Annotated in this window: 102 protein-coding genes (1 of these 102 running past the window's edge); 45 read left to right on the top strand and 57 right to left on the bottom strand. The window is 69.2% G+C overall.

Annotated elements, in window-relative coordinates:
• Positions 1–53 precede the first annotated feature (53 nt).
• From ACXJLH_RS12880 to ACXJLH_RS12870, 3 genes are all read right to left on the bottom strand, one after another.
• The gene (locus ACXJLH_RS12880) at positions 54–1058 is read right to left on the bottom strand and encodes an IS3 family transposase (protein ID WP_457444475.1); all 1005 of its coding nucleotides are present in this window, start codon (positions 1056–1058) and stop codon (positions 54–56) included.
• Between the two features lie 37 nt (positions 1059–1095).
• Entirely contained in the window at positions 1096–2145 is a 1050-nt protein-coding gene (locus ACXJLH_RS12875) for an IS110 family RNA-guided transposase (protein ID WP_457444474.1), read from the bottom strand.
• Positions 2146–2491: 346 nt separating this feature from the next.
• Complete coding sequence (locus ACXJLH_RS12870; protein WP_056201233.1) at positions 2492–2809, bottom strand: hypothetical protein; 318 nt, start codon at positions 2807–2809, stop codon at positions 2492–2494.
• Positions 2810–2933: 124 nt separating this feature from the next.
• On the opposite strand from ACXJLH_RS12870, the gene ACXJLH_RS12865 reads away from it, so the two are divergent.
• Together ACXJLH_RS12865 and ACXJLH_RS12860 are read left to right on the top strand one after the other, a co-directional pair.
• Complete coding sequence (locus ACXJLH_RS12865) at positions 2934–3314, top strand: phosphopantetheine adenylyltransferase (RefSeq protein WP_457444473.1); 381 nt, start codon at positions 2934–2936, stop codon at positions 3312–3314.
• Positions 3311–4069 (top strand): helix-turn-helix domain-containing protein, encoded by a 759-nt coding sequence (locus tag ACXJLH_RS12860; protein ID WP_457444471.1) that lies wholly within the window; start codon positions 3311–3313, stop codon positions 4067–4069. Before ACXJLH_RS12865 ends, ACXJLH_RS12860 begins: the two co-directional genes overlap by 4 nt.
• Before the next feature lie 35 nt (positions 4070–4104).
• Here ACXJLH_RS12860 and ACXJLH_RS12855 read toward each other — a convergent pair whose 3' ends face one another.
• Complete coding sequence (locus tag ACXJLH_RS12855) at positions 4105–6462, bottom strand: hypothetical protein (protein WP_457444470.1); 2358 nt, start codon at positions 6460–6462, stop codon at positions 4105–4107.
• A gap of 332 nt (positions 6463–6794) precedes the next feature.
• On the opposite strand from ACXJLH_RS12855, the gene ACXJLH_RS12850 reads away from it, so the two are divergent.
• Both ACXJLH_RS12850 and ACXJLH_RS12845 read left to right on the top strand, forming a co-directional pair.
• Positions 6795–7595 carry a DUF3108 domain-containing protein gene (locus ACXJLH_RS12850; RefSeq protein WP_162247834.1) on the top strand — a complete coding sequence of 267 codons (801 nt, stop codon included), beginning with the start codon at positions 6795–6797 and terminating at the stop codon, positions 7593–7595.
• Between the two features lie 83 nt (positions 7596–7678).
• Complete coding sequence (locus ACXJLH_RS12845; protein WP_056201219.1) at positions 7679–8593, top strand: hypothetical protein; 915 nt, start codon at positions 7679–7681, stop codon at positions 8591–8593.
• Between the two features lie 105 nt (positions 8594–8698).
• On the opposite strand, the gene lepB is transcribed toward ACXJLH_RS12845, so the two are convergent.
• Positions 8699–9610, bottom strand: a complete 912-nt coding sequence (gene lepB, locus ACXJLH_RS12840) for a signal peptidase I (protein WP_056201216.1) — start codon at positions 9608–9610, stop codon at positions 8699–8701.
• Positions 9611–9883: 273 nt separating this feature from the next.
• Between lepB and ACXJLH_RS12835 the strand changes: the two genes are divergently transcribed.
• Positions 9884–10102: a hypothetical protein gene (locus tag ACXJLH_RS12835; RefSeq protein ID WP_457444467.1), complete on the top strand. Its 219-nt coding sequence runs from the start codon at positions 9884–9886 to the stop codon at positions 10100–10102.
• Here ACXJLH_RS12835 and ACXJLH_RS12830 read toward each other — a convergent pair.
• The 23 genes from ACXJLH_RS12830 to ACXJLH_RS12720 all read right to left on the bottom strand — a co-directional run bounded on the left by ACXJLH_RS12830 (position 10099) and on the right by ACXJLH_RS12720 (position 29821).
• Positions 10099–10713 (bottom strand): hypothetical protein, encoded by a 615-nt coding sequence (locus ACXJLH_RS12830; protein ID WP_457444465.1) that lies wholly within the window; start codon positions 10711–10713, stop codon positions 10099–10101. The two genes, ACXJLH_RS12835 and ACXJLH_RS12830, sit on opposite strands and share 4 nt — an antisense overlap.
• Positions 10706–10927, bottom strand: coding sequence for a hypothetical protein (locus ACXJLH_RS12825; protein ID WP_457351986.1), 222 nt, complete (start codon positions 10925–10927; stop codon positions 10706–10708). Before ACXJLH_RS12825 ends, ACXJLH_RS12830 begins: the two co-directional genes overlap by 8 nt.
• A gap of 110 nt (positions 10928–11037) precedes the next feature.
• Positions 11038–11829 (bottom strand): hypothetical protein, encoded by a 792-nt coding sequence (locus ACXJLH_RS12820; protein ID WP_457444464.1) that lies wholly within the window; start codon positions 11827–11829, stop codon positions 11038–11040.
• An 85-nt stretch (positions 11830–11914) separates the two neighbouring features.
• Positions 11915–13654: a TIGR02594 family protein gene (locus tag ACXJLH_RS12815; RefSeq protein ID WP_457444462.1), complete on the bottom strand. Its 1740-nt coding sequence runs from the start codon at positions 13652–13654 to the stop codon at positions 11915–11917.
• Positions 13655–13806: 152 nt separating this feature from the next.
• Positions 13807–14592: a type III secretion system export apparatus subunit SctT gene (gene sctT / locus ACXJLH_RS12810; RefSeq protein WP_457444460.1), complete on the bottom strand. Its 786-nt coding sequence runs from the start codon at positions 14590–14592 to the stop codon at positions 13807–13809.
• Positions 14592–14867, bottom strand: coding sequence for a type III secretion system export apparatus subunit SctS (gene sctS, locus ACXJLH_RS12805; protein WP_056201193.1), 276 nt, complete (start codon positions 14865–14867; stop codon positions 14592–14594). The genes sctT and sctS overlap by 1 nt, the downstream gene beginning before the upstream one ends.
• Positions 14864–15529, bottom strand: a complete 666-nt coding sequence (sctR, locus tag ACXJLH_RS12800) for a type III secretion system export apparatus subunit SctR (RefSeq protein WP_457320418.1) — start codon at positions 15527–15529, stop codon at positions 14864–14866. The genes sctS and sctR overlap by 4 nt, the downstream gene beginning before the upstream one ends.
• Before the next feature lie 3 nt (positions 15530–15532).
• Positions 15533–16210, bottom strand: coding sequence for a hypothetical protein (locus ACXJLH_RS12795; RefSeq protein ID WP_457351992.1), 678 nt, complete (start codon positions 16208–16210; stop codon positions 15533–15535).
• 165 nt (positions 16211–16375) lie between these two features.
• On the bottom strand, positions 16376–17017 hold the full coding sequence (locus ACXJLH_RS12790) for a response regulator transcription factor (protein WP_457351993.1): 642 nt from the start codon (positions 17015–17017) through the stop codon (positions 16376–16378).
• Positions 17014–18075, bottom strand: a complete 1062-nt coding sequence (locus ACXJLH_RS12785; protein WP_457444458.1) for a sensor histidine kinase — start codon at positions 18073–18075, stop codon at positions 17014–17016. The genes ACXJLH_RS12790 and ACXJLH_RS12785 overlap by 4 nt, the downstream gene beginning before the upstream one ends.
• Before the next feature lie 71 nt (positions 18076–18146).
• Positions 18147–19253 (bottom strand): hypothetical protein, encoded by a 1107-nt coding sequence (locus ACXJLH_RS12780; protein ID WP_457444456.1) that lies wholly within the window; start codon positions 19251–19253, stop codon positions 18147–18149.
• Positions 19250–19831, bottom strand: coding sequence for a hypothetical protein (locus ACXJLH_RS12775; RefSeq protein ID WP_457444454.1), 582 nt, complete (start codon positions 19829–19831; stop codon positions 19250–19252). Before ACXJLH_RS12775 ends, ACXJLH_RS12780 begins: the two co-directional genes overlap by 4 nt.
• Before the next feature lies 1 nt (position 19832).
• Entirely contained in the window at positions 19833–20306 is a 474-nt protein-coding gene (locus tag ACXJLH_RS12770) for a hypothetical protein (RefSeq protein WP_457444452.1), read from the bottom strand.
• Positions 20303–21637, bottom strand: coding sequence for a FliI/YscN family ATPase (locus ACXJLH_RS12765; protein ID WP_457320406.1), 1335 nt, complete (start codon positions 21635–21637; stop codon positions 20303–20305). Before ACXJLH_RS12765 ends, ACXJLH_RS12770 begins: the two co-directional genes overlap by 4 nt.
• Positions 21634–22269: a FliH/SctL family protein gene (locus ACXJLH_RS12760; protein WP_457444450.1), complete on the bottom strand. Its 636-nt coding sequence runs from the start codon at positions 22267–22269 to the stop codon at positions 21634–21636. Before ACXJLH_RS12760 ends, ACXJLH_RS12765 begins: the two co-directional genes overlap by 4 nt.
• Positions 22266–22781, bottom strand: a complete 516-nt coding sequence (locus tag ACXJLH_RS12755; protein ID WP_056201161.1) for a hypothetical protein — start codon at positions 22779–22781, stop codon at positions 22266–22268. The genes ACXJLH_RS12760 and ACXJLH_RS12755 overlap by 4 nt, the downstream gene beginning before the upstream one ends.
• Positions 22774–23505, bottom strand: coding sequence for a type III secretion system inner membrane ring lipoprotein SctJ (sctJ, locus tag ACXJLH_RS12750; RefSeq protein ID WP_457444448.1), 732 nt, complete (start codon positions 23503–23505; stop codon positions 22774–22776). Before sctJ ends, ACXJLH_RS12755 begins: the two co-directional genes overlap by 8 nt.
• Positions 23505–23897: a hypothetical protein gene (locus tag ACXJLH_RS12745; protein ID WP_457444447.1), complete on the bottom strand. Its 393-nt coding sequence runs from the start codon at positions 23895–23897 to the stop codon at positions 23505–23507. The genes sctJ and ACXJLH_RS12745 overlap by 1 nt, the downstream gene beginning before the upstream one ends.
• Entirely contained in the window at positions 23894–24193 is a 300-nt protein-coding gene (locus ACXJLH_RS12740; RefSeq protein WP_056201148.1) for a hypothetical protein, read from the bottom strand. The genes ACXJLH_RS12745 and ACXJLH_RS12740 overlap by 4 nt, the downstream gene beginning before the upstream one ends.
• 46 nt (positions 24194–24239) lie before the next feature.
• On the bottom strand, positions 24240–25241 hold the full coding sequence (locus tag ACXJLH_RS12735; RefSeq protein ID WP_157281892.1) for a SctD/MshK family protein: 1002 nt from the start codon (positions 25239–25241) through the stop codon (positions 24240–24242).
• Between the two features lie 4 nt (positions 25242–25245).
• Positions 25246–27075 carry a type III secretion system outer membrane ring subunit SctC gene (sctC, locus tag ACXJLH_RS12730; RefSeq protein ID WP_457444445.1) on the bottom strand — a complete coding sequence of 610 codons (1830 nt, stop codon included), beginning with the start codon at positions 27073–27075 and terminating at the stop codon, positions 25246–25248.
• Positions 27072–29075, bottom strand: coding sequence for an FHIPEP family type III secretion protein (locus tag ACXJLH_RS12725; RefSeq protein WP_457444443.1), 2004 nt, complete (start codon positions 29073–29075; stop codon positions 27072–27074). The genes sctC and ACXJLH_RS12725 overlap by 4 nt, the downstream gene beginning before the upstream one ends.
• Entirely contained in the window at positions 29072–29821 is a 750-nt protein-coding gene (locus tag ACXJLH_RS12720; RefSeq protein ID WP_457444441.1) for a lytic transglycosylase domain-containing protein, read from the bottom strand. The genes ACXJLH_RS12725 and ACXJLH_RS12720 overlap by 4 nt, the downstream gene beginning before the upstream one ends.
• A gap of 315 nt (positions 29822–30136) precedes the next feature.
• On the opposite strand from ACXJLH_RS12720, the gene ACXJLH_RS12715 reads away from it, so the two are divergent.
• The 9 genes from ACXJLH_RS12715 (at position 30137) to ACXJLH_RS12675 (ending at position 38538) form a co-directional block, all read left to right on the top strand.
• A complete protein-coding gene (locus ACXJLH_RS12715; protein ID WP_457320392.1) occupies positions 30137–31354 on the top strand; it encodes an EscU/YscU/HrcU family type III secretion system export apparatus switch protein in 1218 nt (405 codons plus the stop codon).
• A 4-nt stretch (positions 31355–31358) separates the two neighbouring features.
• Complete coding sequence (locus ACXJLH_RS12710) at positions 31359–31652, top strand: flagellar biosynthetic protein FliO (protein ID WP_457444439.1); 294 nt, start codon at positions 31359–31361, stop codon at positions 31650–31652.
• Positions 31649–32302: a GNAT family N-acetyltransferase gene (locus tag ACXJLH_RS12705; RefSeq protein ID WP_457444437.1), complete on the top strand. Its 654-nt coding sequence runs from the start codon at positions 31649–31651 to the stop codon at positions 32300–32302. The genes ACXJLH_RS12710 and ACXJLH_RS12705 overlap by 4 nt, the downstream gene beginning before the upstream one ends.
• Positions 32299–32979 carry a DUF6683 family protein gene (locus ACXJLH_RS12700; RefSeq protein WP_457444435.1) on the top strand — a complete coding sequence of 227 codons (681 nt, stop codon included), beginning with the start codon at positions 32299–32301 and terminating at the stop codon, positions 32977–32979. The genes ACXJLH_RS12705 and ACXJLH_RS12700 overlap by 4 nt, the downstream gene beginning before the upstream one ends.
• Before the next feature lie 224 nt (positions 32980–33203).
• Positions 33204–33911 (top strand): hypothetical protein, encoded by a 708-nt coding sequence (locus ACXJLH_RS12695; RefSeq protein ID WP_157281888.1) that lies wholly within the window; start codon positions 33204–33206, stop codon positions 33909–33911.
• Positions 33912–33985: 74 nt separating this feature from the next.
• On the top strand, positions 33986–35020 hold the full coding sequence (locus ACXJLH_RS12690; RefSeq protein WP_457444433.1) for a TolB family protein: 1035 nt from the start codon (positions 33986–33988) through the stop codon (positions 35018–35020).
• A 98-nt stretch (positions 35021–35118) separates the two neighbouring features.
• Positions 35119–36096, top strand: coding sequence for a TolB family protein (locus ACXJLH_RS12685; RefSeq protein ID WP_457388436.1), 978 nt, complete (start codon positions 35119–35121; stop codon positions 36094–36096).
• Positions 36097–36100: 4 nt separating this feature from the next.
• Positions 36101–37789, top strand: a complete 1689-nt coding sequence (locus ACXJLH_RS12680; protein ID WP_457444431.1) for a hypothetical protein — start codon at positions 36101–36103, stop codon at positions 37787–37789.
• Between the two features lie 26 nt (positions 37790–37815).
• Complete coding sequence (locus tag ACXJLH_RS12675) at positions 37816–38538, top strand: DUF6683 family protein (protein WP_457388432.1); 723 nt, start codon at positions 37816–37818, stop codon at positions 38536–38538.
• Between the two features lie 41 nt (positions 38539–38579).
• On the opposite strand, the gene ACXJLH_RS12670 is transcribed toward ACXJLH_RS12675, so the two are convergent.
• The 3 genes from ACXJLH_RS12670 to ACXJLH_RS12660 form a co-directional block, all read right to left on the bottom strand.
• Positions 38580–39233, bottom strand: coding sequence for a hypothetical protein (locus ACXJLH_RS12670; RefSeq protein WP_457444430.1), 654 nt, complete (start codon positions 39231–39233; stop codon positions 38580–38582).
• A 64-nt stretch (positions 39234–39297) separates the two neighbouring features.
• Complete coding sequence (locus tag ACXJLH_RS12665) at positions 39298–40395, bottom strand: hypothetical protein (RefSeq protein WP_056201100.1); 1098 nt, start codon at positions 40393–40395, stop codon at positions 39298–39300.
• 12 nt (positions 40396–40407) lie between these two features.
• Positions 40408–41178, bottom strand: coding sequence for a DUF1521 domain-containing protein (locus ACXJLH_RS12660; protein ID WP_457444428.1), 771 nt, complete (start codon positions 41176–41178; stop codon positions 40408–40410).
• Positions 41179–41318: 140 nt separating this feature from the next.
• On the opposite strand from ACXJLH_RS12660, the gene ACXJLH_RS12655 reads away from it, so the two are divergent.
• Positions 41319–41840, top strand: coding sequence for a DUF1697 domain-containing protein (locus tag ACXJLH_RS12655; RefSeq protein WP_457444426.1), 522 nt, complete (start codon positions 41319–41321; stop codon positions 41838–41840).
• A gap of 1 nt (position 41841) precedes the next feature.
• Here the strand turns inward: ACXJLH_RS12655 and ACXJLH_RS12650 are convergent, their stop codons facing one another.
• Together ACXJLH_RS12650 and ACXJLH_RS12645 are read right to left on the bottom strand one after the other, a co-directional pair.
• Positions 41842–43140, bottom strand: coding sequence for an ABC transporter ATP-binding protein (locus tag ACXJLH_RS12650; RefSeq protein WP_457444483.1), 1299 nt, complete (start codon positions 43138–43140; stop codon positions 41842–41844).
• Complete coding sequence (locus ACXJLH_RS12645; protein ID WP_457352026.1) at positions 43137–44864, bottom strand: ABC transporter permease; 1728 nt, start codon at positions 44862–44864, stop codon at positions 43137–43139. The genes ACXJLH_RS12650 and ACXJLH_RS12645 overlap by 4 nt, the downstream gene beginning before the upstream one ends.
• A 293-nt stretch (positions 44865–45157) precedes the next feature.
• On the opposite strand from ACXJLH_RS12645, the gene ACXJLH_RS12640 reads away from it, so the two are divergent.
• A complete protein-coding gene (locus ACXJLH_RS12640) occupies positions 45158–45361 on the top strand; it encodes a hypothetical protein (RefSeq protein ID WP_056201093.1) in 204 nt (67 codons plus the stop codon).
• Positions 45362–45454: 93 nt separating this feature from the next.
• On the opposite strand, the gene ribA is transcribed toward ACXJLH_RS12640, so the two are convergent.
• The gene (ribA, locus tag ACXJLH_RS12635; protein WP_056201090.1) at positions 45455–46060 is read right to left on the bottom strand and encodes a GTP cyclohydrolase II; all 606 of its coding nucleotides are present in this window, start codon (positions 46058–46060) and stop codon (positions 45455–45457) included.
• A gap of 87 nt (positions 46061–46147) precedes the next feature.
• On the opposite strand from ribA, the gene ACXJLH_RS12630 reads away from it, so the two are divergent.
• Entirely contained in the window at positions 46148–46843 is a 696-nt protein-coding gene (locus ACXJLH_RS12630; protein WP_457444424.1) for a dienelactone hydrolase family protein, read from the top strand.
• Positions 46844–46873: 30 nt separating this feature from the next.
• On the opposite strand, the gene ACXJLH_RS12625 is transcribed toward ACXJLH_RS12630, so the two are convergent.
• On the bottom strand, positions 46874–47398 hold the full coding sequence (locus ACXJLH_RS12625) for a hypothetical protein (protein WP_457444422.1): 525 nt from the start codon (positions 47396–47398) through the stop codon (positions 46874–46876).
• Positions 47399–47466: 68 nt separating this feature from the next.
• Entirely contained in the window at positions 47467–50544 is a 3078-nt protein-coding gene (locus ACXJLH_RS12620) for a ligand-binding sensor domain-containing diguanylate cyclase (RefSeq protein WP_457444420.1), read from the bottom strand.
• A gap of 240 nt (positions 50545–50784) precedes the next feature.
• Between ACXJLH_RS12620 and ACXJLH_RS12615 the strand changes: the two genes are divergently transcribed.
• A complete protein-coding gene (locus ACXJLH_RS12615) occupies positions 50785–51201 on the top strand; it encodes a hypothetical protein (protein ID WP_157281882.1) in 417 nt (138 codons plus the stop codon).
• A 69-nt stretch (positions 51202–51270) separates the two neighbouring features.
• On the opposite strand, the gene ACXJLH_RS12610 is transcribed toward ACXJLH_RS12615, so the two are convergent.
• Complete coding sequence (locus ACXJLH_RS12610; RefSeq protein WP_457444418.1) at positions 51271–51741, bottom strand: Lrp/AsnC ligand binding domain-containing protein; 471 nt, start codon at positions 51739–51741, stop codon at positions 51271–51273.
• 89 nt (positions 51742–51830) lie between these two features.
• Between ACXJLH_RS12610 and ACXJLH_RS12605 the strand changes: the two genes are divergently transcribed.
• Complete coding sequence (locus ACXJLH_RS12605; RefSeq protein ID WP_457444416.1) at positions 51831–55388, top strand: L-glutamate gamma-semialdehyde dehydrogenase; 3558 nt, start codon at positions 51831–51833, stop codon at positions 55386–55388.
• 38 nt (positions 55389–55426) lie between these two features.
• On the opposite strand, the gene ACXJLH_RS12600 is transcribed toward ACXJLH_RS12605, so the two are convergent.
• Positions 55427–56296 (bottom strand): hypothetical protein, encoded by an 870-nt coding sequence (locus tag ACXJLH_RS12600; protein WP_457444414.1) that lies wholly within the window; start codon positions 56294–56296, stop codon positions 55427–55429.
• A 161-nt stretch (positions 56297–56457) separates the two neighbouring features.
• Between ACXJLH_RS12600 and ACXJLH_RS12595 the strand changes: the two genes are divergently transcribed.
• The 4 genes from ACXJLH_RS12595 (at position 56458) to ACXJLH_RS12580 (ending at position 59434) form a co-directional block, all read left to right on the top strand.
• On the top strand, positions 56458–56829 hold the full coding sequence (locus ACXJLH_RS12595) for a hypothetical protein (protein ID WP_457444412.1): 372 nt from the start codon (positions 56458–56460) through the stop codon (positions 56827–56829).
• Between the two features lie 87 nt (positions 56830–56916).
• Entirely contained in the window at positions 56917–58398 is a 1482-nt protein-coding gene (locus ACXJLH_RS12590) for an alpha/beta fold hydrolase (RefSeq protein WP_457444410.1), read from the top strand.
• 23 nt (positions 58399–58421) lie between these two features.
• On the top strand, positions 58422–58973 hold the full coding sequence (locus ACXJLH_RS12585) for an RNA polymerase sigma factor (RefSeq protein WP_056201067.1): 552 nt from the start codon (positions 58422–58424) through the stop codon (positions 58971–58973).
• On the top strand, positions 58970–59434 hold the full coding sequence (locus ACXJLH_RS12580) for a hypothetical protein (RefSeq protein ID WP_457444409.1): 465 nt from the start codon (positions 58970–58972) through the stop codon (positions 59432–59434). The genes ACXJLH_RS12585 and ACXJLH_RS12580 overlap by 4 nt, the downstream gene beginning before the upstream one ends.
• A gap of 207 nt (positions 59435–59641) precedes the next feature.
• Here ACXJLH_RS12580 and ACXJLH_RS12575 read toward each other — a convergent pair whose 3' ends face one another.
• The 3 genes from ACXJLH_RS12575 to ACXJLH_RS12565 are packed head-to-tail and all read right to left on the bottom strand — an operon-like array spanning position 59642 to position 60675.
• Positions 59642–60052, bottom strand: a complete 411-nt coding sequence (locus ACXJLH_RS12575) for a hypothetical protein (protein WP_457444481.1) — start codon at positions 60050–60052, stop codon at positions 59642–59644.
• A 4-nt stretch (positions 60053–60056) separates the two neighbouring features.
• Entirely contained in the window at positions 60057–60344 is a 288-nt protein-coding gene (locus tag ACXJLH_RS12570; protein WP_457444407.1) for a hypothetical protein, read from the bottom strand.
• 4 nt (positions 60345–60348) lie between these two features.
• Positions 60349–60675: a YbjQ family protein gene (locus ACXJLH_RS12565; RefSeq protein WP_056201061.1), complete on the bottom strand. Its 327-nt coding sequence runs from the start codon at positions 60673–60675 to the stop codon at positions 60349–60351.
• Between the two features lie 144 nt (positions 60676–60819).
• Here ACXJLH_RS12565 and ACXJLH_RS12560 point away from each other — a divergent pair, with 144 nt between their 5' ends.
• From ACXJLH_RS12560 to ACXJLH_RS12540, 5 genes are all read left to right on the top strand, one after another.
• Positions 60820–60999: an oxidoreductase-like domain-containing protein gene (locus ACXJLH_RS12560; protein ID WP_457323724.1), complete on the top strand. Its 180-nt coding sequence runs from the start codon at positions 60820–60822 to the stop codon at positions 60997–60999.
• 15 nt (positions 61000–61014) lie between these two features.
• Positions 61015–61293 carry a DUF2277 domain-containing protein gene (locus ACXJLH_RS12555; protein ID WP_457444405.1) on the top strand — a complete coding sequence of 93 codons (279 nt, stop codon included), beginning with the start codon at positions 61015–61017 and terminating at the stop codon, positions 61291–61293.
• Positions 61294–61336: 43 nt separating this feature from the next.
• Entirely contained in the window at positions 61337–61732 is a 396-nt protein-coding gene (locus ACXJLH_RS12550; protein WP_457444403.1) for an MAPEG family protein, read from the top strand.
• Positions 61733–61932: 200 nt separating this feature from the next.
• Positions 61933–62358 (top strand): hypothetical protein, encoded by a 426-nt coding sequence (locus ACXJLH_RS12545; RefSeq protein WP_056201050.1) that lies wholly within the window; start codon positions 61933–61935, stop codon positions 62356–62358.
• A 138-nt stretch (positions 62359–62496) separates the two neighbouring features.
• The gene (locus tag ACXJLH_RS12540) at positions 62497–64332 is read left to right on the top strand and encodes an ABC transporter ATP-binding protein (RefSeq protein WP_457444479.1); all 1836 of its coding nucleotides are present in this window, start codon (positions 62497–62499) and stop codon (positions 64330–64332) included.
• Here ACXJLH_RS12540 and ACXJLH_RS12535 read toward each other — a convergent pair.
• Positions 64315–65307 (bottom strand): hypothetical protein, encoded by a 993-nt coding sequence (locus ACXJLH_RS12535; protein ID WP_457444402.1) that lies wholly within the window; start codon positions 65305–65307, stop codon positions 64315–64317. The two genes, ACXJLH_RS12540 and ACXJLH_RS12535, sit on opposite strands and share 18 nt — an antisense overlap.
• 35 nt (positions 65308–65342) lie before the next feature.
• Positions 65343–66368 (bottom strand): hypothetical protein, encoded by a 1026-nt coding sequence (locus ACXJLH_RS12530; RefSeq protein ID WP_457444400.1) that lies wholly within the window; start codon positions 66366–66368, stop codon positions 65343–65345.
• 71 nt (positions 66369–66439) lie between these two features.
• Here ACXJLH_RS12530 and proC point away from each other — a divergent pair, with 71 nt between their 5' ends.
• From proC to ACXJLH_RS12500, 6 genes are all read left to right on the top strand, one after another.
• Entirely contained in the window at positions 66440–67255 is an 816-nt protein-coding gene (gene proC / locus ACXJLH_RS12525) for a pyrroline-5-carboxylate reductase (protein ID WP_457444398.1), read from the top strand.
• A complete protein-coding gene (locus tag ACXJLH_RS12520) occupies positions 67256–67798 on the top strand; it encodes a chorismate--pyruvate lyase family protein (RefSeq protein WP_457444397.1) in 543 nt (180 codons plus the stop codon). It abuts the gene before it with no gap.
• Between the two features lie 235 nt (positions 67799–68033).
• On the top strand, positions 68034–68582 hold the full coding sequence (locus ACXJLH_RS12515) for a hypothetical protein (protein WP_457388401.1): 549 nt from the start codon (positions 68034–68036) through the stop codon (positions 68580–68582).
• Between the two features lie 287 nt (positions 68583–68869).
• Entirely contained in the window at positions 68870–70024 is a 1155-nt protein-coding gene (locus ACXJLH_RS12510) for an HPP family protein (protein ID WP_457321736.1), read from the top strand.
• Positions 70014–71045 (top strand): Gfo/Idh/MocA family protein, encoded by a 1032-nt coding sequence (locus ACXJLH_RS12505; protein ID WP_457321734.1) that lies wholly within the window; start codon positions 70014–70016, stop codon positions 71043–71045. The genes ACXJLH_RS12510 and ACXJLH_RS12505 overlap by 11 nt, the downstream gene beginning before the upstream one ends.
• Complete coding sequence (locus ACXJLH_RS12500; RefSeq protein WP_457444395.1) at positions 71042–72079, top strand: Gfo/Idh/MocA family protein; 1038 nt, start codon at positions 71042–71044, stop codon at positions 72077–72079. Before ACXJLH_RS12505 ends, ACXJLH_RS12500 begins: the two co-directional genes overlap by 4 nt.
• A 16-nt stretch (positions 72080–72095) precedes the next feature.
• On the opposite strand, the gene ubiA is transcribed toward ACXJLH_RS12500, so the two are convergent.
• Complete coding sequence (gene ubiA / locus ACXJLH_RS12495) at positions 72096–73010, bottom strand: 4-hydroxybenzoate octaprenyltransferase (protein ID WP_457352062.1); 915 nt, start codon at positions 73008–73010, stop codon at positions 72096–72098.
• A gap of 73 nt (positions 73011–73083) precedes the next feature.
• On the opposite strand from ubiA, the gene ACXJLH_RS12490 reads away from it, so the two are divergent.
• The 3 genes from ACXJLH_RS12490 to ACXJLH_RS12480 all read left to right on the top strand — a co-directional run bounded on the left by ACXJLH_RS12490 (position 73084) and on the right by ACXJLH_RS12480 (position 74666).
• On the top strand, positions 73084–73458 hold the full coding sequence (locus ACXJLH_RS12490; RefSeq protein ID WP_457444393.1) for a nuclear transport factor 2 family protein: 375 nt from the start codon (positions 73084–73086) through the stop codon (positions 73456–73458).
• Positions 73459–73464: 6 nt separating this feature from the next.
• Positions 73465–73875 (top strand): OsmC family protein, encoded by a 411-nt coding sequence (locus ACXJLH_RS12485; RefSeq protein ID WP_056201021.1) that lies wholly within the window; start codon positions 73465–73467, stop codon positions 73873–73875.
• A gap of 86 nt (positions 73876–73961) precedes the next feature.
• Positions 73962–74666, top strand: a complete 705-nt coding sequence (locus ACXJLH_RS12480; protein WP_457444391.1) for a glutathione binding-like protein — start codon at positions 73962–73964, stop codon at positions 74664–74666.
• Between the two features lie 159 nt (positions 74667–74825).
• On the opposite strand, the gene ACXJLH_RS12475 is transcribed toward ACXJLH_RS12480, so the two are convergent.
• The 6 genes from ACXJLH_RS12475 to ACXJLH_RS12450 form a co-directional block, all read right to left on the bottom strand.
• A complete protein-coding gene (locus tag ACXJLH_RS12475) occupies positions 74826–76163 on the bottom strand; it encodes an aminotransferase class I/II-fold pyridoxal phosphate-dependent enzyme (protein WP_457444389.1) in 1338 nt (445 codons plus the stop codon).
• 128 nt (positions 76164–76291) lie between these two features.
• Positions 76292–77173, bottom strand: a complete 882-nt coding sequence (locus ACXJLH_RS12470) for a DUF2145 domain-containing protein (protein ID WP_457321723.1) — start codon at positions 77171–77173, stop codon at positions 76292–76294.
• A complete protein-coding gene (locus ACXJLH_RS12465; RefSeq protein WP_056201014.1) occupies positions 77170–77604 on the bottom strand; it encodes a hypothetical protein in 435 nt (144 codons plus the stop codon). Before ACXJLH_RS12465 ends, ACXJLH_RS12470 begins: the two co-directional genes overlap by 4 nt.
• A 45-nt stretch (positions 77605–77649) precedes the next feature.
• A complete protein-coding gene (cueR, locus tag ACXJLH_RS12460; RefSeq protein WP_457444478.1) occupies positions 77650–78060 on the bottom strand; it encodes a Cu(I)-responsive transcriptional regulator in 411 nt (136 codons plus the stop codon).
• An 8-nt stretch (positions 78061–78068) separates the two neighbouring features.
• Positions 78069–80264 carry a heavy metal translocating P-type ATPase gene (locus tag ACXJLH_RS12455; RefSeq protein ID WP_457444387.1) on the bottom strand — a complete coding sequence of 732 codons (2196 nt, stop codon included), beginning with the start codon at positions 80262–80264 and terminating at the stop codon, positions 78069–78071.
• Positions 80265–80323: 59 nt separating this feature from the next.
• Complete coding sequence (locus ACXJLH_RS12450; RefSeq protein ID WP_457444385.1) at positions 80324–81196, bottom strand: LysR family transcriptional regulator; 873 nt, start codon at positions 81194–81196, stop codon at positions 80324–80326.
• Between the two features lie 91 nt (positions 81197–81287).
• On the opposite strand from ACXJLH_RS12450, the gene ACXJLH_RS12445 reads away from it, so the two are divergent.
• The 6 genes from ACXJLH_RS12445 to ACXJLH_RS12420 all read left to right on the top strand — a co-directional run bounded on the left by ACXJLH_RS12445 (position 81288) and on the right by ACXJLH_RS12420 (position 85127).
• Positions 81288–81698: a DoxX family protein gene (locus tag ACXJLH_RS12445; protein ID WP_457444383.1), complete on the top strand. Its 411-nt coding sequence runs from the start codon at positions 81288–81290 to the stop codon at positions 81696–81698.
• The gene (locus tag ACXJLH_RS12440; protein ID WP_457444381.1) at positions 81695–82408 is read left to right on the top strand and encodes a glutathione S-transferase family protein; all 714 of its coding nucleotides are present in this window, start codon (positions 81695–81697) and stop codon (positions 82406–82408) included. The genes ACXJLH_RS12445 and ACXJLH_RS12440 overlap by 4 nt, the downstream gene beginning before the upstream one ends.
• 170 nt (positions 82409–82578) lie before the next feature.
• Entirely contained in the window at positions 82579–82788 is a 210-nt protein-coding gene (locus tag ACXJLH_RS12435; RefSeq protein ID WP_082532848.1) for a hypothetical protein, read from the top strand.
• Positions 82789–82890: 102 nt separating this feature from the next.
• Entirely contained in the window at positions 82891–83241 is a 351-nt protein-coding gene (locus tag ACXJLH_RS12430; RefSeq protein WP_056201001.1) for an RNA recognition motif domain-containing protein, read from the top strand.
• 99 nt (positions 83242–83340) lie between these two features.
• On the top strand, positions 83341–84504 hold the full coding sequence (locus ACXJLH_RS12425; protein ID WP_457321714.1) for a serine hydrolase domain-containing protein: 1164 nt from the start codon (positions 83341–83343) through the stop codon (positions 84502–84504).
• A gap of 230 nt (positions 84505–84734) precedes the next feature.
• The gene (locus ACXJLH_RS12420; protein WP_457321712.1) at positions 84735–85127 is read left to right on the top strand and encodes a hypothetical protein; all 393 of its coding nucleotides are present in this window, start codon (positions 84735–84737) and stop codon (positions 85125–85127) included.
• 36 nt (positions 85128–85163) lie between these two features.
• Here the strand turns inward: ACXJLH_RS12420 and ACXJLH_RS12415 are convergent, their stop codons facing one another.
• The 4 genes from ACXJLH_RS12415 to ACXJLH_RS12400 form a co-directional block, all read right to left on the bottom strand.
• Positions 85164–85727 carry a PH domain-containing protein gene (locus ACXJLH_RS12415; RefSeq protein ID WP_235532040.1) on the bottom strand — a complete coding sequence of 188 codons (564 nt, stop codon included), beginning with the start codon at positions 85725–85727 and terminating at the stop codon, positions 85164–85166.
• A 20-nt stretch (positions 85728–85747) separates the two neighbouring features.
• The gene (locus tag ACXJLH_RS12410) at positions 85748–85996 is read right to left on the bottom strand and encodes a hypothetical protein (protein WP_082532847.1); all 249 of its coding nucleotides are present in this window, start codon (positions 85994–85996) and stop codon (positions 85748–85750) included.
• Positions 85997–86211: 215 nt separating this feature from the next.
• Entirely contained in the window at positions 86212–86586 is a 375-nt protein-coding gene (locus ACXJLH_RS12405; protein ID WP_457321708.1) for a GFA family protein, read from the bottom strand.
• A gap of 63 nt (positions 86587–86649) precedes the next feature.
• On the bottom strand, positions 86650–87207 hold the full coding sequence (locus tag ACXJLH_RS12400; RefSeq protein WP_457444379.1) for a carboxymuconolactone decarboxylase family protein: 558 nt from the start codon (positions 87205–87207) through the stop codon (positions 86650–86652).
• A gap of 63 nt (positions 87208–87270) precedes the next feature.
• Between ACXJLH_RS12400 and ACXJLH_RS12395 the strand changes: the two genes are divergently transcribed.
• Positions 87271–87633 (top strand): winged helix-turn-helix transcriptional regulator, encoded by a 363-nt coding sequence (locus ACXJLH_RS12395; protein WP_457321704.1) that lies wholly within the window; start codon positions 87271–87273, stop codon positions 87631–87633.
• Between the two features lie 163 nt (positions 87634–87796).
• Here the strand turns inward: ACXJLH_RS12395 and ACXJLH_RS12390 are convergent, their stop codons facing one another.
• The 3 genes from ACXJLH_RS12390 to ACXJLH_RS12380 form a co-directional block, all read right to left on the bottom strand.
• Positions 87797–88936, bottom strand: a complete 1140-nt coding sequence (locus ACXJLH_RS12390; RefSeq protein ID WP_457321703.1) for a response regulator — start codon at positions 88934–88936, stop codon at positions 87797–87799.
• A 122-nt stretch (positions 88937–89058) separates the two neighbouring features.
• Positions 89059–89205 (bottom strand): hypothetical protein, encoded by a 147-nt coding sequence (locus tag ACXJLH_RS12385; protein WP_157281872.1) that lies wholly within the window; start codon positions 89203–89205, stop codon positions 89059–89061.
• A 78-nt stretch (positions 89206–89283) separates the two neighbouring features.
• Entirely contained in the window at positions 89284–90186 is a 903-nt protein-coding gene (locus ACXJLH_RS12380) for a helix-turn-helix domain-containing protein (RefSeq protein ID WP_457324820.1), read from the bottom strand.
• Between the two features lie 102 nt (positions 90187–90288).
• On the opposite strand from ACXJLH_RS12380, the gene ACXJLH_RS12375 reads away from it, so the two are divergent.
• On the top strand, positions 90289–90525 hold the 5' end (the start) of the coding sequence (locus ACXJLH_RS12375; RefSeq protein WP_457324819.1) for a DMT family transporter. 675 nt of this gene lie beyond the right edge of the window; the window shows 237 of its 912 coding nt (coding positions 1–237); it begins with the start codon at positions 90289–90291; its stop codon lies off the right edge, out of view.

Raw genomic sequence — 90525 nt, 5'->3', positions numbered from 1 at the left:
TGACCTGCCCCCAAACGCCGTGCCAATTGATAGTTCGGAGCCCTGGTTGAAGGTTACTGGATCTCTGTATTGATGAGTCCGGCGTGCAGGGCGGGATCGGCCGCGTTTCTGCGGTGCTGCTCAGCAAATTGCGCCGGCGGTATTCGTCCAATGCTGCCGTGCGGACGGACCTCGTTGTAGTCACGGCGCCAGGCGGCGATCTCGGTTCTGGCCTGCTTCAATGTCTCGAACCAATGCTCGTTCAGACATTCGTCCCGGAACCGGCCATTGAAGCTCTCGATGTAGCCGTTCTGCATGGGGCGACCAGGCTCGATCAGGATGTGTCGGATGGCGTGGCTTTGCGCCCATGCGATGAAGGCCCTGCTGGTGAACTCCGGCCCGTTGTCAGTTCTCACGGCGGCTGGGTAGCCGCGGAATCGCGCAGCCTGATCCAGCAGCCGGACCACATACTGGCCACTGATGCCGTAGTCCACCGCGATGTCGACGGCCTCGTGGCTGAAGTCGTCGGCAACGGTGAGGCACTTCAGGCGCCGTCCGTTGGCCAGGCTGTCGCTGACGAAGTCCATGCTCCACACCTCATTGACCTGGGTGGCGATGTTCAGCGGCGTGCGCTCGGCAGCCGGGCGCCGCACCTTCTTGCGTTTGCGCACTGCCAGGTTCGCGTCGCTGTACAGCCGATACACGCGCTTGTGATTGACGCCAGGGAAGTCCAGGCGCAGCAGGTCGTGCACGCGTCGGTATCCAAACCGTCGGCGCGCATGCGCGATCTCGACGATCTTGGCCTTGAGCGCCGCGGTCTGCGCGCTCGCCACCGGTGGATGCCGGTAACTGTCTCGGCTTAGCCCCACAAGTCGGCAGGCCCGCCGTTCGGACAGCTGATCGAGTTCGCGCAGCCGCCGGGCGTCGCTCGCCTCCATGCCGCCGAACTTGGCCCGCCACTTGTAGAACGTCGCGTCTGAGAACCCGCCCTTGCGGCAGATCTCCGCCACGGCCAGCCCCGCCTCGGCCTGCTTCAGGAACCCAATGATCTGTTCCTCGGTGAACTTGCTCTTCCTCATGTCCGTCATTCTCCTGATGAGCGGACTCCTTGCTACTTCAGCTTGGTATGGCAGGAAGGGTGCAGGTCACGAACACGCGCCCCTTGGCCAGCAACGCCCAGACGATGCGCGCGTTCTTGTTGGCCAATGCGACCACGGCCTTTTGCCAGCCCACGCGGGCGAGCAGTTGCACCAGCCATTGCGAGATCTTGTCGGTGCGCTTGTGGGCCGTCATGACGGCCGACTTGGCGCCCTGGATCAACAGCGTGCGCAGGTAGTCGTCGCCCCGCTTGGTGATGCGCCCGAGCTGCGTCTTGCCGCCGCTGGAGTTCTGCCGGGGCACCAGACCCAGCCAGGAGCCGAACTGCGCGCCATTCTTGAACTGCCTGAAGTCGCCCACCGTGGCGACCAGTGCCGAGGCCGTCACGGGGCCGATGCCGCTGAGCTGGGCCGCTGCCTTGGCCTGCTCGTCCGAACGCACGTGCGCGGTGATGCGTTCGTCGCAACTGGCGATGTGGCATTCCAGCTCGACCCAGTGCAGCCGTGCCTCCTGCAGCGCCAGCCGGGCGATGCCGGGTAACTCGTTGCTGGCGTCTTCCAGCACGTCGGCCAGGCCCAGGCGCAGAGCGTCGGGGCTTTGCGCGAAGACGATGCCGAACTCGGTGAGCAGGCCGCGAATGCGGTTGATGCAGGCGGTGCGGTCTTCCTTGTAGCCCTCGCGCAGCCGGTGGATGGCCAGCAGGGCCTGCTGGGCGGGCGTCTTTACGGGGACGAAGCGCATGTGCGGGCGGCCGGCGGCCTCGCAGATCGCGGCGGCGTCAGCGGCGTCGTTCTTGCTGCCCTTGCCGGCCATGCGGTAGGGCGTGACGAAGTGGCCGGCGATGAGCCGCGCATCCAGGCCGAAGCCGCGCAGCTTGCGTGCCCAGTGGTGGGCGCCGCCGCAGGCTTCCATGGCCACGAGGCAGCCCGCTGGCAACTGCACGCACCAGGCGGCGAACTTGTCGGCGGGCAGCGCCTTGGCCACCACGACGCGACCTGCCGCATCAACGGCGTGGACCTGGATCACGCGCTTGGCCAGATCGACCCCGACTCGGGTAATCTCGTTCATGGGCTTCCCCTTTCACATGGCTGCAGATTGACGATTCGCACCATCAATCTTGGCGCCTCGACGCCGTGGGCCAGAAGGTGGGAAGTCCCTTCGTATTCCTTCAAGCGGACGTGCCTTCGGCACGCCGCTTAAGTCAAACGTTGAACGGCTGCTTCCGCGAGGTGCCTGAACGCTTTGCCGAATACGAGGCGCAGATCCGCCGCGAATACGCCCATGTGCCGGCGGCCGTCTTCAATGAAAAGCGCGGTGCCATCCTGGCCGGCTTTCTGGCGCGGCCCGCGCTCTACGGCACGCGCCCTGCGCGAGCGTTTCGACGCGCGGGCACGTGCCAATCTGCAAGCCGCGCTCAGCGGCTTGGCACAGCCGGCCCCGCCTTGAACTCGCTGCGGCCCGAAGGCTTGAGCAGCAGATAGAGCAGCGGCCCGAAGGACCCGGCGGCCAGCGTGATCAGCGCGAACGGCCAGACCGTGCGGCCGGTCTGCCGCGCGTCGCGCCAGATGAAGCCCAGCGCGATCCACGACATGATGACCAGGTCCGCCAGCACCTGCCAGGCACCGAGGCTACTCATGCCGGCCTGCCAGATGCCGAGGTAGCCGACCTGCCACATCACATAGGTCGAGAAGGCACCGAAGGCGGCGAGGGCGAGGATCAGAACGGTTCGCATGGCAATCTCCTTGAGGGACGGTTGACGGGTGGTAGATGGCGCCATGCTCGCCAGTCGTGCGCAGCGCCGCAATGACCTCCGAGGTCATCGCGGTGCCGCCGCGCGTGGCCTATGGTCCGGTTCTATGAAGCTGCTCGTTCCCATCACGCTGGCCCTCGTCGCCCTGCTGCATGCGCTGCCGCTGGCCGGCGTGCTGGGCGCCACCAAGCTGTCAGCGCTCTACGGCGTCGATGCCCGCGACCCCACGCTGGAACTGCTGCTGCGCCACCGCGCCGTGCTCTTTGGCCTGCTCGCGGCCCTTCTCGCCTGGGCCGCCTGGCGGCCGGCGCTGCGCGGCCTCGGCCTCATCGCCGGCCTGGTCAGCGTTGCATCTTTCCTGGTGCTCGCGTTGCCGGCGGGTCCACTGCCGCCTGCCCTAGCCACCGTTGTCAAGCTGGACATTGCCGCCCTGCTGTTGCTGCTGGCAGCCGCTATCGTTCACCTGCTACCCATGCCATCTCCATGACCGCCACCCTCGCCGCCCTGCGCAAGTCGCGCCGCGTCAGCCAGCTGGAGCTGTCGCTGCGCACCGGTGTTTCGCAACGCCACCTCAGCTGCATCGAGACCGGCCGCTCCCGCGCCGGCCGCGAGACGCTGATCGCCCTGCTCGACGCCCTCGGCGCCACGCTGCAGGAACGCAACCAGGCCCTGCTCGCCGCCGGCTATGCACCCGCTCACACCGAGCGCGCGCTGGACGCGCCCGAGATGGCGCCCGTGCGCGCCGCGCTGGAGCAGCTGCTGTACGCCCACGATCCGACGCCGGCCCTGGTGCTGGACGGCGAATACAACCTCGTCATGGCCAACGCCGGCCTGGCGCGGCTGCTGGAGCTACTTGGCCTGCCGGCCGATCACTTGCTGGCGGGACCCTTCAACCTGCTGCGAGCGGTCTTCCGCCCCGATGGCTTGCGAGCGCTGTGCGTCAACGAGGCCGAGTTGTGCGGCGAGATGTGGGCCCGTGCCAGCCGCGAGGCCGAGCACCTGCCGCGCCTGCGCGCCCTGCTCGACGAGTTGAGGCCGTCGCTGCGCCCCTGGGGCACCATCGAGACCAGCGGCCTGCCCGTGCTGGCCCTGCGGCTGCGCGCCGCGGACGGCCAGACCCTGAGCTTCTTCTCCGCCTTCACCAGCTTCGGCACGCCGCTGGACATCACGCTGGCGTCTCTGAAGGTGGAGCACCTTTTCCCGGCCGACGAGGCGACGCGGTTCGCGCTGGCTGGTGGCTAGGTAGGGCAGGCCGACACTCGCGTCGGCCTGCAACCTCACTTCCTCGGCGCCACGCTGCGCTCCAGCAGGTCCTTCATCCGCTTGTCCTGCAGCGCGTCCTTGCTGCCCGGCTGGTACTCCTGTCGCTTGATCGGCGGCAGCCCCTGGCCACGGTCGACCAAGGCCGCCTTCTCCTTCGCCGCACGGTCCTGCACGTCGGACAGGCGCGTCTTGAGCAGCCGTTCGAACTCGGTCTTCAGACGCTGCGCGTCACGTCGCAGGCCTTCGCTGCCGTCTTCGGCGAGTGCGGCCACGATGCGCTGGGCCGCGGCATGCACTTCGGGTGTGATGAGCGGGCCGTTGGCTTTCTCGAATTCGACGAGGCGGCGGTTCGTCGTCAGCGTGTCGCCCATCTGCGAGAAATGGCGCATCACGGCGAGGGCGTCGGGCAGCAGCGCCGGGCGGCGCAGCAGCACGAGCGCGATCTCGGGGCTGTTGCGGTAGTACAGGTTGGCCAGCTCGCGGCCGCCGGGCCAGGGCAGCAGCGCGTGGTCGCGGAACCTGCGCAGGCCAGCGAGCACGCCGTCGCCCTCCTTGTCGGGCAGGCTGGTGGCCGCCACCTTGGTCGCGACGCAGGACGAAGGCAGGATCACCGGCATCCAGTTGTAGTTCATGACGGTCTGGGCGGCCGGGCGCTGCGTGCTGGTCAGCTCACCCGCCAGGTCATTCCAGAACTCGATCACCGTCGAGTGCTGCGTACCCACCATGGTGTCGCGCAGCATCGTGGCCAGCGCCACGGTACTGCCGGTGTTGCTGTCGGAGGCGCCGTTGCGGCCGAGGTTGGTGTTGCCGCCGTTGCTGTCGTTGTGGGTGTCGAACATGTCCAGCAGCGCCGCGGCCACGCGGCCTTCGCTGCTGTCGCCCGTCTGGCAGGACGACGAGAAACCCTCGATCTCCTGGCCGCCGTCGCCCTCGTGCCAGTTGTAGCGCCCATCCTGGCGCAGCGTCAGCATGAAGGCCGTGGCCCAGCCTTCCGACCATGACAGCGCCTTGTTCTGCCCGCAGTCGCCAAAGCCGTGGTCGCCGCCCGGCGAGGGGTCGCCGCCGGAGTAGGCGTGGGCCATCACGCCATGGCCGTATTCGTGGGTGATGGAATCGGGTCCGTCGAAGTCGCCGCCCTCGATGTTGATCTTGCCGTTGTAGAAGGTGCCGCTGCCGGGGAAGCAGCCGTCGATCTTTCCGGGGTCGAACCCGCCAGCCGTCGCGGCATGGTTCCAGGCCAGGTTCAGCGTCGACCACACGCGGGCCGCATCCATGTCGGAGCCCACCGTCTCGGTGCCGAAGTCGAGCACCGTGCCGTCGGACATGTCATCGTGCACGGCCGACTTCCATTCATAGGCGCCGGCCAGGAAGTTGCACGTGCCCAGCGACAGGCGGCTCGTGTCCAGCTTGATCGTGTAGTAGAGGTCCCGGCCGTCCTGGAACCAGCCATCGTCGTTGTTGACGGTGAACGCCCAACGCCCGTCCCAGTCGGAGGCCACGCTGCCCAGGTGCTCGTCGCCGAAGGTGTCAGAGTCCCACAGGTGGATGGCCACGTTGACCAGCGGCACGAAGTTGCCGCTCAGATCGCGGAACACCACGCGGCCGCGAACGGTGATGGGGTCGCGCGAGGTGTAGCTGGTGGCGGTGCTGTCGGCGCTGTGCTCGCGCAGGAAGGGGGTGAGTTCGGCCGGCCGCACCTCGATGCGCCGGTCGCGCGGCACGAATGCGGCGACGTCGGCCACCTTCGCATCCGCCGGCAGCTTGAACGTGTCACCGAACAGCAGCCGGATCGGATGCTGGCGCTCGTCGCTGCGGCGTGCGACGTCGAACTGCCGCTGCCGTTCGGCCGCACCGCGCAGGCTGCGCTGCTGCGGCGAGAGCACGTGGATGCGGCCATCCGCGTCGACCACCAGGTAGCGCACCAGCAGATGCGAGAAGCCTTCGTTCGCCCCCTTCTTGCCCGTGAGCCTGACCTCCAGCCGCCATTCGCCGGGCTTGAGTCCCTTGAGCGGTACCTCCACCGTCGCGCTCTGGTCGCGTGCGGCAGGCTTGACCTCCGTGCGCCACAGCACCCGCGGCGCCGCGAGCTCGGGCTTGCCCGGCTCCATGGCCACCACCGAAGCGCTCAGCGTCAGTGACGCGATGCCCTGCTCGCGCATGACGACTTGCAGCGGCAGCGCCGCCCGATCCAGCACCCATTCACGCTCGGCCGTCAGCTTGTCGCCATCGGTCAGGAAGGCAGGTGGCCGCGGCGGCGTGGCGAACACCGGGGCCGCGAGGGCCAGGGCACCGGCCAGGGCGAGGGCCCGGCTGAAACCGGCCAGCAGCGCCTGCGTGCGGGACCGGGGCGTGCCTTGCCAGAAGAGCATCATGATTCACCCCCGGTGTTGCGATGAGGCCAATCTACGCTCCGGGGCGTTAGGGATGAATCCACAAGGAGACGGATGGGATGGCACGCATCCCTAGTTCACTCCAATTCGATTTCCAGCTTGCGCCTGAGGATGGTTTGCAAAAGCCAGCCAGGCCTGTCGATCTCGGGTCTTGGGAACTCTGACCTGAACAGCACAACGCTCTGACAAAGAGGGCCGAGCAAGTCTGGCGCCGCAGAGCGACCAGCGCCGCGCCCGTCACCAGTTGTGAGGATGCGGCTGCGATGCGGCCGCTGCATCCTTTCTGCCTGAGAAACCCCACCCATCGACACTGCATGCGCCGTACCCGAAGCTCGCGCCCATTCCGAGCCTGGCGCACCACGGCCACCGCGTTGCTTGCGATGACGCTCGCGGGGGTACTGGCGCCTGAGAGCGCCAGCGCTCAGCCCGCCAGCGCCGTGCAACCCTTCAGCGGGCGCTACGAAGGGCGGCAGAAGGTGGCCTTCCTGACGGCCACTGCTCTGGCCAGCATCGAGTTGCGGCGTTCGTCGCGCTTCATCGTCTACACGATGCGCACCACGGTGAGCGTCGCTTTCGTCGAACGCCGCTTCCAGGAATGCAGCGTGATTCGCATCGAGGGCGAACGGCTGCTGCCGATGGAATACGTGCACCGCGATGAGTCCAGCCCGGAGTACAACGTCCACACGCGTTTCGACTGGGTGGCCGGCTTGGCGAAGACGACGCTGGGCGGCAAGCCGGGCCCCCAGGCAGTGTCGCTGGATGGGTCGACCTGGGACCCGATGTCCTACCAGGTGGCGCTGATTGCGCTGGCTTCCAGGCATCAGCCGGGCGACCGTGACCGTTTCCGGGTGATTGAGCGCGGGGTATTGAAGGAGCACGAGGCCACGTTCGAAGGGCCGGTGGCCGCGACGGACGCCAGCCCGCTTCAGTACGGTATTGCGAGCCGAAAGAGCAAGGGCCTGATCGCGCTGCGGCTGCTGCCGGGTGAATCTTGGCGGCCGGCGCGCGTGACGTTGGACGAAGTGACGATAACGCTCATGCCAACGCCGGTGCCTGCGCCGACGGTCCTGCCCGAGGAGGGCGTACCGTCGTGCGAGAACGGGCGCGCATCGTGAGCGGAGCCGCCAAGCCTGCGCAGGCTGCGGCGGGCACCTGGCGGAGCTTCGTTGGTTATCTTGCCTGCTGCAACGGTGCCGTGATGCCGCTGCTGGCCGTGCTCGCCATCGTCGCGCTGCTGGGCGCCATGGACGCGCTGGTCGAGCTGAATCGCGTCGCGGTGCCCAAGCCTGATTTCAAGGCCCTGCTGCTGCCGGGCTACCCCGCCAAGACACCGCTGGCCGAAGCGGCGCTGGTGGTCAACGCGGCATTGTGGTGGCTGTGCCTGAGCTTCCTGCAATGGCTGGCCGCGTTGGTGGTGATCGGCGTGTGCGGCCTGGAACTGGACCGCGCGGTGCGCCACAGGCGGCGGCTTGGGCACGCGGCCTGGGTGGCGTTCCTGGGCGTATTGACGCTGATAGGCAGCGCGCTCTACCACTACACGGTCGATCTCGGTGTTTCGCTGCTGGCCTTCGGCCCCATGGTGGATAACCTCGCGGCGATCTCGCCCCGCTTCCGGTTCCTGGGCAGTTGCAACGCCGCGATGGCCTTCGTCGCCAGTTCGGCCTTGCTGTGTGCGTTCTCGCTGCTGCTGATCCCCGGCGCGCATGGCAACCACCGGATGCTGCAGATGCGCGCGATCACCCGGCTGCTGTATTGCGGTGCGGCGCTCATGCTGATCTGGATCTCCTGCCTCACGGCCATGTACCGGCTGTGCGCGGCGCTGATGATCAAGGAAGCGCGCGAGCCCGCACTGGCGCTGGCGCCCACGGTCAGCCTGATGGGTGGGCTGATGCTCAGCCTGGTACTGGCAGCGGCCTTCCTGTCCGCCGCCGCGTGGCTGCAGCGATGCCATGAGCGTGAGCCCCGGGGCAACACGCCGGAGGGCCCAGCCGGCGAGGATGCCAGCCCCCAGGGGCTCCTGCTGGCGCATTGGCCCAAGGCGATCGCGCTGTTGATGCCGCTGCTGCCGGGTGCGGCGGATTCCGTATTGCAGGCCTTGGTGAAGGCGCCCTGAGGCCCGAAGGCGGCCTTGAGCCATGGCCGCTCCCGCGGCAGGAAGCTTGCAAAACCCAGGGCGCGCATTTCAATCCGCCTTGAGGCAGCCAACCGTGCCGCGTGGCTACGACCCCACGAACACGACCTTGCCGACGATGTGATCGGCCGGCAGGAAGCCCCACATCCGGCTGTCGCGGCTGTTGTCGCGGTGGTCGCCAAGGGTGAAGAAGTGACCGGGCGGCACTTCGCAGGCCATCTCGTCAACGGTGTAGGTGCATTTCTCGGCGAAGGGGAACTTCGAGTCGGGCCGCAGGAAGAAGGGCTGCTCGCCGATCAGCACGGCGTGCTCGCTGTCGGGCAGGGTCTCGACAAATTGGGGAATGGTCCGTTTGGATTCTGGATCGAAGTATTCCCCAGCGGGTCGCAACGGCACGGCCTCGCCGTTGATGAACAGCCGTTTGCCGCGGTAGGCGATGCGGTCGCCAGGCAGGCCGACCAGGCGCTTGACGAAGACGACGGATCGGTCCTCGGGAAACTCGAAGACGATCAAGTCGCCTCGGGACAGAGGCGAAGAGATGGTCGTGCGAAGGAAGGTCTTACCGAAAGTCCCGTAGTTGCCATAGCCCCATTTCTGGACGATGAGGCTGGTGCCGGCCGGGATGGTCGGCAGCATGGACGACGAAGGGGCGCGAAAGGGCTCGAAGAAGAAGGCCCTGAAGACCAGCACCGCCGTGATGACGCAAGCGACGACGCCCAGGATGCCGTACCAGCGGCTGTAGCCGGGGCGTGGCTTCGCGTCGGGGTAGTGCTTGGCGCGCCGGTACGCATGCGACGCACCCGCGATCATGAGCACCAGTGCCGCGGCATTGACTGGCAGCTTCCATGCCTGCGACAGGAAGCCGAGAACTCCCACCACGATGCTGAGAGCGAAATAGGCCAGGGCCGCCCTGGCGTGTGCGGCATAGAGCAGGCCGACCGGCGGCGACAGGAGACCGAGAACCGCTGCAATCCACTTCTTGGGTTTGTTGTTGGGCATGGGCGTCGAGATGGGTGGCGATAGGGCCTGCATGTGCGTGGCGGCGCATGATGCCAGCGTGCTTGAGCCGGCTGGGCGCGGCACCGTCCCCGGGGGACTTTGGGCTGCGAGTTGCCCGCCAGGCGGCAATCTGCCACAGGCCGTGCAACGGCGCGCCCGGCGCGGACCGGTCCGTTGCCTAGGATGCACGGTTGGGTCGTCGGGGCTGCTGCCACGCAAGCTTCGCTGACCCTGCCGCGGCACGGTGCCGCGCGATGCAGACGCTTTTCTTTGATGAAACTTCCCACCGTCGTGGCGACGGACGCTGTCGTCCGGTCCATTGAACTGGCCCAGGTCCAGGCCTCCCGCAGGGTCGCCATGGGCTCGCAGCCCCTGATCAGCCAGATGCCCTTGCAACAGGCGATCACCGTGACCAGCCTCGGGGGACAGTCCACGCGCGCCGTCTTTGGCGTCGTGGGCGTGGCCCGCTACGAGGCGGTCGGCAAGCTTTAGCGCCCGGCCCGCCCCAGGCTGTCGACAAAGGCCGCGCAGGCCCGGCTGGCATCGGGATGGCTGCGCCAGCTTTGCGCGAATGCGCGCAGGGCCGCGCGCACCTCGCGCGGCATGGTGCCGTCCAGCGGGTCGTCGGCGACGGCGCACAGGTGGCCGGCATAGAGCGAGCGCGCCTCGGCGTCGCAGTCGAGCAGTTCCATCACCGCGCTGGCCAGGGTCTGGAACTGTTCGGGCGACAACTCGGAAGTCCCTCTCGACTCGCCCGCGCGGGGCCAGGCGGCCAGGCACAGGTATTCGATGGGGCCCAGGCTGCGCCGCTGCACGCCCGCCTGATGCGCACCCCAGGCCGCACGCGAACCGCTGGGCAGGCGGCCCTGGCAGAGGGATTGCGCGAGGGTCTGGGCGACAGCGGCACGGGCGGCATATTCGCCACGCAGATTGACTTCGGCCAGCACGCGCAAAAAGGCCGGATAAAGCTGGTCGCCCAGACCGGTGCAGACGGTCTCCATCAGCGCAATGGCGCCCTCCTGGCGGGGGCCGAGGTCGAGGCAGCCGCCGATGAGCGCCTGGGCCGCTTCGGCCCAGCGCGGCTGGGCCAGCAGCTCAGGCAACGAGGGCGGCGAGCACGCGCTCCGCGTGCTGCTGGACCGAAAGCCCGCGCTGGTCGACGGCCACGTCGGCACGCAGCGTGGCGGCGCCGCTGGCGCCCAGCCCGTCCAGCCATGCCGGTTCACCGGCACGCGGCGCCGCCGCAGGGGCATTCAGCGGGCGGAGGGACGCGGTGGAAAACAGCGAGGCGGAGGAGGAAAGCGGGGCGCCGATCATGGCTGTGGCGGAGGTGGGTGGCAGTTGAGGGTCAGCTTAGCGAAGCTCATCCGCCAAGGCGACTGCGGCTGCCCCTAATTCGTGGGTCTGGGTATTTTGACGACGAGCGCTCAGCCCGGCTTGCAGGTTGAAAACACCGCCGGCGAGGTGTTGAACCACGACAGGCGCCACCCCTGGGCAGTCCAGCGCGCCTCGAAGGCGCCGGTGCTCACGCGGTTGTCGGCCACCCTGGACAGCGGTGGCTTGTCCAGTTGCGGCGTGTCGATGGCTTTCAGCATCTTGCCGATGTCGGTGCCGGACTCCGTCGTGACGATGCCGGGGATGCAGGTCGCGGCATTGCGGATGACGGACGCGGGTGCCTTGACGGTGCCGGAGTCCGGGGAGAACTCCAGCTGGGGCAACGACAGCCGTTGCAGCAGCTCGCCGTCACCCCTGGCAATGGCCGCGCGCAGCTGGCGCCAGAACAGCACGAAGGCCGCGTCACGGTCCACGCCGGCCTTGCAGGCCTTGCCTTGGATGGACAGCGCGATGGCCGCCGGCAGCGCGATCGTGCCGCAGCCGGCGGGCTGCAGGGCCAGCGTGTAGCCCTCGTTGCCCACGCGCTTCACGATCGCCTGGTAGCGCTTGTTGCCTTCGACCTCGTCGGTCCAGGCAAATCGCACCGATCCGTCGGGCTGCGCGACGCCGGCGCCCTGCGACTGCACGCTGCATTCATGCGTGCCGGAGGTGGCATACACGCCCGCCCCCAGCAACGCGCCGCTGGCTTCGTAGCTGATGTTGGCGGTGAGGTTGTCGCTGGGGTGGCACACCAACTGCGTGGGCAGCGGGTCTTTGGTGACCTGGGCCTGCGCGTTGAACACGGCAAGCAGCGAGGCGATCAAGGGCAGCAGGGAGCGGGCCATCGGTCCAATGCAAAAGGGATGGCGGGCCAGTATCCCGGCCCGCACTGCCGTGCGTGCAACCCAACCGTGGGATGGACGGCCGCGCTCAAGGCGCCCTGCGCACGCCAATGGCTTCGGACAGCAAGCGTACCTTCTCGTTGACGCCGTCGGGGTTGCCGGGCCCGTTGCCCTGGTTGCCGCCGACCACCTTCACGCGGCCGTCGGCCAGCACGGCCTCGACGATGGCGACGTGGCCCTGCGCCGGGTTGTTGCCGCGCGGGAAGACGATGACGTCGCCCGGCTTCACATGCGCCGCGTCCTTGGGCACGGACGTGCCCCAGTTCAGCCAGCTGCGCGCGGCGGCGCTGTTGGTGCCTGGCACGCCGGCCTGCTTCATCGTCCAGTTGACGAAGGAAGAGCACCACGAGGTCTCGTCGTTCCTGGCCTTCAAGGACGTGGCCTGGTGGTACTCCAGCACGCGCGGGTTGTCGCGCCCGCCGCTGACCTCCTTGGTGCCGATCTCGCCGCGGGCAACATCCAGGATGCGCGCGGCCTTGCCGGTCCCCGAAGCTGAGGCCGGCACCGTGGCGGCCGGGGTCGGCGCGGTGGCCGTGCCGTTGAGCAAGCCCTGACGGTTCAGCGCGCTGTCGACCGCGTCGGTGCGGCGCTTCTGGTCGGCGCGGATGACTGCCTGCACCTGGGCTTCGGTCGCCGTGCCGTGCACCTGCCGGTTGGCGATGTTGACGAAGCCGCTGCCTGCCTGGCCCCCGCCGCTGAGCCGGAAGCGCTGTCCGGTGGAGGCGTCGACATAGCTGTTGACGCGCAGGTTGGTGATATGCGCCGCGTCGATGGGCTGGCCGCGCAGCGTGCCGAGCTGGTTCAGGAAGCGGCCGGCGGCGCTGGGCGACTGGTTGTACAGGTCCAGGTAGGCCGAGGCCAGGCGCGCGTTGTTCGGGTCCAGCCCGGCGCGGCGCGCGGCCGCCTCGTAGGCCGGCAGCTGGCCCTGCAGCGTCGTCAGCTGGCGGCGGTCGGCATCGGCGGGGCTGGAGGCCGCATGCTGGTAGGAGAAAGAGCCGCGGTTGTGCACCGCGTTGCCCGGGTCGGTGTGGCCGCCATAGGCCGCGGTGAAGCCGCCGTCCGGGCGGCGCGTGCCTTCGGCATTGCCGATGACGATGGCGGCCAGCGCGTTCGAGCCCAGCGACGGGTCGGTGAAGCGCTGCAGGTTCAGCGTCGGCTGGTTGCGCGTGCCGTCCGTGCGCGCCAGCGCGGGCTCGGCGATCTGGCGCTGCGTCACATCGCGCTTCCCGGTGGGGTCGGCGTTGAGCGCCCGGGTCATGCCCAGTTCCACGGTGGACTGTGCCGAGCCGCTGGCGATGGCGGCCTTGCCGATGTCGCTGCGGTAGCGAGGGTCCGTCATGTAGACCGGCAGCAGCGTGTCGTGCACCAGACCGACGGAGCCGACGACAGGCAGGCCGTCCACCAGATGGCCCACCGACGGCAGATTCAGCGTGTCGCCGACGTGGATCAGGTCGGCGTTGCGCACCTGCGGGTTCGCGCCCACCAGCGCCTGCAGCGTCAGGCCGTGGTCGGCCGCGATGTGCTGCATCGTGTCACCGCGCTGGACGGTGTAGTGCGTCGCCGGGATCGTCAGGTGGCTGCCCGGGTAGATGACGTCCGGGTTGCGCACCTGCGGGTTGGCGTCCAGCAGCGCTTGCACCGACACGCCGTTGGATTTGGCGATGCGGCTCAGGCTGTCACCGTGCTGCACCTCGTAGCTGCGGCCGGCGGGCGGCGGCGTGTCGTTCACGGCCGGGGAGGCCGACGTGGTTCGGGTAACGATGCTCATGGGGTGCCCTTGGCGTTGTCCTGATGGGGCGATGAGCGCATCGCGCATCGCGTCGGTCAGCCCATTTCAGACCAGCGCCGCGGACCGGGCAATTGCGGGCGCTGCTGTTTCAGAACGTACGGCCGGGCGCGCTCTAGGGTTGGCCGCAATCCTCAGGCGAACAGGCGCTTCAGCAGGTCCGTCACCACGCTGGGCCGCGCCAGCAGCTCCTCGTTCATCAACGCCACCAGGCTGCCCAGCTGCAGCAGCAGCACCAGGTGCCCCACCACGGCCTTGATGGACATGGACAGGCTGAACACATTGAGCTGCTGGGCATAGCGGTTGATCAGGCCCAGCACGCCGTCCACCAGGTAGAGCAGCACGAGCGACGGTGCGGCGACCATCAGGGCCAGGCGCAGCATGCGGCCGAACTCCGCCTCGAAGGCCAGCATGCCCGCTGGCAGCAGCTGCCAGCTGCCATGGACGGGCCACAGCGCGAAGCTGTCCAGCAGCAGCGCGGCGAACAGCATGAAGCCTCCCGAGGCCATGAAGACCCAGCTTGCCAGGCGCGCCAGGAAGGCACCGGTCAGCGAGGTCTGATGGCCGGACAACGGGTCCAGCACCTGGGCCTGGGACGAACCCACCTTGGTGTCGATGAGCTGGCCGGCCATCTCGAAGGACCACATCAGCCCGGCGAACAAAAAGCCCATCGCCGCCCCCAGCATGGCCTCGCGGCCGTAGAGCAGGGTCCATTGCCAGCCGCTCAGTTGCAGCGGCTTGATCTCCTGGACCAGCAGGCCCAGCAGGCCCAGGGCGACGAAGAGCGAGTTGCGGATCAGCGCCGGGATCAGGTCCTGGGTGAACAGCGGCACCAGCAGGAAGGCCACCGCCACCCGCATGGTGGACAGGCCGAGCAGCAGGACGGCATCGGTGGGATGCCCGATCCAGAACTCCAGCATCAGCGGTTGATCTTGACCAGGCCAGGGAACTCGCTGAACACCTTGTCGCCGAGCCGGTAGAGGCTGCCGCCCAGCAGCGAGGCGGTGATGAAGATGGTGACGACGATGGCGAAGAACTTGGCCACGTACTGCACCGTCTGCTCCTGCAGCTGCGTGGCCGCCTGGATGAAGGCGATCAGCAGCCCGACGATGGCCGCCACCAGGATGGGCGGCGCCGATAGCAGCAGCACCAGCCACAGCGCCTGCTGGGTGAGTTGGATGACTTCGCTGTTCATGTCTGGTACGTCAAGACGAGGCCGTGCGTCAACTTGACCCAGCCATCGATCAATACGAACAGCAGCAGCTTGAAGGGCAGCGACACCGTGGTGGGCGACAGCATCTGCATGCCCATGGCCATCAGGATGTTGGAGATGACGAGGTCGATGACGAGGAAGGGCAGGAAGATCAGGAAGCCGATCTCGAAGGCCACCGTCAGCTCGCTGACCGTGAAGGCCGGCACGATGACGAGGAAGTCGCGCTCGCTCAAGGCCTGAGCCTGCTCGGGCTTGAGGCTGCGCTGCGCGGTCTTCAGGAAGAAGGCACGCTCCAGCGGCCGGCTGTGCTTGATCAGGAACTCGCGCAGCGGCTCCTTGGCAACGTCGGCCGCGGCCACCATCTGGCTGGTCGACGCCGAGCCAGCCTTGGTGGCCGGCATGGCGCTCAGGCTTTCCTGCATCTCCACGCCCACCGGGTACATGACGTAGATGCTCAGCACCAGGGCCAGGCCGTTCATGACGACGTTGGGCGGCACTTGCTGCAGGCCCATGGCATTGCGCAGCAGGCTCAGCACGACGACGAGCTTGGTGAAGGACGTGATCATCACCGCCACGAAGGGCGCCAGCGCCAGCAGGATGACGGTGATGAGGGCCGAGGCCGGCGTGAAAGTGCTGAGGTCCATCGGCTAGACCGCCTCGATGCGCAAGGCCTGGCCCGTGCCCCACGGCACGAGGCGTCCGCGGGCACGCGGCACGTCTGGGCGGGTGGCATCGATGAGCTGGCATTGAATCGGCGCCGCAGGCGGCGGCCCGTTCCAGCCCATCACGACCTCCAGCGGCAGTGGCTGTTCCCAGCGCGCCACCAGCTGCCACGGCGCTTCACCCGTGGGCTCAGCCCGTGCGCGCAGCTGGCGAGAGGCCGGCGCTTCCAGCAACAGCAGTCCGCCCGGCTCCAGCGCGGCCAGTTCCTCGTCGCCCAGCCGCCACTGCGCCAGCACGCATTCGGCCGCGGTTGCGTGCCATTGCAGGCCGGGCACTTCGGGTGCTTCACCCAGCGCGCGCAACGTCGTCCAGGGCAGCGACAGCTGCGCCTGCACCTCGGCGCCCCGCCAACTGGCCTGGGCGCCGCTCACGCTGATGGCGCCCGACTGCGCCACCCATTGCCAATCCGCGGCAGACACGAGGCCCGCGGCCGCCAGGGCGTCCAGCAGTTCGCCCGCCAGGTCCAACACGACGGCGGCCTCTGCGGCGCAGGACACCAGATCGCCTGTCTCGAAATCATCGGCACTGATGCACAGCCGCGCCTGGCCGCACAGGTAGTGCCAGCTCGACGCCTGCGTCAGTGCCTGGGGAATGAAGCTCATATCAGTTTCCCATCTCGCATTTGGGCCGAGCGCCGGGCCGCCCCAAGCCGGCCCGTCTGGCGATGTGCAAGCGGCTCGATGCCGCTTGCATCGCCGTCCCCCCGGGGGACCGACTGGGCTGGCCCGCGTTCAGCGGCACAAGACCGGGCGAGGGGTGCACGTTCTTCATGCCCGGCGACTCACCATGATGCGGGTCAGCTCGGTGACCGAACGCGCCTTCATCTTGCGCATGCCGCGCGAGCGGTACAGCTCCACGCTCTTCAGCGACAGCTTGATCTCGTCGGCGATGTTCTTGTTCATCAGGCCCTTGACGACGAGGGACAGCACCTGGCGCTCGCGCGGCGACAGCGTCTGAGAGCGGCGCTCGAACTCCTCGCGTGAGCCTTCCACTTCGGTGTCGATGCCGCTGTCCACATCCGTCGGCGCAAAGGCGCGGTCCAGGGCCGCACTCAGCGCCACGTCGTCCAGCGGCTTCTCCAGCAGCGAGACGGCACCGCGCTTTTGCATCGCGGCCACGGCCAGCGGCACGTCGGCATGGCCGCTCATGTAGATGACGGGCAGGTGGATGCCGCGCTCGCGCAGTGCGTCGTGCAGGTCCAGCCCCGACAGCTCGGGCATGCGCACGTCCAGCATCAGGCAGGTGGACTCGGGCCAGGTCGTGCCCACGGCCACGCGGGCCAGGGACTGCAGCGCATCGCGCGGGTCGCCCCAGTCGCGCACCTGGCAGCCGAAGCCTTCGAGCCAGAAACGCAGCGAGTCACGGAACTCGTGGTTGTCATCCACCACGTAGATTTGCCGAGGGGTCATGTCGTCCTCTCCAGAGTGGGTGGGGTCGCCGCCGCCGTCACCGGCAGAGCGAAGTGAAAGCAGCAGCCGCCGGCGTCGCGGCGCGTGAACCAGAGCCGGCCCTGGTGCATCTCGATCAGCGAGCGGCAGATGGACAGCCCCAGGCCCATGCCGTTGGGCTTGGTGGAGCTGAAGGGCACGAACAGCCGGGCTTCAGTCTGCGGCGTGATGCCGGGGCCGTTGTCGGCCACGCGCAGCTCGGCGCGGGCACCGTCGACGACCAGCTCGATGTCGATCAGCGGCTCGGCTGGCCGGTCCAGGCGCAGCGCGTCCAGCGCATTGCGCAGCAGGTTGATCAGCACCTGCTGCAACATGACGGCGTCGCCTTGCACCGGCACGGGCTGCATCGGCAGACGCAGCACCAGGCGCACGGCCTCGCGCTGCAGGTCCCAGTCGAGCAGGCCCAGGCTTTGGTGCACGAGCTCGACGAGGTCCAGCCTCTCGGTCTTGGGTTGGCGTGACTGCGTGTACTCGCGCACCCGGCCGATGATCTGGCTGGCATACGTGACCTGCTGCACCGCCTTGTCCAGCGCGGCCAGCTCGTCAGTGTCATCCGGATGGCGGCGGGCCAGGCGCAGCTTCAGGCCGCGCAACAGGTTGGCGGTGGCGCCGATGGGCTGGTTCAGCTCATGCGCCAGCACGCTGCCCATCTCGCTGACCGTCAGCGAGCGCGATGTGAACAGCAGGCCCTCGCGGTCGTCGAGCTGGCGCTGCAGGTGATGCAGGCGTTCGCGCTCGTCGTCCAGGCGCAGCAGCACATGGCGGGCATCCAGGGCCACGCGCTGGGCCACGTACTCGCCGCTGACGCCGCAGCGCGTGCGCACGCCCAGCGGCGCCACCAGCGCGCTGGCCAAGCCGTGCAGGGGCTGCGCCCAGTCCTCGGCCAGGCCGCCGACTTCGCCGGGCAGCAGGGCCTGCATGGGCGCGTTGAGCGCGACGAGGAAGTCGCCATCGAGGACGGCCAGGGCCTCGCCCAGCTCGCCCAGGGCGTGCAGCAGATCGGCGTCGACGCGGCGCACTGAGGCACCCTTCGCGCTGCGCGCGGTCCCGCCAAGCGGGAGTTGCGCGCCTTCGGACGGCCGGGCGGCGCTCATGGCGTTTCCCTGGGCCACAGGGCCTGGTTGCACAACAGCCAGGGGATCGAAGGCCGCGCGGCAAGCAGCGCTCGCAGGCTGGCGCTGGCGGGGGCCTGCACCAGCACCTCGGTCCATTGGGCGATGCCTGGCGCGACGTCGTCCAGGCGCAGCTCGCAGCTGACCTGGCCGGGCGCGGGCACCGCACCTCCGGCCAGGTCGCGCAGCGTGCGCGGGCGGCCCTGGGGGCCCAGCGCCAGGCGCACCGTCCACCAGCGCTCGATCGTGGCCGGACGGGCCGTGCGCCAACGCGCCGGCCAGCGCCGCCATTGCCAGGTGGTGGCATCGCGACTGGCTTGCAGGCTGGCCAGGCCGGCTGGGCTGGCCAGCAGCACCGGCAGGCCCAGACGCCAGGCCTGCAGGGCCGGGCGCAAAGCCGCCGCGGCGGCGGGCGCGAGGGTCGCCTCGCGCAGCCGGGCCAACAGCAGCAGCGCCCACGGCGGCATGGCCTCGAGCTCGATGGCTTCAGGCGTCGGCAGCACCGGCGGCTCCTGTTCGTCCGGCGCATCGCGACCTGCGTCCTCGAACAGCTGCCGCCAGCTGGCGGCATCCTGCGCGCGCCAGCGCAGCTCGGGGCCGTTCTGCAGTGTCAGCGGCGCCATCAGCACCGGCGCCATCGGCAGCACGGTCGCCCCCGCATCGGCAAGCCGCGTGGCGGCCATCGGTGTATCGCCGAGCAACCCGGCCGATGGTGAATGCACCGGTGATGGTGTGGCCGGCTTGTCCTGCGATGCCTGCGTTGCGGGCATCGCAGCCACCGTCGGTACGTCGGGAGCGGCCAGCGGCTGCGGCACCGCGGCCGTTGCGGGTTGGGGTTCATGGGCGTGTTGGACCTGATGCGCGTGATGCGCATGAGGGGTCTGTAGCAACGGGCTGGCCTCGCTCGACAGGTTCAGCGCGCTCAGCGGCTGGGCCGCCTCCGTCGGCTGCGGCTGCAGATGGGGCTGGCCGGCTTCCACGCTGCCCGCGCCTTCGGCCTCACCCAGGGAGGCCTGCATCAAGGCCTGCCACGCCTCCCAGGTCTCGGCCGGCGACAGGGCCTGGATGGCGGTGATACCGCTCATGGTTCCACCTCGTCGGCAGGCCGGCGCCGCTTGTCCGTTCGTGCGCCGTCGCGCAGGCGCGACCTCAGCACATCATGCCCGGCATCGCGCAGTCGCTTGTCCAGGTCGCTCAATTGCTGCCGGGCCTGGGCCTGGGCGACTTGCGGCACGCGCAGCTCCAGGTTCAATGGCGCCAGCGGCTGGGCTTGCTCGACGCGCAGCTGCCAGGCCGGGCCGGCCACCGCGGGCAACTCGACTTGCCAGGCACGCGCCTGCGGATTCGCCGACGGGCCGGCTTCGCCGAGTTGCCGCATCGCTTCGAGGCGTTCCGTGGTGGGCGTGGCCGACACGCTGCGGATCTCCGTCATCTCGGGTGCCTGATCGCGTGGGGTTCGCGCCATCGCCGGCGCGATGGGCAGCACGGGCTCGGGCTCGGACGGGTCCTGCTCACGCAGGCGCAGGTAGGCGTTGCGCCAGTCGGGCTCATCGCCGGCGTCGCGGTGGGAGTCCTGAGGTGGCAGGGCCTCCGGCGTCGCCATGGCGGATCGCGCGCGCAGCGGCATCGCGACCAGGGGCAGCAGGATGGGCAGCAGCTTCATGTCAATGCAGCGTCCGGCAGGCGTCTTCGGTTTCCAGCTCGGCCTGCTGCTCGCGGGCTTGGCTGGCCTGGCGGCGCTGGTCCTTCAGCGTCGCGTCTACGGCGTCTTCGCGGGCCTGGGCACGGGCGAGATCGGCACGGCGTCGTTGCACTTCCGCCTGGGCTTGTCCCAGCGTCTCGCGCTCGTCGAGCAAGGCGTATTCATCGCGCTCCAGCCGCTCGGCCAACGCCTCGCCGTGGGCCTGCACCTGGTGTACCCAGCGCGGCATGTCGGCACTGCCGGCGCCGCCCCAGTGAAACGCCAGCTCGACGATCAGCCTGCGGCCCTGCTCGATGCGGGCCTCGCGGTCCTCGACCGCGGCGACGGCCTGGCGCTCTTCGGCCTGTGCCTGCGCCAGCGCCAGGCGTGCCCGCTGCACGCGCAGCTGGCGCAGGCGCAGCCATTGGCGTGCCTCGATGTCGGAAAGCTGGTTCACGACACGATCTCCCGCAGATGCTGCAGGCAGCCGTCCCAGTCGCTGGGTTCGTGCGTGGCCTGCTGCAGCAGGGCCTTGATCTGCGGCATGCGCTCGATGGCTTGGTCGGCCAGCGGGTCGCTGCCGGCCTGGTATTCGCCCACCCGCAGCAGGAACTCGACCTCCTTGTGCCGCGCCATCAGCGCACGCAGATGGGCGGCGTCGCGCTGCTGCTCGGGCTGGGTCACGCGGGTGAAGACGCGGCTGGCGCTGGCCAGCACGTCGATGGCCGGGTAATGCTGAGCCTGGGCCAGCGCACGCGACAGCACCAGATGGCCGTCGAGGATGGAGCGCACCTCTTCAGCGACCGGGTCGTTGCCGTCCTCGTCTTCGGCCAGCACCGTGTAGAACGCGGTGATGGTGCCGTGGGCGTCGTTGCCGGCGCGCTCGAACAGCCGCGGCAGCTCGGCGAACACCGAGGGTGGATAGCCGCGCCGCACGGCCGGCTCGTTGGCAGCCAGGCCGATCTCGCGCAGGCCGCGCGCGAAGCGGGTCACCGAGTCCATCATCAGCACGACGCGTGAGCCCTGGGCGCGAAAGCCTTCGGCAATCGCCGTGGCCGCGTAGGCGGCGCGCACCCGCTCCAGTGCCGGCCGGTCCGACGTGGAGACGACGACGACCGAGCGGGCCAGGCCCTCGGGGCCGAGGCTGTCCTCCAGGAACTCGCGCACCTCGCGGCCGCGTTCGCCGATCATGCCGATGACGTTGACCTCGGCCCGTGTGCTGCGCGCCAGCATGCCCAGCAGCGTCGATTTGCCGCCGCCGGCCATCGCGAAGATGCCCACGCGCTGGCCTTCGCCAACCGTCAGCAGCGCATCGATGGCGCGCACGCCGCACACCAGCGGCTCATGCACCGGGCGGCGCTGCAGCGGCGAGGGCGCGTCGCGATACAGCGGCACGCGTGGCAGCAGGTCGAGCGGGGGCCCGCCGTCCAGCGGCTGGCCAAAGGCGTCGATGACACGGCCCAGCAGCCCCGGGCCGCTGGGCAGCTGCGCGGCTTCGTGCAGCACCTCCACGGCGGCGCCGACCGGCAGGCCCTGCAACGAGCCCAGTGGCGCGAGCATGGCCTCGTGGCCCTGGAAGCCGATGACCTCGGCCAGCAGGCCCTCGTCCTGCGGGCGCGAGGGATCGAAGACGCGGCAGCTCTGGCCGACGCGCGCCTGCACGCCGGTGGCGCGCATCAGCGTGCCGCCCGCCTGCACGACACGGCCCAGCGTGGCGACGGTGCGGGTGCGCTGCAGGCTGCGGCGCAGCGTGTCGGTGCCGACCTCGACGTCCAGGCTCAGCGTCATGGCTTGAGCCCCCAGGCGCGGGCCAGGCGCTCGACCTGCGTGGCGAGGCCGGCGTCGGCCGTGCCGAACTCCGTGATCAGGCGGCAGTCGGCTTCGGCCAGGTCTGCATCGGCCACGATCTCGGCCTGTGCCAGGCCGGCCTTGTTCTCAGGGTCGGCAGCCTGCAGCGCGTCGTGCAAGTTGGGCAGCTGGCTGGGGTGCACCTGCAGCCGCCAGGTGCGCGCCGGCAGCAGCTCGCGCGCGGCCTGCGCGGCCAGGCGGGCGAGGCGCTCTTCGGCGGGCACCTGGCCGAGCAGCTTCTGGAAGATGTCCAGCGCCAGGCCGGCCACTTCGCGCTGCAGTCGCAGGCGTTCGTCCTCGTGAGCGCAGGTGAGTCGAGCCAGCGTGTCGGCTCGGTGCGCGCGCGACTCGGCCTCGGCCTGGGCCAGGCCTTGCTTCAATCCCTCGGCGTGCGCGCACTCGCGGGCGGCGTCGATGCGCGACTGCTCCTGCTCCAGCAGGCCGCGCAAGGCATCGAGCAGCTGCTGCGCATCCTGCAAGGCCGGCACCTCGGCGGCACGCAGCACGCGCCGATCCGAGGCGATGCCCAACCTGGCCTGGGGGTCGCGATGCCAGAGCATGAAGTTGTTCATTGAATGACCCTTGCTTGCAAGGCCAGCGTTTCACGCAACACCGCCAGGGCCGTGGCCTGCGGCATCACCCAGGCCGCGACCGGTCCGAGCCGGCGGCTGGCGGCGTGGCGCAGCGAGCCATGCGGCAGGCCGGCCAGCAGCACCGCGGCGCCGGCCTCGGTGAAGCGCTGGCTCAAGGCCTCCGGCGTCGTGACGTCGGGCCAGTCGCTGAGGCTGGCCGGCAGGCCCGCGGGCAGGGCCGGCCAGTCCTGCGCACTGCGCAGGGCTCGCCACCAGGGCGCGCCCAGGGCGGTGCGCGCCAGCTCCCGCAGCGGCCCGGCGATCCACAGCCGCAGCGCGGGCGCGGCGAGCACGGAGCCGCAGCGCCGGGCCAGCGCCAGCAGCTCATCGCGCTCCAGCGCCAGCCAGGCGGGCGCTGCGTCGAGCTGCGCCCAGCTCAGCGTGCGGGCCTCCACCGGCGCGTCTTCGAGCAGGCGGCGTGCGACGTGCGCGCGCAGCTGGCGTTCAGTCATGGCCGCCTCCTTCCAGCGCGAGCTGGTTCTGAGCCCGACGGCGGCGCCAACCCAGCCAGCCCGCCGCACCCAGGCTGGCCGAGCCCAGCGTGACGGCCAGCACCAAGGGCACCGTCGCCTGGGTCTCGGGTACCGGCGGGGCGACGGGCGTGGGCTCGGCCGCGAAGGCGACGACCGAGACGCTTTCATACGGCAGGCCTTCGACGCTGTTGACCACCAGGGCGCGCACCTTGGGCAGCAGCGCCTCGACATTGAAACCGGGGCGGTGCTTGATCATCACCGAGGCCGACGAGGGCTGGACCTTGTCGGACAGCGGGTGGCGCTCGGGCACCACCAGCGTCACACGGGCCTGCAGCACGCCGTCGATGCTGGTCAGCGTGTGCGACAGCTCCTGCGACAGTGCGTGCATCAGCCGAGCGCGCTCCTCGACCGGCGTCGACACGAAGCCCTCGCGCTTGAAGACCTTGCCCAGGCTGTCGTAGTCCTCGCGGGGCAGGCCTTGGGCCTTGAGGATCTGCACAGCGCGGGCGAAGTCGGCCTCGCCGGTGAGCACCTCGAAGCCGTCTTCACGCGCATGCTTTTGCGCCGGCACGCCGGCCAGGCGCAGCGCCGAGACCATGTCGTTGGCCTGGCGCTCGTCGAGCTTGGCGTAGAGGGCCTGCTCGCCGCAGGCGGCGAGCAGGGCAGTCAGCGCAAGTGCGCAAAGGCTTCGAAGTGGTTTCATCACGACTGTTGCCTAAAGAGCTGTTGCAAGCCTTCGGACGTGCGATTGGCAATGTTCGAGGTCAGCTGGCAATGGAACATGAACTCCTGGCAGCGCACCGTCAGGTTGACGAGTTCGCCCGGCGTCAGTTCCTGGCCCGAAGCCGCCGCCAGGCGGGCGTCGCGCCCCAGCGACGACGCTTCGGCGTTGATGTGGTCCAGCGGCTGGACGAGACGCTGCATGGCCTGGGCGGGCGACTCGGCCGGGCTCAGGCGCTGCACCGCGCTCGCCATGGCGCGCTCGAAGCCCGCCACGTCGGCCGTTGGCGCGACCTGGCCGAGGCTGGACAGCGAAGCCCCTGGGCCGAGCTGGACGTCGGCCACCGGGGGGGCGATGGCGAGGCCGGGTGTCACTGCTTGCGCGCCATGGTTTCGAGGGCGGAACCGACCGTCGAGACGGCGGTGTGCGAGCTGCTGGCCAGGAAGCTCATCTTCAGCGACATGGCGGTCAGCTCGGTCACGGCGGAGGGCGTGTCGCCGCCGTTGTTCATCGCGTTGGAGGCCGTCTCGATGTCGCCGGCCTGCTTGTCCAGGGCCTTGCCCCAGGCATCGGCCATGGCTTCGAACCAGGAGCCGCCGCCGTTGGTCTTGCCACCCGTGGAACCGTTTACGGGGGCGGCGGCGAGGGTGTTGAGAAGTGCGTTGGACATGGGAGTCTCCTTGTGGGAGGGTTGGGGAAAGTGGGCGAAACAGGGGTCAGAGGGTCAGCCGCGTTTGCTGGCCATCGCGCTCGACGATGACGGCGCGCTCGGCGATCTGCACGACGCGGTGCCCGCTGGGCAGCAGGGCGCCGCTGAAGTAGCGGCTGCCGTCGGCGGTGATGAAGTAGGGGCTGTCGGCGTTGTCAACGACGGCCACGAGGCGCTTGGCCGGATCGTCGGGCGCCGGAGCGGGCGCAGCGGCCGCGGCCACCGGCGGCCGGTTGTCGATACGCAGCGCCGGCAGGTGGGCGATGTCGCGCTTGGCCGCGGCGGCGGCGGCCTGCACCCGGGTGGCGTCGCGCTCCTGCGTGCGCAGCACCAGCTCGCCTTCGGGCGACCAGGCCGCCTGCGCGGCGATGCCGTACAGGCGGAAGACCTCGACCGCACTGGCCAGCAGGTCGGGCGCAGTTGCAGCGGTGGCCGCCTGGGCAGGCGGTACGACCTTGGCCACGACCTGGCCGGCTTCGCGCAGCGTGCCGCCACGCCAGGCCAACGACGCGCCACCGATGACCATGACCAGGCCCAGCGCCGTCAGCACACCTTCGAGCACGGGGCGGGCGCGCGGCGCGGCAGTGGGTGCGCGCATGCCTTGAGCGCGCTCGCTGGCGGGCAGCTCGGGGCCGTCATGCAGCACCGGCTCGGGCCAGTAGTCCTGGTCGGCCGGGCCGTAGGCCACGATTGCATCACCCAGCTGCAGCGGCTGGCCCGGCGCCCAGGCGTGGATGGCGGTTCCCGGCATCAGGGCCCTCTCGGCCAGCACGGCATGCCCGGAGACGAGCTGCAGGCTGACGCGGCCGGCACCGGACGGGATCACGCGCAGCTGGAAGTCGATCTCGCTGGCGAGCAGGATGTCGGCGAACTGGGTGTCGGCCTGGTTGGCCGAGTTCAGGCCGCAGACGAGCAGGTCGTGCTGCGCGTCCAGCCGGGCACGCGCGCCGAGCTGGCGGCCGGCCAGCACGCGCAGTTCGAGCATCGAGGCGGGGAGATGGGACTTCATGGCATCACTCCTGCTGCGCAGCACCTTCGCTGCCGGTCGGCCCGGTGGGCGCGGCCGAGCTGGCCGGGCTGGCCGGATTGGCGAGCGGTTGGCGGGCTCTTTCCATCACGTCGGCCGCGGCCTTGCTGCTGGCCAGGCGTGGCGTGATGAGGAACATGCGCTCGATGCGTTGGCCGCCCTTGCGCTGGGTCTTGAAGAGGTTGCCCAGCAGCGGGATGTCGCCCAGCACCGGCACCTTGTCGACGCCGGCCGTCGAGCTGTCGCGCACCATGCCGCCGATCAGCAGGCTCTCGCCTTCGGAGATCAGGGCCTGGGTGTTGATGCCCGAGCGCTCGACGATGGGCAGGTTGTCCACGCTCTGGCCGGTCAGGCCGCCATCCTCGATCTGCACCAGCAGCTTGATGCGGGCCGGCTCGTCGCCTTCCTTGAACACATGGGGCGTGACGCGCAGCCGCGTGCCGGCGGTGACGTTGAAGAGGTCGACGTCCTCGCGGCCGGCGACGCGCACGTAATAGGTCGAGCTGTTGTCGAACACCGCCTCGACGTTGGACAGCGTGACGACCTGCGGGCTGCTGACGACCTTGGCCGCACCGTCGCTCTGCAGGGCCGTGATGCGGGCCACGAAGGGGAAGCGGTCGCCGATGACGGCGGAGATGACGCCGCCCTTGTTGGTGGGCGTCGGATCGACCTGGCCGTTGAGGCGGTTGTCGCTGGCCGTGCCGTTGCCGAACATCAGGCTGGACAGGCCGTGGTTGTAGCGCCAGTTGATGCCGAGCTCGCGCATGCGGTCGGTGTTGATGTCGATGATGGTGGCCTCGATCTCCAGCGACTGGGGCTCGACGTCCAGCGACTTGATGAGGGCGGCATAACGCTCCAGCCGCTCGGGCAGGTCGCGCACGATGACGGCGTTCAGGCGCGGGTCGGCCTCGATGCGCGGCGCGAAGTCGGGCGGCGCCGCCGGCTCGGCGGTGTCCTGACCGGGCTGGCCGTAGCCGACCTGGGTGAGGGCGGCGACGAGGGTGTCGGTGCCGCGCATGCCGGGCGCGGCGTCGTCGACGAGGCCGAGCGTCGTGGTGTTGCCCGCACCGCGCATCGCGCCGCCCCGCGCGCGCTGGCTGCCCTGGGCGCGGGTGGGGTCGGCGGCCGGGATGACGCGGGCCTTGCTGGGCTGGCCGACCAGCGAGCGCAGGATGCTGGCCACGCCGGGCAAGGTGGTCTGCTGGCCGCCGAAGCTCATCGGCACGTCCTGGGCCCAGGCATAGCGCAGGTAGAAGATGCGGTAGTCGGGCAGCGGTTGCTGTTGCTGCGGCGCCCAGGACTTCATGGCCACCGCCGTCGTGCCGGGGCGCACCTGGCGCACCAGCTCGTCGACCTGCTGCACAAAGCGCTTGGCGCCCACGGCGAGCAGGGCGCCGTCGTCGCTGAACTTCAGCGTGTTGCGCGTATCGGGCAGCTGCAGGGCCTGTGCGGCGCGCTGCACCTGCGAGGCGGCAGCGGGCGTGAGCAGGTAGCTGCGCGTCTGGGTGTCGCTGGCCGGTGCGATGTAGAGCACGCCGCCGTCGTAATAGCTCAGCAGGTTGTAGGCGCGGCTCAGGTCGCGCAGCAGCTTGGCCGGCGTGCCCTCGAAGCGGCCATTGACCTGGCCCTGCACACCGCTGGCGACGACGGGGATGTCGCTGCCCGAGAACAGGCCCTGCAGGAACTGCTCGATGGGTTGGTCGCGCGCCTCGAGCTTGACGGCGCGCAGCCCTTCGGGCAGCGGCGCCGCTGATAGCGGCAGGGCTTGGGCCAGCAGCAGCGTGGTGGCTGCGGCGATCTTGAGGTTTGAGGTCATGCGGCGAGCAGTGCTGCCTGTGGGGAAGGCGCCTGAATTGAAGCGTTGGGACTGGACCCCGGCGGGGGCAGGTGGTGCAGCGGCGTGAGCCGCAGCGTCGGCAGCAGTTCGTGGAAGGACAGCACGGGGGTGTCGAAGCACTCGGTCTCGATGAGCTTGCGCAGGTGCCAGCGCAGGTCGACGGCGCAGACCAGGGCCTGCGGTCGCAGCGCCTCGACCTGGGCCTGCACATCGGCGGCGAGCTGGCGCGCCACGTCGGGTGAGATGGCGAGCTGGGTAGCGCCGCCGCTGACATGCAGGTTCTGGCGCAGCAGCGCCTCCAGCTCGGGCGACAGCATCAGCGCCTGCAGCTCGCCGCTGGGGCAGATGCGGTGGTGGGTCTGGCGACGCAGCGCGATGCGCGTCATCTCCGTCAGGGCCTGCACGTCCTTCTCGCGCTGGCTGGCATCGGCCAGCGCTTCCAGGATGTCGCGCAGGTTGCGGATCGAGACTTCCTCTGACACGAGGCGGCGCAGCACCTCGGTGACCTTCTGCACCGGCAGCGCGCGCAGCACTTCCTTGACCACATCGGCGAGTTCGGCCTGGGCGCGGGTCAGCAGCTCGCTGGTTTCCTGGATGCCGATGAACAGCGAGGCGTTGCGGCGCAGGGCCTGGCGCACCTGCTCGGCCAGGGCCGCGGCGTCACCGGCCTGGCCGCCTTCGGACAGTGGCACCTCATGCGCGAGCAGGCGCCAGCCCTCGCGGCCGAGGCGGCCGTGCAGGGCCACGCGCGGCAGCGGCAGGCCCTGGTCGAGCTGCAGCTCGTCCAGCATCGCCTCGATGGCCCGCGTCACCGCCAGGCCACCGTCACCGAGCATGGATTGCGGCAGTTCCAGCAGCAGCGGCACGGAGGGTCGCACGCGAAGCTGCGCCGTCTTGAAAGCGCCGGCCTCGGGCTTGCCGCGCCGCGGGCTGAGCTGGGGCATGCGCCGGGTCAGCCAGTCGCGGCCCTTGGGCATCAGCAGCATGCCAGCCGCGCCGAACACGACGGCCAGCAGGCCGAAGACCAGCGGCGGAAAGCCCGGCACCGTGGCCAGCAGCAGGCAGATGCCGGCGGCCATCAGGTGCACGCGGGGCTTGGCGCCGAGCTGCTTGCGGATGGCGTCGCCGAGGTGGCGGTCGTTCTCATCGTCGTTGGTGCGCGTCACCAAGAGGCCCGCGGCCATGGCGCCGAGCAGGGCCGGGATTTGCGCCACCATGCCCTCGCCGATGGACAGGATGGAGTAGCGGTGCACGGCGTCGGCCATGCTCAGGTCCTGCTGCAGCACGCCGATGGCCAGGCCGCCGAGCAGGTTGATGAGGATGATGATGATGCCGGCGATGGCGTCGCCCTTGACGAACTTCATCGCGCCGTCAAGGCTGCCGTGCAGCTTGCTTTCCAGCTCCAGCGTGCGGCGGCGGCGCTTGGCTTCGTCCTTGTCGATGAGGCCGGAGCGCAGATCGGAATCGATGGACAGCTGCTTGCCCGGCATGGCATCCAGCGAGAAGCGCGCCGCCACTTCGGCCACGCGCTCGGCGCCCTTGGCGATGACGATGAACTGCACCACCGTGATGATGAGGAAGACCACCAGGCCCACCACCAGGTTGCCGCCCGCCACCAGCTTGCCGAAGGTGGCGATGATGTGGCCGCCGTCGGCATGCAGCAGGATCAGCCGCGTGGTGGCGATGGACAGGGCCAGCCGGAACAGCGTCGTCATCAACAGCACGCTGGGGAAGACCGAGAACTCCAGTGGACCGGCCACGTAGACGGCGATCAGGATCAGCACCAGCCCCGAGGCTATGTTGACGGCCACCAGCAGGTCGATCAGCCACAGTGGCAGTGGCAGCACCATCAGGGCAACGATGGCGACGATGCCGGCAACCAGGAAGAGGTCGCTGAAGCGGGCGATCAGCCCTTCGCGCGGCTGGTCGGCCGCGGCGAAGTAGCCGGACAGGCCGTCGGGCCGCTTCACGGCACTCATGCCTGAACTCCGAAGCGACGGCGCAACTCGGTGTAGACGGCCATCACATTGCGCACATAGGCCTGGGTCTCGGCAAAGGGCGGCACGCGCCGGCCGTGGCGCTCGACGGCACCCTCGCCGGCGTTGTAGGCGGCCAGCACCAGGCGCAGGTCGTTGCCGAAGCGGGCCTGGAGCTGCTTCAGGTACCTGGCCGAGGCTTCGAGGTTGGTCTCGGGGCTCAGCAGCGCGCGCTCCGCCTCGGCCACACCCAGGCCACGGCCGGTGGCGGGCATGACCTGCATCAACCCACGCGCACCGGCCGCCGAGATGGCCTGGCTCTGGTGGCGCGACTCGATGTGGGCCAGGGCATGCAGCAGCAGGGGGTCGATGTCATGGCGCTGGGCCACTTCGGCCATCAGCGGCGCCAGGGCGCGGATGCGGGCCTGCGCGGCGGCGTCACGGACCGGTGCGGGGCGGATCACGGCCGGGGCCGGCGGCAGCGCCACGGGAGCAAGGAGCGGCACCTCGGCAGCCGGCACCTCGGGCTCGGGCACTTCGACCGGCGCCGAGCGGCTCCTGACGAGGGTGGCCAGGCACAGCTTTTCGGTCAGCGCGAAGCCGCTGGCGCCTGCGGCCGGTGCGGCATCCAGCAACGCCTCGGCGGAAGGGGAGGGGCAGTTCGGCGCGGCGGCGAATGCCCCCATCAGCGGGGCCGCACCTAACGCACCGGTCGCCATGACCTGGCAGATCCGTTGGAGTCCGAACACTTGTCTTCCCTGCTTTTTGGACCGGGCGGACTATGGGGGCAAGCCTTGCCGGCTTGTTGACCATTGCAAGCAGAAGTAACTGACTGACCCGTAGACATTGCTCCTTTGTATGCAAGAGGCTGCCCCCCACGTTTACGCGTGGAAACAACTGCTGCACCGTCGCAATCTGAGACCGGGCATCGTTCGGTCGCGCCGTGCCAACCACCCTGTGCGCAGCGGGGTGAAAGGCCCCCTAGAAGTAGGTCTGGTCACGGTGCTGAAAACAAGTTTTCACAAACCCTGTTTGCACCCCCTAGAAATAGGTGTTAGGGACTCATGGCCGACGACAGCGGCGACAAGACTGAACAGCCCACAGCGAAGCGCCTGCTGGACGCCCGCAAGAAGGGCGATATCGCCAAGGGCAAGGAGCTGACGAGCACGGCGACGCTGCTCGTCTGGCTGGTGATGGGCGCGTTATGCATGCGCATGGCCTGCGAGCGGATTGCAGCCCTGTGCGAGGCCTTGTTCGCGCGCGTGTCGGCCGGCTGGCGCGAGGAAGGCTTCGGCCATGTCGCCGCCCTGCTGGGCTGGCAGAGCGTCGAACTGTCGCTGTTGCTGGTGGCCCTGCTCGTCATCCCCGTGGCGGTCCTGGGCACGCTGATCGAGTTCCTGCAGGCCGGGCCGGTGCTGGCCTTCGAGAAGGTGGCGCCCAAGCTCGAACACCTGAACCCGGCCGAAGGGTTGAAGCGCATGTTCTCGATGGACAACCTGGTCGAGCTGATCAAGGGCATCCTGAAGACGGCGCTGCTGCTGGGTATCGGCTGGGCGGTGGCGCGGCTGCTGCTGCCCGACGCGATGCGGCTGGCCTCGGGCACCGACAGGCCACCCCAGCATCTCGGCGGCCTGGTCTGGGAGGGCACGGTCAAGACCCTGGCCTGGACGGTGGGCGTGTTTGCCGGCGTGGCCTTCCTCGACACGATGTGGACCCGGCATCGCTTCACCAAGAAGCTGCGCATGAGCATGCGCGACATCAAGCAGGAGATGAAGGAGAGCGAAGGCGACCCGCATCTCAAGCAGCAGCGCAAGCAGGCCCATGCCGAGTGGAGCCAGCGCAACCAGCAGGCGGCGGCGCGCGGCGCCAACGCCCTGGTCGTCAACCCGACGCATGTGGCCATCGCCATCGACTTCGAGCCCGGCCGCTGCCCCGTGCCCACCGTCAGCGCCAAGGGCGAGGACCACGTCGCCCGCGCCATGCGCGAGGCTGCCGAGGACGCCGGTGTGCCCATCGTGCGCAATGTGCCGCTGGCGCGCGAGCTGCTGGCGCGCTGCGAGGAGGGCGAAGTCATCCCGCCCGACCTGTTCGACGTGCTGGCCGAGGTCATCGTCTGGGCCGAGGGCGTGCGCGAGCAGCTCAAGTGGGAGGCCGCCCGCGCCGACCCGCATCGGCGCGACGAGGTGCCCGCCGAGCCGCCGCGCGCGCGACCCGCGCCCGGCGAAGACCTGACGCGCCACCCCGACGTGGACTCGCGCGTCGTTTCCGCCCAAGACGATTGATGCCATGCAGAACCTGATGCTCAACCTCGCCAGCACCGTGGCCGCCCTGGCCTTCGTGCTGCTGCTGGCCTGGTTGCTGATCCGCGGCTGGCGGCGCCTGCAGGGCTTCAGTGGCCGCAGCCCGGCGGATGACGGTGAGGCCCTGCGCTTCGTGCGCGCCCTGCCCGTTGGTGCGCGTGAGCGTGTGGTGCTGCTCGACCATGCCGGCGAGCGCTGGATGCTGGGCGTCACGGCGGGCGGCATCAATCTGCTGGCGCGCTGGCCGCAAGCCGACGCCAAGCTGGATCGCGAAGCATGACGGCCTTCTCCCATCGCTGCGACAAGCTGTTGCTGCGCGAATTCGTCGCGAGCGATGCGGCCGACATCCAGGGCCTGCATGCCGACCCGCGGGTGCGCGAGCTGCTGCCCGATGAACAGCCCCTGCACGAGGCACGTTGGGCCGCGGAATTCGCGGCCTGCCTGGCAGGCTTCTATCGCCGCCATCCTGGCCTGGGCATCTGGCGTTGCGCCGTGCCGCTGAGCGCTGCCGAGGAACAGTTCGCCGGCTGGTTCAGCCTCATGCCCCTGCAGGCAAGCCCTGACACCGTGCAGCTGGGTATCCGGCCTGGCGACGCTGAACTCGGCAGCCGCCTCAGGCCCGAACACTGGGGCAGCGGCCTGAGCCTCAGCGGCGGCGAGGTGCTGCTGCGCCATGCCTTCGAGACGCTGGCACTGCACACGGTCTGGGGCATCTGCCACCCTGAAAACCGCGGTGCCCGCGTCTGCCTGGAGGCATTGGGCTTCACGCCTCGCAGCCGCGCGCTCTACGAAGGCCAGCCTTCCGATTACCACGCCCTGGACGCAACGACCTGGTCGGCCGTCCAGACCCTCAGCCGCCGCGAACGCCTGCGCCAGACCCGGCGCGCCCTTGCGCGTTCCCACCGGCCTACTGCCCTCGCACTGCCATGACCACTTCCGCTTCACCCAACCCCTGGCAATCCGCCCTCGGCCATCGTCTGGCCCAGGCCCTGGAGCAGTCCCGGTTTGCGCACGCGCCGCAGGCCGATGCGGCTTCCGAGCTCGGCGCCACGCGCTGGCGCCTGCCCTCGCGCGTCGCCGAGCCCACGGGCGCAGCTGCGGCGCTCAGCGAAATGCTCGGCACCGGTGCCCAGGCCGGCCTGGTGACGCACTGCCTGCAGCACTACCGCAACCAGCTGGCACCGGGCCGCGCCGAGGACGACCTGGGCGTGGCCCTGGCCGCCTATCTGGGCGCATGCCGACAGGCCTTCGATCACGAGGCACTGAGCCCGCAGCGCTGGCAAGCCATCACCCAATGGGTCAAGGCCTGGGTCATCGATGAATTGCCGTGGGACGACGCACCGCTGCTGCAGCGGCAGGACGCCTTCGAGCGTCTGGCCGTGCTGACCGTGGCGTTAGGCGAATGGACGGTGCAGGCCAGCCGCCAGGGCAGCGCGCATCAGGCGTCGGCCACCTGGATGGCCCGCAACAGCTTGGCGCGACAGCTCGGCCTGGACCTGCCCGCGCTGTGCGCCGTGCTGCGCAACCTGGACGGTGGGCCTGCCAACACGGCGGCAGTGGGACCCGCTGCCGCCGTGTTGGCAGGCCCGGACTGCGGCCAACCCTAGCGCGGTTGGCGCAGAAATAGGAGCAGCCGCATATAGGCAGCAGGGGCCCGACCCCGTTTAATGAAACCCGTCAACGCCGCAGAGTTTGATCAGAAAACCTTGCCGACAAGACACGCAGCGAGTCCGGTGTTTTCTCAGTCGCCACCGAATTCAGATGCCTCGAATGTCAATCAATCACTGCGGCAGCTTCTGCCGCGAAACCTAATCTTTTTTTGGAGATCAACATGGGATCAGCAGTTAGCAGCATCTTCGGCGGCGGTGGCTCGGGTGGCATCCTGGGCGCCGTGGGCGGCATCGTCGGCGGCATCTTCGGCGGCCCCATCGGCGCCATGATCGGCCAGGCCATCGGCGGCATGCTGCAGCAAGCCATCGGCAGCGGCGCCAACAGTGCCGTCGACACCCTGGTCAAGGAACACGGCATGCCCAAGTTCCTGGGCGAAGAAGTCAAGTCGACCATCGGCCAGGTCATCAACCAACTGACCTCGCAAAGCCAGCAAGGCGTTTCGCACGAAGCGCAAGGTGCGGCCCAGCAAAACTTCGGCGGCGCCGTCAAGCAGTGGGAGTCCGACTTCTCCAACCAGATCGTGCAAGGCGTGCTCGACCAGCTGCGCTCGCAAGGCACCGGCAGCTCCAAGGGCAGCAAGCCCAGCGGTGGCGGCTGGCTGCAGGCCATCGCCTCCGTGATGGGCTCGGCTCTGGGCGCCAAGGCCAAGGAGATGGTCAATCTGTCGCAACAGATCAACGACGCCTCTGCCGCTAAGTCCGCCGCCAAGTCCGGCTCCGAAGAGCAGAGCAAGCAGGCTGACGAGTTCAACAAGCTGATGACCCAGTTCCAGGCCACCAGCCAGGAATACAACTACCTGAACAGCGTCTTCACGACGGCGCTGAAGGGTCTGGGCGAAGCGCTGGGCACGATGGCTCGCAAGCAATAAGCCGCAACCTGAGAAAACAAGAGGAGGGGCATCGCCCCTCCCTTTTGCATTTCAACTTTCAGTTCCTGCCCAAGATGAAAAACTTCAGTCGCCTTGCTTTGACGGTTCTGGCGTGCCTCGGTGCGCTCAGTGGATGTGGCGGCGGCGGCGGTGGCGGGGACGAAGCCACGCCGACGACCCCGCCCGTCGTTCCCACGCCCGATCCACCGACCACGCTGACGGGCAATATCTGGCATTCCTTCAGCGACCTCGGCAATCCGGCGGGAACTTTCGTCATGAATCCCAACACGGGGGTCTCGACGGCCGTCCAATCCGAGAAGTGGGGCGTGCCTTCGCCCGATGGCAGTCGCTTCATCAGCAACGACTACACCTCACAGGGCTCCAGCGGCGAGACCCGCCTCACGGTGCGCAAGACCGACGACAAGAGCCTGGTCGTGGACCAGGTCGTTGACGGCTACATCGCCCGCCTTGCGCCGTCGCCGCTGGCCACCAACCAGGTCCTGGCCTACTGGGGCGAGACAACCGCCGCGCCCAGGGCCGCCGTGGTCTGGGACTTCAGCGCGCAGAAGGTGCTTTTCGCCACGCCGCTGAGCAAGACGCCGGACGCCGTCGCCTGGATGCCTGACGGCACCCTGCTGCGCGTGCAGCCCTCGGGCAGCGTCAGCAAGGTCACGCCGGGTGGCAGCGAGCAGCAGGTCGCCACCGTCAGCTGGCCAGAATCGCGGCTGCCGCAGGCGGTCTATGTCAGCCCCGACGGCAGCAAGGCCCTGGTGCAGCTCGCGGCGCTGCGCAGCACCGGCACGGTCAGTGGCGTGGACCTGTGGATGATGGATGCCAACGGCGCCAACCTGAAGCGCTTCACGAACAACGGCTTGATCGCCGAGGCCTACTGGTCGCCCGACAGCAAGTTCGTGGCCTTCACCAAGGACACCGGCGTGACCTGCACCGACGCCACCTGCCAGGGCAGCTGCACGGTCTGGTATGCCCCCGCCTCGGCGACGGACGTGGTGGCCGTGGATGCATCCGGCGATGCCAAGAAATTCCCGGCGAAGCGGCCCGACGGGTCGATGACCGATCTGCGCTGCCCGGTCATGGCCTGGACGCGTTAGGGATTTGTGGCTGGTGCGCGGCGAGCTCCAATGCCATTGCACCCGTAACGACAGGCGATTCTTGGAGTCGCCTGTTCCATTTGGAGCCCTCGCCCCCGATGCCTGAGAACCGTCGTCGTTTCGCCGCCGCGCTGGCCTGCCTGGGCGCCGTCATGGCCGCGCAGGCTGCCGCTGCACTGCCAGGCACGGTCTGGCATTCATTCAGCGACCTCAGCAACCCGCAGGGCACGTTCGCGCTGAATCCCAACTCCGGTGCTGCCACCATGGTGGACAACGCGAAGTGGCGCTCGCCCTGGCCTGACGGCAGCCGCTTCATCCAGCGGGACCACAGCTCGCAGGGCGCCGGCGGCGACGAAACCCACCTGACGGTGCGCAGGACCAGCGACCGCAGTGTGCTGATGGACCAGGTCGTCGACGGCTATGTAGCGGACGGCGTTCGCCCCTCGCCGCTGGGCAGCAACCAGATCCTGGCGTCGTGGGGCAAGACGGTCTTTGCACCGCGTGCTGCCATCGTCTACGACCTCGACTCGCGCCGGCTGCTGTACGCCACGCAACCGAGCAAGACACCCGACGCGCTGTCGTGGATGCCCGATGGCTCGCTGCTGCGCGTGCAGCCCTCGGGCGACATCAGCCGGGTCTTGCCGGGCCGCGGCGAGCAACGCGTCGCCACCGTGCGCTGGCCCGAGGCGCGCGTGCCCGAGGCGGTGTATGTCAGCCCCGATGGCAGCAAGGCTCTGGTGCAGCTCGCAGCCATGCGCGACACGGGTTCGATCGCCGGCGTCGATCTGTGGATGATGAACGTCGACGGCTCCAACCTGCGCCGATTCACCAGGAACGACCTGATCGCCGGCGCGGTCTGGTCGCCGGACAGCCGCTATGTGGCGTTTGCCAAGGACACCGGCGTGTCCTGCACCGCCGCCACCTGCCGCGGCAGCTGCACGGTCTGGTACGCCGAGGCTACTGCGTCCAACGTGGTGGCCGTGCCGCCCTCGGGCGACGCCCGGCAGTTCCCGTTGAAACGGCCCGATGGCTCGACAACGACCGTCGGCTGCCCGCTCGCGGCCTGGACGCGCTGAAGGCATGCCCTTGATCGCTGCTCGGCCGGCGCTGGCCGCCGCCGCCGTGTTGCTGATGGCCGGCACCGCGCAGTCGGCGCCCGACGAACGCTCGCTGGCCAGCGATCCCGCGGCGGTGCAGCAACTCGTCGAAGCCGTCAGCCTGGACGTGATGTCCGAAGCCACGCTGGGCGCCTGTGAGGACATGGGCGTGGCGTCGGCTGCGCCGATGCGCGACGCCTGGGTGGCCTGGCGCGAGCGGCACCAGCTGGCCCCGCTGCGCATGGTCGTGGCCCGCATGCAGCAGCGCAGCAGCAGCATCCCGTCGTTCACGCGCCTGACCGAGCCCATGCGCGAGCGGGTGCTGAACGACCCCTCTCCCGAGCAGGCCTGCGCGGCGTTGGCGCGCGACTGGCAATCGCCGGCCATGGATGTGGGCACGCTGTATCCGCAGGCCCGTGCCGTGGCACTGGCGCTGGTGAAAGCCAACCTGGTGGCTCCCCCCGGCCCGCTGGCGATCGCGCCCGAGGCGGCCCGGGGCCAGTTCCTGCTGCCCAGCCAGATCCCCGCGCTCACGGTGCAGCGAGGCCACTGGCTGGTGATCTCCGAGGAGGAGGCGCAACGCAAGCTCGGCGTTGTCTATGTCAAGGGCCGCGTGGCGCGCGAGATCGACCGCCCGACGCATTTCTTCCTGGTGCAGCAGCAGGGCGACCGGCATGTGGAGCAGCGCATCCACCTGAAGTTCGACGCCGAGCCCTGGGTGGGCCGCGAGGTGGTGCTGCGCGGTGTCGTCACGTCGCTGAACGACAACTCCCTGGACCTGGCCGACGCGGCCCTGGTCGCCAACCCGGCGGGGCTGACGCCGTCGCCGCTGCCGCAGGCGCCGATGCTGCGCAGACGGGCGGTGCTGCAGCGCGTGACGACGCTGCCGGGCCGCGGCCTGGCGGAGAAGGACCTGGCGGCCGTGGTCATCCACGGCGAGAGCAACTTCAATGGCGGCACGCGCTGGGAAGAGGATGTGCGCTTCCTGCTGCGTGACGGCACGGTCTACCACCGCACCGAGATGCCGCCCGACCAGCTCAACGTTGTCGCGTCGCGCCAGCTGGAGCCGCAGCGCTGGGGCCGCTGGCGCGCCAGCGGCAAGGTTGATGTCAGCCCCCAGGGCCGAGCCGTGCCCGGCCCTACGTGCCCTTGCGAAATGCAGCCGCAGGACGATGACGGCCGCCCCGCGGGCGCCTGGCAGGCCGAGAAGCATCACGCCGTGCGGCCCTGGCCCAAGGACACGCGGCTGGAGGGGACTTTCAGCCGCGGCACGTTCACCGGCAGCCTGGTCCTTGGCGGCAGGTCGTCCAGCACCACGTTGCGCTTCATGCGCGACGGCCGCTTCGAGCGCAGCTACAGCGCGCTGTCCAGCACCGGCACGCTGGCCGCGACGCTCAACAACACGGTCATTGCCGGCTCGGCCCATGGCGATGGCAAGGGCAGCAGCAGCACCGGCGGCGGCACGGTGGGCACGCCCTTTGGCACGGCGGGCGCGGTGAGCTCGCGCAAGCAGGACGACGGCGCCGGCCGCCGCGGCCGCTACCAGCTCAGCGGCTTCGTCCTCACCCTCGACTACGACGACGGCCACCAGCAGCGCCTGCTCAGCTTTCCCGTGCACGACGACAACAAGACCGTCTACGTGGGCAGCGGCAGCCTCGTCCTCGACAAATGACCCCGACCTTTCCACTGGAGTTTCAAATGCCCCGACTGCGATCCCTTGTTCTTCGTCTGGCCCTGGCGGCCCTGGTCGGCGCTGCCGGCGCGGCCACGGCTCAGGTCGCCCCCTCGATCAGCCTGGCCGAGCAGATGCGCACCATGCTTGCCAAGCCCGGTGCGGGTGGCGGCGCGGCACCCGCTGCTCCGGTGTTCAGCGCGGCGCCCGCAGTCACCTCGGCCAGTGCGCTGGCCGCCCTCAACGCGCCCCTCGTCACCAACGGGCCGGCGCAGGTGCGCCAGTCGGCCACCGAGCTGGCGCAGCGCTTCCCCGCGGCGCATCGCGGCGCCATGACCAAGGCGTATGAGGAGTCCTTCGTCTTCTGGCAGAAGCTCGAGACCCAGCTCGGTCTGACGCCCAATGACGCCGCGGCCGGCGTGGCGGCCTTCATCGCCGGCAACTACACCGCCTTCATGCAGCAGCCCGTGCCCGACGAGCACTTCAAGTCCCTGGTGCTGCAGATGCAACGCATGCTGGGCCAGAACGCCGCCTTCACCCAAAGCAGCCCGGCCGCCAAGCGCGCGATGTTCGAGCAGCTGGCCATGGTGGGCACCTTCATGGTGGTCTACCGCGAGCACCTCAACAGCAAGCCCAACCCCAACGAGGAGGTCAATTTCCGCAATGCTGCAAAGGCCAACCTCGAGGCGGCGTTGGGGCTCGGGGTGGAGCGCATCCAGATCGGGCCGCAAGGGCTGGTGGCGCGCTGAGGAAGGGCGGCTCAGCAGGCATGCCGCCACGGCGGCCGGCCTCAGGTGTCGTGATAGCCGCCGGCGATCGCGTCGGCCACGGTCCGGGTCCAGGAGTCCAGGTAGACGAAATCCGGCGAGTCGGGGAAACGGTGGGCCGCGAAGAGCAGGGCCTCCAGGTCCAGCACGGCCTCACGGGCCTGCGGTGTCGGGTGCTTCAGATCGGCCAGCAGCACGATGCGGCGCGCCGTGGCCATGTTGTCGGCCAGGTCGATGGCGTCCAGGTTCAGGCCCCAGTGCCAGTCGCCGTTGGCGTGGCGGATCGCCTCGCCCAGGCTCACGCCCAGGTCGCCCAGCAGGCTGTTGACGATGAAGGGGCCGCCGCGCGTGCAGTCCGGCCAGGGCGAGTGCTTGGGCAGGCGGCCGAAGGCCGGCAGCTGCGGCCAGTGCGCCTTGGCCCAGGTGTTCAGGGCCTTGGCATAGACCACGCCTTGCAGTGCCTGCGGATCGGGCCCTTCATGCGCCAGCAGCCAGTCGCGCAGCAGGCGTTGGCGCTCGTTCAGCGTGGCCTGGAAGTAGGCCCAGTTGGCCTGGGCCTGGCTCTCGCTCAGCGCACGGCCGGAGCCGGGGTGAGGCAGCTCATAGGCGGGGTAGTCGCTCAGGTCCCAATTGGACGCTCGGGTGCCGGCAAGCCAGCGCTGGATCAGGTTCGGCATGTTGAGCAAGCGCGAAAGAAAAATGGACGGCCTCGAGAGGCCGTCCATTCGGAACAAGCCCGGTTCAGAACCAGCCTTTTACCGTATCGAAGATGCCACGGCCGCCAGCATCGCCAGCGATGGCGCCGCCAATGCCGCCGATGATGCCGCCCACCACCGTGCCCACGCCGGGGAAGATGGCCGTGCCGATGGTCGCGCCCAGGGCCGCGCCACCCCAGCCACCCAGGGCGCCGCCGGCCACGCCGGAGGCGGTGCGCCCGGTGTTCTCGCCGATGCGGTTGCCGTCGGCCTGGTAGGCCTGGCCGAGCGAAATGGCATCCAGCACGACGCCGACGGGCCGGGCGACCTTGCCCACGCCTTCCAGCAGCTGACCGGCGCCGCGCAGGCCACGGTTGACCTTCAGGGCCTCGACATCGCGCGCCACCTGGCCACGGATGTCGCTGTCCAGCGCCGTGCGGCCCACCTTGGACTCGACGTCGATGCGCTGGCGCATGCGCGGGTCCGTCGCCGGGGGCTCGGCCACCACGTCCACCACGCGCGCGCCGTTCTGCACCGGCACCTCGGTGCGCACCTGGGCGCCCGCGGCGCGCCAGCGGTCGGCAATCGCGTCGCGAGCCAGCGCGCCGTTGGTGTTGTTGGCCACCGGCGAAGCGATGCCCGAGGTGCGGCCCAGCGAACCGGGCGGCGGTGCATGCACGGTCTGGCCGACCTGGATGCCGTTGCTGGTCAGCAGCTCGGTCAGGCCGCGCGTGAAACCGCCCTTGCCCGTCCAGGCGCTGGTCGTCGCTTCCCATCGCTTGATCAGGATGGGGTTGTCGATCAGCAGCTTGCTGCCCTGCTGCAGCATGCCCTGGCCGGCCGCCCAGAGGCCGCCGGGTGCATGGTCGGGCAGCAGGCTCTGGCGCGCGGCCTGCAACACATCCTGGTTGTAGTGAGCCACGTCACCGGGGTGCCCCGAGGCCAGCAGGTGCTGCTCGATGGCGGCATGCGCCGACTCGGCGGCCTGCGGGTCGCTCTTGCGCGCGTCGACCACCCAGGTCGCCAGGCGCTGGGTGTCGACGACGCCGGTACGTGGGTCGGTCGCCCGGCTGACGACCTCCGCTGCGGGATCGCGGGCGACCGGCGTCTGCCGGCCGCTCGAAACTGCATCAACTGCAAGCATGGCGGCCTCCGCTCAGAAGTCCAGGCGCATCACGGTCAGCGAGAACCGGTGGGCGTCACGCGTCGAGTGCGAACGGCTTTCGCCGGCATCCGACAGCGAGCCCAGGAAGGCGCCACTCAGCGAGGCCGACAGCAGGCCACTGAACAGGTTGAGGGCATTGCGCAGGAAGTCGCTGCCGCGCTGCTGGGTGGTCGGGTCCAGGCCGGGGTTCAGCTGCAGATCGGTCTTGTTCATGTAGGCCTGGTCGACCTTGTGGATGTCACCGTTGGCGTCCACGCCCAGGAAGCCGGCGCCGGCCGGGTTTTCCTGAAGCACATTGCCGTCCTTGTGCGTCCAGTCCAGCACCTGGCCCCAGCCGGCGGCCTCGTCGATCTTGAGGTCGCCGACCTTGTTGGTGTCCACGCCGCTGATCTCGACGCCGTAGTCGCCGTTCGTGATGGCGACCTTGCTCGCGAGGGTCATGCCATTGCCGGCATTCCAGGGCGTGGTCTCGATGGTGACCTTGGTGCCGTCCTCGAGCTTGAAGGTCGTGGTGCCGTAGAAGTCGAAGGCATGCTTGCCGTCGATGTTGACGTGCGGGTCGCCCCAGATGTTGTAGGTCTCGCCGGTCTTCTTGTTGAAGATGTTGACGGTGTTGTTGTCACCGGCGGTGATGCGGTAGTTGTCGTTCTCGAACACGGCCTGGCCACCCTTCATCTGGGTGCTGGCGTGGGTCGGGTTGGTGTTCGGGACGGAGGATGTGGCGGTCAGCGAGGTGCTGCTGGCCGTCTGGATGGTGGTCATGGCGCGTTCTCCTCAGGGGTGTGTCTCAGTCGCGTTGCCATTGCATTCGGACTCGGCCGGGCCCGCTAGCTGCGGCCACCCGCAATTCGGGGCAGCCGCAGCTAGGGTTGGCCGCAAGCGCGGGGTCATACTTCGCACCCATGCCTCGTTATGTCGCCTTGCTTCGTGGCGTCAGCCCGATGAACGCCAAGATGCCCGACCTCAAGCGCTGCTTCGAGGAGGCGGGTTTCACCGACGTGAAGACGCGGCTGAGCAGCGGCAACGTCGTGTTCTCCACGCCCCGCTCCGCCGCCATCGCCACGCTGCAGAAGCGCGCCGAGAAGGCCATGCTGGATGGCCAGGGCTACAGCTTCGCCACCACCGTGCGGTCGACGGCCCATCTGCAGCAGCTGATCAAGGCCGATCCCTTCGCCGCCTTCAAGCTCAAGCCCGGGTCCAAGCGCGTCGTCACCTTCCTGCGCGAGCCGCTGGCCGAGAGCCCCGTCGAGCTGCCGGTGACGCACGGCGAAGCCTGCATCCTGGGCCTGGACGGCGGCGAGGTGTTCTGCAGCTATGTGCCCGAGGCCAAGGGGCCGGTCTTCATGCACCTGCTGGAGAAGACCTTCGGCAAGACCATCACGACGCGCACCTGGGACACCGTGGCCAAGTGCGCCGCGGCCTGAGTCAGTCCTCGCCCGACTCGGGCAGGTGAATCAGGCCGGTGTGGAAGTCGTACTCGAAGACCTCGCCATAGCGCGCCCACTCGATGGCCACGCGCAGCACGCGCTCAGCCTCGGCGGCGTCCATGCTGTCCATCAGCAGCTTCAGGAAGGGCTCCTCCTTCAGCTCGCCGTGGGCTTCCTGCTCCAGGCTGGCGCGGATGAAGGTGGCCAGTGGCACATGCGCCAGCAGCTGCTGGCCGAAGATCTCGCGGCGGAACTCGTGGCCGCCTTCGACATAGCGATGGCCCAGCGGCGTGACGATGAGGTCGCCGCCGCTGAGCTGGGCCAGGCCCAGGCGGTGCAGCGCGTCGGCCAGCGGCAGCATGGCCTCGTCGGTGAGTTCGCTCTCCTCGGCCAGCTGGGGCAGGTCGGCGCGGCCGTCGAAGCGTTCGTCGGCCAGCAGCTCCAGCAGGCTTTCCATGCGGCCGACGTCGGCTTCGGGCAGGCGATCGCTGAGATGCGGCTTGGGCGCCTCCTCGACGGTGCCGGCGACGTGAGTGGCGCTCGTCATCAGCCGATAGACCTCGTCGATGAGCAGGCGCACTTCGGGGCTGTCGGCGCGGCGCGGGCGTGGCAGCGTGATGGGCAGCTCGGCGCGCACGCGGCCCGGGTTGCTGGCGAAGATCAGCACGCGGTCGGCCATCATGACGGCCTCCTCGATGTTGTGCGACACGACGAGCATGGCCTGGGTCGGCATCTGGCCGCCGTCCCAGAGGTCGAGGATCTCGTTGCGCAGGCGCTCGCCGGTCAGCACGTCCAGGGCCGAGAAGGCCTCGTCCATCAGCAGCACGGCCGGCTGCATGACCAGGGCCCGCGCCATGCCCACGCGCTGGCGCATGCCGCCTGACAGCTCGCGCGGCAGCGCGCCCTCGAAGCCGGCCAGGCCGATCAGCTCGATGGCTTCGTTCGCGCGGCGCTCACGTTCCGCCGCCGGCACGCCGGCCGCCTCCAGCCCGAGCTCGACGTTCTGCCGCACGGTGAGCCAAGGGAACAGCGCAAAGCTCTGGAACACCATCGCGATGCCGGCCGCCGGCCCGAACAGTGGTTGGCCGCCGTAGCGCACGTCGCCGGCGTCCGCGGGGATCAGCCCGGCCATGATGCGCAGCAGCGTGCTCTTGCCCGAGCCGCTCTGGCCCAGTAGCGCGACGATCTCGCCCTTGTCCAGGCGAAAGTCCACGCCCTCCAGCACCGAGCGCAGGCTGCCGTCGTTGGACTTGAAGCCCTTGGCGACGCCCTTCAGTTCGATCAACGTCGTCATCAGAAATGCATCCTTTCCTCGGCGATACGGTAGAGACGCCGCCAGACCCAGTGGTTCATCGCCATGACGAAGACGCACATGACGCCGATGCCTAAAGCGATGCGCGGGAAGTCGCCCGCCGTCGTCATCTGCTGGATGTAGCTGCCCAGGCCTTGGGCCTGCAGGTGGGTGTCGCCCCAGCTCACGTACTCGGCCACGATGCTGGCGTTCCAGGAACCGCCGCTGGCCGTGATGGCGCCGGTGACGAAGCTCGGGAAGATGGCCGGCAGCAGATAGCGCCGCCAGGCCAGCCAGCCCTTGAGCCCCAGGTTCTTGGCGGCCAGGCGCAACTCGGTCGGGATGGTCGACGCGCCGGCCACGACGTTGAAAAGCAGATACCACTGCGTGCCCAGGATGATGAGGGGCGACAACCAGAGGTCGGGGTCGAGCCTGTACTTGACGATGACGAGGACGGCGACCGGGAAGACGAGGTTGGACGGGAAGGCCGCGAGGAACTGCGCCACCGCCTGCACGCGGCCGGCGATGCGCGGGTTCAGGCCTATCCACACGCCAATGGGCACCCAGATCAGCGACGCCACGGCGATCAGCGCGAGCACGCGCGCCAGCGTGTACAGGCCCAGCTTGAACACATGCGCCGCCTCGCCCCAGCCCACCTCGGTGTGGATGAAGCTGACCAGACGCCAGACGGCGAACAGCACCAGGGCGGCCAGCAGCGCGTCCCAGGCGCGGGCCCACAGCGGGTTGGGATCTTCAGGCCGCGCGCGGATGGAGCGGCCGTCGTAGCTCTTCTTCAGCGGCGCGAAACTGGCCGTGATCCAGCGCCCCGGCCATTGCCCCAGGCGCTGCAGCAGCTGGGTGCGGCGCAGCCAGGTCAGCAGCCAGGACTGGGGCGCCTGCTCGCTGCTGCCTTCCTCGAAGCGGAAGCGGTCGGCCCAGGCCAAGAGCGGGCGGAAGAACAGCTGGTCGTACAGCAGGATGCCGACCAGCATGCCGACGATGGCCCAGCCGATGGCGCCGAGGTCGCGCGCCTCGATGGCCACGGCGATGTAGGAGCCCACGCCGGGCAGCTTGATGTCCTGGCCGGCCACCGAGATGGCTTCCGACGCGACGACGAAGAACCAGCCGCCGCTCATGCTCATCATCATGTTCCACAGCAGGTTGGGCATGGCAAAGGGCAGCTCCAGCCGCCAGAAGCGCTGCCAGCCCGACAGCTGGAAGATGCGCGCCGCCTCCTGCAGCTCGCCCGGCACCGTGCGCAGCGACTGGTAGAGGCTGAAGGCCATGTTCCAGGCCTGGCTCGTGAAGATGGCGAACAGGGCCGCCAGCTCCACGCCCAGCAGGTTGCCCGGGAACAGCGCGATGAAGGGCGCGACGGCAATCGCCTGGAAGCCCAGGATGGGGATGGACTGCAGGATGTCCAGCAGCGGCACCAGCACCTTCTCTGCCGCACGCACCTTGGCCGCCAGCACCGCGAACACGCAGGCGAACACCACCGAGGCGGCCAGCGCCAGGAACATGCGCAGCGTCGTGCGCAGCAGGTAATAGGGCAGGTAGGCGACGTCCAGGCTCAGCGGCAGGGGCACGCCGAGGTGGAAGGGTCGGGCCATCGCCGCCGCGGCCATCGCGAGCAGCACCAGCACCGCCAGGACGAGGGGCAGCAGCGCCCAATCCCAGCGATTGAACGCGGCCTCGACGGCGGGGCGGGGGAAGAAGCGACGGTCGGACATGGTGGCGGGCGAACAGGACCGCGCAGCCTAGTCCGGGCACGTAAGGCGGGTGTGAAGCGCGCCGCCCCGGAGCTTGCGCCCAGCTTGCAGCGCTGCGCCGAAGAACTACGACTGGTTGCAGCTCTGGCGGCTTGAATCAGCCTTGTCGCCTAACGGCACAACTCGTCTCCCCGGCTTGCGACTTGACGATGTATCCGGCGCCTTCTCCTACAGGGATCTTTTGCCTGCGGCCTAAGGTTGTTGACGCGGCGGCGCAATGGGGTGCCGCCCAGGCTCACAGTGAAGGAACAGCCATGTCCAACCAGCAACGCCAATCCGGTAAGCAGCAGCCCGAAAGCGGTCAGAACATCCAGCAGGGTGGTCAGAGCCGTGACCAGAGCCCTGGCCAGCAAAGCCAGGCCGGTGGCGGCAGCCAGACGCCCCAGCAAGGGGGTGGCTCTGCCGGTCGCGACCAGCAAAGCAAGCCCAGCAACCAGCAGGGTTCCAAGAACCGCTGACTGCGCAAGGGGCTGAGGGCGCGGCGCCGTGAGGTGCCACCGGCGCCTTAGCCCGTCGACCGACCAGGCCCTCTGCCGCGCAGGGGGCCTGCCTTATTCGAAGAGGTGGCCGAGGTCATGGTGGCCCATGGACTCGGCCTTGGTGCGCAGGTATTTCTCGTTGTCGGGGCCCGGCTCCGTCAACGAGGCTTCGCGTTCGACGACGTCGATGCCGAACTCGGCCAGGGCGGCCATCTTCAGCGGGTTGTTGGTCAGCAGCCGGATGCGCTGCACGCCCAGCGACCGCAGCATGCAGGCGGCGGCGTCGTAGCGGCGCGAGTCGATGGGCAGGCCCAGTTGGGCATTGGCCTGGATGGTGTCGGCGCCGGCATCCTGCTCGGCGTAGGCGCGCAGCTTCTGCACCAGGCCGATGCCGCGTCCCTCGTGGCCGCGCATGTAGACGATGGCACCGCGCCCCAGGTCGGCGATGCGCTTCATGGCGCTTTGCAGTTGTGGCCGGCAGTCGCAGCGCAGCGAGCCGAAGACTTCGCCGGTCATGCATTCGGAGTGCACGCGCACCAGCGGCGGCTCGTCACCGGTCAGCTCACCCAGGCTCAGCACGACATGCTCCTGGCCGCTGTCGTCCTCACGGAAGCCGTGAATGACGAACTCGCCATAGGGCGTTGGCAGGCGGGTGGAGACGATGCGTTCGATCTTCATGGTGTGGGGCTTCAAGGGGGCATTCTCGCCGCCCCGGGGAAAACCCCGTGTCGCGCAGGTTAGGCTGCCGCTTTTCAGGAGACACGCATGGCCCAGACCGTCCAGTTCAAGCGCCCCGATGGCGCCCCTGTGTCCGGCTATCTCGCCGAGGCCGCCCAGCCCTTGGGCGCCGTGGTGGTCATCCAGGAGTGGTGGGGCCTGAACGACCAGATCCGTGGTGTGGCCGATCGCTTTGCGCTGGCGGGCTTCACGGCGCTGGTGCCTGACCTCTACCGCGGCAAGAGCACCGTCGAGGCCGAGGAAGCCAGCCACCTGATGACGGACCTGAACTTTGGCGACGCCGCCTCGCAGGACGTGCGCGGCGCGGTGCACTACCTCAGGGACCTGGAGCTGGGCAGCGGCAAGGTCGGCGTGACCGGCTATTGCATGGGCGGCGCGCTGACCGTGCTGGCCGCGACGATGGTGCCCGAGGCCGACGCCGCCGTGATCTGGTACGGCATGCCGCCGCTTGAATATGTGGACGCCAGCAAGATCAAGATGCCGCTGCAGGCCCATTGGGCCACGCAGGATGAGTCCTTCCCGATTGCCGGCGTGGACGGCCTGGAAGCGAAGTTCGCCGAGGTCGGTGTGCGCTACGAAGGCCACCGCTATCTGGCCCACCATGCCTTTGCCAACGAGACGGCACAGGGGCCGGGGCGCATTGCCAAGACGCAGTACGACGCGGTGTGGGCGCAGCAGGCGTGGGACCGGGCGATGCGGTTCTTTGGCAAGCACCTGGGCTGAGCGTCGCGCGCCCAGCTCGCGAGACCCACGTCAGTCCGCGCGATCGGGCTTGACGGCCTGGCAGCGCGTGACCAGCTCCCGAGCGCGGCCGTCATAGGCCTCGCGGGCCGCCGGGGATTGCAGGACCTGGCGAGTGAGCAGGGCTTGTCCGGCCGGCGAGGCGGCAAAGGCTTCGATGGCCTTGACTTCGGCTGCCGAAATGGCGGGCAGCGGCTCCGGGGCCTTTTCGCCCAGGGCGGTGTAGATGCCCAGCAAGCCGTGCCTGGCGTATTTGTGTCCCGGGACCGAACTGAAAAACCGGTCGGCCGCCGCCACTTCGCCGGCACTCAGCGACATCGTGACCACCCGTTCGGTCGTCTCGTAGAACTCACTGGGCTGCAGGGCCTGGATGCAGGCGTTCTGCGCGGCGGGCAGGCCGCCCTTGGCCTCACGCTGCTTGGCGGCCAGTTGCACGCCCAGCAGCGCCGACTGGGCGGTGATCTGCGCGGTCGTTGACACGGCCTCGGCGGCGAAGCTGGCCAGCAGGCAGGCCGTCAGCGTGAGGGTGCGATGCATCATGGGGTGGGTCGACTTGAAAACGCGCATTTTGCGGCGCTGGCCACGCTCGCCGCCCGCCTTGGCGCTCAGTCGCTGCGCCGCACCTGCAGCCGCGGCTCGTCCGGCCAGGTGTCTGCGTCCAGGGCCAGTTCATCGGGCCGCAGGCCATCGGCGCGCAGCACGCCCAGGTAGCCGTCGCGCCCTTGCGCCTTGGCGGCATAGAGGGCGGCGTCGGCCAGGCTCAGCGTGGCGTCCCAATCCCAGGCCCGAGGCGCTTCGGGGTCGAGAGGGAAGACGGCGAAGCCGATGGACACGGTGACCGGCAGCGTGCGGCCGTCGGCCAGCGTGAAGGGCTGCTCGCGCACGACGGCGTTGAAGCGTGCCGCCAGCTCGGTGGCGCCGCTGCGTGCGCCGCCGCGGGCCAGGGCCAGGAATTCCTCGCCGCCCCAACGCACCAGCACGTCGCTCTCGCGGAAGACCATGCGCAGCCGGCGGGCGAACTCAACCAGCACCTGGTCGCCCGCGGTGTGGCCGTGGCGGTCGTTGATGCGCTTGAAGTGATCGAGGTCCATCAGCATGACGAGCAGGTCGGCCTCGTCGTCGCGGTGGCGGTCGGGGTTGCTGTGGCGCGGCTCGGTGTAGTGGCGCAGGCAGAGCTGCAGGTCCGAGGTGACCCGCGAGTCCAGGTAGCGGCGGTTGCGCAGGCCGGTCAGCGGGTCGGTGGTGCTGGCCTCGCGCAGCTCCGTGGTGCGCTGCTCCACCAGGGCTTGCAGCGCCGTTTCGCGTCGGCGCAGCTGTGCGGTGCGCCGCGCCACACCCCAGCGCAACAGCAGCCAGGCCAAGCCCAGTAAAGAAAGCGCGGCGGCCGCCTGGGCCCAGCGCGTCTGCCACCAGGCCGGCAGCAGCTCGATGTCGAGCAGCAGCGGGCGGTCGCCCCACACGCCGTGATGGTTGGTGGCGTACACCTCCAGCCGGTAGCGGCCCGGCGGCAGGCCGCCGTAGCTCGCGAAGCGGGCGCTGGCGTCGGTGAACGTCCATTCGGCGTCCCAGCCCGCCAGGCGCATCATGTAGCGCAGCTTGGCCGGGTCGATGTAGTCCAGCGCGGCGAACTCGACGGCCACACTGCGGGTACCGGCCGGCAGCTTCAAGCCTTGCTTCAGGTCCTGGTCCGGCTGGAAGAGCTGGCCATCGCGGCGCAGGCTGCTGACGACCACCGGCGGCGCATAGCGCGAAGGCATGAAGGCCAGCGGCTCGATGACGAGCAGACCACGGCTGCCGCAGAAGAGCAGGCGGCCGTCGGGCAGGGCGGCGTCGGCGAAGAAGCGCGGCGTGCCCATGGGCGGACCCTCGGCGCCGGAGAGCTCGTCCAGGCGATTGGCGTTCGGGTCGTAGACGGACTGCTGGCTCCACACCCGGCCCTTGGCGTCCTCGTGCAGGTTGACGCCGAAGGGCCGGCCCGGCGCCCCCATGCGCTCGCTGATGCGTTCGAAGCGCGCGCGGCCCTGTTCGTCGTAGCCCTTGAGCCGGTGCAGGCCGCTGACGGCGGTGTCCACGTAAAGGCTGCCGTCGCGGGTGTGCAGCAGACCGAGCACGGCAGGAAAGCCCAGCGCCTCGCCGGGCGCGCCCTGCACCTCGGCCAGGCGCTGGCCGTCCCAGCGGAACAGGCCGGCCAGCGCGCCGACCCAGAGCTGGCCGTTGCGGGCCTCCACGCGCAGCGCATGCACGCCGCCGCGCAGCGGCTCGCCATCTGCGCGGCGCACGCGCTCGATGCGGGCCTGGGGCGAAGGCAGGCGGTAGAGCCCGTCCTGCATGCCCACCCAGACTTCACCACTCGGTAATACCAGCACGCGATGCGCGCGCCCGCCCTCCAGCGCCCAGCTGGCGAGCAGTCGGGCGCTGCGCGGTTCGCGGCGCTCCAGGCGGCCGTTGGCCACCAGCCAGACGCTGCCGTCCGGCCCCTCGGCGAGGTTGTCCACCGGCGTGTCGGCCTCACGCGGCCAGCCGCCGACGGTGCGCAGCTGCGCGTCCAGCAGGGCCACCGGGCCGCTGTGCGTGGCCACCATCAGCAGGCCGTCACGGCGGGGCAGCAGGCCGCGCAGGTCGCTGCTGGCCAGGGGGCTGCGGGGGTCGGCGTCGGGGCCGCGCACGGCCAGTGCCGGGTGCTGCTGGTGGCGCTGCAGGCCCACGCCGTAGCCGCCCACCCACATGGTGCCGGTCTGGTCGCGCAGCAGCACGTTGACGTCGTTGCCGGCCAGGCCGCCGGGCAGGTGGGGGTTGTGGCGCAACTGGCGCAGCAGCGCGCCGCTGTCGCCGTCCAGCCAGGCGATGCCGTCGTTCAGGCCGGCCCAGACCGTGCCGTCGGCGCTCTGCGCCAGTGCCTGCACGCCCCCCTTGAAGCGCGCCGCCAGCCAGCGCGGCTGGCCGTTCGCCTCGATGCGGCCGACGCGGCCGTCCACGCTGCCGAACCAGAGCCGGCCCGCGCGGTCTTCCAGCAAGGTGCTGATGCCGACGATGGCGTTGTCGGGCAAGGCCAGCGCCGCCCAGCCGCCCTGCACGTCGCGCCGGGCGAGGCCGCGCCAGTGGCCGGCCCACAGCGCGCCGTCGCGGCCCACGGCCAGCGCCAGCACGCGGCGCTCGGTTTCGCCGTCGACGCGCAGCGGCTCGGTCTCGAAGCGCGCGGTTTTCGGCTCAAAGCGCAGCAGGCCCTGACCCAGTGTGCCGACCCAGACCCGGCCGGCGTCGTCCTCCGCCAGCGCGCGGATGGGCGTGGCGCGCTCGCTGCCGCTGCCCAGCATGCGCACGCGGTCGAACGCAGGTTCGTAGCGCGCCAGGCCGTTGACCTCGGTGCCTATCCACATGCCGCCGTCGGCGGCCGGTGCGAGCGAGCGCACCCAGCCGAGGTTGCGCTGCACGGCCGTGGCGCCCTCGCGTTCGATGGGGCGCAGGCGGTAGCCGTCGTAGCGCGCCAGGCCGTCGCTGGTGCCGACCCAGATCAGGCCTTGCTTGTCTTGCGCCAGGCTGCCCACCACGTCGCGCGGCACCGGGACGTTGGCGAACTGGGGCTCCAGCGCGCTCAATGGAGGCTGGGCTGTGGCCACTCCTCCGGTCAACGCGGTCAGCAGGCAAAGCGCCAGCGTCAGTGTGCGGTGGAACGTTGGCGGCATGGTTTTCATTGTCCAAGCTGCGTCGGCGTCTCCCGCGCCCGATTTACCCGGCCTTCGAACGGCAGCGCGGTCGTCGACTCGAGGACATCGTCTGCCGGCTGGTGCAGTGCATCATGGGAACGCGTTCGCGCAACTGGTCCGGCAACTGTCTCTTCGACGGTGCGACTGCTGGGCGCGCGTCACGAGTGGCAACCTATGCGTTCGACACCAAATTCGAGATCTTCACAAGGCCACATGACGATGGAAGCGATCACGATCACTGACGAGTACCTCACCGAGCTTCGCGAGCGCTTCGAAAAATGGGCCGATTTCCTGAACATGGGTTTCGGCCTCGTCGCGTTCACCTTCGCGCTGGCCTGCCTCGGAACCAAGACGCCAGTTGTCAACGCCTGGTTCAGCATCGCGGTGCTGTCTTTCGTTCGATACAAGGGGAGTCACCTTTTCCCAGCCGAGATTCTTCGGCTGCGCAAACTCGCCAAGGTCGATGAGAAAGCCAGGGTGTTGTTGAAAGGCCTGGAGAGTGAGTTTCTCAGTGTGAAGACGGCAGTTACCACGTATCCAATCTTCCTTATCGGCTACGTGCTCCTGGGCGCCATAGCGTTTAGCCCTGTGCTTTCCAAAGTCATCCCTGGCTTGGGCACCTACGTCGGCATCTGACCTTTTGACAGGACTTTCCGGTTGGAGGCCCGAGAAGGCGCCGGATGGCCACCTGCAAAGGCAAGCACTTCAGAACGCCAGCGCATTCGTCGCCTTCACCTCCTCCATCACCGCATACGTCCGCGTCTCCCTTACCCCCGGCAGCGTCCAGATCACGCTGCCAATGAACTCCCGATACGCGCCCATATCCCGCACCCGCGTCTTGAGCAGATAGTCGAAGCCGCCGGCCACCAGGTGGCATTCCAGGATCTCGGCGCGGGCCTGGACGGCGGCCTTGAAGTTGTCCATCACGTCCATCACCGTGCGGTCCAGGTGCACCTCGATGAAGACCAGCATGGCCGCGCCCAGCTTGGCCGGGTTCAGCCGCGCCTCGTAGCCGAGGATGTAGCCGTCGCGGGTCAGGCGCTTGACGCGCTCCAGCACGGCGGTGGGCGACAGGTGTACGGCTTCAGCCAGCTTGAGGTTGGAAATACGCCCATCGGCCTGCAGCGCGCGCAAGATGCGGGCGTCGATCTTGTCGAGTTTGGTTTCGTCGTCCATCTGGATTTTTGTCGGCCGTTCCTGTAATCCTTGGAATTTAATCCAAGTGAAGCGTCGATAGAGTGCGAAACCTCACCAGGAGCTCTGCCATGCCCACGCCCTTCGTCGCCCCGACCGAACAGCCCCGCCTGCCCGATCCCTACCGGGCCGAGCACGGCGTCGTGCAGGCCCTGGCCGAGCGTGTTGGCGGTGCGCTGGACTGGCCTGGCGTCATCGCCATGGCCGCGCCCTGGGTGGAGCAGGTGCGCAAGAACCCGGCGCCTTTCTGGGCCATGGAATCGCTGCTGCGCGAATACCCCATCACCAGCGCCGAAGGCCTGGCCCTGATGCGCCTGGCCGAGGCGCTGCTGCGGGTGCCCGACGCGCCCACGGCCATTGCGCTGACGGCCGACCAGCTCGGCCGCGCCGACTTCGACGGCGCCAGTGAAGGCAGCCCGCACAAGATGCTGGCCGCGCTGTCGGCCTCGGCCATCTCGATGTCCAAGCGCTTCCTGCCGGGCGCGGATGACGACGGCGGCCTGTTCAAGCGCCTGGGCGCGCAGACCGTGGTGGCCGCCACCGTACGGGCCATCCAGCTCTTGGGCCGGCAGTTCGTGCTCGGCCGCAACATCAATGAGGCGATGGGCGAGGCCGACAGTGCCCGCAAGGCGCAGAAGCAATTGCGCTTCAGCTACGACATGCTCGGCGAAGGCGCCCGCACGGAGGCCGATGCGCTGCGCTATCACGCGGCCTATGTCGGCGCCATCAAGGCCATCGCAGCGGGCCAGCGCGCCGCATCGCCCGAGGCTTCCGACGGCATCTCCATCAAGCTCAGCGCGCTGTTCAGCCGCTACGAGGTGCTGCAGCGCGAGCGCGTCTTCGCCGAGCTGTTGCCTCGTGTGTGGGCGCTGATCGAGCTGGCTGCCGAGGCCAACATCAACCTGACCATCGATGCCGAGGAGGTCGACCGCCTGGAGCTGTCGCTGGACGTGCTGGACACGCTGGCCGCGCGCATCGCCACGCACTACCCGCACTGGCGCGGCTTCGGCCTGGCGGTGCAGGCCTATCAGTCGCGGGCGCTGGCGGTCGTCGATGAAGTGGCGGCCATCGCGCGCAAGCACGGCCTGCGCTTCATGGTGCGCCTGGTCAAGGGTGCATACTGGGACGGCGAGATCAAGCGCGCCCAGGAGCTGGGCCTGACGCACTACCCGGTGTTCACGCACAAGCAGCACACCGACGTCAGCTACCTGGCCTGCGCCCGCGCGCTGATCCAGCATGCCGACGTCATCTACCCGCAGTTCGCCAGCCACAACGCCGGCACCATCGCGGCCATCGTGCAGATGGCCCGCTCCACCGGCGCGCCGTTCGAGATGCAGCGCCTGCACGGCATGGGCGAGGGCGTCTACCGCGAGGTGCTGAAGGACGGCAGCATCCCCTGCCGCGTCTATGCGCCGGTCGGCGAGCATCGCGACCTGCTGGCCTATCTCGTGCGCCGCCTGCTGGAAAACGGCGCCAACTCCTCCTTCGTGCACCAGTTGGCCGACCCCAGCGTGCAGGTGCCCGAGCTGCTCGGCTCGCCGCTGGCCGAGGTGCGTGCGACGAGCGCGCTGCCGTTGCCGCCGGCCCTCTACCTGGACAGCGAAGGCCGCGGCCGCGCCAACTCCACAGGCGCCGACCTGACCGCGCCGGCCCAGCGCGTGGCCTTGCAGGTCGCGCTGGAGACGACGCCTGTGCGTGCCGTCCCCGAGGCTTCTGCCGCCGAGGTCGATTCCACAATGAACCGCCTGCACGCCGGCTTCCCCGCCTGGAACGCCACGCCCGTCGCCCAGCGCGCCACCATCCTGCGCCGCGCCGCCGACGACCTCGACGCCCGCCTGGCCGAGTTCTGCGCCCTGCTCGTCAAGGAAGCCTTCAAGACCCAGGCCGACTGCGTCGCCGAGGTGCGTGAGGCCGTGGACTTCCTGCGCTACTACGCCGACCAGGCCGAGAGCGATGCCGCGCTGATGCAAGGCCGCGGCGTCTTCGTCTGCATCAGCCCGTGGAACTTCCCGCTCGCCATCTTTGCCGGCCAGGTCGTCGCCGCGTTGGTTGCCGGCAATGCGGTGGCCGCCAAGCCGGCCGAGCAGACGCCTTATGTCGCGCTGAAGATGGTTGAGTTGCTGCACGCCGCCGGCGTGCCGGCCGATGCGCTGGCGCTGTTGCATGGCCCCGGCGAAACCGTCGGCGCCGGCCTGGTCGCCCATGCGCGCACGGCCGGCGTCTGCTTCACCGGCTCCACCGTCGTCGCGCAGATCATCAACAAGGCGCTCGCCGCCAAGCCCAACTCGCCGATCCCGCTGATCGCCGAGACCGGCGGTCTGAATGCGATGGTGGTTGACTCCACCGCCCTGCCCGAACAGGTCATCGACGCCGTCGTGCAATCGGCCTTCCGCTCCGCCGGCCAGCGCTGCTCGGCACTGCGCCTGCTGTGCGTGCAGTCCAGCATTGCCGAGGGTGTCATCGAGATGCTCAAGGGCGCGTTGTCGCAGCTGCATGTCGGCCAGCCCGCGCAACTGGCCACCGACGTCGGTCCCGTCATCGACGACGAGGCCCATGCCAACATCAGCAAGCATGTCGAGCGCCTCAAGCGCGACGCCAAGCTGCTGGCCGAGGCGCCCGTGGCCGAGGCCATGCCGCGCCAGATCCGCCCCGTCGCCTTCGAGCTGCCGCGCGTGTCGCACCTCGGCGAAGAGATCTTCGGCCCGGTGCTGCACGTCGTGCGCTTCGAGGACTCGGTCGACGACGTCATCAAGGAGATCAACGCGCTGGGCTACGGCCTGACGCTGGGCATCCAGACGCGCATCGACAGCCGCGCCCAGCGCCTGGCCGACGAGGCGCGCATCGGCAACGTCTACGTCAACCGCAACATCATCGGCGCGGTGGTGGGCGTGCAGCCTTTTGGCGGCGAAGGCCTGTCCGGCACCGGCCCCAAGGCAGGCGGCCCCGACTATCTGCGCCGCTTCTGCGCCGAGCCCCAGCTCGACGCGCCCTTGCCGACCCTCGCGATGGACGGCCGCAGCGAGGCCTTGGCCGTTGCCGCCGACGCCGGTTGGCGCGACACGCCGCTGCTTGAGCGCATCGCCACGCTGCGCCGCGCTGCCGACACGTTGGACGCGCCGACCGCTCTCGCCTTGCGCGGCCTGTTCGTCGCGGCGCAGGCGCAGTTCGCCGACATCGTGCTGCCCGGCCCCACAGGCGAGAGCAACACGCTGCGCCACCACGCCCGGGGCGTCTTCGCCGTGCTCGGCCGTGACGAAGCGGGCCTGGCCGCGGTCGTCAGCGCCCTGCTGGCCGGCAACAGCGCCATCTGGCTGGGCGGCGACGAACGCGCCCGCCAGGCCCTGCTGCGCGCCGGCCTGCCGGTCAACGCGCTGACGCTACTGCCCGACGCGACGCTGCCGGGGCTGCTCGCCGCGCCGCAGCTCGCTGGCGTCGCGCTGGCATCGTCCGACTCCGCGGCCGCCCATGTGCTCGCGCAAGCCCTGGCCACGCGGGCTGGGGCCATCCTGCCGCTGGTCACTGGCGCCGGCCATGTGCGCCAGCTCTACCGCTTCGCGGCCGAGCAGACGCTGACGGTCAACACGGCGGCAGCTGGGGGCAATGCGGCCCTGCTGGCAGGGGTGCGCTGAGGGCGCTTGACGCAGCGGCCTGCGGCATCAATGCGGCGTCATTGTGGGATTGGGGCTCGCAGGCAGGTCGCCGGCGCGGTGGGGTGGTCCAGCTCGAAGACCAGGCGCTTGTCGAGCTTTGCGGCCTGCACCGCCTTGCCGAAGAACTGCTGGAAGAGCTGCTCGAACGACCCGTCCTTCTGCGCGCGCCGCAGGCCCTGCTCGATGTGCTCGGCCAGCTCGGTGTTCTGCCGGGCGACAAAGAAATAGCTGCACATCGGGTAGTGCAGCGCCAGGTGCGATTCAACGGCCAGGCCCAGGTGGCCGTAGTTGCTCAACTCGCCGTAGATCTCGCCGACGCCGCGCGGCAGGTAGCGAAAGCGCTGCGCCGCCAGCATCGTGAACAGGTTCTCGTAGCGCGCGGCGGCGACGACAGGCAGGCCGTTGCTCTGCAGGACGCCCGTGTCGACCCATTCCCTGACCAGCCCGGCTGGCAGCGCCTTGAGCTGCTCCAGCGAACGGATGCTCTCGAACTGGCCTCGGTCGTCCTCGCCGATCAGGAAGATGCGCCAGCCGAGGATGCCCTTGTCGACCGGGATCCGCACGGGCAGATAGTCGCGCTCGAGCTGGACCGTGGTCGGTGCCCAGACGACGTCGATATCCTGCCCCGCGGCCATGCTTACGAAGGCTCGCACGGCCACGCTCGGCTTCGCGGAGGGCTGCACGGCGAAGTGGCCATCCGCCTTGCCCAAGGCCAGCTTGAGCAGGCTGGCGTAGTAGTCGCCGCGCTTGTCTCCGGCGGCACCGGACGAGGGGTAGGTCACGACCTGCGGCGCGCCAGGCGAAGGTTCGGCCGACGCGCCGAACCCGCCAAACCCTAGCAGGGCCGCGCTGGCGAGCGCTAGCGCCCGGATTGCGGTGTGGGTCACCGATTGCCTGCAATCACGCATTTTTCAGGGAGCCAATTGGGAATCGCGGTGAGCAGCATGGTGGCCGGCGGGCCATGACGGGAGGCGAGCTTGCCATGCGCGCGACCGTACGCCACCATCCCCCCACACGCCAGCCGTTCGGCGTGCAAGGGAGAAAAAGAATGTTCCCATGGTTTTGGCTCTGGGCGCCGCAGTTGCGCCTGCCCTTCAGCGGCGACGTGGCGCAGGACATCGAGCCGCGCCTGGACTGGTTCTTCGCCGGCATCAAACCCCAGGCGGGCAACGCGCGCATCGAGGCGCGGGCCTTCGACGTGGCGAGCTACGGCGACCAGCTGGGCGTGATCACCCAGCTGTTGATCGAGATGGCCGAGCGGCAGCCGGCCGAGGCCCAGGCCGCGTCCGCGCCACTGCAGGAGCTGCGCCGCATCCACGGCGAGATCGAGGCGATCAAGGCGCAGGAGTGTGATCGCGAGCTGGCCGAGCTGCAGGCGCGCATCGGCCTCCTCGAGAGCCGTCGCCGGCCTGCGAGCTGAGCCCGCGCGCCCAGGCCAGGCCTGAGCGCGCGGCGCGATGAACCTTTTTGTGGATCCTCCGACTACAGGTTGCAACGAGGAGGATTCATGAAGGAACTCAATGCCGGTATTTCCATGGCCCGTCTGGCGCCCCGCTTCGCCGTGTTCGCGCTATGGCTGCCGCTGGTGGGCACAGCCGCGCCAACTACGCTCATCGATCCCCAGGATGCACCACTGATCGCCACGGATGGCACCGCGTTCGTGGTTACTCGCGGGCGCGTGCGGGTTCCGGAGTTGCGTTCAGAGCCGGAAGGTCCTGCCATTGAATTGGCGGTGGTGCGTGTACGGCGTGCCGGTGCCGACGCCGAGAAGGCCCATGTGATCCTGGCGGGCGGCCCCGGCGATTCCGGCGTCAGGCAGGTGGTCGATCTGGCCAGGCATGGTGGCGCGGCGCTGGCGGAATTCATCGATGGCGACCTGGTTGGCATCGACCAGCGTGGCGTGGGCGCCTCCACCCCGAATCTGCGCGCCACGATGCGCTATGGCTTGCCACTCGACAGGCCGGCCTCGGTCGCCGCCTGGCTGCCCTTGATGGAGCAAGCAGCGCGTGCCGTCGCCGCAGAGATGCGTGGGCGCGGCATCCGCCTGGAGGCCTACAACACCGAGGAAAGCGCCGACGACGTCGATGCGGTGCGCCAGTCCTTCGGCTATGGCAAGGTGACCTTGTGGGGCCGCAGCTATGGCACCCACCTGGCGCTGGCCACTGCGCGGCGCCACCCGGGCGCGGTCGAGCGCATGGTTTTGATCAGCCCGGAAGGGCCGGATCACACATGGAAGCTGCCGTCGCAGGTGGATCGGGTGCTGCTGCGCATCGGCGAACGTGCGGGCGCGCCTGGGATGACCGGGCAACTGCGCGCCGTCATCGCCGGGCTGGCGCAGTCGCCGGTGGAGGTGGCTGTGACTGATCCGGCCACCGGGCAGGAAGCCAAGGTGGTGATCGGGGCGATGGACGTGCAGTGGGCGATCACGCAGACCATTGGCGATCCGCGCGCGGTCGCGACGCTCCCCGCCGCCGTGCAGGAGATGAGTACCGGCAACTTCCGGCGCGTGGCCCACATGAGCCTCTTGCTGCGGCGCCAGCTCGGCATCGATTCAGCCATGAAGCACATGATGGACCTGAGCTCGGGAGCGAGCGCGGCGCGCAGCGCACGGATCGAGGGCGAGGTCGGCAGCGCCCTGCTTGGCGACACGATGAATTTCCCGGGGCGCTATCTGCACGCTGCGTGGAATGCGCAGCAGCTTGGGGACGCGTTCCGTGAGCCGGTCGCGGTTCCGGTCCCCACGCTGATGCTGGTGGGCGACCTGGATGCACGCACGCCGGTGGAAAACGCACAGGAAATCGCTGCCACGCTGCCGCAGGCGCATTTGGTCGTCGTGGAAAACGCGGCGCACCAGTTCGACGTGTTCGGGAACGCAGCCATGAAAGCGCTGTTGGGCCGCTTTGTCCGCGGCGAAACCGGCCTGGACCCGCGCATCGCCTTGCCCCTGCCACGCTTCGAAAAGGTCGGCTCGATCCGCACTGAAAGATGACAAGCCCACACCGTGAGTCATCCATGCACAACCCGCTCGCTGACGAATTGCTGGTGATCCGCTGTCAGCTCGGCGAACGGCCGGCCTTTGATGAACTGATCGCGCGTTGGCATCAGCCGTTGTGGCGTTATGCACGTCAGCTTTCAGGCAATGACGCCGCCGCCGATGACGCTGCGCAGGAAGTCTGGCTGCGCGTGTTGCGCGGGATCTCCCGTCTGCGCGAAGGCGCCAAGCTGCGGTCCTGGCTGTTCGGCATTGCACACCGGGTGCTGATGGACCGGCTGCGTGAACAATACAAACAGCCGATTTGTGTCGACACCGATATCGAGCTCGAAGAGCAGCCCGGCGACGACGGCGCGCTCGCCCTCGAATTCGAACTGGCCGCCATGCTGGAGGCGCTGGCGCGCCTGCCGCCGGTTGAGAAGGAGGTGCTGACGTTGTTCTATTTGCAGGAGCTGTCGCTCGACGAGGTTGCCCAGGTGCTGGACATCCCCATCGGCACCATCAAATCCCGGTTGCACCGGGCCCGAAAAATACTCCGGCATCAGCTTGGCATCCAAGGAGTGCAGTCGTGAATCCCGCTTCCATCTCCGCCTTGGCCAACCGCGAGCTGTCAGCCAAGTCGCGCTTCGGCCATGTTGCGCTGTTGCTGGCTGCATTGGCGATGTCGGTCGTCGTCGGCTCGCTGTGGCTGACCGAACCCGCATTGCCGCGACGGACCGTGATCGCCTTCGCCGCCATGACCGGCATCGGCCTGTGCTGGGTTGTCTATGCCGTGTGGGTGCTGGCGTCGCGCCGTGTGCTGCTGGCGTTTCAGCAAGTCGTTGCGGCTCGCATGGCAGTCGGGTTCAGCGCGGTAGCGCTGGCTGGCGCCTTGGCCCTGGGAATGGGCGAACGCATCGCGGCGGCATGGCCAGCGGCGGCCGTGTTCGCCGTGATGCTAGTGATTGCTGTCATCACGCTGGTGCGCGCGCGCGGCAAGCACAGGCAGCTGACGCAGCGGCGCGCCGAGCTTGAACGCCAGCTTGGCTCTTGAAGGAGTGCTTTCGGCTGGCCGCGCCAAAGGCAGCCGGACAAGAAAAGGCCCTCTGCGGGTGGCGAGCCACCGAGAGGGCCAAATCCACCCAGGGGCGGTGGAGGAGACAAGCGGTATTGCGACGTTGCAATGTTGCGGCGCAGCATAACCGAATCCGGGCTGGATTTGTGTAACGGCGCTGCTCACCAAAAGTGAGGCGCGCGGGCGTCAGAAGAAGGCATCGAGAAAGCGGGCGGCCCGGTCGCCGAGCGCGACGATCTTGTTCGTCGCCTGGCGGTAGAACTTGAAGTTCAGCTCGGTTTCGGGCCGGCCGTCGCCCCAGTTGGCAAAGGGCTTGAGTTCGGCGCGGCCCAGGCGGCGTTTCACAAGTGCAGCCCGCTTGACAGTGATGCTGACGCGCGGCGTCTGGCGCTCGATGCCCGGCTTTCTAGGCATGGCCTCAGCGGACGTGACCACGCCGCGTGCAACCAACCCCACGCCGCCCTCGTTCTCGCTGGCGAAGAGGTAGATCACATCGCCGGTGGCGATGCGCTTGCCGCCGTACATCGTCTTGTGCGCCGCAAAGGTCCAGGTGCCGGCCTGCGTGTCGGCGATCTCGGCCTTGATAGCGTAGTTCAGACGTTCAGGCACGCGAATCTTGTTCGTAACGGCGCTCGCCGGTTTGCGGGTTGTAGAACACCAGCATGGTCTGCCCGGATTCCGGATCGACGAAGCGCTCCTCGGTCTGCTGCCAGTCGCCACCCGGCGTCGCGTCGCGGGACCGGTAGCGCCAGCGCTCCACCAGCACGGCGGCGGCAATGATGCAGCCCCAGATCGCGAAGGGCGCCGCGTCGCGATGGCCGGCCAGGCGCGCGCCCAAGCCGATCATGCCGGCCGCCAGTGCCACGATGAGCAACAGGTTGCGCAGCATGGCGTCAGGCCGGCAGTCGCTCGACCACCACGGCCGTGCCGTAGGCGACGATCTCGCTCATGGTCTGGCCCATCTCCGACGAATCGAAGCGCATCATGACCACGGCATTGCCGCCCATCAGCTGGGCGTTCTTGACCATGCGGTCGATGGCGTGGCGTCGCGCCTCCTCCAGCAACTGCGTGTACTCGGTGATCTCACCGCCGACGAGGGAGCGCAGCCCCGCCATGATGTTGCCGGCCAGCCCGCGGCTGCGCACGACGACGCCAAAAACCTGGCCCTTGACCTCGACGACGCGGTGGCCGGCGAGGTTCTCGGTGGTGACGATGATCACGCGACTCTCCTTGTGATGTTGGGGTGGTGTGATCCTGAGCGCATGGGCGTTAGCAAGGCATAAGTGAAGCCGGGCATCGGTCCGCGGCATAGCCATCTCGCAGTGGAATGGGCGGATTTTCGCCACGCCGGACAATCGAGCGCGATGACGACGACGCCGCCACCCGACCCCGATCCGATGCCCCTGCCGCCGCCAGAGCCTGACCTGGACGCCTGCTGCGGCAATGGCTGCGACCCCTGCATCTTCGATCTCTACGACCTGGCCAAGGACGAGTACCGCCAAGCCCTGCGGGCCTGGCGCGAGCGCCATCCGCAGGCCAGTTGAATCAAGGACAGCCCCATGTGCCGCAACATCCGCACCCTGTTCAACTTCCAACCACCGGCCACTGAACTCGAGATCCGCGACGCTGCGCTGCAGTTCGTGCGCAAGCTCAGCGGCTTCAACGTGCCGTCCCAGGCCAACGCGGCGGCCTTCGACCATGCAGTGGCGGCGATTGCCGACGAGGCGCGTGCGCTGATCGCTTCGCTCGTGACGACCGCCGAGCCCAAGAACCGCGAGATCGAGGCCGAAAAGGCGCGGGTTCGTTCTCAGGCCCGTTTCGGCGGCCCGGGGGGATGATCCGCGCGCGTCGGTCCGGCGCAGCAACTCCCCGAGGAACTCCATGCCCAAGCTGATGTCGCTCGTCGTCTGCATGACCGTGCTCACCTGGCTCAGCGCTCTCATGGCCAGTCTCATCCGAGCGCAGGCCTGGACGCCCAAGGGCTTGATGCTGGCCATGGGCAACCGCGACCACATGCCCGAGGCCACGCCGCTGGCCGGCCGTGCTCAGCGCGCGGCGGCCAACACATTGGAGAACCTGCTGTTCTTCGCGGCATTGGCCCTGGTTGCGCAGGCGTCCGGCGCGACGGGCGAACGCGTGCTGCTCGGCGCCCAGGTGTTCCTGTGGGCCCGTGTGGCCTTCCTGGCCGTGTACCTGGCCGGCATTCCCTACCTGCGCACGGCGGTATGGACGGTCAGCATCGTGGGGCTGGGCATGATGTTGAGCGGCATGGTCTAAGGGAGCGCCGAACAAGCCCTCGCGCGCAGCGCATCCCCGCTTTGGGCGGCTTGCGGCGTTGCAAATGCTCGCCATAGCCTGAGCTATGACTGTGCTTTGCGCCTGGCAATCCATCCCAAACCAGGGCGCGCTGCATCGCACGGGCTTATCCGGCGCTCCCTGACGCACAATCGCCGCGCCCCGGCTCCCCAGACATCGCCATGCGCCTGAAGATCGCCCTGTCCTTCGTCGCCCTGCTGCTGCTCGTTGCGGCCTGGTTCGCCTTCGCCTGGCGCTGGAGCTATTCGGACGGCGAGCGTGCCGGTTGGGTGCAGAAGCTCTCACGCAAGGGCTGGGTCTGCAAGACCTGGGAGGGCGAGCAGGCGCTGGTGTCGCTGCCGGGCACGGCCAGCGTCGAGAAGTTCTACTTCACGGTGCACGATGAGGCCGCAGCCCAGGCCATCAACAAGCTCATGGGCCGGCGCGTCAACCTGCACTACGAGGAGAAGGTCGGCCTGCCGGGCTCCTGCTTCGGCGAGACGCGCTACTTCGTCACCGGCGTGACGCTGGTTGATGAAATCTCGCTGTCGCCGGGCGTTGTCGTGCCAGTCGCCCCGAACGCACCCGCATCGGCGGCCAGCCAGTAAGCGCCTCTCGACGAGCGCGTCGGCCATGTCGCCGCCGCTGACGCCAAGCCCCGTGGCCGGCACTGATGACATGACTGGACAGCGTTGTCCGGCGAAACTAGCGGGATGTCCTCGCTGTTCCAACCGCTTCTTCAATCGGTGACATCGCGCTTCGAGCGCCTCGTCGACCCCTATCCGGAAACCAGCGGCGCGGCGCCGCCGGCGCGCTTCTTCGCCTTCCTGTGGCGCTGCGCGGACGGCGTTCGGCGGCATCTGCTCGCGGTCACGCTGTTCACGGCCGGCATCGCGGCGGCCGAGGCGCTGCTGTTCAGCCTGATGGCCTCGCTGGTGGACTGGCTGGCCACCGTCAAGCCTGCCGAGCTGTGGAGCCAACCCCAGCCCGTCATCGTCATGCTGCTGGCCGTGCTCGGCGTCAGCATCGTGCTGGCCAGCGTGCAGGCACTGTTGAAGTACCAGGGCGTGTTCGGCAACTTCCCGATGCGGCTGCGCTGGATCTTCCATCGCCGCATGCTGGCCCAGAGCCTGGCTTTCTTCGGCGACGAGTTCGCCGGCCGCATCGCCACCAAGGTCATGCAGACGGCCCTGGCCGTGCGCGACACCTGGCTCATCGTCGTCGACATCCTCGTCTACGTGGCCGTCTACTTCGGCACGCTGGTCGGCATCGTCGCCAGCTTCGACGCGCGTCTGATGGCGCCCTTCGGCGTCTGGCTGGCGCTCTACATCGTCGCGCTGCGCTACTTCGTGCCGCGCCTGGGCAAGATCGCCCAGGCCCAGGCCGACGCGCGCAGCCTGATGACCGGCCGCATCACCGACGCCTACACCAACATCGCCACCGTCAAGCTGTTTGCGCACGGCCGGCGCGAGGCCAGCTATGCCAAGTCGGCCATGCAGGACTTCATGACCACGGCCTATGGCCAGATGCGCCTGGTGACCGGCTTCGAGATCGTCAACACGCTGCTGTCGGCCCTGCTGGTCGGCAGCACGGCGCTGCTGGCGCTGTGGCTGTGGGGCGTGTCGGCCATCGGCGTTGGTGCGGTTGCGGCGGCCACGGCGATGGGCATGCGGCTGAACGGCATCTCGCATTGGGTGATGTGGGAGATGGCGTCGCTGTTCGAGCACATCGGCACCGTGCAGGACGGGCTGGCCACACTGTCCAAGCCGCAGCTGATCGCCGATGCGAGCGACGCGGCCGCGCTGACCGTGGCGCACGGTGAGGTGCATTTCGAGAACCTGCGCTTCGCCTACCCCAATGGCAAGGTCGTCGTCGATGGGCTGGACCTGCGCATCAAGCCGGGAGAAAAGATCGGCCTGGTCGGCCGCAGCGGCGCGGGCAAGAGCACGCTGGTGAACCTGCTGCTGCGCCTGTACGACATCCCCGAAGGCGGTGGCCGCATCCTGATCGATGGCCAGGACATCCGCAACGTCACCCAGGACTCGCTGCGCCAGCACATCGGCATGGTCACGCAGGACACCTCGCTGCTGCACCGCTCGGTGGCCGACAACATCCTCTACGGCCGCCCAAGCGCGAGCCAGGCCGAACTGGAGCGCGCGGCCGAGCGGGCGCACGCCGACGAATTCATCGCCACGCTGTCCGACCCCAAGGGCCGCACCGGCTTCGAGGCCCATGTCGGCGAGCGCGGCGTCAAGCTCAGCGGCGGCCAGCGCCAGCGCATCGCCATTGCCCGCGTCATGCTGAAGGACGCGCCCATCCTGCTGCTGGACGAAGCCACCAGCGCACTCGACAGCGAGGTCGAAGCCGCTATCCAGCAAAGCCTCTACACGCTGATGGAAGGCAAGACGGTCGTCGCCATCGCCCACCGGTTGTCGACCATCGCCGCGCTGGACCGGCTGGTGGTGATGGACGCTGGCCGCATCGTCGAGCAGGGCTCGCACGCCGAGCTGCTGGCGCAGGGCGGCATCTACGCGCGGCTCTGGGCGCACCAGAGCGGCGGCTTCCTAGGCCTCGAAGATTGACCAGCGCCCGTCACGCCGACGCAGCAACTGCTGGGTGATGGCGCCCTTGGCATCCGGGCCGATGCGCCGGCTGGCCTCGCGCAGCGCGGCAATGCCCTCGGCCGAGTTGGCGTCGCAGAAGGCCAGCACATCGCGCGACGGGATGGCAACGACAGCGCCGTTGGGCGTCTTGTCGGCAAACAGGTGGTCCCACAGGCCGTCCAGCAGCACCAGGCAGGCTTCGTGGTCGCCGTCCAGCAGCAGGCCGTAGTAGGGCGGGTGGTCGACCAGCCGCAAGCCGGGCTCGCCCTTCACGAGCTTCATCAGGTTGGACAGGGCCTGGCGATGCAGCACATTCAGGTTCATGCCGGCCGCGCGCATCTCGTCGCGGCTGACCGACACCCAGTGCGAGCCGGCGTCGACGTGATACCCCACGGCGAAGACGCCGGCGCACGCCCGGGTCGGCGGCATCATGCCGGGCTCGTTGGGGATGTCTGGTGGCAACTGGCCAGGCGCCACCTGCATCCGCAGCTCCTGTCCATCGGGCCCGACGCCGTCGGCGACGCCGCGCAGCACCGGCAGGGCCTGCTGGACCGGCGCGCGCTGGGCCGCCGGCGTGGCCGCCGCCTCAGGGCCGCGCCGCCGCTCGCGCAGCTCGGCCTGGCGGATGGCGGTGGCCAGCTCGGCCCGCCGCGTCTTGGAGGCCTGCCACACATACAGCGGCGCCAGCAGGCTCAGGAAGGGCATGGCGCAACTCAGGAACAGCGGGTATTTGACAAGCGGCGAGGTGCCCAGCACTGGCGCCGCGCGGCTGATGATCCAGGGGCCGAGGAGCCAGGTTCCCATCCAGCCGACCACGGCCAGGGCCGTCGTCTGTCCGAGCAGGCCGATGACGGCCGCCAGGGTCAGGCCGAACAGCCCCCAGACCGGTCGCTCCAGCGAGCGCAGCAGTTCATCCTGCAGCAGCAGCCCATCCAGTTCGTCGCTCGCGCCCATGCCCTCTCCGTCGGTGGCCGCGGAGTTTAATGAGCTCAGCGCGACGTCAGCGGCCCACCGGCCGACAGCGGTGCACCGCCGCGCAACTGCGCATCCAGGAAGGCGTGGCTGAGCCGGAAGCCGTCGCCGATGTCGGACTGGGCCGCCTCGGTCGCGCTGCCGCTGCGTGGGCCGCGCGAACCACCGCCCTGGGGCCCGTGCATGCCGCCGCCCTCGCCGCCAGCTCCGCCGCGTCCACGGCCACCCCCCATGCCGCCGATCGGAGCTTGGCCATGGCGCTGGTCCTGCACATGAAATCCTTCGGGCGCCATCGTGCCGGCCAGGGCGGCATGCGAGACGGCGCCGAGGTTCAGCAACCAGCCGCTGCCCGGCGCAAAGCTGTCGAAGGCCTGCCTGCGCTCGGCGGGGCGGCGCAGCAGGCCGAGCGGGTCCTGGTCGATCTCGCTGGTGATCAGCAAGGTGGCCACGCCGCCGGCCGGGGCCTGCATGGCCGGCGGGCTGATCGCAATGACGGCCTGCCAGCCGGTGTCGTCGCGTGCGTCGAGTGCGGTCTGTGCGCCGGTCTCGTATCCGGCAAGGCTGGCATGGCCCCAGTCCAGTGCCGGCTGGGCCGCGCGAAGGGCCGGCAGCAGGCGGCGCAGCGCGTCGAGCCGGTCGGCGCGCAGGGCCTCGCCATAGTGCAGCAGGCCGAGTTCGCGGAACTCGCCGGTGCGGGCCAGCTCGGAACGCCATGCGGCTGCATCGGCCTCCAGCGGCTGCACGCCCAGCACCGTGTAGCCGGCCTGGGCCCAGGCCGCCGCCCAGCGCTGGCCGGCGTCGCTGCCCTGCCCCAGGCCGGGCAGATAGACGATGACGGGCTGGGCCGCCGCAGCGCTCGCGCTGCGCGTGATGTGCACGCGCCGGCCCTGCAGTTCGAAGCTGCCCAGCGACAAATTCAATTCGCGCGTCGCCGTCTCGGCCCAGGGCTTGGGCGGCGGTGGCCCGCCGGCGCAGCCGGCGAGACCGGCGAATGCGAGGGCGCACAGGAGCAGCAAGCGGCGGGCGGGGCGTGGGAGGCTCATGAGCCGCAACGATAGCCTTGTCACGTCGCTGCTTTGTTTCCCGTCGGCGCTGGTCCCCTAGACTTCCGCCCATGAGAGCAGAAAAGATCGCCTTCATCGGTGGCGGCAACATGGCCAGCGCCATCATCGGCGGCCTGCTGCGCGCCGGCATGAGCCCCGCCCAGTTCATCATCGTCGAGCCCTATGCGCCGCAGCGCGAGAAGCTCGTCGGCGAGTTCGGCGTCGCGGCGCTGGCCGCGGGCGATGCTGGCCTGGCGGCCGCGCAGACCATCGTCTGGGCCGTCAAACCCCAGCTCTTCGGTGCCGCCGCCGAGCCGGTCAAGGACTGGCTCGGCGGGGCCCTGCACCTGTCGGTCATGGCCGGCATCCGCTCGGAGTCCATCGTCACGGCCACCGGCAGCGAGCGTGTCGTGCGTTCCATGCCCAACACGCCGGCGCTGATCGGCCAGGGCATCGCCGGCCTGTATGCGCGGCCGGCCGTGTCCGCCGACGAGCGCGCCACCGTCGAGCGCCTGCTCAAACCGACCGGCCAAACGCTGTGGGTCGAACGCGAGGACGATCTCGACGCCGTGACGGCGCTGTCAGGCTCGGGCCCGGCCTATTTCTTCTTCTTCGTCGAGGCCATGATGGCCGCGGCCGTCGACATGGGTCTCACGGCCGAGCAGGGCCGGCGGCTGGCGCTCGCCACCTGTGCCGGCGCGGCCGGGCTGGGCCTGGCGTCCGACGAGTCGCCGACCACGCTGCGGGAGCGTGTGACGAGCAAGGGCGGTACGACGCATGCGGCCATCACGTCGATGCAGGCGGATGCGGTCGACGCGGCCATCCGGCGTGCCGTGCTTGCCGCACAAAAGCGTGCCGCCGAACTCGGCAAAGAATTCGGCGTCTGAGTGGGTATTGCGACCAGAGACAGCCTGCGCGACTGGCTGCGGGCGCCGGGCTCGTTGAGCCGCCGCCTGGCCCGCCTGGGCGAGCGCTTCGAGGTGCAGGTGCTGCGCCAGGGCGTGGCGCCGTTCCGGGCGCTGGAGCGCGCGGCCCTGGGCCTGCCGCCGCGTGGCCTGACCGTCGTGCGCGAGGTCATCCTGCGCGTCGATGGCCAGCCCCTGGTGTGGGCGCGCTCTGCCGTGCACCAGCGCGCCACCACGGGCCCCTGGCGGGCGCTCAAGGGCCTGGGCACCAAGCCGCTGGCGCATCTGCTCTACGACGACTACCGCATCCACCGCAGCGAGCTGCAACCGCGCCGCCTCTCCCGCCACGGCCACACGCGCCGCCATGCCGAGCGGCAATGGCTGACGGCCACCGGCCGGCCCCCCTCGGCGCAGATGTTGTGGTCACGCAATTCGGTGTTCAGCCGCAGCGGCGCCCAACTGCGGGTGATGGAGCTGTTCGACCCGGGTTTGGCTGGCCAACGGCCCGGGCAGCGCGGCCGCTGACGTCCCCCGGAACAGCAAGCAGGCCAGCTTGCCACCTGCCCTGGGCGCCGACACCAGCCGCCGGACTGCGCGCTTAGCTGTCGCTGAGCTGACGGGATTGCAATGAAACTGTTTTCATGAAGTCATAAATTCGCACCGAGCCCATAAACCCCCATAAACTCAGTCCGTATCAGAGGGGCGTTAGTAGACCCGCCGCGCAATGACGCACAGGTGGGCTGAAAGACCGGGGGCAGTGATGAACACGCGTGACGTAGTGATCTTCAGCGGCGAGCATTTTGTCGTGCCGCAATGCATTCAAAGAATCGACCATTTGTCGACCCATGGCTGGCAGCTGCGTTATGGCGGCACCAAGCTGTTCTCCGACCACAGCCAGGACGGCAGCGGCGCGCGCCGTGCGCTGGCCATGGCCACCAAGGAGCTGCTCAAACGTATCGCGACGCTGCCAGCGCCATCGCGCCTGCGCCGCACGCCCAGCCGCAAGAAGCAGAGCGATCTGCCTTCGGGCATCTCCGGCCCGATCGTGCGCCAGCGTGCCGGCAGCCGTGTCCGTGATTGCAGCTTCGCGGTAACCCTGCCTCGCTTCGGCGAGACGCCGCTGGCGCGCAGCGTCTACATCGGCACCGAGAACACCTACACGATCGAGCGCTACCAGGAAGCCCTGGAGCGCGCCGTGGCCCTGCGCGAGAAGGCCGAGACCGCCTACCAGCGGGCCGCGACCAAGGAGCGCCGTGCTCAGGCCCTGACGCTGAAGGCGCAGATGAGCGGCCTGCTCAGCAAAGCCTGACGCGAGTCATGTCGGCCCCCCTGGCGGGCCGAGCGCCGGGCCGCCCCTAGCCGGCCCGCGTTGGCGATGTGCTTGCGGCTCGATGCCGCAAGCATCGCCGTCCCCCAGGGGGCTGAGGCCGGACACATCACGCCCAGTGGGCGTGATGCGCCTGCCGAAGGGCCGCGGCACTGCCGCGGCGCGGTCTGCAAGACCGGGCGAGGGGCTCCATGAAACCTGTTTGAACCGGCGCGGGCGCCGGCGGCGGACACAATCGGCGGCGCAGCTACTCAGCCCTGCCGCCGCCGATGTCCACCGCCGTCTCCCTGTCCGACCGTGTCCTCGCCTTGTTGAATGCGCTGCGGCCTGCGCCGCAGGCTGTCAACGCGCGAGAGCGCCTGCGCGTCGTGCTCGGCGCCGGCCTCGGCCTGTTGTTGGCCGGCCTGCTGAGCCGCGCCGCGATGGGCTCTGGCCTGCCCTGGCTGGTCGCGCCGCTGGGCGCCAGCGCCGTGCTCGTCTTCGGGGTGCCGGCCAGCCCGCTGGCCCAGCCCTGGGCCGTCGTCGGCGGCAACACGGTGTCGGCCCTGGTCGGCATTGCCTGCATGGCGTGGCTGCCGCTGCCGCCGGCGGGCGTCGCCGCGGTTGCGGTGGCCCTGGCCATTGGTTCGATGTTCCTGCTGCGTTGCCTGCATCCGCCCGGCGGCGCGGCCAGCCTGTTGATGGTGCTGACCGCCACGCACGACTGGCATTTCGCCTTCGTGCCGGTAGCGCTGAACTCCCTGCTGCTGGTGCTGGCCGGCATGGCCTACAACAGTCTCACCGGCCGCCGCTATCCCCATGCCCAGCATGTGCAGCCGGCCGCCCCAGCCCCGGCGGGCGCGAGCGTCGCACCGCCGCGCTTTGGCGACGCCGAACTCAATGCCGTGCTGGCCCGCTACAACCAGGTGCTGGACGTGCCGCGCGACGACCTCGCCAACCTGCTGCACGAGGCCGAGTTGCTGAGCTATCGCAACCGCCTGGGTGGCCTGCGCTGCGCCGACATCATGTCCACGCCCGTCTTCACGGTCGAGTTCGGCACGCCGCTGGCCGAGGCCTGGGCGCTGCTGCAGCAGCACAGCATCAAGGCGCTGCCGGTCGTCGACCGGGTGCAGCGCATCGTCGGCATCGTCACGCGCGCCGACTTCATGCGTGCGGCTGAAGGCCAGCAGCGCGAGGGCCTGGCCGGCCGGTTGCAGACGCTGCTGAAGCCGTCACCGGCGACGCATTCGGCCAAGCCCGAGGTGGTCGGCCAGATCATGAGCCGCCAGGTTCGCGTGGCCAGCGCCGAGCGGCCCATTGCTGAGCTGGTGCCGCTGTTCTCGGCCACTGGCCACCACCATATTCCCATCGTCGGCGAGCAAGCCAGGCTCGTCGGCATCCTCACGCAATCCGACCTCGTGAAAGCGCTCAGCCATGGCCCATGACAACGACATCTTCCGCTGGGGCGTCATCGGCCCCGGCGGCATTGCCAACCGCTTTGCCGGCGCCTTGGCCGCAGTGCCCGGTGCCCGCCTTGCCACCGTGTTCGCGCGCGACGCCGTCAAGGGCGAAGCCTATGCCCGGCAATGGCAACGCGAAGGCGAAGCGCCGGCGCATGTGACGACAGCGCTGCCAGACCTGCTATCAGACGCCGCCATCGACGCCGTCTACATCGCCACGCCTCACTCCAACCACGGCGAATACGTCCGCGCTGCGCTGGAGGCCGGCAAGGCCGTGCTGTGCGAGAAGCCGCTGGTGACGACGCGCGCCGAAGGCCAGACCCTCATCGACCTGGCGCGCGCCAAGGGCGTCTTCCTGATGGAGGCGCTGTGGACCCGCTTCCTGCCCGCCTACGACCTCGCCGGCCGCATGCTGCGCGACGGTGCCATTGGCGAGCTTCGCGCGATGCAGTCGAGCTTTTGCTTCGCCTCCGTCTACGACCCGCTGCACCGCCAGTGGAACCCGGCCCTGGCCGGCGGCTCGCTGTGGGACATCGGCATCTACAACCTGGCCGTGACGCGCTGGGTGCTGCAGCAGATGAACGGCGGCATCTGCCCCGAGCCCGAGTCCATCGACGTGCAGGCCAAGATCGCGCCGACCGGGGTGGACGCGGCCGTCAACGTGACGCTGCACTTTCCCGGCGGCGTCACCTCGCAGTTCCGCTGCGGCTTCGACGCCGCCTCGGTCAACGCCTTCGAGGCCCTGGGGTCGAAAGCGGGCCTGCGCTTCCCGGTCGATTTCTGGCAGGCCGAGGCGGTCGAGCTCGTCACGCGCAAGGCGCCGGCTGAGCGTGTCGCGACGCCGTTCGTCATCAACGGCTTCGAGGGCGAGATCGCCGAGGCGCAAGCCTGCATCCGCCAGGGCTTGGTAGAGAGCCCGCGCATGCCGCATGCCGAGACCCTGGGCTTGCTGGGCTGGATGGATGCCATCCGCGCCCGCTTCCCTGGCGGCGTCAACAAGGCTTGAAGCCCTCAGCGGTGGCCGGCGACAACGACATCTTCCGCTGGGCCGTGGTCGGCCCCGGCGGCATCGCCAACCACTTTGCCGCTGCCTTGGCCGCCGTACCCGGCGCTCGCCTCGCCGCCGTGTTCGCGCGCGACGCGGCCAAGGGCCAGGCCTATGCCGCGCAATGGCGGCGCGAAGGCGAGGCGCCGGCGCGCGTGACAACGGCGCTGCCCGAGCTGCTGGCCGACGCGTCCATCGACGCCGTCTACATCGCCACACCCCATTCCCACCATGGCGAATGCATCCGTGCGGCGCTGGAAGCCGGCAAGGCCGTGCTGTGCGAGAAGCCGCTGGTGACGACGCGCGCCGAGGGTCAGGCCCTGGTGGAGCTCGCGCGCAGGCAGGGCGTCTTCCTGATGGAGGCGCTGCGTACGCGTTTCCTGCCCGCCTATGACATCGCCGGCCGCTGGCTGCGCGAGGGTGCCATCGGCGAGCTGCGTGCCATGCAATCGAGCTTCTGCTTCGCGGCCGACTACGACCCCCAGCACCGGCTGTGGAACCCGGCGCTGGCCGGCGGCGCGCTGTGGGACATCGGCATCTACAACCTCGCCGTGACGCGTTGGGTACTGCAGCAAATGAACGGCGGCATCTGCCCCGAGCCCGTTGCCATGGATGTGCAGGCCAAGATGGCACCGACCGGAGTCGACGCCGCCGTCAACGTGACCCTGCACTTCCCCGGCGGTGTCACGTCGCAGTTCCGATGTGGCTTTGACGCCGCCTCGGCGAATGCCTTCGAGGTGCTGGGCAGCCGGGCGGCGCTGCGCTTTCCGCAGGGTTTCTCGAGTGCCGAAGTCGTCGAACTCGATGCGCATCGGTCGCGGCCCAAGCGCGTCGAAGCCCCCTTCGTGCTCAACGGCTTCGAGGGTGAGATTGCCGAGGCCCAGGCTTGCATTCGCCAGGGTCTGATCGAGAGCCCGCGCATGCCGCATGCCGAGACGCTGGCCCTGCTGGGCTGGATGGACGCGATCCGAGCCCGCTTCCCGCAGGCGGCCTGAGGCCTCACCTCCAAGGTCAACGCAGGGCCAGGTCCACCGCAGTGCCGGCAAAGACCGCGAAGCCCAGCCAGTGGTTGGACCGGAAGGCCGTGAAGCAGCCCGCGCGGCTGCGCCGGTGGATCAGCTTGTAATGCCACAGCGCCTGGGCTGCGGCCACCGCAATGCCCAGCAGGAACCAGCGCCCGAGGCCCAGGCGCAGGCCCAGGCCCGCCCACATGGCCAGGTAGGCGGCGTAGAAGATCATGATGCCGGGCACGTCCCAACGGCCCAGCGCGATGGCCGATGAGCGCAGGCCGATCTTCAGGTCGTCGTCGCGATCCACCATCGCGTATTCGGTGTCATAGGCCAGCACCCAGAACAGGTTGGCCACGAGCAGGGCCCAGGCCGACAGCGGCACCGCGCGCAGATTCCATTCCATGCCGCCCAGGGCTGCGGCAAAGGCCATCGGGATGCCGAAGGAGAAGGCCACGCCCAGCACCGCCTGCGGCATGGCCAGCACGCGCTTGGCGAACGGGTAGGCGATGGCCACGGCCAGGGCCGCGAAGCTCAGCAGGATGGTGGGCGGGTTGGTCGTCAGCACCAGGCCGAAGGACACCAGGGACAGCACCGCGCCGAGGATCAAGGCCTCCTTCACCGACACCGCACCCGTCGTCACCGGCCGCGCGGCGGTGCGCTGCACATGACGGTCGAAATCGCGGTCGGCCACGTCGTTGACGCAGCAGCCCGCCGAGCGCATCAACACCGTACCGAGGGTGAACACGGCCAGCAGATGCCAGCCCGGCCAGCCATCCGCCGCGATCCACAGCGCCGACAGCGTCGGCCACAGCAGCAGCAGCCAGCCGGCGGGGCGGTCCCAGCGGATCAGCTGCAGATAGAGCGCGAGCCGCGACGGCTGTGAGGGACCTGGGGCGGCGGGGGCGGTGGTCGACATGGGGGCATTTTCACGCCGCGCGGGGGCGCTGGTTTGCTGCATAGTCGTCGGATTGCATTGGGAGGTTTCTGCGATGAGCCTTGCCACCCGCGACCTCGTGCTGCTGCACTGGCAGCTCGCCAATGCCCAGGACTGGGCGGGCCTGGGCCGTTTGCTGCATCCCGAAATGACCTACGAGGCGCCGCAGAGCCGCGAGCGCATCCGCAGCCCGCTGGGCTATGTGGACTTCTTCGCGACCTGGCCCCAGCCCTGGCGGGTCGAGGTGCTGCGTTGCATTGCCGACCACGGCAGCGCGATGACGCAGATCAGCTTCATCAGCAGCGCGCCGCCGATGATGGGCCTGACCCTCTTCGACCTGAAGGACGGCCTCATCCTGCGCGTGACCGACTATTGGCCCGACCCCTATGAACCGGGGCCGCGGGCGTCCAAGCATGTGGAACGGTACTAGGGCACCATGCAAATCTCGGCTCGGCTCAGGAATACGACAACGTCGCATGCGGTCCAGGTGAACACGGCGGGTCAGGCCAAGCCCCTGGCCACAGAGGGTCGTGCGGGCGGTGGCTCAGCCGTCAACGGTGGTGAGTTCCTGATGCTGGCTCTCGCCAGCTGCTATTGCAACGACCTCTACCGCGAAGCCGTGCGGCTGCAGATCGAGCTGACCGAGGTGGAGGTCGAAGCGAGCGCCGAGTTCGACGGCATTGGCCTCGCCGCGCGCGACATCCAGTACCGCGCCCGCCTCGTCTCGCCGGCTTCGCCCGAGCAGATCGAGCAGCTGCTGGCCGAGACGGATGCCGTGGCCGAGGTGCACAACACGCTGCGAGCCAGTTCCATGGTCCGCCGCCTGCCCTGGCCCGACGAAACCTGAAAGCTGCACCAAGTGCGATGCCCCGTCTGACGCAGGGCCATGCCTGGCGCCTCTAAAGTCGCTGCGAACTCATTTCGCCACTCACCATGACCGACCTCAGCCGCTTCCCCATCACGAAGAAATGGCCCGCCGCGCACCCCGAGCGCCTGCAGCTCTATTCGCTGCCCACGCCCAATGGCGTCAAGGTGGCCATCGCGCTGGAGGAGATCGGCCTGGCCTATGAGCCGCATCTGGTCAAGTTCGACACCAACGACCAGCTCACGCCCGAGTTCCTGTCGCTGAACCCGAACAACAAGATCCCCGCCATCATCGACCCGAACGGTCCGGGTGGCCAGCCGCTGCCGCTGTTCGAGAGCGGCGCCATCCTGATCTACCTGGCCGACAAGACCGGCCAGCTGCTGCCCAAGGATGCGGCCAAGCGCTACGAAGCCATCCAGTGGCTGATGTTCCAGATGGGCGGCATCGGACCGATGTTTGGCCAGGTCGGCTTCTTCCACAAGTTCGCCGGCAAGGACTACGAGGACAAGCGCCCGCGCGACCGCTACATCGCCGAGGCCAAGCGCCTGCTCAACGTGCTGGACGTGCACCTGAAAGGCCGCGACTGGCTGGTCGGCGACGAATACACGATCGCCGACATCGCCACCTGGCCCTGGGTCAACAACCTGGTTGGCTTCTACGGCGCTGGCGATCTGGTCGGCTTCGATGACTTCACCGAAGTCAAGCGAGTGCTCCAGGCCTTCCTGGCTCGTCCCGCAGTGCAGCGCGGCCTCAAGATCCCGGCACGGGACTGAATCGGCCCCTCGCCCAGTCTTGCCGCGCTGGACGCGGGCGAGCCTGGTCGGTCCCCCGAGGGGACGGCGATGCTTGCGGCATTGAGCCGCAAGCACATCGCCAGGGTGGGCCGGCTCGGGAGCGGCCCAGCGCTCGGCCCGAATACGAAATGCAGAGGTTCAGTTCGCGTGGCCGGTCAGGTCGCGTGCGCGCTGCAATGAATCTGCCACGATGCGCGCCGCCGTCTGCGCCAGGGCGGGCGTGTGGTCGGCCATGACCTGCATGCGCAGCCGGGCGCTGTTCAGCGACACGGCCGGGTACTCGACGAGGTTGGCCAAAAGCCCGGCCTGGCTCATCTCGCGGCTGGCCACGCGGGCCAGCGCGTCATGCCCCAGCATGACCGGCACGATCGGCGAGGGATGGCCCAGCACGGTGATGCCCTGCTCGGTCAGCGCGCCGCGCAGGCCCAGGATGGCGCGCATCAGCCGGTCACGCCGCTCCACGCCTTCGTTGGAGCGCACGATGGCCAAGCAGGCGCGAATGATGGCCACCTGCACCGGTGACAGCGCGTTGGAGAAGGTGTTGGGTGCGGCATAGAAGCGCAGGTACTCCTTGATCGCGCGGTCATGCGTGGCCACAAAGCCGCCGTTGGATGCGAAGGTCTTGGAGAACGACCCCATCACCAGGTCCACCTGGCCCAGCACGCCCTGCAGCTCGAGCTGCCCGCCGCCGCCGGGCCCCATGCAGCCCAGGTCGTGCGCCACGTCCACCATCAGCAGTGCGCCATGCTCATGCGCCAGCGACTGCAGCCGGCGGATGTCGGGCGAGTCGGCGTCCATCGAGAAGCAGCCCTCGGTGACGACGAGGATGCCGTTGTGCGGGTCGCGCTGGCGCACACGCTTGAGCAGGCGCTCGACATGGTCGACGTCCAGATGGCGGTGCAGGTGCACGTTGGGCGTCGCCGCCCGCGCGCCCTCGTGCAGGCAGTTGTGGGCGAGCTGGTCGATGATGATGTGGTCGGCCTCGCGCACCAGGCCCTTGATGGCTCCGAAGCCCGCGGCCCAGCCCGTCGGGAACAGCAGCACCTCGGGCATGCGCAGCAGCTCGCCGAGTTCCGCTTCCAGGAGGGTCGCCTCCTCGACATTGCCGGCCAGTGCGGTGGAGCCCGCGCTGTGCACGCCGTAGCGCTCCATGGCCGCCTGCGCCGCGGCGCAGATCTTGGGGTGGCGGGCCAGCGACAAATACTCCTGCGACGAGAAGTTCAGCCCCGCATGGCGCTGACCGTCCAGCAGCGTCAGCTCGGCGGTGGCGCCCGGCCGGCCGCCCAGGCGCTTGGCATAGGGAAAGACGCCGTGCGCCACACGGTTCTCAGCCCAGGCATGGAAGGCCTGGGCCTTGGCGGCCAGGTCGGCGCCGGGTTGCGTCAGGTAGTCGAAGGACGAGCCGCGCAGCTCGGCCCCGTCGGTGAAGTCCTCCCTCGCCGTGGTCTCCACGGCCCGTTCCATCAGTTCGTCCATTGCGGCCCCCAAAAGAAACTCGTTGTTGTGGGGGCGGACTGTGCGCAGCGCAGGTGCGCTACGCATCCTCATTTTTGGTGGGTCTGGTCAGCTCCCCCCGCAAAGGGGTGTCGGTTCTGCTGGCGGATTCATTTCAAGGCCATGACGCGGTCGCCCGCCTGCGGCACACAGTCCGCCGCCAGCGCGGCGCCGCCCTCGCGTTGCACGACGCCCTGCGGCCCATGGCAGAACTCGATGCGCCGCGCCGTGGGCCAGCGCTGCAGCGCGAAGGCTTCGAGGCTGTCGGGCAGGCTGGTCTTCACGGCGCTGGCGCGCAGCTGCTCGCGGGGCTGGTCGTCGAAATGCAGCCAGGGCATGAAGTGGCCGGCCATCAGCAGCCAGCCGGAAACCCGTACCGGCTCTGGCGCATAGCCCTCGCGTTGCAGCCAGGCCTGGGCGTCCGCTCGCGCATGGGTGCCACCCACGGCGGCGGCGAGCAACTCGGCCACCCACTGGTTGCAGTTCTGGTATTGCGTGCTGAAGGGATAGGCATTGGCGCTGTAGTTGGCGTTCAGCAGGCCCAGCGCTACGGGCTTGTCCAGTGCCGTGGCGGCCAGCGGCGCGGCGGCCTCGGCCGGCAGCAGCAGCAGGCTCACATAGCCCACGTCGGCATCGTCGCTGCCCGAGATGAAGCCGGCCAGACCCTGGTCGAAGAGCCGAGGCGCGCCTTCGGCACAGGCGTAGTAGAGCTGGCGCACGGCCCAGGGCGTATCCAGACCGTCGGCCAGCGCGATGCCGGCATGGGAGTAGCGCAGACCGAAGCGCGACAGATCGGTGCCCGAGCGCGAAATCAGCGCGGCCGGGCTGCCCGACTCGGCCAGCGCCTGGCGGACGACGGCCGCGAAGCGCAGCAGCCTGTCCTGCTGCGCGGCCGTGATGTCGTGCTTGGAATCGCAGCCCCGGGGCGGTAAGCCAGCCTCGGCGATGGCCGCCGTCAGCAGCAGCGCGGCCGTGACTGCGGTTCGGATCAAGGCTTGACGACGCGAGTCGCCAGCTCGCGTTGCCAGGCGTCTTCCAGCACGAGGAAGAAGGCGGTGCCGGTGTCGGCATGCGCGAAGGCGACGCCATAGGCCTGGGGCGTGGCCTGCACCTCGTCGCCGACGTTGACGGCCCGCGCCGCCAGCGCCTGCTGGGGCAGCGTCAGCTCGACGGGCGCGGCGCCGTCGCGCTCCAGCTTCAGGCGCAGCTTGCCAGCGGTGTCCGCCCGGGCCACCTCGGTGACGCGGTAGCGGCCTTCGGCGCGGCGTTCCTCGCCGCTGCTGCTGTTGGACGATCCCTTGAAGGAGTCTGACACGCTGCCCGACGCGGACGAGCCGGCATCGGCGGCCGAAGAGGCGGTGGTGGACGAGGCGTGGGCAGCCTGTGCGGCCAGGGCCAGGGCGGCGAGAAGGATGAGGCGCATCGTGGGCTCGCGTTGGTGGAAATGGCCAACGATAGCGCGGATGCGTCAGCGCTTTGTTAACGCCTCGGGGCCGGCCTCCAGCGTGTCGAGGATGGGGCAGTCGGGCCGCTCGTCGCCGTGGCAGCTTTGCACGAGCTGCTGCAGTGTCTCCTTCACGGCCTGCAGCTCGGCAAGCTTGATGTCCACCTCGGCCAGGTGTTCCTGCGCCAGCGCGCGAACTTCACGGCTGGGCCGATCCCGGTCCTGCCAAAGGCCGAGCAGGGCGCGGATCTGCGCCAGCGAGAAGCCGAGGTCGCGCGAGTGGCGGATGAAGCGCAGCAGATGAACTTCACGCTCGCCATAGATTCGGTAACCCGACTCGCTGCGCGTCGGTGCTGCGAACAGGCCGATGCTCTCGTAGTGCCGGATCATCTTGGCCGACACGCCCGAGGCCTGGGCGGCAGCACCAATGTTCATGCCGATGTTCATCGCCGCTCCTGCATCGCCGTGCCGCGCCAGCGCTTGAGCGTCAGGGCATTGGCGACGACGCTGACGCTGCTGAAGGCCATGGCCGCGCCGGCGATGACGGGGCTGAGCAACCCAAAGGCCGCGAGCGGGATGCCGACGACGTTGTAGGCAAAGGCCCAGAACAGGCCCTGGCGGATCTTGGCGTAGGTGCGGCGCGACACATCCAGTGCGTCGGCGACGAGGCGCGGGTCGCCGCGCATCAGCGTGACACCGGCCGCTTCGGTGGCCACGTCGGCACCGCCGGCCATCGCAAAGCCGACCGACGCCGCCGCCAGCGCCGGCGCGTCGTTGATGCCGTCACCGACAAAGGCGACGACTGCGCCGCCCTCGCGCAGCTGCTGCACGACCGCAGCCTTGTCGGCGGGCAGCACTTCGGCGTGGACCTCGGTGATGCCGAGGGCCCGCGCGACGCCGGCCGCCGCGCCGTGGCTGTCACCGGTCAGCATGACGGTGCGGATGCCGCGGGCCTGCAACTGGGCAACGGCCTCGGCCGCCGTGTCCTTGACGCGGTCGCCGAAGGCCAGCAGGCCGAGCAGGCGCTGCTCGGTGCCGCCTTCGACCAGCCAGGAGACGGTCTGGCCCCCGGCCTCCAGCCGCCGCGCCTCGCCGGCCAGCGCGCCGCCGTCGACACCCAGCTCCTGCGCCAGCCGCGCGCTGCCAAGGGCGACCCTGCGACCCTGGACGACACCCTCGACACCACGGCCCGGCAGCGCAATCGCGCCTTCGACCGGCAGCGCCACCAGGCCCTGGGCCGCGGCGAGCACGGCCAGGGCCAGCGGGTGGCTGCTGGTGCGCTGCAGCGCGGCGGCGAGTTGCAGCAGCTCCTCGCGGCGTATGCCTTCGGCAGGCAGGGCGGCGGTCAGCGTCGGCTGGCCCACCGTCAGCGTGCCCGTCTTGTCGAAGGCGACGATGGTGACGGCGTGCGCCAGCTCCAGCGCTTCGGCGTCCTTGATCAGGATGCCCTGGCGCGCCGCGACGCCGGTACCGGCCATCAGCGTCGTCGGCGTGGCCAGGCCCAGCGCGCAGGGGCAGGCGATGACGAGGACGGCCACCGCGTTGACCAGGGCCTGCTCGGCGTTGCCCGAGTGCATGAGCCAGCCCGCAAAGGTCAGCGCCGCGAGGGCCAGCACGACAGGCACGAAGACGGCGCTGACGCGGTCGACGACGCGCTGGATGGGCGCTTTGGCCGCCTGTGCCGACTCGACCATGCGGATGATGCGCGCCAGCGTCGTCTCGGCGCCGATGGCGGTGGTGCGCACGGTCAGCGCGCCTTCGGCATTGATGGCCCCACCGGTCACGCGCTCGCCCGGCGACTTGGCCACCGGCAGGCTCTCGCCGGTGATCAGCGATTCGTCCACGTGGCTGTGGCCCGTGGCGATCTCACCGTCCACCGGGATGCGGTCGCCGGGGCGCACGGCAACGAGGTCGCCGACGCGGACCTCGGCCACCGGCACCTCCGTTTCGGTATCGCCGCGCAGCACGCGCGCGGTCGCTGGCCGCAGCGCATTCAGTGCGCGGATGGCGTCCGTCGTCTGGCGCTTGGCGCGTTGCTCGAGGAACTTGCCGAGCAGCACAAGCGTGATGACTGCGGCCGAGGCTTCGAAGTAGAGATGCGCATGGCCGGGATGGCGCAGCAGCAGATAGACCGACAGGCCGTAGGCCGCCGAAGTGCCGAGGGCCACCAGCAGGTCCATATTGCCGCTGCCGGCCCGCAGCGCGCCCCAGCCCGCGCGGTAGAAGCGCGCGCCGAGCACGAACTGCACCGGCGTGGCCAGCAGCAGTTGCAGCCAGCCGGGCAGCACCACGCCCAGCAGCATGGGCAGCATCAGCGGCAGGCTCAGCAAGGCGCCCAACGCGACCGGCCACCAGGCGGGCAGGCCGCCATGGGCTTCGGGCGCGGGCGGCGCGCAGGCCTCGACGAGGGTGGCCGGGTAGCCTGCCTTGCCCAGGGCCGCCATCAGCGCGGCGACGGGCACATTGGGCAGGGCCTGGATGCTGGCCTTTTCGGTCGCCAGGTTGACGCTGGCCCGCAGCACGCCAGGCACGGCCTGCAGGGCCTTTTCGACGCGGCGCACGCAGGACGCGCAGCTCATGCCGCTGACCTGCAGCGTCACGTCGTTCAGTGCGGTGGCGGGGGCGGTGGTGCTGTTCATGCCGGTATCGTCAAGCTTCCCATCATGGCAAGGTCAAGCGCTTTCTGCTTTGACGCAGCTCAATCCAGCACCAGCGCCTCGGCCAGGTGGCTCCAGACCGTCTGCACACGCTGCAGATGGCGAGTCTCGGGGTGGGTCAGCAGCCAGAGATCGGTCTCGGCCTCGTCCAGCGGCTCGGTCAGCCGGCGCAGTTCTCGCTTCGGCTCGGCCAGGAAGAGGGGCAGCACGCCCACGCCCAGGCCCTGCGCCACCAGCTCAGCCACGCTCTGCACGCTGCCGGTGCGAAACGCCGGCTGCAGCGCCGGGAAGTGCTTCTGGCGCCAGCGCACCGAGGGGTGTTCGGGCAGGCCGTCGTCGGGTGCGACCCAGGCCGCGTCGCCGGCCTCGACCTGGTCCCAGTGCTTGATGGGGCTTGAGCGTGCCGCATAGAGGGCGACGCGGATGGGGCCGATACGGCGGCCGATCAGGTGGGGCGGCGGTTTGCTGGTGGCGCGCAGTGCGATGTCGGCATCACGCCGCGTCAGGCTCGCCAGCTCGTTGCCGGTGTGCAGCTCGAACTGCAGCCGGGGCTGCGCCTGGTGCAGGGCCGCCAACGCCGGCGCGAGCAGGCCGTGCAGCAGCGTGTCGGTCGTCGTCAGGCGCACGGTACCGGCGGCCTGGCCGGGCTGGGCCTGGGCGGCGGCGCGGGCCGCTTCCAGCGCGGCTTCCACCTGCTCCGCCTGGGCGGCCAGGGTGCGTGCCAGCTCGCCGGCCTTGTAGCCGCGCCGGCCGCGCTCGAACAGCGCCTGGCCCAGGCCGCGCTCCAGGCGCTGCAGCATCCGGAACACGGTCGACGCGTTGACGCCCAATCGCTCGCCGGCCGCGGCCAGCGTGCCGGCGCGGTGCAGGGCCAGCACCAGGGCGAGGTCGGTGGAGACAAGTTCGTATTGCATTGCTGCAATGTAGGTTGACTTGGATGCGTATTTCGCTGCGCCGTCTGCCTACCTACATTGGCTGCGTCCCACCACTTTCTGGAGATGCGCCATGGCGTCCTCGACCTCCCTGGGCCTGCTGCTGCTGCGCCTGTCCCTGGGCTTGATGTACCTCGCCCACGCGGGGCTCAAGCTTTTCGTCTTCACGCTGCCGGGCACGGCGCAGTTCTTTGCCGGCCAGGGCTTGCCGGGTGCGCTGGCCTACGTGGTGTTCGCGGCGGAGGCCATCGGCGGCGCGCTGCTGCTGCTCGGCGTCTACCCGCGTCAGGTCGCGCTGGCCCTCACACCCATCCTGCTGGGCGCGGCCTGGGTGCATGCGTCCAATGGCTGGGTCTTCAATGCCGCAGGCGGCGGCTGGGAGTACCCGGTCTTCCTGGCCGCGATGTCTGTCGTGCTGTGGCTGGCCGGCGATGGCGCTGCCGCCCTCAAGCGTAGCCAGCGGTTCACCTGGCGTGCGGCATGACTGCGCTGACATTGATCAGCCACGCGCTTTGCCCTTATGTGCAACGCGCCGCCATCGTGCTCAAGGAGAAGAGCGTGGCCTTCGAACGCCTGGACGTGGACCTCGCCAACAAGCCGGACTGGTTCCTGCACCTGTCGCCGCTGGGCAAAACGCCGGTGCTGTGCGTTGGCCGCGAGGCGCTTTTCGAGTCTGCCGTCATCTGCGAATACCTGGACGAGACGCGGCCGCCGCGCCTGCATCCGCAGGACCCGCTGGCGCGGGCCCGCGAGCGGGCCTGGATGGAGTTTGGCTCCGCCGTGCTGAGCGGCATCGCCGTGCTCTACAGCGCGGCGGACGATGCGTCGCTGGAACGGGCCTATGCCGCGCTGCGTCTGCGCTTCGAGCAGGTGGAAGCGGTTCTTGGCGACGGCCCCTGGTTCGCCGGCCGGCGCTTCGGCCTGGTCGACGCGGTCTTCGGCCCGGTGTTCCGCTACTTCGAGGTCATCCCGCCCGAGGGCCTGTTCGACGGCCTGCCGCGGGTGCAGGCTTGGCGCGAGGCCCTGGCAGGGCGGCCCTCGGTGCGCGAGGCCGTCGCGCCTGGCTATGCGCAGAGGCTGCGCGACTTCCTGCTCGAACGCGGCTGCGCGCTGGCACGGCGTCTATGCACGGACGCGACCAATTCAATACCAAAAGAAATAACGATTCGTCCAAATATTCAAAAAAAGATATAATAGTGGGCTGCCGTGGTAATGCCTTCCTGACGGCTTGTCCACGGCCACAAAAGGCCGCGGTTCGCGACCTTCGACACTTCTTGGCCGGCAACCGAGCCAAAAAGCACTCCCGCCGGGCGACTCAAGCCGGGCAACCCTGACTGAACAAGATTTCGAACAACGCCATCTCCATGGGCAAATACGTCGTTTCGCCCGCGACACACCCGACCGACTGTGGCCGCTTTCGCGCCTCGTTCTCGGTTCACCGGGCCCAAGGCAACGACAGTTGCCGTCGTGTGTTCCGCTTCGACACGACCTTTGCCTCACGCGAAGCTGCCCGGCTGTTCGCCGTCACCCAGGGCTGGCTGCAGGCGTGCATGCCAACCCACCCCGGATGCTGACGATCTGGCTCCGCCAGTTTCCGCCGACATCCCACTCGCTGCGGACCCCCGATTCGCAGATCCGCATCCTCGCGATGCGTCAATCCTCAGAAAGGCTCGTCCATGAGCAACAAAATTTACGTGGGTAACCTGCCCTATTCCGTGACCGATTCCAGCCTGAAAAGCAACTTTGCCGAGTTCGGCAGCGTTTCCTCGGCCAAGGTCATGATGGACCGGGAAACCGGCAGTTCCAAGGGCTTCGGGTTTGTGGAAATGGCTTCGGCCGACGTCGCCCAGGCCGCCATTGCCGCCCTGAACGGCATGTCCGTCGATGGCCGCGCCATCGTCGTGAGCCTGGCTCGCCCCCGCGAAGCGAACAAGGATTCGAGCGGTTACAGCGCAGCCGGGTACACCGCAGCCAAGCGTCCCGATGTCGGCTACGGCACGGGCGGCTTCGGCGGTGGTCGCTACTGAACACAGCGGCGCCCTGTGAATGACCGGCTCTTCTGAGCCGGTTTTTTTTCGCCTCGCGCGAGACGACCGAACGGTGCGAGCTCTGGCCACAATGGCCTGATGAGCCGCCGCCGATTTGTCCTTCTCGCTAGCTTCGTCTGGACGTTTGCCGCCGCCGAGCCGGCCTACTTTCCGCCCCGTGGCGACTGGCAGCGCGCCGAGCCGGCCGCGATGGGCGTCGACGCCGCCAGGCTGGCCGAAGCCGTCGCCTATGCCCAAGCGCATGAGAACCCCGCGCCGCGCGACCAGGCCCTCTACCTCGCCCAGAGCTTCGGCAAGAACGAACCCTATTTCGGGGGCCAGATCGGTCCCACGCGCGAGCACGCCGCAGCCAACGGCCTGGTCATCTACCGCGGCAAGCTGGTGGCCGAGTGGGGCGACACGCGGCGCGTTGACATGTCGCACAGCATCACCAAGACCTTTTTGTCGACGGTCGTGGGCGTGGCCTGGCAGCAGGGTTTGATCAAGAGCACCGACGAGCGCGTGGCCGACGCCATGCCGCCCGGTGTCGACCTGTTCGCCACGCCGCATAACGCGCCCATCACCTGGGAGCACCTGCTGCGCCAGACCAGCGATTGGCAGGGCACGCTGTGGGGCAAGCCCGACTGGGCCGATCGCCCCGTGGGCAAGACGCCCGAGGACTGGCCGAACCGCCCGCTGTATGAGCCGGGCACGCACTACAAGTACAACGATGTGCGCGTGAACGTGCTGGCCCTGGCCGCCTTGCAGGTCTGGCGCCGGCCGCTGCCCGAGGTGCTGCGCGAGCAGGTCATGGACCCGATTGGCGCGTCCAGCCGCTGGCGCTGGCACGGCTACGAGAACAGCTGGGTGGAACTGGACGGCCAACGCATGCAGTCGGTTTCCGGCGGCGGCCACTGGGGCGGCGGCATGTTCATCGACGCCTGGGACATGGCGCGCTTCGGCTATCTCCACTTGCGCCAGGGTGAGTGGGCCGGTCGCCAGCTCATTTCGCGCGACTGGATCGCCAAGGCCCGCCAGCCCGGGCCGGACAACGCCGAGTACGGCTACTGCAACTGGTTCCTCAACACTGGCCGCAACGCCCTGCCTGCGGCGCCCGAGAGCAGCGTGACCTTCCGCGGCAATGGCCAGAACATCATCTACGTCGACTGGGAGAACGATGTCGTGGCCGTCGTGCGCTGGATCGACAACGGGCCGGCCCTGAACGAATTCATTGGCCGGCTGCTGGCGGCGGTGAAGCGCTGAAAGGCGCTGGAGAAGGGTTCAGATCTTCAGCTGGAAAAACGCCGCCTGCAGCCCGGTCACGCCACCCACGCGCTGGTCGTTGATGAAGATCTGCGGCACCTGGCGCACAGACGGGCCGCACTTTTCGAAGAAGGCCATGCGCTGCTCGTCGTCGTCGATCTTGAGCTGTATGGCCGAGGTCTAAAGGGCGTCGTTAGCATCAGGCTCTTGCGTCCCGAAGGAGAAGTTCCATGACCCAGCGCCGATCCGATGTCGTCCGTCTCGCCGCCGCCGCACTGCTGGCGCCCTGGACGCTGCGCGCTGTTGCTGCTGATGAGCCGCGCCGCAAGCCCGACCTGGGCGATGCCGCCGAAGGCACGTACGAGGGCGACGTGATCTCGGACTCCAAGGGCTCGTCCAGGAGTGGCGTGACCGTGACGGTGACGCGCATTGGCAAGAACCTCGTGCGGGTCACGTCCAGCTATCCGCGGCTGCCGGTGGTCGAGGTGTTGCTGACGCTGGCCATGGGCAAGATCCTGCAGGCGCGCGGCGATAGCGTGTTCCTGCTCGACCGCACGCAGTCACCCGCGAAGCTGGACGTCAGCTTTCTCAACGAGGTGAGCTGGTCGGGGCTGCGGCGCTGACATGAGCAGCTGCGCTCGACGGGCCCGCCAGGAGTCCTATCTCACAGCGCTCTGAGCACTGCGGATGGTTTCGTACACGCTCTTCGCATTGAGGATGAGGTCAAAACTCGGACCAAGGTTCTGTTCCGCCCCAGGCCAACCACGCATGCCGCCGAACATGGCCGCCATGGGATGCTGAGCACCAAACGTGATGGTGCCCTCGCCTGACCTGGCCTCAGACAAGGACAGATCAGTGAGCGTACGGAGGCTGAGCGATTTCACCTTCCGCGCGAACACGCCCGAGACGATGATGACCCTCTCTGAAGTAACGGCGTAGTAGGTATTTGCGCGCTGGCGCGCCTCGACAAAGAACCTGCCGACCACGAAGTACACGCCGACGAGGACGAACGGAATACCCCACAGCACAAAGAATGCTGGCGTGTTTGGCGCCCTGAGTGCAGAGGCTTCCCAGAAGACCGCGAACCCGCACCACAGCAAGCTAAAGGGGATGGTGAAGGCATCCGACCCGCGGACGACCACGCCTTGCCGGGGCTGCCCCCACCAGAGGGGCTTTTCACTGGGCGAGAGCTCCCGCTGAACTTCTTCGTTCATGGAGTCCATGGCAGGTGAGGATCGGTCATTCATCTGTCGCCCCAACGCCAGCGTGGTGGCTCGCCTTTGAGCCAGCACACGGCGACAAGCCCCAGGCAGACCGCGACGGTATACGCGATGAATAACAGATGCCCTAGCTGCCCACGGAAGATCGCGCCCAGAGAGAGCAGCGCCGCAAAGGCGGACAAGACCACCCAGCCTTGCCAGGTGTTCGGGACACCCCAGCCCCAGCCATAGCGCTTGGCTGGGAACCAGTAGTCATCTGCTCTATTCGGCATGGTCGATGCTGGCCCACGTGCCGGTGTGCCATCTGTGACGGAGATGCCAATCTAGGGCTTCCGGCATTAGGTTCTCATAAGGGTTCGAAGCTGGGGCGACAAGAATGCGTCAAGGACGGCATTCACCTGGGCCATTCACACCCAGCACTTTCGCCAGCCTTGCGGGAAGCAGTCCCGCACCGATGCCCGGTAGTGGCCGCGAGGCGCATCAGCCATCAATCCACGAACGTCCAGCTGTCCGCCCCATCAAACCGCCGCACCTGCACGTCCTGCAGCAGCCGTGGCTCGAAGTTGTTCAGGTTCACGCCGTGCCGGGCACCGGCTTCGGCGACAAGGGGCTCCCAATGCGTCGAGCAACCGCAATGGGCGCAGCGAATATTGCGCAGCGTCTTGTCACCCCAGACGTACTCGGCCGTGTGTTCGGGATGCCCTTCGACCTTCACCGTGCCGAGCTCGTAGTAGGCCCACAGGCCGCCAAGGCGGCGGCAGATCGAGCAATTGCACTTCGTCGCCTTCTCGGGCGCAAAGGGCAAGGTAAGGCGAACGGCGCCGCAGTGGCAGGCGCCTTGGAGCAGAGGGTCAGGTGTCATAGGCTTGTCCATGGCACCTGACGATAGCTGCGTTCGGCGGCGTGGGCGAGACCCCAGCGATAGCTATCGATAGCTGTCCGGAGCCGGCCTTGCCAGGGCCGCCAGCATCGCCACGCCGGTGTAGTGGCCAACCAGCTGCGTGATCTCGATCAGCGCGGCCTCGTCGAAATGGCGGCGCAGCCTGGCCCAGGTCGCGTCGTCGACGTCCAGGTGCTGGACGAGACCATCGACCAGCTGGAACACGGCCGCCAGCTCGGGCGTCCACAGCGCTGCATCGGGCTTGGCCTCGCGTAGGTCGGCGATCTGCGCATCGCTCAGGCCCATGCGGCGCGAGATCGTCTGCTCGTGCAGGTTGAACTCGTAGGCGCAGCGTGCCATGGCACAGGTGCGCAGGATGACGGCCTCGCGCAGCATGGGTGCCAGGCGCTTGCGGTCCGCCAGGCCGGTGGGACCGAGGAAGCCGGTGTCCACCATCTCCTTGAACAGCTCGCCATGGCGGGCGACCGTCAGGAAGATCTGCGGCGGCGGGAAGCCGGGTGGCAGCAGGCGGTTCATGCGCTCGGCCAGGTCGAGCGGCAGCGGCAGGGTTTGCGGGGCAATGCGGGGTGTGTGTGTGTTCATGCTTCGAATTTAGAAGCGTTGCGGTAGGCGGACTCTAGCCGAGCTTGCTTCTAAAATCAAAGCATGACGACAAAACGCCTCGCAAAGCTGGCCATGGCGGACACGCCCGCCTCGGGCAAGGTTGCGATCAACGCCGCGCTGGAACTCTTCCACCGCCGCTGGACGCTGCGCATCCTGTGGGAGCTGCGCGCCGAGGACGCCAGCCTGAACTTCAGAGCGCTGCAGGCCGCCTGTGGTGACTTGTCGGCCTCGGTGCTGAACCAGCGCCTGGCGGAGTTGCGCGAGGCCCTGCTCGTCGAGCATGACGCAGGCAGTGGCTATCGGTTGGCGCCCCACGGGCGCTCACTGCTGTTGGCGATCGAGCCGCTGCTGCAATGGGCGCCGCGCTGGGCGCGCGAGGTGCAGCGAAACACGACGCCGCGATGATCAGGAACGGTCGGGGCGTTCGGGCCGAGCGCTGGGCCGCTCCCGAGCCGGCCCGCGTTGGCGATGTGCTTGCGGCTGGATGCCGTAAGCATCGCCGTCCCCACGGGGGACCGATCAGGCTTGCTCGCGTTCAGCGCGCAAGACTGAGCGAGGGGCACACCATTTAGGCCGGCACCCGGACGGCGAGGCGGGCTCGCTCGATGGCGGCGATCAGCGCCTCTTCCGAATAGGGCTTGCCCAGCAGCTGGGTCACACCGGCGGCGGCGGCCTCGGCCTGCTTGTCGTCGGAGGACGTGATCATGACGACGGGCAGGTCGGCCGTCACAGCGGCGGCGCGCACCTGGCGGGTCAGCTCGAAGCCGTCGATGCCGGGCATCTCGACGTCGGTGATCAAGAGGTGCGGCAGCTCGGCGGCCATCAACTCCAGTGCCTGCTCGCCGCTCTCGGCCAGCGCGACGCGATAGGTCTGGCCGGTCAGCAGGCGGCTGATCTTGACGCGCACGATCTTGGAATCGTCGGCGACGAGGACGAGGGTTTCGTCGGCCCGCAGTTCGCGGGTGGCCAGGGCCGCCGCGGCAGCAGCAGCAGCAGCTTCAGCGGCTTCCCGCGCGGCCTGTTCCTCCGCCCGGCGCCGGGCGGCAGCCACGCGCTCGGCCTCGGCCTGCTCGGCGGCCAGCCTGAGGGCCTCGGCTTCTCGGGCGGCGCGTTCGTCCTCCAGGCGTTGCAGCTCGGCAGCCTCGCGGGCGGCCTGTTCGCGGGCTTGGCGTTCGGCTTCGGCCTCTTGTTGGGCTTTCAGGTCGGCCAGGCGGCGTGCTTCGGCTTCGCGAGCGGCGGCTTCCTGGGCGAGGCGCTCAGCCTCGGCGCGTTCCTGCGCCAGCCGTTCGGCCTCTGCGGCTTCGGCGGCCTCGCGAGCGGCCTGCTCGTCGGCTTCGCGCCGTTGTGTCTCGGCACGTTGTTCTGCCAGGCGCTGGGCCTGGGCCTCGAAGCGGAGGGCTTCTTCGTGCTCGACGCGTGCCCGCTCGGCCTCCAGCTGTTCTTCCTCGGCACGCTGCTGGCCCAGGCGCTGGGACACGGCGGCCTCGACCTCGCGCAGGGCCTGATCGTCGGCCTGCTGGCGGGCGGATTCGGCGGGTACGCGCGGGGCGCGAGTCGCATATTCGGCCCGTGCCAGCGTGAGGCGCTCGGCTTCGCGGCGCCGGGCGTCGGCACGGGACTTTTGTTGCCGGCGTCGGCCGAGCCACAGCAGGAACAGCACGACGGCGACCGCCACGGCGGCCAGGGGCCAGGTCAACAGCTCGTTCATCTTCGGGGGACGTGCGCTACTTCAAAGTCGCACATCATCGGGCCAGTGAGTGTCCGCTTCGCGAACAGGCCTTTCGAGGAAGGCCCAGGTGGCGCCGTTTGTCACGCCTTGGCGGCTGGAATTCAGCGCTGGGGCGGCGGCAACAGGCCGGCAGTGTGGGTCGCGCTGCCGGGCGCGTCGTCCTCGCCGGGCACGAAAAGCGTCAGGACGCACGCCAGCACCGACACCACGAGCGTGGCGGTGAACTTGAAGCGGGCTGACGTGGCCATGGCCTGGATAGTGAGCCATGTCGCCGCCGGACGCTCCCCCTAACTCGCCAGTGAATGCTGACGGCGTACTGGCAGCAGTCAGCGCAAGCCCATGGTGCGCCGGTACTGGCCCGGCGTCGCGCCCAGGGCGCCATTGACGTGGCGGGTCAAATGGCTGGCGCCGGCATAGCCGCAGGCGGCGGCGACGTCGGCCAGGGGCAGGGCGGTGTCGCGCAGCAACGTGCGGGCGCGGTCCAGGCGGCGGGCGGCGACCCAGTCGTGCACGCTGCAGCCCATGGAGACGCGGAACATGCGGGCGAAATGGAATTCGGACAGGTGGACCTGGGCGGCCAGCCGGGGCAGGCTCAACTCGGCGCTGTCGAGGTGGGCATCAACGAAGTCCAGCACCCGACGCCGCGCCGCCCCGGACAAGCCACCCGGCGAGCGTTCGGCTCGCTCACGCAGCCGCGGCCGGGCGGCCTGCAGCACGAGGTGATCCAGCGCGGCCTGGCTCAGCGCATCGATGCGCAGGCGCTCGGCGGGGTCCTGCCAGTCGTACCTGGCAACGCCCTGGGCCCAGGCGGCAAGTGTGGCGTCCTCGCCAAAGATGCGCTGCTCCAGCGTGATGGCGCGGGGCTCGGCGTCCAGCAGGCGGACGATGCGGTCGGCCCAGGCGTCGTCCGACAGGTAGAGGTGGACGAAGCGCAGCGGCCCGGCCACGTTCCAGCGCGACTCGTGCTCGGCTGGCAGGATGCAGTGGCAGCCGGGCGAGCCGGTCTCGCGGGGTGTCTCGATGAGGTGGGTGTCGTGTCCGCCCTGCAGATAGACCGACAGGGTGTGGTGGCCGGGCCGCTGGTAGTCCATGCGCCCGCCGTCGTTGCACCACTGCACCAGGCGCAGGTCGTCGGCGAGCGTCAGCTCACGTTCCCGGCGCGCGCTGGAGCGGCCCAGCACGTCGAAGACGGGCTGGTGGGCCGTGGCGCCGGCGGTCAGGTCGAGCATGCAGCGATGCTAGGTGCTAAGCCCTTCCCCGTGCCGGCCTGAGGCCGACGATGCGCAGGAATATGCAATCGCACGGCCGCCCGCGGCGCCACGATGGCGGGCATGAATGCCTTCCTCTACCTGCTCGTCGTGCTGATCTGGGGTACGACCTGGATCGCCCTGAAGTGGCAACTGGGCCCCGTGCCGATTGCGCTGTCCATCGCCTACCGCTTCGGCCTCGCGGCCCTGGTGCTGTTCGCCTGGCTGGCCTGGCGGCGCCAGCTCGTCGTGCCGCGTGGGCGGGCGCTCACTTGGGTGCTCGCCCAGGGACTGTGTCTGTTCTGCCTGAACTTCGTCTGT

The organism is Roseateles sp. P5_E4, from assembly GCF_054049255.1.
The sequence above is the reverse complement of the archived record's forward strand: the minus strand, read 5'-3'. Positions and strand labels throughout refer to the sequence as shown.

What these genes read in the sequence shown, in the direction of transcription:
- sctR (WP_457320418.1), bottom strand. Translation starts at nt 15,529, where the DNA reads ATGGACCTCAGCACTTTCACGCCGGCCTCGGCCCTCATCACCGTCATC.
- ACXJLH_RS12400 (WP_457444379.1), bottom strand. Translation starts at nt 87,207, where the DNA reads ATGAACACACACACACCCCGCATTGCCCCGCAAACCCTGCCGCTGCCG.
- ACXJLH_RS12670 (WP_457444430.1), bottom strand. Translation starts at nt 39,233, where the DNA reads ATGCCGAACCTGATCCAGCGCTGGCTTGCCGGCACCCGAGCGTCCAAT.
- proC (WP_457444398.1), top strand. Translation starts at nt 66,440, where the DNA reads ATGAGAGCAGAAAAGATCGCCTTCATCGGTGGCGGCAACATGGCCAGC.
- ACXJLH_RS12700 (WP_457444435.1), top strand. Translation starts at nt 32,299, where the DNA reads ATGACCACTTCCGCTTCACCCAACCCCTGGCAATCCGCCCTCGGCCAT.
- ACXJLH_RS12865 (WP_457444473.1), top strand. Translation starts at nt 2,934, where the DNA reads ATGAAGCTGCTCGTTCCCATCACGCTGGCCCTCGTCGCCCTGCTGCAT.
- ribA (WP_056201090.1), bottom strand. Translation starts at nt 46,060, where the DNA reads ATGAAGATCGAACGCATCGTCTCCACCCGCCTGCCAACGCCCTATGGC.
- ACXJLH_RS12530 (WP_457444400.1), bottom strand. Translation starts at nt 66,368, where the DNA reads ATGAGCCTCCCACGCCCCGCCCGCCGCTTGCTGCTCCTGTGCGCCCTC.
- ubiA (WP_457352062.1), bottom strand. Translation starts at nt 73,010, where the DNA reads ATGTCGACCACCGCCCCCGCCGCCCCAGGTCCCTCACAGCCGTCGCGG.
- ACXJLH_RS12880 (WP_457444475.1), bottom strand. Translation starts at nt 1,058, where the DNA reads ATGAGGAAGAGCAAGTTCACCGAGGAACAGATCATTGGGTTCCTGAAG.
- ACXJLH_RS12620 (WP_457444420.1), bottom strand. Translation starts at nt 50,544, where the DNA reads ATGCCGCCAACGTTCCACCGCACACTGACGCTGGCGCTTTGCCTGCTG.
- ACXJLH_RS12655 (WP_457444426.1), top strand. Translation starts at nt 41,319, where the DNA reads ATGCCTCGTTATGTCGCCTTGCTTCGTGGCGTCAGCCCGATGAACGCC.
- sctT (WP_457444460.1), bottom strand. Translation starts at nt 14,592, where the DNA reads ATGCTGGAGTTCTGGATCGGGCATCCCACCGATGCCGTCCTGCTGCTC.
- ACXJLH_RS12860 (WP_457444471.1), top strand. Translation starts at nt 3,311, where the DNA reads ATGACCGCCACCCTCGCCGCCCTGCGCAAGTCGCGCCGCGTCAGCCAG.
- ACXJLH_RS12385 (WP_157281872.1), bottom strand. Translation starts at nt 89,205, where the DNA reads ATGGCCACGTCAGCCCGCTTCAAGTTCACCGCCACGCTCGTGGTGTCG.
- ACXJLH_RS12585 (WP_056201067.1), top strand. Translation starts at nt 58,422, where the DNA reads ATGCACAACCCGCTCGCTGACGAATTGCTGGTGATCCGCTGTCAGCTC.
- ACXJLH_RS12445 (WP_457444383.1), top strand. Translation starts at nt 81,288, where the DNA reads ATGGCGTCCTCGACCTCCCTGGGCCTGCTGCTGCTGCGCCTGTCCCTG.
- ACXJLH_RS12450 (WP_457444385.1), bottom strand. Translation starts at nt 81,196, where the DNA reads ATGCAATACGAACTTGTCTCCACCGACCTCGCCCTGGTGCTGGCCCTG.
- ACXJLH_RS12695 (WP_157281888.1), top strand. Translation starts at nt 33,204, where the DNA reads ATGGGATCAGCAGTTAGCAGCATCTTCGGCGGCGGTGGCTCGGGTGGC.
- ACXJLH_RS12755 (WP_056201161.1), bottom strand. Translation starts at nt 22,781, where the DNA reads ATGACTGAACGCCAGCTGCGCGCGCACGTCGCACGCCGCCTGCTCGAA.
- ACXJLH_RS12685 (WP_457388436.1), top strand. Translation starts at nt 35,119, where the DNA reads ATGCCTGAGAACCGTCGTCGTTTCGCCGCCGCGCTGGCCTGCCTGGGC.
- ACXJLH_RS12590 (WP_457444410.1), top strand. Translation starts at nt 56,917, where the DNA reads ATGAAGGAACTCAATGCCGGTATTTCCATGGCCCGTCTGGCGCCCCGC.
- ACXJLH_RS12440 (WP_457444381.1), top strand. Translation starts at nt 81,695, where the DNA reads ATGACTGCGCTGACATTGATCAGCCACGCGCTTTGCCCTTATGTGCAA.
- ACXJLH_RS12390 (WP_457321703.1), bottom strand. Translation starts at nt 88,936, where the DNA reads ATGAACGAGCTGTTGACCTGGCCCCTGGCCGCCGTGGCGGTCGCCGTC.
- ACXJLH_RS12660 (WP_457444428.1), bottom strand. Translation starts at nt 41,178, where the DNA reads ATGACCACCATCCAGACGGCCAGCAGCACCTCGCTGACCGCCACATCC.
- ACXJLH_RS12690 (WP_457444433.1), top strand. Translation starts at nt 33,986, where the DNA reads ATGAAAAACTTCAGTCGCCTTGCTTTGACGGTTCTGGCGTGCCTCGGT.
- ACXJLH_RS12675 (WP_457388432.1), top strand. Translation starts at nt 37,816, where the DNA reads ATGCCCCGACTGCGATCCCTTGTTCTTCGTCTGGCCCTGGCGGCCCTG.
- ACXJLH_RS12820 (WP_457444464.1), bottom strand. Translation starts at nt 11,829, where the DNA reads ATGGCCCGCTCCCTGCTGCCCTTGATCGCCTCGCTGCTTGCCGTGTTC.
- sctC (WP_457444445.1), bottom strand. Translation starts at nt 27,075, where the DNA reads ATGACCTCAAACCTCAAGATCGCCGCAGCCACCACGCTGCTGCTGGCC.
- ACXJLH_RS12630 (WP_457444424.1), top strand. Translation starts at nt 46,148, where the DNA reads ATGGCCCAGACCGTCCAGTTCAAGCGCCCCGATGGCGCCCCTGTGTCC.
- ACXJLH_RS12505 (WP_457321734.1), top strand. Translation starts at nt 70,014, where the DNA reads ATGGCCCATGACAACGACATCTTCCGCTGGGGCGTCATCGGCCCCGGC.
- ACXJLH_RS12395 (WP_457321704.1), top strand. Translation starts at nt 87,271, where the DNA reads ATGACGACAAAACGCCTCGCAAAGCTGGCCATGGCGGACACGCCCGCC.
- ACXJLH_RS12625 (WP_457444422.1), bottom strand. Translation starts at nt 47,398, where the DNA reads ATGCATCGCACCCTCACGCTGACGGCCTGCCTGCTGGCCAGCTTCGCC.
- ACXJLH_RS12705 (WP_457444437.1), top strand. Translation starts at nt 31,649, where the DNA reads ATGACGGCCTTCTCCCATCGCTGCGACAAGCTGTTGCTGCGCGAATTC.
- ACXJLH_RS12740 (WP_056201148.1), bottom strand. Translation starts at nt 24,193, where the DNA reads ATGTCCAACGCACTTCTCAACACCCTCGCCGCCGCCCCCGTAAACGGT.
- ACXJLH_RS12710 (WP_457444439.1), top strand. Translation starts at nt 31,359, where the DNA reads ATGCAGAACCTGATGCTCAACCTCGCCAGCACCGTGGCCGCCCTGGCC.
- ACXJLH_RS12870 (WP_056201233.1), bottom strand. Translation starts at nt 2,809, where the DNA reads ATGCGAACCGTTCTGATCCTCGCCCTCGCCGCCTTCGGTGCCTTCTCG.
- ACXJLH_RS12735 (WP_157281892.1), bottom strand. Translation starts at nt 25,241, where the DNA reads ATGAAGTCCCATCTCCCCGCCTCGATGCTCGAACTGCGCGTGCTGGCC.
- ACXJLH_RS12415 (WP_235532040.1), bottom strand. Translation starts at nt 85,727, where the DNA reads ATGGACTCCATGAACGAAGAAGTTCAGCGGGAGCTCTCGCCCAGTGAA.
- ACXJLH_RS12480 (WP_457444391.1), top strand. Translation starts at nt 73,962, where the DNA reads ATGACCGACCTCAGCCGCTTCCCCATCACGAAGAAATGGCCCGCCGCG.
- ACXJLH_RS12595 (WP_457444412.1), top strand. Translation starts at nt 56,458, where the DNA reads ATGTTCCCATGGTTTTGGCTCTGGGCGCCGCAGTTGCGCCTGCCCTTC.
- ACXJLH_RS12605 (WP_457444416.1), top strand. Translation starts at nt 51,831, where the DNA reads ATGCCCACGCCCTTCGTCGCCCCGACCGAACAGCCCCGCCTGCCCGAT.
- ACXJLH_RS12485 (WP_056201021.1), top strand. Translation starts at nt 73,465, where the DNA reads ATGCAAATCTCGGCTCGGCTCAGGAATACGACAACGTCGCATGCGGTC.
- ACXJLH_RS12765 (WP_457320406.1), bottom strand. Translation starts at nt 21,637, where the DNA reads ATGACGCTGAGCCTGGACGTCGAGGTCGGCACCGACACGCTGCGCCGC.
- ACXJLH_RS12775 (WP_457444454.1), bottom strand. Translation starts at nt 19,831, where the DNA reads ATGAAGCTGCTGCCCATCCTGCTGCCCCTGGTCGCGATGCCGCTGCGC.
- ACXJLH_RS12405 (WP_457321708.1), bottom strand. Translation starts at nt 86,586, where the DNA reads ATGACACCTGACCCTCTGCTCCAAGGCGCCTGCCACTGCGGCGCCGTT.
- ACXJLH_RS12465 (WP_056201014.1), bottom strand. Translation starts at nt 77,604, where the DNA reads ATGCGCCTCATCCTTCTCGCCGCCCTGGCCCTGGCCGCACAGGCTGCC.
- ACXJLH_RS12855 (WP_457444470.1), bottom strand. Translation starts at nt 6,462, where the DNA reads ATGATGCTCTTCTGGCAAGGCACGCCCCGGTCCCGCACGCAGGCGCTG.
- ACXJLH_RS12640 (WP_056201093.1), top strand. Translation starts at nt 45,158, where the DNA reads ATGTCCAACCAGCAACGCCAATCCGGTAAGCAGCAGCCCGAAAGCGGT.
- ACXJLH_RS12835 (WP_457444467.1), top strand. Translation starts at nt 9,884, where the DNA reads ATGAAACTTCCCACCGTCGTGGCGACGGACGCTGTCGTCCGGTCCATT.
- ACXJLH_RS12430 (WP_056201001.1), top strand. Translation starts at nt 82,891, where the DNA reads ATGAGCAACAAAATTTACGTGGGTAACCTGCCCTATTCCGTGACCGAT.
- ACXJLH_RS12425 (WP_457321714.1), top strand. Translation starts at nt 83,341, where the DNA reads ATGAGCCGCCGCCGATTTGTCCTTCTCGCTAGCTTCGTCTGGACGTTT.
- ACXJLH_RS12535 (WP_457444402.1), bottom strand. Translation starts at nt 65,307, where the DNA reads ATGGGCGCGAGCGACGAACTGGATGGGCTGCTGCTGCAGGATGAACTG.
- ACXJLH_RS12725 (WP_457444443.1), bottom strand. Translation starts at nt 29,075, where the DNA reads ATGAGTGCCGTGAAGCGGCCCGACGGCCTGTCCGGCTACTTCGCCGCG.
- ACXJLH_RS12420 (WP_457321712.1), top strand. Translation starts at nt 84,735, where the DNA reads ATGACCCAGCGCCGATCCGATGTCGTCCGTCTCGCCGCCGCCGCACTG.
- ACXJLH_RS12795 (WP_457351992.1), bottom strand. Translation starts at nt 16,210, where the DNA reads ATGAGCTTCATTCCCCAGGCACTGACGCAGGCGTCGAGCTGGCACTAC.
- ACXJLH_RS12610 (WP_457444418.1), bottom strand. Translation starts at nt 51,741, where the DNA reads ATGGACGACGAAACCAAACTCGACAAGATCGACGCCCGCATCTTGCGC.
- ACXJLH_RS12550 (WP_457444403.1), top strand. Translation starts at nt 61,337, where the DNA reads ATGCCCAAGCTGATGTCGCTCGTCGTCTGCATGACCGTGCTCACCTGG.
- ACXJLH_RS12815 (WP_457444462.1), bottom strand. Translation starts at nt 13,654, where the DNA reads ATGAGCATCGTTACCCGAACCACGTCGGCCTCCCCGGCCGTGAACGAC.
- ACXJLH_RS12455 (WP_457444387.1), bottom strand. Translation starts at nt 80,264, where the DNA reads ATGAACAGCACCACCGCCCCCGCCACCGCACTGAACGACGTGACGCTG.
- ACXJLH_RS12570 (WP_457444407.1), bottom strand. Translation starts at nt 60,344, where the DNA reads ATGCTGCGCAACCTGTTGCTCATCGTGGCACTGGCGGCCGGCATGATC.
- ACXJLH_RS12510 (WP_457321736.1), top strand. Translation starts at nt 68,870, where the DNA reads ATGTCCACCGCCGTCTCCCTGTCCGACCGTGTCCTCGCCTTGTTGAAT.
- ACXJLH_RS12645 (WP_457352026.1), bottom strand. Translation starts at nt 44,864, where the DNA reads ATGTCCGACCGTCGCTTCTTCCCCCGCCCCGCCGTCGAGGCCGCGTTC.
- ACXJLH_RS12780 (WP_457444456.1), bottom strand. Translation starts at nt 19,253, where the DNA reads ATGAGCGGTATCACCGCCATCCAGGCCCTGTCGCCGGCCGAGACCTGG.
- cueR (WP_457444478.1), bottom strand. Translation starts at nt 78,060, where the DNA reads ATGAACATTGGTGCTGCCGCCCAGGCCTCGGGCGTGTCGGCCAAGATG.
- ACXJLH_RS12555 (WP_457444405.1), top strand. Translation starts at nt 61,015, where the DNA reads ATGTGCCGCAACATCCGCACCCTGTTCAACTTCCAACCACCGGCCACT.
- ACXJLH_RS12435 (WP_082532848.1), top strand. Translation starts at nt 82,579, where the DNA reads ATGGGCAAATACGTCGTTTCGCCCGCGACACACCCGACCGACTGTGGC.
- ACXJLH_RS12410 (WP_082532847.1), bottom strand. Translation starts at nt 85,996, where the DNA reads ATGCCGAATAGAGCAGATGACTACTGGTTCCCAGCCAAGCGCTATGGC.
- sctS (WP_056201193.1), bottom strand. Translation starts at nt 14,867, where the DNA reads ATGAACAGCGAAGTCATCCAACTCACCCAGCAGGCGCTGTGGCTGGTG.
- ACXJLH_RS12825 (WP_457351986.1), bottom strand. Translation starts at nt 10,927, where the DNA reads ATGATCGGCGCCCCGCTTTCCTCCTCCGCCTCGCTGTTTTCCACCGCG.
- ACXJLH_RS12845 (WP_056201219.1), top strand. Translation starts at nt 7,679, where the DNA reads ATGCCGCTGCTGGCCGTGCTCGCCATCGTCGCGCTGCTGGGCGCCATG.
- ACXJLH_RS12850 (WP_162247834.1), top strand. Translation starts at nt 6,795, where the DNA reads ATGCGCCGTACCCGAAGCTCGCGCCCATTCCGAGCCTGGCGCACCACG.
- ACXJLH_RS12515 (WP_457388401.1), top strand. Translation starts at nt 68,034, where the DNA reads ATGAACACGCGTGACGTAGTGATCTTCAGCGGCGAGCATTTTGTCGTG.
- ACXJLH_RS12490 (WP_457444393.1), top strand. Translation starts at nt 73,084, where the DNA reads ATGAGCCTTGCCACCCGCGACCTCGTGCTGCTGCACTGGCAGCTCGCC.
- ACXJLH_RS12790 (WP_457351993.1), bottom strand. Translation starts at nt 17,017, where the DNA reads ATGACCCCTCGGCAAATCTACGTGGTGGATGACAACCACGAGTTCCGT.
- ACXJLH_RS12615 (WP_157281882.1), top strand. Translation starts at nt 50,785, where the DNA reads ATGGAAGCGATCACGATCACTGACGAGTACCTCACCGAGCTTCGCGAG.
- ACXJLH_RS12760 (WP_457444450.1), bottom strand. Translation starts at nt 22,269, where the DNA reads ATGAACAACTTCATGCTCTGGCATCGCGACCCCCAGGCCAGGTTGGGC.
- ACXJLH_RS12715 (WP_457320392.1), top strand. Translation starts at nt 30,137, where the DNA reads ATGGCCGACGACAGCGGCGACAAGACTGAACAGCCCACAGCGAAGCGC.
- ACXJLH_RS12680 (WP_457444431.1), top strand. Translation starts at nt 36,101, where the DNA reads ATGCCCTTGATCGCTGCTCGGCCGGCGCTGGCCGCCGCCGCCGTGTTG.
- sctJ (WP_457444448.1), bottom strand. Translation starts at nt 23,505, where the DNA reads ATGAAACCACTTCGAAGCCTTTGCGCACTTGCGCTGACTGCCCTGCTC.
- ACXJLH_RS12875 (WP_457444474.1), bottom strand. Translation starts at nt 2,145, where the DNA reads ATGAACGAGATTACCCGAGTCGGGGTCGATCTGGCCAAGCGCGTGATC.
- ACXJLH_RS12380 (WP_457324820.1), bottom strand. Translation starts at nt 90,186, where the DNA reads ATGCTCGACCTGACCGCCGGCGCCACGGCCCACCAGCCCGTCTTCGAC.
- ACXJLH_RS12475 (WP_457444389.1), bottom strand. Translation starts at nt 76,163, where the DNA reads ATGGACGAACTGATGGAACGGGCCGTGGAGACCACGGCGAGGGAGGAC.
- ACXJLH_RS12560 (WP_457323724.1), top strand. Translation starts at nt 60,820, where the DNA reads ATGACGACGACGCCGCCACCCGACCCCGATCCGATGCCCCTGCCGCCG.
- lepB (WP_056201216.1), bottom strand. Translation starts at nt 9,610, where the DNA reads ATGCCCAACAACAAACCCAAGAAGTGGATTGCAGCGGTTCTCGGTCTC.
- ACXJLH_RS12665 (WP_056201100.1), bottom strand. Translation starts at nt 40,395, where the DNA reads ATGCTTGCAGTTGATGCAGTTTCGAGCGGCCGGCAGACGCCGGTCGCC.
- ACXJLH_RS12545 (WP_056201050.1), top strand. Translation starts at nt 61,933, where the DNA reads ATGCGCCTGAAGATCGCCCTGTCCTTCGTCGCCCTGCTGCTGCTCGTT.